General features: G+C 54.3%; 101 protein-coding genes, 1 other RNA gene and 1 pseudogene (1 of these 103 running past the window's edge). 30 read left to right on the top strand and 73 right to left on the bottom strand.

The genetic code is table 11. The annotated features are described in order from the left end of the window. Both pstA and ABIB18_RS18630 read right to left on the bottom strand, forming a co-directional pair. Positions 1–481, bottom strand: partial view of a phosphate ABC transporter permease PstA gene (pstA, locus tag ABIB18_RS18635; RefSeq protein ID WP_354475209.1) — the 5' end (the start) only. It extends 1154 nt beyond the left edge of the window; the window shows 481 of its 1635 coding nt (coding positions 1–481); it begins with the start codon at positions 479–481; its stop codon lies off the left edge, out of view. After that, the gene (locus ABIB18_RS18630; RefSeq protein ID WP_031375374.1) at positions 478–2565 is read right to left on the bottom strand and encodes an ABC transporter permease subunit; all 2088 of its coding nucleotides are present in this window, start codon (positions 2563–2565) and stop codon (positions 478–480) included. Before ABIB18_RS18630 ends, pstA begins: the two co-directional genes overlap by 4 nt. A gap of 150 nt (positions 2566–2715) precedes the next feature. Between ABIB18_RS18630 and ppk1 the strand changes: the two genes are divergently transcribed. From ppk1 to mgtE, 5 genes are all read left to right on the top strand, one after another. After that, the gene (gene ppk1 / locus ABIB18_RS18625; protein ID WP_031375373.1) at positions 2716–4776 is read left to right on the top strand and encodes a polyphosphate kinase 1; all 2061 of its coding nucleotides are present in this window, start codon (positions 2716–2718) and stop codon (positions 4774–4776) included. Positions 4777–4781: 5 nt separating this feature from the next. After that, positions 4782–6305, top strand: coding sequence for an exopolyphosphatase (gene ppx, locus ABIB18_RS18620; RefSeq protein ID WP_031375372.1), 1524 nt, complete (start codon positions 4782–4784; stop codon positions 6303–6305). Positions 6306–6340: 35 nt separating this feature from the next. Continuing rightward, the gene (gene tehB, locus ABIB18_RS18615; protein WP_354475206.1) at positions 6341–6961 is read left to right on the top strand and encodes a tellurite resistance methyltransferase TehB; all 621 of its coding nucleotides are present in this window, start codon (positions 6341–6343) and stop codon (positions 6959–6961) included. A gap of 101 nt (positions 6962–7062) precedes the next feature. Further along, complete coding sequence (locus tag ABIB18_RS18610) at positions 7063–7248, top strand: YfgG family protein (protein WP_031375371.1); 186 nt, start codon at positions 7063–7065, stop codon at positions 7246–7248. A 124-nt stretch (positions 7249–7372) separates the two neighbouring features. After that, a complete protein-coding gene (gene mgtE, locus ABIB18_RS18605) occupies positions 7373–8806 on the top strand; it encodes a magnesium transporter (protein WP_031375370.1) in 1434 nt (477 codons plus the stop codon). A 3-nt stretch (positions 8807–8809) separates the two neighbouring features. Here mgtE and ABIB18_RS18600 read toward each other — a convergent pair whose 3' ends face one another. Continuing rightward, entirely contained in the window at positions 8810–9307 is a 498-nt protein-coding gene (locus tag ABIB18_RS18600; protein ID WP_069728712.1) for a helix-turn-helix transcriptional regulator, read from the bottom strand. A gap of 20 nt (positions 9308–9327) precedes the next feature. Beyond that, positions 9328–9573, bottom strand: a pseudogene (locus ABIB18_RS18595) (hypothetical protein). Positions 9574–9766: 193 nt separating this feature from the next. Between ABIB18_RS18595 and ABIB18_RS18590 the strand changes: the two are divergent. Continuing rightward, complete coding sequence (locus ABIB18_RS18590) at positions 9767–9946, top strand: GDFGVC terminal motif YodC-like protein (RefSeq protein WP_031375368.1); 180 nt, start codon at positions 9767–9769, stop codon at positions 9944–9946. A gap of 33 nt (positions 9947–9979) precedes the next feature. On the opposite strand, the gene ABIB18_RS18585 is transcribed toward ABIB18_RS18590, so the two are convergent. The 7 genes from ABIB18_RS18585 to guaB form a co-directional block, all read right to left on the bottom strand. Beyond that, positions 9980–10753, bottom strand: a complete 774-nt coding sequence (locus ABIB18_RS18585) for a DUF3750 domain-containing protein (protein WP_031375367.1) — start codon at positions 10751–10753, stop codon at positions 9980–9982. A gap of 642 nt (positions 10754–11395) precedes the next feature. Then, on the bottom strand, positions 11396–12775 hold the full coding sequence (locus tag ABIB18_RS18580; RefSeq protein ID WP_354475202.1) for a carbohydrate porin: 1380 nt from the start codon (positions 12773–12775) through the stop codon (positions 11396–11398). Between the two features lie 340 nt (positions 12776–13115). Then, on the bottom strand, positions 13116–14795 hold the full coding sequence (locus ABIB18_RS18575; RefSeq protein ID WP_354475200.1) for a glycoside hydrolase family 43 protein: 1680 nt from the start codon (positions 14793–14795) through the stop codon (positions 13116–13118). A gap of 61 nt (positions 14796–14856) precedes the next feature. Continuing rightward, positions 14857–16296 carry an MFS transporter gene (locus tag ABIB18_RS18570; protein WP_162287700.1) on the bottom strand — a complete coding sequence of 480 codons (1440 nt, stop codon included), beginning with the start codon at positions 16294–16296 and terminating at the stop codon, positions 14857–14859. A 492-nt stretch (positions 16297–16788) separates the two neighbouring features. After that, positions 16789–16917, bottom strand: coding sequence for a hypothetical protein (locus ABIB18_RS23795; protein ID WP_425028374.1), 129 nt, complete (start codon positions 16915–16917; stop codon positions 16789–16791). A gap of 330 nt (positions 16918–17247) precedes the next feature. Further along, on the bottom strand, positions 17248–18828 hold the full coding sequence (gene guaA, locus ABIB18_RS18560) for a glutamine-hydrolyzing GMP synthase (protein ID WP_031376473.1): 1581 nt from the start codon (positions 18826–18828) through the stop codon (positions 17248–17250). A gap of 72 nt (positions 18829–18900) precedes the next feature. After that, positions 18901–20367: an IMP dehydrogenase gene (guaB, locus tag ABIB18_RS18555; protein ID WP_031376474.1), complete on the bottom strand. Its 1467-nt coding sequence runs from the start codon at positions 20365–20367 to the stop codon at positions 18901–18903. Between the two features lie 168 nt (positions 20368–20535). Here guaB and xseA point away from each other — a divergent pair, with 168 nt between their 5' ends. The 3 genes from xseA to ABIB18_RS18540 all read left to right on the top strand — a co-directional run bounded on the left by xseA (position 20536) and on the right by ABIB18_RS18540 (position 23377). After that, positions 20536–21909, top strand: a complete 1374-nt coding sequence (xseA, locus tag ABIB18_RS18550; protein ID WP_354475198.1) for an exodeoxyribonuclease VII large subunit — start codon at positions 20536–20538, stop codon at positions 21907–21909. Between the two features lie 125 nt (positions 21910–22034). Further along, positions 22035–23048 (top strand): M4 family metallopeptidase, encoded by a 1014-nt coding sequence (locus ABIB18_RS18545; protein ID WP_031376476.1) that lies wholly within the window; start codon positions 22035–22037, stop codon positions 23046–23048. Continuing rightward, positions 23045–23377 carry a protealysin inhibitor emfourin gene (locus ABIB18_RS18540; protein WP_031376477.1) on the top strand — a complete coding sequence of 111 codons (333 nt, stop codon included), beginning with the start codon at positions 23045–23047 and terminating at the stop codon, positions 23375–23377. The genes ABIB18_RS18545 and ABIB18_RS18540 overlap by 4 nt, the downstream gene beginning before the upstream one ends. Positions 23378–23643: 266 nt before the next feature. Here the strand turns inward: ABIB18_RS18540 and ABIB18_RS18535 are convergent, their stop codons facing one another. The 13 genes from ABIB18_RS18535 to ABIB18_RS18475 all read right to left on the bottom strand — a co-directional run bounded on the left by ABIB18_RS18535 (position 23644) and on the right by ABIB18_RS18475 (position 43728). Further along, on the bottom strand, positions 23644–26085 hold the full coding sequence (locus tag ABIB18_RS18535) for a glucose/quinate/shikimate family membrane-bound PQQ-dependent dehydrogenase (RefSeq protein WP_031376478.1): 2442 nt from the start codon (positions 26083–26085) through the stop codon (positions 23644–23646). Positions 26086–26390: 305 nt separating this feature from the next. After that, positions 26391–26609: a zinc ribbon domain-containing protein gene (locus ABIB18_RS18530; RefSeq protein WP_031376479.1), complete on the bottom strand. Its 219-nt coding sequence runs from the start codon at positions 26607–26609 to the stop codon at positions 26391–26393. A gap of 58 nt (positions 26610–26667) precedes the next feature. Then, complete coding sequence (der, locus tag ABIB18_RS18525) at positions 26668–28158, bottom strand: ribosome biogenesis GTPase Der (RefSeq protein WP_031376480.1); 1491 nt, start codon at positions 28156–28158, stop codon at positions 26668–26670. A 172-nt stretch (positions 28159–28330) separates the two neighbouring features. Continuing rightward, complete coding sequence (gene bamB / locus ABIB18_RS18520) at positions 28331–29512, bottom strand: outer membrane protein assembly factor BamB (RefSeq protein WP_031376481.1); 1182 nt, start codon at positions 29510–29512, stop codon at positions 28331–28333. 19 nt (positions 29513–29531) lie between these two features. Then, entirely contained in the window at positions 29532–30149 is a 618-nt protein-coding gene (locus ABIB18_RS18515; protein WP_031376482.1) for a YfgM family protein, read from the bottom strand. Positions 30150–30188: 39 nt separating this feature from the next. After that, positions 30189–31463 (bottom strand): histidine--tRNA ligase, encoded by a 1275-nt coding sequence (gene hisS, locus ABIB18_RS18510; RefSeq protein ID WP_354475193.1) that lies wholly within the window; start codon positions 31461–31463, stop codon positions 30189–30191. A 105-nt stretch (positions 31464–31568) separates the two neighbouring features. Beyond that, positions 31569–32690, bottom strand: coding sequence for a flavodoxin-dependent (E)-4-hydroxy-3-methylbut-2-enyl-diphosphate synthase (gene ispG / locus ABIB18_RS18505; protein ID WP_046288173.1), 1122 nt, complete (start codon positions 32688–32690; stop codon positions 31569–31571). A gap of 37 nt (positions 32691–32727) precedes the next feature. Further along, on the bottom strand, positions 32728–33735 hold the full coding sequence (rodZ, locus tag ABIB18_RS18500) for a cytoskeleton protein RodZ (RefSeq protein WP_354475191.1): 1008 nt from the start codon (positions 33733–33735) through the stop codon (positions 32728–32730). Then, the gene (gene pilW, locus ABIB18_RS18495; RefSeq protein WP_354475243.1) at positions 33725–34459 is read right to left on the bottom strand and encodes a type IV pilus biogenesis/stability protein PilW; all 735 of its coding nucleotides are present in this window, start codon (positions 34457–34459) and stop codon (positions 33725–33727) included. The genes rodZ and pilW overlap by 11 nt, the downstream gene beginning before the upstream one ends. A gap of 80 nt (positions 34460–34539) precedes the next feature. Continuing rightward, on the bottom strand, positions 34540–35709 hold the full coding sequence (gene rlmN / locus ABIB18_RS18490; protein ID WP_031377788.1) for a dual-specificity RNA methyltransferase RlmN: 1170 nt from the start codon (positions 35707–35709) through the stop codon (positions 34540–34542). A gap of 185 nt (positions 35710–35894) precedes the next feature. Continuing rightward, on the bottom strand, positions 35895–36326 hold the full coding sequence (ndk, locus tag ABIB18_RS18485) for a nucleoside-diphosphate kinase (RefSeq protein ID WP_003848684.1): 432 nt from the start codon (positions 36324–36326) through the stop codon (positions 35895–35897). Positions 36327–36501: 175 nt separating this feature from the next. Continuing rightward, positions 36502–38823, bottom strand: a complete 2322-nt coding sequence (gene pbpC / locus ABIB18_RS18480) for a peptidoglycan glycosyltransferase PbpC (protein ID WP_354475189.1) — start codon at positions 38821–38823, stop codon at positions 36502–36504. A 12-nt stretch (positions 38824–38835) separates the two neighbouring features. Then, positions 38836–43728: an alpha-2-macroglobulin family protein gene (locus ABIB18_RS18475; protein ID WP_354475187.1), complete on the bottom strand. Its 4893-nt coding sequence runs from the start codon at positions 43726–43728 to the stop codon at positions 38836–38838. 145 nt (positions 43729–43873) lie between these two features. Here ABIB18_RS18475 and sseA point away from each other — a divergent pair, with 145 nt between their 5' ends. After that, positions 43874–44716: a 3-mercaptopyruvate sulfurtransferase gene (gene sseA / locus ABIB18_RS18470; RefSeq protein WP_046288169.1), complete on the top strand. Its 843-nt coding sequence runs from the start codon at positions 43874–43876 to the stop codon at positions 44714–44716. A 34-nt stretch (positions 44717–44750) separates the two neighbouring features. On the opposite strand, the gene sseB is transcribed toward sseA, so the two are convergent. The 5 genes from sseB to trmJ all read right to left on the bottom strand — a co-directional run bounded on the left by sseB (position 44751) and on the right by trmJ (position 49643). Further along, complete coding sequence (gene sseB, locus ABIB18_RS18465; protein WP_031376253.1) at positions 44751–45515, bottom strand: enhanced serine sensitivity protein SseB; 765 nt, start codon at positions 45513–45515, stop codon at positions 44751–44753. Between the two features lie 47 nt (positions 45516–45562). Next, the gene (pepB, locus tag ABIB18_RS18460; RefSeq protein WP_354475184.1) at positions 45563–46849 is read right to left on the bottom strand and encodes an aminopeptidase PepB; all 1287 of its coding nucleotides are present in this window, start codon (positions 46847–46849) and stop codon (positions 45563–45565) included. 170 nt (positions 46850–47019) lie between these two features. Continuing rightward, complete coding sequence (locus ABIB18_RS18455) at positions 47020–48174, bottom strand: IscS subfamily cysteine desulfurase (protein ID WP_354475182.1); 1155 nt, start codon at positions 48172–48174, stop codon at positions 47020–47022. Between the two features lie 88 nt (positions 48175–48262). After that, positions 48263–48760 (bottom strand): Fe-S cluster assembly transcriptional regulator IscR, encoded by a 498-nt coding sequence (gene iscR / locus ABIB18_RS18450; protein ID WP_031376256.1) that lies wholly within the window; start codon positions 48758–48760, stop codon positions 48263–48265. Positions 48761–48890: 130 nt separating this feature from the next. After that, complete coding sequence (gene trmJ / locus ABIB18_RS18445; protein WP_031376257.1) at positions 48891–49643, bottom strand: tRNA (cytosine(32)/uridine(32)-2'-O)-methyltransferase TrmJ; 753 nt, start codon at positions 49641–49643, stop codon at positions 48891–48893. 132 nt (positions 49644–49775) lie between these two features. On the opposite strand from trmJ, the gene suhB reads away from it, so the two are divergent. Next, complete coding sequence (gene suhB / locus ABIB18_RS18440; protein WP_031376258.1) at positions 49776–50579, top strand: inositol-1-monophosphatase; 804 nt, start codon at positions 49776–49778, stop codon at positions 50577–50579. Between the two features lie 62 nt (positions 50580–50641). Here suhB and ABIB18_RS18435 read toward each other — a convergent pair whose 3' ends face one another. From ABIB18_RS18435 to ABIB18_RS18425, 3 genes are all read right to left on the bottom strand, one after another. Further along, positions 50642–51655, bottom strand: coding sequence for a TIGR04086 family membrane protein (locus tag ABIB18_RS18435; RefSeq protein WP_031376259.1), 1014 nt, complete (start codon positions 51653–51655; stop codon positions 50642–50644). A 205-nt stretch (positions 51656–51860) separates the two neighbouring features. Then, on the bottom strand, positions 51861–52838 hold the full coding sequence (locus tag ABIB18_RS18430) for a nickel/cobalt transporter (RefSeq protein ID WP_354475179.1): 978 nt from the start codon (positions 52836–52838) through the stop codon (positions 51861–51863). Then, positions 52829–53455: a DUF1007 family protein gene (locus ABIB18_RS18425; RefSeq protein ID WP_354475177.1), complete on the bottom strand. Its 627-nt coding sequence runs from the start codon at positions 53453–53455 to the stop codon at positions 52829–52831. The genes ABIB18_RS18430 and ABIB18_RS18425 overlap by 10 nt, the downstream gene beginning before the upstream one ends. A 156-nt stretch (positions 53456–53611) precedes the next feature. Between ABIB18_RS18425 and csiE the strand changes: the two genes are divergently transcribed. Next, positions 53612–54880 (top strand): stationary phase inducible protein CsiE, encoded by a 1269-nt coding sequence (gene csiE, locus ABIB18_RS18420; RefSeq protein ID WP_354475175.1) that lies wholly within the window; start codon positions 53612–53614, stop codon positions 54878–54880. Here the strand turns inward: csiE and ABIB18_RS18415 are convergent. Together ABIB18_RS18415 and glyA are read right to left on the bottom strand one after the other, a co-directional pair. After that, positions 54862–56010, bottom strand: coding sequence for a 3-phenylpropionate MFS transporter (locus tag ABIB18_RS18415; RefSeq protein ID WP_031376263.1), 1149 nt, complete (start codon positions 56008–56010; stop codon positions 54862–54864). The two genes, csiE and ABIB18_RS18415, sit on opposite strands and share 19 nt — an antisense overlap. A gap of 128 nt (positions 56011–56138) precedes the next feature. Beyond that, positions 56139–57392 (bottom strand): serine hydroxymethyltransferase, encoded by a 1254-nt coding sequence (gene glyA / locus ABIB18_RS18410; protein ID WP_354475173.1) that lies wholly within the window; start codon positions 57390–57392, stop codon positions 56139–56141. Between the two features lie 345 nt (positions 57393–57737). Here glyA and hmpA point away from each other — a divergent pair, with 345 nt between their 5' ends. Further along, entirely contained in the window at positions 57738–58922 is a 1185-nt protein-coding gene (hmpA, locus tag ABIB18_RS18405; RefSeq protein ID WP_031376265.1) for an NO-inducible flavohemoprotein, read from the top strand. A gap of 52 nt (positions 58923–58974) precedes the next feature. Here hmpA and glnB read toward each other — a convergent pair whose 3' ends face one another. From glnB to purL, 5 genes are all read right to left on the bottom strand, one after another. Next, positions 58975–59313, bottom strand: coding sequence for a nitrogen regulatory protein P-II (gene glnB / locus ABIB18_RS18400; RefSeq protein WP_003848647.1), 339 nt, complete (start codon positions 59311–59313; stop codon positions 58975–58977). Positions 59314–59440: 127 nt separating this feature from the next. Continuing rightward, positions 59441–60775: a two-component system response regulator GlrR gene (gene glrR, locus ABIB18_RS18395; RefSeq protein ID WP_031376266.1), complete on the bottom strand. Its 1335-nt coding sequence runs from the start codon at positions 60773–60775 to the stop codon at positions 59441–59443. Then, on the bottom strand, positions 60775–61443 hold the full coding sequence (gene qseG / locus ABIB18_RS18390; RefSeq protein WP_089561665.1) for a two-component system QseEF-associated lipoprotein QseG: 669 nt from the start codon (positions 61441–61443) through the stop codon (positions 60775–60777). Before qseG ends, glrR begins: the two co-directional genes overlap by 1 nt. Before the next feature lie 3 nt (positions 61444–61446). Further along, complete coding sequence (locus tag ABIB18_RS18385) at positions 61447–62874, bottom strand: sensor histidine kinase (RefSeq protein ID WP_069728698.1); 1428 nt, start codon at positions 62872–62874, stop codon at positions 61447–61449. 571 nt (positions 62875–63445) lie between these two features. Continuing rightward, positions 63446–67336, bottom strand: a complete 3891-nt coding sequence (gene purL, locus ABIB18_RS18380; RefSeq protein ID WP_354475170.1) for a phosphoribosylformylglycinamidine synthase — start codon at positions 67334–67336, stop codon at positions 63446–63448. Positions 67337–67604: 268 nt separating this feature from the next. Between purL and mltF the strand changes: the two genes are divergently transcribed. After that, positions 67605–69062: a membrane-bound lytic murein transglycosylase MltF gene (gene mltF / locus ABIB18_RS18375; RefSeq protein ID WP_031376270.1), complete on the top strand. Its 1458-nt coding sequence runs from the start codon at positions 67605–67607 to the stop codon at positions 69060–69062. Here mltF and tadA read toward each other — a convergent pair. Next, a complete protein-coding gene (gene tadA, locus ABIB18_RS18370; RefSeq protein ID WP_031376271.1) occupies positions 69059–69553 on the bottom strand; it encodes a tRNA adenosine(34) deaminase TadA in 495 nt (164 codons plus the stop codon). The genes mltF and tadA overlap by 4 nt on opposite strands. A gap of 63 nt (positions 69554–69616) precedes the next feature. Then, complete coding sequence (yfhb, locus tag ABIB18_RS18365; RefSeq protein ID WP_031376272.1) at positions 69617–70255, bottom strand: phosphatidylglycerophosphatase C; 639 nt, start codon at positions 70253–70255, stop codon at positions 69617–69619. A 154-nt stretch (positions 70256–70409) separates the two neighbouring features. Here yfhb and ABIB18_RS18360 point away from each other — a divergent pair, with 154 nt between their 5' ends. Beyond that, positions 70410–71249, top strand: coding sequence for a MurR/RpiR family transcriptional regulator (locus ABIB18_RS18360; protein WP_031376273.1), 840 nt, complete (start codon positions 70410–70412; stop codon positions 71247–71249). Between the two features lie 55 nt (positions 71250–71304). Then, the gene (locus tag ABIB18_RS18355) at positions 71305–71553 is read left to right on the top strand and encodes a YfhL family 4Fe-4S dicluster ferredoxin (protein ID WP_031376274.1); all 249 of its coding nucleotides are present in this window, start codon (positions 71305–71307) and stop codon (positions 71551–71553) included. Here ABIB18_RS18355 and acpS read toward each other — a convergent pair. The 11 genes from acpS to rpoE all read right to left on the bottom strand — a co-directional run bounded on the left by acpS (position 71550) and on the right by rpoE (position 81014). Next, positions 71550–71930 carry a holo-ACP synthase gene (gene acpS, locus ABIB18_RS18350; protein WP_031376275.1) on the bottom strand — a complete coding sequence of 127 codons (381 nt, stop codon included), beginning with the start codon at positions 71928–71930 and terminating at the stop codon, positions 71550–71552. The genes ABIB18_RS18355 and acpS overlap by 4 nt on opposite strands. Next, a complete protein-coding gene (gene pdxJ / locus ABIB18_RS18345) occupies positions 71930–72661 on the bottom strand; it encodes a pyridoxine 5'-phosphate synthase (protein ID WP_279809785.1) in 732 nt (243 codons plus the stop codon). The genes acpS and pdxJ overlap by 1 nt, the downstream gene beginning before the upstream one ends. Before the next feature lie 72 nt (positions 72662–72733). Continuing rightward, positions 72734–73462 (bottom strand): DNA repair protein RecO, encoded by a 729-nt coding sequence (gene recO / locus ABIB18_RS18340; RefSeq protein WP_031376277.1) that lies wholly within the window; start codon positions 73460–73462, stop codon positions 72734–72736. 4 nt (positions 73463–73466) lie between these two features. Beyond that, on the bottom strand, positions 73467–74372 hold the full coding sequence (era, locus tag ABIB18_RS18335; RefSeq protein ID WP_031376278.1) for a GTPase Era: 906 nt from the start codon (positions 74370–74372) through the stop codon (positions 73467–73469). 150 nt (positions 74373–74522) lie between these two features. Beyond that, on the bottom strand, positions 74523–75203 hold the full coding sequence (gene rnc / locus ABIB18_RS18330) for a ribonuclease III (RefSeq protein ID WP_069728695.1): 681 nt from the start codon (positions 75201–75203) through the stop codon (positions 74523–74525). A gap of 131 nt (positions 75204–75334) precedes the next feature. Further along, positions 75335–76309: a signal peptidase I gene (gene lepB / locus ABIB18_RS18325; protein ID WP_069728694.1), complete on the bottom strand. Its 975-nt coding sequence runs from the start codon at positions 76307–76309 to the stop codon at positions 75335–75337. Positions 76310–76318: 9 nt separating this feature from the next. After that, positions 76319–78118, bottom strand: a complete 1800-nt coding sequence (gene lepA / locus ABIB18_RS18320) for a translation elongation factor 4 (RefSeq protein WP_031376281.1) — start codon at positions 78116–78118, stop codon at positions 76319–76321. Between the two features lie 219 nt (positions 78119–78337). Continuing rightward, positions 78338–78802 carry a SoxR-reducing system protein RseC gene (gene rseC / locus ABIB18_RS18315; RefSeq protein ID WP_031376282.1) on the bottom strand — a complete coding sequence of 155 codons (465 nt, stop codon included), beginning with the start codon at positions 78800–78802 and terminating at the stop codon, positions 78338–78340. Then, entirely contained in the window at positions 78799–79755 is a 957-nt protein-coding gene (rseB, locus tag ABIB18_RS18310) for a sigma-E factor regulatory protein RseB (RefSeq protein ID WP_031376283.1), read from the bottom strand. Before rseB ends, rseC begins: the two co-directional genes overlap by 4 nt. Continuing rightward, complete coding sequence (gene rseA, locus ABIB18_RS18305; protein WP_031376284.1) at positions 79755–80408, bottom strand: anti-sigma-E factor RseA; 654 nt, start codon at positions 80406–80408, stop codon at positions 79755–79757. Before rseA ends, rseB begins: the two co-directional genes overlap by 1 nt. A 27-nt stretch (positions 80409–80435) precedes the next feature. Further along, entirely contained in the window at positions 80436–81014 is a 579-nt protein-coding gene (gene rpoE / locus ABIB18_RS18300) for an RNA polymerase sigma factor RpoE (protein WP_031376285.1), read from the bottom strand. 412 nt (positions 81015–81426) lie between these two features. Between rpoE and nadB the strand changes: the two genes are divergently transcribed. Then, positions 81427–83049, top strand: a complete 1623-nt coding sequence (nadB, locus tag ABIB18_RS18295) for an L-aspartate oxidase (protein WP_069728760.1) — start codon at positions 81427–81429, stop codon at positions 83047–83049. On the opposite strand, the gene trmN is transcribed toward nadB, so the two are convergent. Continuing rightward, on the bottom strand, positions 83034–83783 hold the full coding sequence (trmN, locus tag ABIB18_RS18290; RefSeq protein ID WP_031376287.1) for a tRNA(1)(Val) (adenine(37)-N(6))-methyltransferase TrmN: 750 nt from the start codon (positions 83781–83783) through the stop codon (positions 83034–83036). The two genes, nadB and trmN, sit on opposite strands and share 16 nt — an antisense overlap. A gap of 155 nt (positions 83784–83938) precedes the next feature. Between trmN and srmB the strand changes: the two genes are divergently transcribed. Beyond that, positions 83939–85258 (top strand): ATP-dependent RNA helicase SrmB, encoded by a 1320-nt coding sequence (gene srmB, locus ABIB18_RS18285; protein ID WP_031376288.1) that lies wholly within the window; start codon positions 83939–83941, stop codon positions 85256–85258. A gap of 226 nt (positions 85259–85484) precedes the next feature. On the opposite strand, the gene grcA is transcribed toward srmB, so the two are convergent. Beyond that, a complete protein-coding gene (gene grcA / locus ABIB18_RS18280) occupies positions 85485–85868 on the bottom strand; it encodes an autonomous glycyl radical cofactor GrcA (RefSeq protein WP_031376289.1) in 384 nt (127 codons plus the stop codon). A 243-nt stretch (positions 85869–86111) separates the two neighbouring features. Here grcA and ung point away from each other — a divergent pair, with 243 nt between their 5' ends. Further along, positions 86112–86792, top strand: a complete 681-nt coding sequence (gene ung / locus ABIB18_RS18275; RefSeq protein WP_354475162.1) for a uracil-DNA glycosylase — start codon at positions 86112–86114, stop codon at positions 86790–86792. Between the two features lie 57 nt (positions 86793–86849). Here the strand turns inward: ung and grpE are convergent, their stop codons facing one another. Next, a complete protein-coding gene (grpE, locus tag ABIB18_RS18270) occupies positions 86850–87431 on the bottom strand; it encodes a nucleotide exchange factor GrpE (RefSeq protein WP_031376291.1) in 582 nt (193 codons plus the stop codon). 122 nt (positions 87432–87553) lie between these two features. Between grpE and nadK the strand changes: the two genes are divergently transcribed. The 3 genes from nadK to bamE all read left to right on the top strand — a co-directional run bounded on the left by nadK (position 87554) and on the right by bamE (position 90712). After that, the gene (nadK, locus tag ABIB18_RS18265) at positions 87554–88432 is read left to right on the top strand and encodes an NAD(+) kinase (RefSeq protein WP_031376292.1); all 879 of its coding nucleotides are present in this window, start codon (positions 87554–87556) and stop codon (positions 88430–88432) included. A gap of 84 nt (positions 88433–88516) precedes the next feature. Continuing rightward, entirely contained in the window at positions 88517–90178 is a 1662-nt protein-coding gene (gene recN, locus ABIB18_RS18260) for a DNA repair protein RecN (RefSeq protein WP_089561659.1), read from the top strand. A gap of 186 nt (positions 90179–90364) precedes the next feature. Continuing rightward, positions 90365–90712 carry an outer membrane protein assembly factor BamE gene (bamE, locus tag ABIB18_RS18255; RefSeq protein ID WP_031376294.1) on the top strand — a complete coding sequence of 116 codons (348 nt, stop codon included), beginning with the start codon at positions 90365–90367 and terminating at the stop codon, positions 90710–90712. An 87-nt stretch (positions 90713–90799) separates the two neighbouring features. Here bamE and ABIB18_RS18250 read toward each other — a convergent pair whose 3' ends face one another. Next, the gene (locus ABIB18_RS18250) at positions 90800–91093 is read right to left on the bottom strand and encodes an RnfH family protein (protein ID WP_031376295.1); all 294 of its coding nucleotides are present in this window, start codon (positions 91091–91093) and stop codon (positions 90800–90802) included. Beyond that, a complete protein-coding gene (locus ABIB18_RS18245; RefSeq protein WP_031376296.1) occupies positions 91086–91520 on the bottom strand; it encodes a type II toxin-antitoxin system RatA family toxin in 435 nt (144 codons plus the stop codon). The genes ABIB18_RS18250 and ABIB18_RS18245 overlap by 8 nt, the downstream gene beginning before the upstream one ends. Before the next feature lie 158 nt (positions 91521–91678). Between ABIB18_RS18245 and smpB the strand changes: the two genes are divergently transcribed. Further along, positions 91679–92161: an SsrA-binding protein SmpB gene (gene smpB / locus ABIB18_RS18240; RefSeq protein ID WP_046288168.1), complete on the top strand. Its 483-nt coding sequence runs from the start codon at positions 91679–91681 to the stop codon at positions 92159–92161. Positions 92162–92204: 43 nt separating this feature from the next. After that, positions 92205–92566: a transfer-messenger RNA gene (ssrA, locus tag ABIB18_RS18235) on the top strand. Between the two features lie 169 nt (positions 92567–92735). Here the strand turns inward: ssrA and ABIB18_RS18230 are convergent. The 6 genes from ABIB18_RS18230 to ABIB18_RS18205 are packed head-to-tail and all read right to left on the bottom strand — an operon-like array spanning position 92736 to position 100209. Continuing rightward, a complete protein-coding gene (locus ABIB18_RS18230) occupies positions 92736–96134 on the bottom strand; it encodes a TipJ family phage tail tip protein (protein WP_354475158.1) in 3399 nt (1132 codons plus the stop codon). A gap of 54 nt (positions 96135–96188) precedes the next feature. Beyond that, entirely contained in the window at positions 96189–96842 is a 654-nt protein-coding gene (locus tag ABIB18_RS18225; RefSeq protein ID WP_354475156.1) for a tail assembly protein, read from the bottom strand. Continuing rightward, positions 96817–97188, bottom strand: coding sequence for a C40 family peptidase (locus ABIB18_RS18220; protein WP_069728759.1), 372 nt, complete (start codon positions 97186–97188; stop codon positions 96817–96819). Before ABIB18_RS18220 ends, ABIB18_RS18225 begins: the two co-directional genes overlap by 26 nt. Continuing rightward, positions 97188–97664 carry a phage minor tail protein L gene (locus ABIB18_RS18215; protein WP_354475154.1) on the bottom strand — a complete coding sequence of 159 codons (477 nt, stop codon included), beginning with the start codon at positions 97662–97664 and terminating at the stop codon, positions 97188–97190. Before ABIB18_RS18215 ends, ABIB18_RS18220 begins: the two co-directional genes overlap by 1 nt. Further along, positions 97622–99661 (bottom strand): phage terminase large subunit family protein, encoded by a 2040-nt coding sequence (locus ABIB18_RS18210; protein WP_354475152.1) that lies wholly within the window; start codon positions 99659–99661, stop codon positions 97622–97624. The genes ABIB18_RS18215 and ABIB18_RS18210 overlap by 43 nt, the downstream gene beginning before the upstream one ends. Then, positions 99661–100209 carry a DUF1441 family protein gene (locus tag ABIB18_RS18205; protein ID WP_084227819.1) on the bottom strand — a complete coding sequence of 183 codons (549 nt, stop codon included), beginning with the start codon at positions 100207–100209 and terminating at the stop codon, positions 99661–99663. Before ABIB18_RS18205 ends, ABIB18_RS18210 begins: the two co-directional genes overlap by 1 nt. A gap of 431 nt (positions 100210–100640) precedes the next feature. Here ABIB18_RS18205 and ABIB18_RS18200 point away from each other — a divergent pair, with 431 nt between their 5' ends. Beyond that, on the top strand, positions 100641–100895 hold the full coding sequence (locus ABIB18_RS18200) for a hypothetical protein (RefSeq protein WP_354475150.1): 255 nt from the start codon (positions 100641–100643) through the stop codon (positions 100893–100895). Between the two features lie 60 nt (positions 100896–100955). On the opposite strand, the gene ABIB18_RS18195 is transcribed toward ABIB18_RS18200, so the two are convergent. The 5 genes from ABIB18_RS18195 to ABIB18_RS18175 all read right to left on the bottom strand — a co-directional run bounded on the left by ABIB18_RS18195 (position 100956) and on the right by ABIB18_RS18175 (position 103017). After that, positions 100956–101372 (bottom strand): hypothetical protein, encoded by a 417-nt coding sequence (locus ABIB18_RS18195; RefSeq protein ID WP_354475148.1) that lies wholly within the window; start codon positions 101370–101372, stop codon positions 100956–100958. Then, on the bottom strand, positions 101362–101664 hold the full coding sequence (locus tag ABIB18_RS18190) for a hypothetical protein (protein ID WP_354475147.1): 303 nt from the start codon (positions 101662–101664) through the stop codon (positions 101362–101364). The genes ABIB18_RS18195 and ABIB18_RS18190 overlap by 11 nt, the downstream gene beginning before the upstream one ends. A 69-nt stretch (positions 101665–101733) precedes the next feature. Next, positions 101734–102192 (bottom strand): lysis protein, encoded by a 459-nt coding sequence (locus tag ABIB18_RS18185; RefSeq protein WP_354475146.1) that lies wholly within the window; start codon positions 102190–102192, stop codon positions 101734–101736. Then, positions 102192–102716, bottom strand: coding sequence for a lysozyme (locus tag ABIB18_RS18180; protein ID WP_354475145.1), 525 nt, complete (start codon positions 102714–102716; stop codon positions 102192–102194). The genes ABIB18_RS18185 and ABIB18_RS18180 overlap by 1 nt, the downstream gene beginning before the upstream one ends. Further along, on the bottom strand, positions 102703–103017 hold the full coding sequence (locus tag ABIB18_RS18175; RefSeq protein WP_354475144.1) for a hypothetical protein: 315 nt from the start codon (positions 103015–103017) through the stop codon (positions 102703–102705). The genes ABIB18_RS18180 and ABIB18_RS18175 overlap by 14 nt, the downstream gene beginning before the upstream one ends. 136 nt (positions 103018–103153) lie before the next feature. On the opposite strand from ABIB18_RS18175, the gene ABIB18_RS18170 reads away from it, so the two are divergent. Beyond that, on the top strand, positions 103154–103528 hold the full coding sequence (locus tag ABIB18_RS18170; RefSeq protein ID WP_354475143.1) for a hypothetical protein: 375 nt from the start codon (positions 103154–103156) through the stop codon (positions 103526–103528). A 319-nt stretch (positions 103529–103847) separates the two neighbouring features. Here the strand turns inward: ABIB18_RS18170 and ABIB18_RS18165 are convergent, their stop codons facing one another. Then, positions 103848–104237, bottom strand: a complete 390-nt coding sequence (locus ABIB18_RS18165) for an antiterminator Q family protein (RefSeq protein ID WP_354475240.1) — start codon at positions 104235–104237, stop codon at positions 103848–103850. Positions 104238–104482: 245 nt separating this feature from the next. Here ABIB18_RS18165 and ABIB18_RS18160 point away from each other — a divergent pair, with 245 nt between their 5' ends. Together ABIB18_RS18160 and ABIB18_RS18155 are read left to right on the top strand one after the other, a co-directional pair. Further along, entirely contained in the window at positions 104483–105853 is a 1371-nt protein-coding gene (locus ABIB18_RS18160; RefSeq protein ID WP_354475141.1) for an AAA family ATPase, read from the top strand. A gap of 990 nt (positions 105854–106843) precedes the next feature. Then, positions 106844–107668, top strand: a complete 825-nt coding sequence (locus ABIB18_RS18155) for a DUF6216 family protein (protein ID WP_354475139.1) — start codon at positions 106844–106846, stop codon at positions 107666–107668. Between the two features lie 126 nt (positions 107669–107794). On the opposite strand, the gene ABIB18_RS18150 is transcribed toward ABIB18_RS18155, so the two are convergent. Continuing rightward, positions 107795–109069 carry a hypothetical protein gene (locus ABIB18_RS18150; RefSeq protein WP_354475137.1) on the bottom strand — a complete coding sequence of 425 codons (1275 nt, stop codon included), beginning with the start codon at positions 109067–109069 and terminating at the stop codon, positions 107795–107797. A 265-nt stretch (positions 109070–109334) separates the two neighbouring features. On the opposite strand from ABIB18_RS18150, the gene ABIB18_RS18145 reads away from it, so the two are divergent. Further along, on the top strand, positions 109335–110054 hold the full coding sequence (locus tag ABIB18_RS18145) for a hypothetical protein (RefSeq protein WP_210507497.1): 720 nt from the start codon (positions 109335–109337) through the stop codon (positions 110052–110054). 9 nt (positions 110055–110063) lie between these two features. Further along, complete coding sequence (locus ABIB18_RS18140; protein ID WP_210507499.1) at positions 110064–111173, top strand: helix-turn-helix domain-containing protein; 1110 nt, start codon at positions 110064–110066, stop codon at positions 111171–111173. Between the two features lie 96 nt (positions 111174–111269). Here ABIB18_RS18140 and ptuB read toward each other — a convergent pair whose 3' ends face one another. The 3 genes from ptuB to ABIB18_RS18125 are packed head-to-tail and all read right to left on the bottom strand — an operon-like array spanning position 111270 to position 114512. After that, positions 111270–111923: a retron Ec78 anti-phage system effector HNH endonuclease PtuB gene (ptuB, locus tag ABIB18_RS18135; RefSeq protein ID WP_210507501.1), complete on the bottom strand. Its 654-nt coding sequence runs from the start codon at positions 111921–111923 to the stop codon at positions 111270–111272. Between the two features lie 8 nt (positions 111924–111931). Continuing rightward, positions 111932–113602, bottom strand: coding sequence for a retron Ec78 anti-phage system effector ATPase PtuA (gene ptuA / locus ABIB18_RS18130; protein WP_210507503.1), 1671 nt, complete (start codon positions 113600–113602; stop codon positions 111932–111934). Positions 113603–113606: 4 nt separating this feature from the next. Next, positions 113607–114512: a retron St85 family RNA-directed DNA polymerase gene (locus ABIB18_RS18125; protein WP_210507506.1), complete on the bottom strand. Its 906-nt coding sequence runs from the start codon at positions 114510–114512 to the stop codon at positions 113607–113609. Positions 114513–115343 lie beyond the last annotated feature (831 nt).

Genomic DNA, 115343 nt, shown 5'->3' with positions numbered 1-115343 from the left:
GTACCTGCGCCAGCCGCTGATGCAGCAGCGCATCGGGATTGCGGGCGGTTAAGACCTCATTATCTTCGCGCAGGCCGATAAACCAGCCGTAAGCCTGGCCGTGACTGCGACGCTGCAACACCATGATCGCTTTCGGCTGGCTGACGCTGGCCGCTTGCCGGCTGTAGACCACGCGGAAATCGGGCGCGTCCCAGTCGCGGTTGCCGGTTTTAATCAGGTAGCGATGAACCTGTCCGCCGCTGTTGCCCTGCTCGTCAGCCGGGGCGGGAAAGCGCGGCTGATGCTCAAGAGTTTCGCCCAGCAGGCGCACCTCACGCCCGTCGGGCTGGCTGAAACTGTAGAGGTCAACCCGCTGCGGCCAGAAAGCCCGGACGCCCTGCCAGGCCAGCAGGCCAATCAACAGCGTAAAGGCTAACAGGCAGACCGCCACGGCACCGGCGGTTAACCAGCGCCAGCGATCGTTTTGTCGCATCACCTTCATACCTGCTCCTCATGCTGGCTGTAGCGCTGGCGCAAACGCTGACGGATCAGCTCCGCCACGGTATTGATTACCAGAGTGAACAGCAGCAGCATCAGGGCGCTGAGAAACAGGATGCGATAATGGGCGCTGCCAGCGGCGGCTTCCGGCATCTCGATGGCGATATTGGCTGACAGGGCGCGCAGTCCGCTGAACAATCCGCCCTGACTTTGCGGCGTGTTGCCGGTCGCCATCAGCAGAATCATCGTTTCCCCCACCGCGCGGCCCAGGCCGATCATCAGGGCGGCAAAGATCCCGGCTGAGGCGCCAGGCAACACCACTCGGGTCAGGGTTTGCCACGGCGTAGCACCCAGCGCCAGCGAGCCCTGCCCCAGCGATGCGGGCACGCTGAACAGCGCATCTTCAGAGAGCGTAAATATCAGCGGCACCAGCGCAAAGCCCATCGCCAGCGCCGCCACCAGCAGGTTGCGCTGTTCATAATGTGGCAGCCAGTCGCCTGCATCAGGGATAAACAGCGTTGGCAGCCACAGCGTCAGTAAGGTGACCAGCAGCAGCAGCGGCAGCAGAATCAGCACCTCGCGGCCCGGCTGTCGCCAGCGCGCCGGTAAACGCGCGCTGAGCGCGCCGCACAGCAGCAAACTGGCGGCCAGCGTCAGCGGCAGCAACAGCACTCCAATCAACGCCTGACTGATGTGCGGTGCCAGCCAGACACCGGCAATCAGCCCCACCACCACGCTCGGCAGCGCGCCCATCATTTCGATAGCCGGTTTAACCCAGCGACGCAGGCCCGGTGCCATAAAAAACGCGGTATACATGGCTGCCGCCAGCGCCAGCGGCGTGGCAAACAGCAGCGCTAAGCTGGCGGCTTTCAGCGTGCCGACCACCATCGGTACCAGGCTGAACTTGCCCTGATAGCTGTCGCCCGCCGCAGTCGATTGCCAGATCCAGTCCGGTGCCGGGTAATTTTCGTACCAGATTTTTTGCCAGAAATTACGCCAGGTAACGTCAGGCCACGGATTATCCAGCCGCAGGGTTTGCCAGCTGCCTGCCCGCTCAATCAGCAGACTGTCGCCACGCGGTGAGAACTGCGCGTCAAGAATGCCTGGCGCCAGCTGGCGCTGCAGAATCGGGCCATCCTGTTTGCTGGCGAACAGCCGCAGCAGGCCATTTTCACTGAGGGTGGCGAACACCCGACGTTGCGGCTCGGTGACAACTTTCGCCACTCCCGCGCTGTGCGCGAACGTCCGGATGCGTTGAAGACGCGGTCCCTGTGGGCTGGCGATCGCAAACCACTGGGTAATGCCGCTCTGATCCTGAATCAGCAGGCTCTTACCGCCCACCAGCAGATGCAGACTTTGCGGGCGCTGCGGCAGCGTCTGGGTTTCACGCAACCGCGCCTGATCCTCGTCGAGTTGCCAGACCCGCAGCACGTTGCCTTCGGTGGTATAGAGCAGATCGCCTGCCGGGGAAAGTGCCAGCAGGTCCAGCTGTTGCTGTGGCAGATCGACAGTGGCGGCCTGCTGATCGGTGCCGAGCGTCAGCACCGTCAGGCCGCGGTCGGTCAGCGCCGCGATACGCCACTGGCCTGGATGGCGAGTCGCCAGAGCCATTTTTGTCACCGCGCCGTGCGGCAGGTGAAACGGTTTGTCGCCCAGCGGAAAGCGCCACTGCTGTTCCGCTGTCGGTTGCATCAGCATCAGCGCACCCTGCATATTCAGCAGCAGCGTCTGGCCGTCGGCACTGCGCACCACCTGTTGCGGTGGCGGCGATAACGCCAGCGCCGGTTCCGCCGGTTGTCCATCCAACGGAATAAACCGCGCCGCGCCGTGCGCGCTGATACGCCAGCCGATACGACCATCATTGCCGAGGGCTAACGCCGGCGCGCGATCCCATAGCTGCTGATTACTGGCAATCTGCAGACCCGGTGCACTGAACAGCGGCAATACCACGCCAATCAGCCAGCAAAACAGCAGCAACATCAGCAGCAGAATCGCAATGCCACAGGACGTGACCAGCCGCCGCGTCAGGCGGTCAACGGCACGACGCTTACGGTCGCTGAACTGGACTGGGATGTGGTTTACGCTCATGCGGTTCCGGTAGCAGGCAAAAACAAGCCGCTATGTTGCCCGTAGCCGGTTGATAAGACAACTATTGACGTTGGACAACGCTGCCATACTCTCGCCATAATGATCAGGGACACTGGATCTTCAGTCCTGCAACCGCTATATGGAGTGAGAATGGGTCAGGTAAAGCTTTATATTGAAAAAGAATTAAGCTGGTTATCCTTTAACGAACGGGTTTTGCAGGAAGCGGCGGACAAAAGTAATCCGCTGATTGAGCGGATGCGTTTTCTCGGTATCTACTCCAATAACCTCGACGAATTCTACAAGGTGCGTTTCGCCGACCTGAAACGCCGCATTCTGATTGGTGAAGAGCAGGGTTCCGCCAGTACGCCACGTCATTTATTCAAGAAGATCCAGCAGCGAGTCCTGAAGTCTGACCAGGAGTTCGACGCCCTGTATAACGATCTGCTGCTGGAGATGGCGCGTAATCAGATCTTCCTGATCAACGAGCGCCAGCTCTCGCCGAATCAGCAGGCGTGGCTGCGCCACTATTTCAAACATGAACTGCGCCAGCATATCTCGCCGATTCTGATCACCCATGAAACTGACCTGACCGAATTTCTGAAAGACGATTACACCTATCTGGCGGTGGAAATTATCCGCGGCGATACCATTCGTTATGCGCTGCTGGAGATCCCGTCCGATAAAGTGCCGCGTTTCATTAATCTGCCGGCTGAGCCGCCGCGTCGTCGTAAGCCGATGATCCTGCTGGATAACATTTTACGTTACTGCCTGGACGATATTTTCAAAGGCTTTTACGACTACGACGCACTGAACGCCTACTCGATGAAGATGACGCGTGACGCCGAGTACGATCTGGTGACGGAGATGGAATCGAGTCTGCTGGAGCTGATGTCGTCCAGCCTGAAGCAACGCCTGACCGCCGAGCCGGTCCGCTTTGTCTACCAGCGCGACATGCCCGATTCGATGGTGGAACTGTTGTGTCACAAGCTCTCCATTTCTAACTTCGATTCCATATTGCCCGGCGGACGCTACCACAACTTTAAAGACTTCATTGGCTTCCCGAACGTCGGCAAAAACAACCTGGTGAACCGGCCGCTGCCGCAGATTCGCCATATCGGATTTGATGGCTTCCGCAATGGCTTTGATGCCATTCGCGATCGCGATGTGCTGCTCTATTATCCTTACCATACCTTTGAGCACGTGCTGGAACTGCTGCGTCAGGCGTCGTTTGACCCCAGCGTGCTGGCGATAAAAATCAATATTTATCGCGTCGCCAAACACTCACGCATCATGGATGCGATGATTCATGCGGCCTATAACGGTAAAAAAGTGACGGTGGTGGTTGAACTGCAGGCGCGCTTTGATGAAGAGGCGAACATCTACTGGGCTAAGCGCCTGACCGAAGCGGGCGTGCACGTAATTTTCTCTGCGCCGGGGCTGAAGATCCACGCCAAGCTGTTCCTGATTTCCCGCCGTGAAGGTGAAGAGATTGTGCGGTACGCGCATATCGGTACCGGCAACTTCAACGAAAAAACCGCCCGCCTCTATACCGACTACTCGTTGCTGACCGCCGATGCGCGTATCACCAACGAAGTGCGCCGGGTGTTTAACTTTATCGAGAACCCTTACCGGCCGGTCACCTTCGATCATCTGATGGTGTCACCGCAGAACTCACGCCGGATGCTGTATGAGTTGATCGATAACGAAATCGCCAATGCGCAGCAGAAAAAGCCATCCGGCATTACTCTGAAAATCAATAATCTGGTGGACAAAGGACTGGTTGACCGGCTTTATACAGCCTCCAGCGTGGGGGTTAAGGTCAATCTGCTGGTGCGCGGCATGTGCTCATTAATTCCCGATTTGCCGGGGATCAGTGAAAATATTCGCGTCATCAGTATCGTTGACCGTTATCTGGAGCACGATCGCGTCTATATTTTTGACAATGGCGGCGATAAAAAAGTGTTCCTCTCCTCGGCTGACTGGATGACGCGTAACATTGATTACCGCATCGAAGTGGCGGTGGCGATTCTCGATCCACGTATTAAGCAGCGCATACTCGACATTATTGCTATTCAGTTAAGTGATACGGTAAAAGCCCGCATCGTCGATAAAGAGTTGAGTAACCATTACGTCCAGCGCGGCAATCGTCGCAAAGTGCGATCGCAGCTGGCCATTTATGATTACATCAAGAACCTGGAACAACCTGAATAAATCCTATGCCAATTTCCCATAAAAGTACGCCAAAACCCCAGGAGTTTGCGGCGATCGACCTCGGATCGAACAGCTTCCATATGGTCATCGCCCGGGTGGTAGATGGCGCGATGCAGGTATTGGGTCGCCTGAAGCAGCGCGTCCATCTGGCTGACGGGCTGGATGCCAGTAATCGCCTGAGCGAAGAGGCGATGGAGCGGGGATTAACCTGCCTGGCGCTGTTCGCGGAACGCCTGCAGGGATTCAGCCCGAGCAATGTCACCATTGTCGGCACCCATACGCTGCGCCAGGCGGTCAACGCCGAAACCTTTTTGCAACGGGCCGCCGAGGTGATCCCCTATCCGATTGAGGTGATTTCAGGCCATGAAGAGGCCCGCCTGATCTTTATGGGCGTGGAGCATACTCAGCCGGAGAAAGGTCGCAAGCTGGTGATCGACATCGGTGGCGGGTCAACCGAACTGGTGATTGGCGAGGATTTTGAGCCGCAGCTGGTGGAAAGCCGCCGCATGGGTTGCGTCAGTTTCGCGCAGCTCTATTTCCCCAACGGTGAAATCAGCCGCGAGAATTTCCGTCGCGCCCGCTTAGCGGCCGCACAGAAGCTGGAAACGCTGGCGTGGCAGTATCGTCTGCATGGCTGGCAATATGCGCTGGGTGCGTCCGGCACCATCAAAGCCGCCTGTGAAGTGCTGCAGGCGATGGATGAGAAAGAGAAGCTGATTACGCCTGAGCGTCTCGACAAACTGTATGACGAAGTGATCAAACATAAATCGTTTGCCGCGCTGAGTCTGCCAGGCCTGTCGGAAGAGCGTAAAGGGGTGTTTGTACCGGGACTGGCGATTCTGTGCGGCGTGTTCGACGCGCTGGCAATTCGCGAGCTGCGCCTCTCCGATGGTGCGCTACGTGAAGGCGTGCTGTACGAAATGGAAGGCCGCTTCCGTCATCAGGATATCCGCAGCCGCACCGCGCAGAGTCTGGCGAACCATTACGCCATCGACAGCGATCAGGCGCGACGCGTGCTCGACACTACCGAACAGCTCTATCTGCAGTGGCGCGATCAGAATCCCAAACTGGCGAATCCGCAACTGGCGGCGCTGCTGAAGTGGGCGGCAATGCTGCATGAAGTCGGACTGACCATCAATCATAGCGGTCTGCAGCGCCATTCAGCCTACATCCTGCAAAACACCAATATGCCTGGCTTTAATCAGGATCAGCAAATGCTGCTGGCGGCGCTGGTAAGATTCCACCGGAAAGCGGTGAAACTCGATGAGTTGCCGCGGGTGACGCTGTTTAAGAAGAAGCAGTTCGTGCCGCTGATTTTCCTGTTGCGTCTGGGTACCCTGCTGAATAATCAGCGCCAGGCCACCACACGGCCGGATACTCTGGTGCTGAAGTGCGACGACGGCCACTGGACGCTGATTTTCCCCGCGGGCTATTTCAGTCAGAACACCCTGGTACAGCTCGATCTCGAGCGCGAGCAGGGTTACTGGAATGATGTCACCGGATGGAAACTGATCCTCGAAGAGGCCTGATAACGTGGGTGCCTGGCACCCATTTAACTGAACTGATGACCATGACACAACATACCGAACGTCTGCGTGACGAACACTATTTTGCCGAAACCTACGGCCTGACGCCGCCTCACTCTGAAGTCGTGGCGGCGCTACCACAGCTCAACGTCGGGAAAGCACTCGATCTCGGCTGTGGCGGTGGGCGTAGCACGCTGTATCTTAATCAGCACGGTTTCGACGTCACCGCATGGGATCATAATCCGCAAAGCCTGGCGCGCCTGCACGATATCATCGAGCGGGAAGGTCTGAGCGGCATCCATACCGAACAACGGGATCTGAACCAGACGCGCTTTAACGGTGGCTACGATTTTGTGCTGTCGACAGTGGTGATGATGTTTCTGCAACCGCAGAGCATTCCGCAGTTGATTGCTGATATGCAGGCCTGCACGGTGAAAAACGGCTACAACCTGATTGTGGCAGCGATGAACACCGACGATATGCCCTGCCCGAGCGATTTTACCTTTGCGTTTAAATCGGGCGAGCTGAGCAATTATTACCGTAACTGGCATATCGTGAAGTACAACGAAAATCCTGGCCAGCTGCACCGTAAAGATGAACACGGCAATCGCATTAACTGCCGCTTCGCCACGCTGCTGGCGCAGAAAGCCAGTTACTGATCTTTGTCTGCTGTTTTTTTCAACCGCGATTGATTTCGTCTGGCGACTGTGACTAAATGTTGCGGTCGCCCAGCTTTGGGTCATTACAGGAACCACCCCGCGTGAACAGCGCTATTTCTCCCCGAAGACGTCAAAAAACCGGCACCATGACCCGTATCGTGTTGCTGATCAGTTTTATCATTTTGTTTAGCCGCCTGATTTTTATCCTGCCTGCTGCCTTCGAACATCATCAGCAACAAAAATCGCTGCCTGAACCGGTTGCCGTCAGTTCTGGCGATACGCGTTAGCGAACACGACTTTTTCGCCTGAAAAACTGCCCCGCCGTCCGGTTGACTGCGCCATTTTTTGCATCCCTTTTTCAGGCGAAACGCTACACTTCGTGCTGGTGCTTTCAGACTAAAGGGATTCAATGTGTCTGCCTCACACTCTCAACGTTTAAGTGAAATACGTCATCGCATTCTGACGCTGCTGCTCAACGAGCACGATCTGGTTGATGCTTTGCTGGATAAATCCAGCGACCTCAGTCCTGAACAGCAACGTGAAAATGCGGCCCAGCGTGACGCGCTGGAGCAGGATATTCGTCAGCTGCACGCTGCCGACCTTGCCGACATCCTCGAAGCCTTACCGGAAGAAGAACGTCAGGCGCTGTGGCGACTGGTGCCAAACGAACGGCGCGGTCTGGTACTGGTGGAAGCCTCGGAAACCGTCTGGGCCAGCCTGACCGAAGAGATGAGCGATCGCGATATTCTGCGCGCCATCGAACCGCTGGATATTGATGATCAGGTGTGGCTGGCACGATATCTGCCTCGTGACCTGACGGGCCGCCTGCTGGCGACCGTGGAACCGGGCCTGCGCGCCCGCATGCTGAGCATGGTGGAGTTTGATCGCGATCGCGTCGGTCGGGTGATGGATTTCAATATCCTGACGGTACGCGACGACGTGACGCTGGCCACGGTGCAGCGATATCTGCGTAAGCACAAAAGCATGCCAGGCGGCACCGATAAAATCTTTATCACCAATGACGATAATCTGCTGCTTGGCGAACTGCTGCTGACCGATATTCTGCTGAACAAGCCGAAAACGCTGGTCAGTGAGGTAATGAATGCCCGCCCCACCACCTTCCAGCTTAACGATAAGGCGGAAGATGCCGCCAGCGCCTTCGAACGTTATAACCTGATCTCCGCGGCCGTTACTGATGCAAAGGGCCGCCTGATAGGCCGTATCACTATTGAAGACATTATCGATTTGGTGAATGCCGAAAACGAAAGCAATATCCGTAAAATGGGCGGTATCAGTCAGGAAGAGGACGTGTTTGCGCCGGTGCGGAAGTCAGTGCGTAAACGCTGGGCATGGCTGGCGATTAATCTCTGCACCGCCTTTGTCGCCTCGCGAGTGATTGGGCTGTTTGAAGGCACTATCTCGCAAATCGTGGCGCTCGCCACTCTGATGCCGATCGTCGCTGGCATCGGCGGCAATACCGGTAATCAAACCATCACCATGATTGTGCGTGCTCTGGCGCTACATCAGGTTGAGCCGGGAAACTTCTCGTTCCTGATTGTCCGTGAACTCGGCGTGGCGCTGATCAACGGCCTGTTCTGGGGCGGGATTATGGGCGGCATCACCTGGCTGATGTATGACAACCTCGCGCTGGGCGGCGTGATGATGCTGGCGATGGCGCTGAATCTGCTGCTGGCAGCGCTGATGGGCGTGCTGGTACCGCTGGTGATGACCAAAATGAAGCGCGATCCCGCCGTCGGCTCCAGCGTATTGATCACCGCCATCACCGACACCGGCGGTTTCTTTATCTTCCTGGGACTGGCTACCCTGTTCCTGCTGCCGCACTGAGCCTCAGGCGCGGCCCGGGTTGCATTGTAATGCTCGCTTGAGATTACGCTGGCGCGTCACCTGCGCCAGTTCACCGATGGCGGCTGGCAGCGCATAGGTGCCGCGCTGGCTTAACCACTTCAGCACATCGTCCAGATGCCAGATGGCGGTTTTGCCGTCATGCACCGGCAACGGAAACGGCGGGCGATGGCTGAGCATCAGTTTGCGCATATTCTGCCGCGACATGCCGGTTAATTCCGCCACATCCGTCAGTCCGACAAAATCGGGCGCGGCTTCCGCCAGCATGGCACCGGGTATGGCGCCGATGACCTCCGCTTCGGCGCGCATCAACGCCTCACTGGCAGAAGAGGCTTCACGGCTAAACTCCAGCGCAATTCTGCCAGGTACGCCGAGCCCGACCAGCGCATCATCACAGCCCGCCAGTGCCAGATTCTCCAGCATCTCATCCTGCGTGGCGTGCTCCGCTGGCAGGCTAAATCGTAAAGTAAAACGGTATTCCATGAGCCGCTCCTTTTGCTGTGTCAGGCCGTAAGAAAGTGACAATGATCAACCACGCGGCGCAGGGCATTGGCATGGTTTTGCGCACTCTTCGGCGTACTCCAGATTCAGGTCAGACAAAACTCGCCGCACCGACAGGTCATCAGGTTTTTCGGACAGTACATCTTGCCCCACGCATGATGGCCGCCCGGTACTACCCGCCATCCATGGGATTCGGCGTAACATAAAGCCGATTCAATCTCTTTACTGTGATGTCGCTTTCTGACCATTTGAGCCTCTAGCGTGACGTGAAACCAGTGGGTTGTCAACTGACAACTTGTTAAAGTGGAGATTATGCGGCTCAGCATGGGCAGACTTTTTCTCGCGGTAAAACAGTCAGGGTATAAACTGGAAAACGGCACGCAAAAAATCATCAACAGTGGATTTATGCGACCAGAATGAACAACAAACTATGGAGGCAACATGTTTAAACCGGATGATTTTGTCCAGTCAAAGACCGGCGGTCCAAAAATGCAGGTGCTGCGGGCAGAAGGCGATACTCTGTGGTGCGCACGCACAGACGATGCGACCAAAAAAGAGATTGAAGTGAAGGCTGATAGCGTGAATCTGTATCACGAAGAAGGCGACTTCGGCGTCTGCTGATGAAAACTGGCCCCGACGAACGGGGCCGGACTGTTACGGGTTATTCTGTTGAAGGTTGTCGTGGCCGAGGCCGCCGATAAACGGCAGACGTAACCGGAAAGGGGTGAAATCCAGCCCCATGTTTAATCCCAGCAGGTTCACTTCAAAGCCCTCTTCTGCGCCGAGCGTCACGCCCGCCACGCCCAGAATCGACACCTGTAATCCACGTCCCGATGGCGGCAACCCAATCGGACGCCACAGCGGTCGGTAATCTTTGCCCAGCGCATTAGCGGGCAGATCAAGCTTCAGTGCCGGTACTTCACGGCCAATGTGTGCCAGAAAGGTATTACTGTTGGGTCCCGGCCAGGCATGATAGGTGGTTGGCCACGGGTAAGATTTAATTGCTGCCTCAATCTGCGGAATCATCGCTTCCGCCGCCGGGCCGCGATGCTCCACCAGCAGCCGTGGTTTCGCGCCGTACCAGTACCCGTCAGGAATATTGGTGTTGCGGCGGACTTTATCGCCGCTGCCCCAGCTAATCACCTCATAACGGTTATAACGGCTTTCGCCAGCGCGTTTGAAAATGATCCACGGATGAACCGCTACCGCACCTTTCCAGCCATAGGTCGGTGCGGCATAGACCTGAACAATAGCCAGGTTGGCTATGGCGCGCGGATCGGGCGCGATACCGGCCGAATCACGACGGGCCGACCACCAGCCGCCCTTTTCGCTGTTATCGCTGTGGCGAGTGGCCTGCGCAATACTGGCCCCCAGCGATAACAGTAAGACGGCAACAAAAAACAGGCTGAACACTTTAAGTGAAAGCATGACAACATTCCTGAAGACAATAAATGGCAACGTCTGCTGAGCAGTCGGATTTACACGGGGCGGCTTTGGGATATTGAGCAAAAGCGGCGGGTAAAGGCTGGCGACAAGTGTGGCGCGCGTCTCTCTACTGCAGAGCAGAATAGCGCAATTCTCGTCAAAGTGAACAATAAAACGCCAGCGGCGGCCGGGGATGCGCTGAAAGGTTAAAACCGCGGGCAGAATGGCACGGTTTGTTTCGTCCAGTCTTCATCTGTCTGCCTTGCCGTAAAAATTGCGGAACAGCGGCGCTTACTCTGGTTACTGGCTTGATGGCGGCTGTCAATCGCTCCATTTCGCCAGACGGCTCCCAGCAAAAACCCAACACCACGCCGAACCGGACTTGACCATTCGGCCTTACAGAAACGCCAAAACAGCGAGCTGCGATCGTAGGCTTCTTAGCCTGAGCCTGAGCCTGAGCCTGAGCCTGAGCCTTCAGGCTGATGCCTGACACCCCATTTAACAACATTGCTGCTATATAAAAATCCGCCATCTCTCTTTGGGATGACGGATTTGTTATCCTTGCCAGCCAGGTATCCGGGCACCGGTCTGCTCCGGGTCCGGACTCTCCTTCCTTACGAGTGACGAGGAGGTTTATAAGCTAACTCAGAACCACGCCTCAAACATGCCGCCGACATTCAGCGAATCCAGTTGCTCGTTGCTGGTGGCATCGGCTCTGGCGATATGCGCGTTGTCCACCTGACCGCCGGTCACATAGAAGCGCAACATCGGACGGAACTCAGGCCCCATGCCAATGGCGATGTTCTGCGATAACGTTAGTTTCCAGCCTTTGTTATCTCCGCCCTGATCGTAATCCACACGCTGGTAGCCGGCTTCCAGCCAGGTTGAGTGCACGTCGTTCCAGAAATACATCGGTCGCACAATCGCAGCATAGTTTTTACGGTTGTCGGTGTTGTCCTTACCGTCATCGTAGTCATGGAAGGCCAGCAAATAATCGAGCTGCGCCTGCTGGGTAAACTTATGACTGCCCTCGAAGCTGGCGTAGACCGTGGTCAGATCGTCCGTTTTGTTGTAGACGCTGTTATCCGAGTTGTCGGAATAGCGCAGAATGACTTTGTTCACCCCGCTGTCGTTAGTGTGGCTCAGTACCAGACCGCCCTGCCAGGCATCGAGCTGCTCATCGTTGTCTATCGCTTTCGAGTCAAAGCCGTAGTTGGCGTACACTTCGACATCAATCGGCCCGGCCTTGATGCCGTGGGTTTTGGTGGTCAGCGCATAATGGCCATCATCACCGGTGTCGGAGCTACCGGTACAGGTGATACGTGATGGATTAGTCTCATCGGCCGACACTTCCGGGCTACAGGATTTCACCTGCGACACCGTTGCCACGTCAAACTGAATACCGCCAATAGCCAAGTTTTTCACCCCGGCCCCCTGGCCGTCATGGTTCATCCAGAAGTAGTCGTTGATCCCCTGCTGCGGACGTTGATGGAAATCGCGGCCAGCCCAGATATAGGCATTTGGGTTTGATTCGAAGACGTTAGTGACGCCTGCATAGGCCTTTTTCAGGTTCACTTCATCGCTCCAGTGGTCAAACATGACGTTAATGTCCCAGATGGCCCCTCTGTCGCTTTTGAAGGCTTTGCTCAACTGGAATTCACCGCCGTTACTTTCGTTACCCAGACGACCGATCGCCGAGGCACCGTTATAGGATCCCTCGACGCCAACATATTTCTGATCGCCCGCCTGGAAGTGGCTGCCGTAGCGGGCGTAGCCACTGAATTTAAGACCAAATGGAATGGCTAAATCCGGAGAGGCAGCAGTGGTTTGCGGGTCAGTAATAACGTCGACTTTTTTATCGGCAGCAGCAGTGATTTTCGCCTGCCTTTCGGCCAGGGCTTTATCAATCGCTTTAGCGACAATGGCGTCAATCTGTTCCTGAGTGAATTCCTGTGCCAGAACGGAAACAGAGCACAGTGCGGTAATTATCGCCATTGCTAAAGGGATTGTTTTTACAGTTTTCATGGCTATCTCAAATTAATTAATTATATCTTTAGAAAATAACCATCCTGTTTCGGTGTGAATAGAAACAACGTCACCAAAACAAGTTGATTTTATTTTTATTTCGTAGAGGTACAGTTAAATAATTAGCGTAATGAGTGTCTCCGTAGTCAGGGTGAGTAAATATTACTGGGGTCAAAAGTGAATAATCCATTCCACTAATTCAAATTGCAGCAAGGATTGCATCCGATAATTCGGTGCTAAGACTCCTTCACGGTCAGAGGCTGGTGCGCTTATCCGGCGCAACGCCATCCTTAGCATTAAGGCTGGCGTTGCACTTATTACCTGAATTGACACTTAGTATTTAATTAAATCGTGATTCACTGGCATCCCAGCTATAAGTGTTATTTTCAATTAGAAAATCACCCAACTCCTGATAACTGAAGTGATAAAACTCTGCGCTGGCAGCATAACCAGAATAGTCAACGACCGCGAGGCCAACAAATGCTCCGGTAAAGAATCCTCCATAGCTTTGCAGTACATAATCATCTGAAAGGATGGCTGAATCTAATTTGACAGGGATTTCAGTGAAATTGATTCCGTCAAAACTATATTCATAACTATAGGTTTCCTTCCGAACTTTGGTGCGAAACCAGACATATTGCGTTTCCTCCGGAATCTTAATGGCCTCATCTTTCAGATAGGAGGTGTATTTCCCACGATTATTCTCACCAATTTCGATAACGGCTCCATTAATTTCATTCCAGGTAATGAAAACAAAACTCCAATGGCGGTCGTTGTAATAATGGGTTAACCCTGCCATTTGCTGGTAATTAAATGGCTCAAATTTAACTTTAACCTGCGCATCAAAATAAAAGGCTTGCCAGCGTCGGGCAATCAGCGAGAGGTCATGGGTATTCGCTAGCGATCCCTGCCCTGTCAGGGTTAACTTTCCATCACCCGTCGTTCCCATTTTTTCGGTGAACGGGACCCGGAGCGTATTCCAGTTGAGATCAAGTGTCGCCGTTATAAAATCATCGTGCTGGCTATGATCTTTTGCGCTTTCGGTATAAATCGCATCTGCTGGCCCTTCGACAAACGTTCGTCCACTGTGGCCTCCTGCAATACGTGGCCAGCCATCTTTATCCCAATACACTTTCTGGATAGAGGTTTCTCTCCCCAGGGTAGACCAACCACGAGGGTCGTAGGCGGACTCACCGACACGGTTCCACGGACGCGCGCAAAGCGAAGCATAATACCATTCCCCTGTCGGGGTTGAGACCAACGAGCCGTGCCCCTGCTTTTGAATATAGCTGTCTGGCTTATCCATATTGGTTAAGAACACTTCCCCTGGCTGTGTTTCAAAACTATTGGCATTCAATGTTTTTGAACGCGCCACGACTTCCTGGTGAGTGAAAACGGTTCCGCCTTGAGCGGCAAAAAGATAATAATAGCCGTTCAGTTTGTAGAGATGTGGCCCCTCGACCAGGGCGACGGCAGTACCGCGATAAATCGTTCGCGCAGTTTCTGGTTTTAATTTCAGCGTCTGTGTATCAAGCTCAGTTAACGTAATGCCATCAAAAGGATGATGATACTCGCGATGATCCCAGGTTTGTTGAATGAGGTATTTACGACCATCGTCATCATGGAAAAGTGAAGCGTCAAAACCGACACCATTAAGTTTAATCGGATCTGTCCATGGGCCACGAATGTCAGTGGCTGTAGTCAGATAATTGGTCATGTCTTTAAAGGCACCTTCGGTGACTTTCACATCGGTATAAACTAACCAGAATTTACCATCAGCATACGAAAGCGCTGGTGCCCAAATCCCGCCGGATGAAGGATTTCCTTTCATATCTAAAAGCGCGGTTGTTGATAATGGGGCCGGGAGAAGATTCCAGTGTTCCAGGTCTTTTGACTCATGTAAACGAACACCCGGGAACCACTCAAAAGTAGAATTTGCAATATAGTAGGTGTCTTCTACACGGATAATGCTCGGATCGGCATTAAATCCAGGTAAGATAGGGTTTTGAATCAGAGACATATAATCATACCTTTTAAGTTTAAGCTGGCTATTTTTTGAGTTTTATCGCTAATTTTTCAAACTACACACGTACCTCATCAAGCTGACGATTGATGTCGGTGACATGTTTGTCTGAGATGGGATAGACCTGAATGATGATCATCGAAATGGCGGCTAACATTATTGGAGCCCAAATCGCTGTAATAATTATTCCGTCGATAGCATTTGCACTTTGCTGAACCCCTTTTTCGTTAAAGCCATAGGCAGCCAGTAACCAAAGTGGAATCGCGCCACCCAGCGTGAAACCGATTTTGAAAAACAGTCCCATAATGGCATTAATAATGGCGGCGTTTCGTTTTCCTGTTTTTAATTCGCCATAAGCGACAACTTCAGGGACAAGTGCCCACATGAAGCCGGTCGCAGAGCTTAAGCCCCACTGTTTGATGAATGTTGAGATATAAGCCAGCCAAAGGGCATCGTGCATTGCTTCACGTGACCATACGTAGGTCAGTAGTTCACCGACAATAAACATGCCAAGGAACAGATGGAAGAAGCCTTTTTTGCCAAAAATTTTCTTCAGTCTGGGCCAAAAAACAGGGAAGACAATACCGGGAATTGAGGCGACCAGGCCGATAGCGCCCATCCACTCTGAGTGGCCAACGACGTACTGATTGAAAAAGCCATTTACGGTATTCATGAAAAACATGAAGGTGAAGGCCAGCATGAAAAACAATCCGAGAATGACAAGCGGCCGGTTATGTCTGAGTTCATGGAACAGATCTGTCGCTTTTACGTTGGCTGTTTGTTCTGCCGTCGCAACGACACGTTCTTTAGTAAATTTATAACAGATGAAAAGTGCAACTGCGCCGATCAGCATATAGATTGAGTAAACACCAAACCACGCGTAGTTAGCTGAGGGATCGGTGTAGTTACCCATATTGAGTTCAAGGCCAAAAAAACCCGTATCTTTCAGGCTTCGATCTTTTGGAGAAGCCATTTGTACAAACATTGGAAAGAGCGTATAGACAAGAAGATTCGCACTATTAGCCAGCATCATACGTGTGCTGGTCAGTTTATCAATAGATTCAGGATCTCTTGTCAGTGAAGCATTCAGTGAACCATACGGGATATTCACTACTGAATAAATCAAATCCAGGGCTAAATAAACCACAAATGCAAAAGGAACAGAACCCTGGATACCCGGGATGGGAGCAAACAGTAAAGCAGAAAGGATAACAAGGGGAACACCTGCTCTTAAAAGCCAGGGACGGTATTTTCCGGCAGGAGAGCTTCTTTTATCAACATACGTTCCCACCATCGGGTCCCATAACACGTTAATAATGCGGACAAAAAGAAATATAAATCCGGCTGTTGCTGTACTGATTGTATTTACAGTCAACATGTGAAGCGCCAGAAAACCGCCAATGGTACCGAATACCAGGTTTTGCGCAAAGTCGCCCATCCCATAACCAATACGCTCTCCACGGGTTAATTTATGATATTCATCATGCCGGCTTTGCATTATGTTATTACTCATTCTAGTCAGATCTCCGGTTCTTTTGTCTGGGAGGAACACTTTCTGACACAAGTAACCCATGAGAATCTATTATGTTTTTAAATTAATTAATTATGTTTTTTTATTTATGTGATCATTGAGACAAAAGCCATTTAAAGGCCCGGAAGGGTTGATTAACCGCGCACAGACGATATTCTCAGCAAATGAACTACCATACTAAACAGGCTTTTAATTTAGACTCTTGCCTGCTGTCGGTGACAAAGCAAACTCAATATATAAGCGTAATTTTGCGGGATGGCTCACACTTGATAATTATCTCAATACGAGAGTGAAATAACGTAATTGAGCAACCGGCGATGAAAAGAGAGGATAGGTAACAGTGATTTATTTTGCGCCGCCTAAATGATGGAGTTCTTTATGCAAGTTCAGGCCACGGCTCGCCTTCTTTCTATGCCAAACGAGATGTCAGCATCAAAAGCAGGTTTTGACTAGCGCTACTCACTGGCGCATCGGAATCGTAGGCGAAGGAAGGATATAATCAGAGCTACCGGCAAAGATTTTGAGAGCAATAATAATATCCATTGCCAGTCTGGAAAGAAAAAACCAATCTGGTCTACGTTGTTTCATCCTCTCCTTTAGTTTCGTCCATAATGCTTCGCTAAATTTCAGCTCGTCGCGCTTGCGCAAGCGTAATCCCACCGACGCCCTAACGGTCAAAGCTAATGGTCTCTTGTGTTCGATTTATTGAATAGTGGTAGCGAAATGAGATTGGACCCGCCGGAGTCACCGCAACATAAAGGCCATCACGGTCATTAACGTTATAGCGTTTCTCGTGAGTTCCATTGAAAAAACTGTGCTTACCGTTGCCAGAAAGTGCCAGACACAAAAAAGCCCGCAGTGATGCGGGCTTAGAGGGATTTTACTGCTTAACCGTGCAGGCTGTTGCCAGACGCGAAATCATTCCCATTCAATGGTCGCCGGTGGCTTGCCGCTGATGTCATACACCACGCGGGAGATGCCGTTGACTTCATTGATGATGCGGTTAGAGACCCGGCCGAGGAATTCATACGGCAGGTGCGCCCAGTGCGCGGTCATGAAGTCGATGGTTTCCACTGCACGCAGTGAAACCACCCAGTCATATTTACGGCCATCGCCCATCACACCGACCGAACGTACCGGCAGGAAGACGGTGAAGGCCTGGCTGACCTTGTTGTAGAGATCGGCTTTGTGCAGCTCTTCAATGAAGATCGCATCGGCACGGCGCAGCAGGTCGCAATACTCTTTCTTCACTTCGCCCAGCACGCGCACGCCCAGACCCGGACCCGGGAACGGATGGCGATAAAGCATATCGTACGGCAGGCCCAGCTCCAGACCGATCTTACGCACTTCATCTTTGAACAGCTCTTTCAGCGGCTCAACCAGCCCCATCTTCATCTCTTTCGGCAGGCCACCCACGTTATGGTGCGATTTGATGACGTGCGCTTTACCGGTGGCAGAGGCGGCTGATTCAATCACGTCCGGATAGATGGTGCCCTGCGCCAGCCACTTAACGTCCTGCAGTTTTAGCGCTTCTTCGTCAAATACTTCCACAAAGACGCGACCGATGGTTTTACGCTTAGCTTCAGGTTCATCAATACCCGCCAGTGCATCCAGGAAGCGCATCTCAGCCGGCACATGGATGATGTTGAGACCAAAGTGGTCGCCAAACATATCCATCACCTGTTGCGCTTCGTTCAGGCGCAGCAGACCGTTATCCACGAATACGCAGGTCAGACGATCGCCGATGGCGCGGTGCAGCAGCATCGCGGTCACAGAGGAGTCAACGCCGCCTGACAGGCCAAGGATTACCTTGTCATTGCCGACCTGCTCACGCAGGCGCTCAACCGCATCTTCAATGATCTTAGCCGGGGTCCACAGCGCTTCACATTCACAGATATCGATAATGAAACGCTCAAGCATCCGCAGCCCCTGACGGGTGTGGGTCACTTCCGGGTGGAACTGCACGCCGTAGAAACGCTTCTCTTCGTTGGCCATGATGGCGAACGGACAGGTTTCGGTGCTGGCAACGGTGACGAAGTCAGCCGGAATGGCAGTTACTTTGTCGCCGTGGCTCATCCAGACATCCAGCAGCGGTTTACCAGCGGCGCTGAGCGCGTCTTCAATACCGCGTACCAGCGCGCTTGGGGTGGTCACTTCAACCTGCGCATAACCGAACTCACGCTCGCTGGAACCGGAGACTTTACCGCCCAACTGCATCGCCATGGTCTGCATGCCGTAGCAGACGCCCAGCACCGGCACACCGGCGCTGAAGACATATTCAGGCGCACGCGGGCTGTTCAGCTCGGTGGTGCTTTCCGGCCCACCGGAGAGGATGATGCCGCTCGGATTGAACTGGCGAATCTGCTCTTCGGTCACGTCCCATGCCCAGAGTTCACAGTAGACACCCAGTTCGCGCACGCGACGTGCCACCAGCTGAGTATATTGAGAGCCGAAATCGAGAATCAGAATGCGATGCTTATGGATATTTTCCGTCGTCATTGAGGGGTTTCCAGAACGGTGACTTGATAAATAAAAGCGCCCGGCTGAAGCCGGGCGGGAAATCTTACGGGATTACGATCCCATGCGGTAGTTCGGTGACTCTTTGGTAATGGTCACATCGTGGACATGGCTTTCGTTGATGCCGGCACCGCTGATGCGGACAAATTCCGCTTTGGTGCGCAGGTCATCAATGGTCGGGCAGCCGGTCAGGCCCATACAGGAGCGCAGTCCGCCCATCTGCTGGTGTACGATCTCTTTCAGGCGGCCTTTATAGGCAACGCGGCCTTCAATGCCTTCCGGCACCAGTTTGTCGGCGGCGTTATCGGTCTGGAAGTAACGGTCAGATGAGCCTTTCGACATCGCGCCCAGTGAACCCATGCCGCGATAGGATTTGAACGAACGCCCCTGATAGAGTTCGATTTCGCCCGGGGATTCTTCGGTACCGGCCAGCATAGAACCGACCATCACACAGGATGCGCCCGCAGCAATTGCTTTGGCGATGTCGCCAGAGAAGCGGATACCACCATCGGCGATTACCGGAATACCGGTGCCTTCCAGTGCAGCAACCGCATCAGAAACGGCGGTAATCTGTGGCACGCCTACGCCGGTGACGATACGGGTAGTACAGATGGAGCCCGGGCCGATACCGACTTTAACTGCACTAACGCCGGCGTCTACCAGCGCCAGTGCGCCAGCACCGGTCGCCACGTTGCCGCCGACGATTTCAAGATCAGGATATTTGGCGCGGGTTTCACGAATACGTGACAGCACGCCTTCGGAATGGCCGTGCGAGGAGTCAATCAGCAGCACGTCAACACCGGCCGCAACCAGCGCATCGATACGCTCTTCGTTACCGGCGCCCGCACCAACGGCGGCACCGACACGCAGACGACCCTGCGCATCTTTACAGGCGTTTGGTTTACGTTCGGCTTTCTGGAAATCTTTTACGGTAATCATGCCAAGCAGATGGAAGCTGTCATCCACCACCAGCGCTTTTTCAACGCGCTTTTCGTGCATTTTGTGCAGCACTACGTCGCGCGCTTCACCCTCTTTCACCGTCACCAGACGATCTTTCGGGGTCATCACAGCGGATACCGGCTGGGAGAGGTCAGTGACAAAGCGAACGTCACGACCGGTAATGATACCGACCAGTTCGTTGTCGCGGTTCACTACCGGGTAACCGGCAAAACCGTTACGCTCGGTCAGCGCTTTCACTTCGGCCAGCGGTGTAGTTGGCAGCACGGTTTGTGGCTCAGTCACCACGCCGCTTTCATGTTTCTTCACCTTGCGCACTTCGTCCGCCTGGCGTTCAATTGACATGTTTTTGTGAATGAAGCCAAGACCGCCTTCCTGCGCCAGCGCAATCGCCAGACCCGCTTCGGTCACGGTGTCCATTGCAGCGGAAAGCATCGGAATATTTAAACGGATATTTTTGGTCAGCTGAGTACTGAGATCGGCCGTATTCGGCAGGACGGTGGAGTGTGCAGGAACGAGTAAAACGTCGTCGAAAGTGAGTGCTTCTTTAGCGATTCTTAACATGGCAATACTCCACCTCGGGTGAATGAGAATAGATAAAATATTGCCGCGGCATTATACAGGCCGTAACCGATTGCCTCCAGCATTATTTCAGAAAAACTCTTGATCCGCGCTATCAGCCCTGTAGTATCGGTGAATTAACCTGCTGATTTGGAATTTGATCTTCGTCACATGTCGCTGCCACCCGTCGCCAATATTTTTACCGTCAGCCGTCTCAATACCACAGTGCGTCAGCTGCTGGAAAAAGAGATGGGCCTGGTCTGGCTGAGCGCCGAGATCTCCAACTTCACCCAACCCGCTTCCGGTCACTGGTACTTCACCCTGAAGGATGACGGCGCCCAGGTGCGCTGTGCCATGTTCCGCAACAGCAACCGTCGCGTCACCTTTCGTCCGCAGCATGGTCAGCAGGTGCTGGTTCGCGCCAACATCACGCTGTATGAGCCGCGCGGCGACTATCAGCTGATTATCGAAAGTATGCACCCGGCCGGTGAAGGTCTGCTGCAGCAGCAGTTTGAACTGCTGAAAGCGCGGCTGGCGACCGAAGGTTTGTTCGAACCACAGCATAAGCAACCGCTGCCCGATCCGGCGCGCCAGGTCGGTGTGATCACCTCTTCAACCGGCGCGGCGCTGCACGATGTGCTGCGGGTGCTGCATCGCCGCGATCCCTCCTTGCCGGTAGTGATCTATCCCACTCCGGTTCAGGGCGTTGATGCGCCTGCCGCTATCGTCCGGGCGATTGAGATCGCTAACCAGCGTAATGAGTGCGACGTGTTAATTGTCGGCCGTGGCGGCGGCTCACTGGAAGATTTGTGGAGCTTTAACGACGAACGCGTCGCGCGGGCGATTTTTGCCAGCCGTATTCCGATCGTCAGCGCTGTCGGCCATGAAACTGACGTCACGATTGCCGATTTTGTGGCAGATTTGCGCGCGCCAACGCCTTCTGCCGCCGCCGAGATCGTCAGCCGTAATCAGCTTGAGCTGCTGCGTCAGCTGCAGTCGCAGCAACAGCGGCTTGAGATGGCGATGGACTACTATCTGGCGCGCCAGCAGCGGCTCTACAGCCGGCTGGAGCATCGTCTGCAACAGCAGCATCCTCAGTTACGTCTCGCCCGCCAGCAGACCGCCCTGTTCCGCCTGCAGCAACGGCTGACTGACGCGATGGAAACCGGCTTGCGCCACGCCAGCCGGCAACAGGATCGCCTGACGCATCGGCTGACCGCGCAGCAGCCACAGCAGCGTCTGTTTGAAGCGCAGAAGCAGCTGCAAAGCTGGCACTATCGTCTGCAGCAGAGTATGCAGAAACAGCTGAACGCGGATAAACAGCAGTTCGGCCAACTGGTAGCGCAGCTGGAAGGCGTCAGTCCGTTAGCGACCCTGGCGCGCGGCTTCAGCGTCACTACCGATACTGCAGGTCAGGTTGTGAAAAAAACCCAGCAGCTGCAGAACGGCGATCTGCTGCGCACTCGCCTGGATGATGGCTGGGTCGAGAGTCAGGTAACCCAGCTGTTGCCGGAGAAAAAGCGCCGTCGCAAAGCCACTTCCTGATCGCCCTGCTGGTGTCAGACCGTCAGTACACCGGTTATCGTATCGCTTGTTATGGCATCAACGAGGTGTATCTTTACTGACCGGTCTATACTTTTTGGCACATCCCTGTTGCCAAGGAGTTTCACATGGCCTTTAGCGTTATTCCTCCCTATATCCTCCGCAAAATTATCGCGCACGGCTCCGGTCACCAGCAGGAACAGGCGCGCCGCACCCTGACCCATGTACAGCATCTGATGGCTGAACACTGGCAAAAGCCGGCCGTGGCGAAAACGGCAGCAGGCGGCCATGTGGATCGCGAAATTTATGATGCGCAAAACCAGCAAACCCTGCCCGGTAAGCTGATTCGTCAGGAAGGCCAGCCCGAAAACGGTGATGTCGCAGCCGGTGAAGCCTGGGATTATCTCGGCACCACCTATGACTTTTTCTGGCAGGCCTACCAGCGCAACTCGCTGGATAATCAGGGGCTGAAACTGCTCGGAACGGTCCATTACGGCGATAAATACCAGAACGCCTTCTGGAACGGTCAGCAAATGGTATTTGGTGATGGTGACGGCGAGATTTTTAATCGTTTTACCATCGCAATCGACGTGGTGGCGCACGAACTGACGCATGGCGTGACCGAGAATGAAGCCGGTCTGATCTACTTTGAGCAGGCGGGTGCGCTGAACGAGTCACTCTCCGATGTATTTGGCTCGCTGGTCAAACAGTTCAGTAAAAAACAGAGTGCCGATCAGGCTGACTGGATCATCGGTGAAGGCCTGCTGGCCAGCGGTATCAATGGAAAGGGGCTGCGGTCGATGTCTGCGCCCGGCACCGCGTATGACGACCCGATGCTGGGCAAAGATCCGCAGCCGGCGCACATGGATCATTACGTTCAGACCCGCGAAGATAACGGCGGCGTGCACCTCAACTCCGGTATTCCTAACCGCGCCTTCTATCTGGCGGCGAAAGCGCTGGGCGGCTATGCGTGGGAGCTGGCGGGTCACGCCTGGTATGACACAATGTGCGACGATGAACTGCCGCAGGATGCCGATTTTAAAACCTTTGCCCGCTTTACCCTTCAGCATGGCGAAAAGCGCTTTAACCGTTCCGTTGCCAGCGCAATTGAGCAGGCGTGGAAAGAGGTCGGTGTGCTATGAGTGATCTGCCCGAACTCACCGATGACGCCACTATCATCGTGGCGCGTGAAGGAGGCCTCGCCTTTATGCCTGGCCTGCGCGCCGAACGCCGTTTTTCGCTGGGTGAACTGCCGCCGCCGGAAAAGCAGCGCGTCTGTCGTGCGCTTGAGCAGGCTATGCCGCTGGGCGAGCCGGAAGAGAAAGCGCCTGAGGTGGGACGTGGCGATCAACGCTATTTTCGCATTCAGATTCAGTATGCGACCCACCGCGAGGTCGGCACCATCGTGCTGTTGATTCCGGAACAGGTAGCGCCGCCAGAATTGCAGGCGCTGTGGCGTGATGGTGAATAAGCAAAAAAGGGCCGACAGTGTCGGCCCTGAGACAGCTGAATAATCTGATGTGAATCTGGCAGCAACCCATGAGCTTAAGATGCAGGGAACACAGTCAGAGGAGGAAAGCGTCCCGCGCCATGGACGTCGCGCGCCGGGCAGTCATGGATGTCGGTTTTGCGACTTTCCGATCTGACCGTGTTACCTGAGCTAAGCGGCCTTACAGCGAACCGGGCAACACTCTGCCAAAAAAAGGCCGACAATGTCGGCCCTTTTCACAGCTGAACTTACTTGCTGTCTGGCAGCGCGTAAGCAATCACGTAATCACCACGATCCGGCGACTGGCGTGCACCACCGGCAGAGATGAGGATGTACTGTTTGCCGGTTTTCGGCGAAACGTAGCTCATCGGGCCGCCCTGGCTGCCAACCGGCAGACGTGCTTTCCATACTTCTTTACCGGTTGAAGCATCAAAGGCGCGCAGGTAGTAATCCTGGGTACCGGCGATGAACACCAGGCCACCCTGAGTTGCCAGCGTACCGCCCAGCGTTGGCATACCAACCGGCATTTTCATGCGCATTTTGATGCCGAAAGGTCCGGTATCCTGCACGGTACCGACCGGCACCTGCCAGACGATTTTCTGGGTTTTCATGTCAATGGCCGACAGCGTACCAAACGGTGGCTTCTGGCAAGGAATGCCCAGCGGCGACATAAAGCGGTTTTTGTTCACCGCATACGGTGTGCCTTTCAGCGGCACCGCGCCCATACCGGTGTTGATCGCTTCACCACCGTTGCTGCCACGAGAAATCTTATTGGTGTCAGCCGGGATCATCTGTACCCACAGGCCGAGACGCATGTCATTGACGAACAGCAGATGGTTGTTCGGATCGGTCGACATGCTACCCCAGTTCATTCCGCCCAGCGAACCCGGGAAGCTCAGCGACTTATCGGTGTCCGGTACGGTGAACAGGCCATCATAACGCATCGATTTGAAGCCAATACGGCAGGCCAGCTGATCAAACGGCGTAGCACCCCACATGTCAGACTCTTTCAGCGTCTGGTTGCCAATCTGTGGCATACCGGTCGAATGAGGCTGGGTTTTGGTGTACTGCTCGTTCGGGATATGTCCCTGCGGCATCGGCAGCTCTTCGACTTTGGTCAGTGGCTTGCCGGTCATGCGATCGAGCACGAAGATCATGCCGGTTTTACCGCCAATCACCACCGCAGGTTTAGTTGTGCCATCCTTCAGCGGGAAATCGATCAGGCTTGGCTGCATCGGCAGGTCGAAGTCCCACAGATCGTTATGTACGGTCTGATAAACCCACTTCTCTTTACCGGTGGTAGCGTCCAGCGCCAGCACGGATGCGCCATATTTGTGATCCAGTTCGGTACGGTTCGCACCCCACAGATCGACAGATGAACTGCCCATCGGGATAAATACGGTGTTCATCGCCGGATCGTAAGACATCGGTGCCCACGAGTTCGGCGTACTGCGGGCGTACTCTTTGCCCGGCATTAACACCGCATTCGGATCGACATTACCCGGGTCAAACGCCCACCGCATCTGACCGGTGATGACGTCAAAACCACGCAATACGCCACCCGGCATATCGGTCTGGACGTTGTCAGCGACGCGGCCGCCCACCACTACGGTGGTGCCTGCCAGCGTCGGTGCCGACGTCAGCTGATACTGCGGATCGGGCGCCTGGCCGAGACCGGCTTTCAGGTCAACGATACCGTGATTACCAAAGCTCTCACAGAACTCACCGTTGTCAGCGTTGATGGCGATCAGACGTGCATCGATGGTGTTCATCAGGATGCGGCGCTGACAGCTATCACCGGCTGGCAGCGTGACGGCCGGAACCGGCGTCGAGCCTGGCTGAGTTGGCTGCTGCAGCGGTTTAGTGGCATCGAAATAAGCCAGACCACGGCAGCGCGGCCAGACTTCCGCCTGGGCATTAATTTCGCGTTTCCAGATCTGCTTACCGCTGTCTGCTTCGACGGCAATAACATTGTTGTGCGGGGTGCAGAGATAGAGGGTATTACCCACCTGTAACGGGGTTTGCTGATCTTCCGCGCCGTTGCCGGTTGGGCTGTCCGGGATATCGCCGGTCCGGAAGGTCCAGGCGACCTGCAGATCTTTCACATTATCGCGGGTGATTTGGTCCAGCGCCACAAAGCGGCTGCCCTGTGGCGTGTTGCCATAGTTATCCCAGTCTTTCTGCTGTTTCGCTTTATCCACCGGAATCAGCGGCAGCTCTTCGCCTGAGAACGCGACGGTAGGATGTGGCTGAAACATCTGCACGAAAGTTACCACCATGCCGACTGCCAGCAGCGCAGAAAGCCCATAAGCGGGCTTTGCCAGCGAGCTTTTGCCTTCACGCTTACGCAGCGCAGGCCAGAGCAGGAAGGCGACGATCATCAGGCCGGTTGGCACCATCAGGCGCGAAACCAGCGGCCAGAACTCGATGCCAGCATCAAACAGCGACCAGATCAGGGTGCCGACAAACATCAGCAGAAACAGTACCACCGCCGATGATTTGCGACGGAAAAACTGAATTGCTGACAGAACGGTAACGATACCGGCAATCAGGAAGTACCAACTGCCGCCGAGGGCAACCAGTTTGCCGCCGCCTATCGCGAAGAACAGGCCGGTAGCCAGCAGCACCAGCCCGAGCAGCACGGATACTATTCCCAGCCCCTTAGCGGAGCGGGACGATGTTTCAGCCATAACACTAACTCTCCTGAATAAACAGAGCGTCCACGCCGGTTGCCGCCTGAACTGCGCAACCTTGTCAAAGGGACATGCGGAGTGCCGCACTGTTTCAAATCGAATATAAACAGACCCGCGTCCATGGAGAAAGCTGGACCGGAAAGACCTGGTGTGGCTGGCCCATCCCCACGACGCGGCAGGATTGTACCACCTGGTACATTACAGAGTGAACATCTATAACCCAATTGTTACGCTGCAATAGCATTTTTGCTACAACAATTGTAGTGAATGCCGACGGCTTACGCCGGATCGCTGCCGCTTACTTAACGCTGTGGCTGAAACTCCACCCGCTTTTTCGAGATCAGGCCGTGTCCATGGTGACAAAAGTAGTCCACTGCGCCACAGGCAGAAAGCCGTTCCAGCGGCTGATGGCAATCCGGGCAGCATGCCTGCGCCGGCGTGTGTGCGCCACAACCGCTACAGATAAATTCGCCGTCGCTGAGCTGCAGCGGCTGCTGACAGTTTTCACAATTGATGGTCATGATTAGCCTCTTACTTAATATCAGGACAAAAAAAGAGGGCCTTCCGGCCCTCTTTCACTTAACGCTTATTTTTCTTCATATGCGCCATCAGACGCTTACGCTTACGCTGCTGCGTTGGCGTCAGCAGGTTGCGCTTACCTTCGTACGGGTTCTCACCCTCTTTGAACTGGATGCGAATCGGCGTTCCCATTACGTTCAATGATTTACGGAAGTAGTTCATCAGGTAGCGTTTGTATGAGTCCGGCAGGTCTTTAACCTGGTTACCGTGGATCACCACAATCGGCGGATTATAACCACCAGCATGTGCATACTTCAGCTTAACGCGACGACCGCGAACCAATGGTGGCTGATGATCTTCGGCCGCCATGTTCATGATACGGGTCAGCATTGAGGTGTTCACACGTTTGGTTGAACAGTCATAGGCTTCGGTGACCGATTCAAACAGATTGCCGACACCACTGCCGTGCAGCGCAGAGATGAAGTGGATGCGGGCGAAATCGATAAAGCCCAGACGATAGTCCAGCGTCTCTTTCACTTCATCACGGATTTCCTGCGACAGGCCATCCCACTTGTTGACCACAATCACCAGCGAGCGGCCACTGTTGAGGATGAAGCCCAGCAGCGACAGATCCTGATCGGAAATACCGGCACGCGCATCGATCACCAGCATAACTACGTTGGCATCTTCAATCGCCTGCAGCGTTTTGATCACCGAGAATTTCTCTACGGTATCAGAGATTTTGGCACGCTTGCGCACGCCCGCGGTGTCGATCAGCACATACTCGCGTCCATCACGTTCCATCGGAATATAGATGCTGTCGCGAGTGGTGCCCGGCATGTCGTAGACCACCACGCGATCTTCGCCGAGAATACGGTTAGTGAGCGTTGACTTACCTACGTTAGGACGACCGACAATCGCCAGCTTGATCGGCAAACCGGTCGGGTCGAAGTTTTCTTCTTCCTCTGCGGCTTCCAGTTCAGCAGTCTGTTCGGCGTCGAGCGCACTCCAGTAAGCCTGGTTCTCTTCTTCTTCAGTGAGTTCGACCGGCTCAACTTTGTCCATCCACGGCAGCAGTGCCGTTTCGATCAGGCTGGTAACACCACGACCATGCGACGCCGCAATGGCATGGATCTCACCGAGGCCCAGTGAATAGAAATCCACCACCGCCTGATCGGGATCGAGTCCGTCGGTTTTATTCGCCACCAGGAAAGTGGCTTTCTGACGTGAACGCAGGTGCTTAGCAATTTGCTGATCGGCGGCCATCATTCCGGCACGCGCATCGACCATAAACAGCACCACATCCGCTTCTTCAATCGCCAGCAGTGACTGCTCGGCCATCCGCGTTTCGACACCCTCTTCGGTGCCGTCGATACCGCCGGTATCGATAACAATAAATTCGCGCCCTTCCACTTCGGCGCGACCATATTTGCGATCGCGAGTCAGTCCAGGAAAATCCGCTACCAGCGCATCACGAGTGCGGGTTAAACGGTTAAATAGCGTAGATTTTCCCACATTGGGACGCCCAACCAGCGCGACCACAGGTACCATAACAATGCCTCAATAAATAATTAATCGCCCGAATGGCGTGATTATAACGGCTCTGGCCGTTAAGTTCAGGCTGAAGGCGCAAAGAATACCATGCCTGACTAAAAACGAAACGGCCCCTGATTAAATCAGGAGCCGTCAGAACGGAGGATTTCACCTGCCAGACGTTTACCCGTTAGCGGGTAATCGCATAAACCTCACCATCTTTCGACTGGATCAGCAGCTTATCGCTGGCGACCACCGGCTCAGTCTGGAAGCCGGAGCTGTCCAGTTTCTGCTGCGCGACGAAACGACCATCGGTGGTGTTCAGCCAGTGCAGATAACCTTCGCTATCGCCGACCACCAGGTAGCCGTTGTAGAGCACCGGTGAGGTCAGATTACGGTGCAGCAGATCGCTCTGGCGCCAGATTGCCACGCCGCCATCGGCGTTAAGCGCAATCACCCGATCGTCCTGATCGACCAGATAGATGCGGCCCGCATCAACAATCAGATCTTTTACGCCGCCGATTTCGCGTTTCCACAAAATCTGACCGGAACGCAGGTCCAGCGCCGTGAGATCGCCGTTATAGGCCAGTGCGTAAACCACACCATTGACGATAACCGGCGTAGTATCGACATCATTCAGACGATCGATCTCAGTCGCGCCGCTGACCTGGGAAATACGCTGCTGCCAGATCAGTTGTCCCTGATTCAGGATAACCGCACTGACGCGGCCATTGTCGCCACCGACGATGGCGCCGCCAAAAGCGACCGCAGGCGCAGATTCACCACGCAGTGACAACGCTGGCATATCCAGGTTGACGCTCCACTTGATAGCGCCGCTGCTCTGATCCAGTCCCTGCAACATCCCGTTGCTGGTGTGTACCAGTACCAGGCCGTCGCTGACCACCGGACGAGAAAGTGCTTCACCCGCCACTTTGGTCTGCCAGGCCAGGCTGCCATCGCTGCTGTTCAGCGCATAAATCTGACCGCGCTCGCTGCCGACATAGAGACGATCGCCGTCCGCCGTCAGGCCGCCCGATAACAGGGCTGAGCGATTTTTCGAGAAGAAGCCGGTTTTCTCAGAGAGATCGACTTTCCATTTTTCTTTACCGTCGGCGGCGTCCAGCGCTTTTACGATACCGAAACGATCGGCCGCAAATACGGTGGTGTCCTGCCAGGCGGGATGCAGGTTGGAGTAGAAATCACCGACGCCATCTCCCACCGAGGTGCTCCACACTTCCTGTGGCGTGAACTGATTTTCCACCTGAGGCAATGGGGCCATTTTTACTACATCTTCTTCGCCGCTAAACAGCGAACAACCGCTGAGCAAAGTGACTGAAATCAGCCCCGGCAGCAGGTATTTACGTAATTCCATGCGCTCTCTCTTGACTGGCTTAGCTTAAGTTATTCATCTTCATCTGCATCATTTGCTTCAATGCCGGAGAGGCGTCAGATTCAACCCCTTTGCTCCATGCATCGCGCGCGCCCTGCTTGTCGCCTTTGCTCAGCAGCGCTTCACCACGGATATCGGCCACAATGGCTGTCCAGCCATCACCCTTCACAGCGTCAAGGGTTTTAAGTGCCGCATCAGCATGATTCTGTTGCAGTTGAATGCGTGCCAGGCGCAGGTTAATCACCGCCTGCAGGTTGGCATCTTTGGTATCTTTCAGGCCGTTTTGCAGCAGCGTCGCGGCTTTGTCCAGCTGGTTGGTATCAACATACTGTTTTGCCAGATCCATCGCGGCCAGCGCACCGTAGGTGTTGCTGTTTTCATTGGCAAAGGTGTTAACCGCTTCCAGCGTTTCTGGCTTGCCCGCCTGCATGGCGCTGGTGAGCTGCTGATACTGCGCCGATACTGATTTCGCCGCATCTTCCTGATGACTGGCCCAGTAACGCCAGCCGCCAAGCGCAGCAATGCCGATCACTACGCCAACCGCTAACGCTTTGCCGTTATTGGCAAAAAAGCGACGCAGCGCATCGGTCTGCTCGTTCTCATTGCTATACACTTCCACGCAATCCCTCTCCTTTCTATGGTTGGTGCTGCGCCACGCTTACTGCAACAGCGTGCGCAAAACAGCAGCAGCCTCTGCCTGAGCCAGCGTTTGCTGCTCGCCACGGCGTAGATCTTTAATCACGACCTGTCCGGCCTTCACTTCATCCTCGCCTAACACCAGCGCGACGCGAGCGCCCCACTTGTCAGCACGGGCAAACTGCTTTTTGAAGTTGCCGCCGCCGAAGTTAGTCATCAACCGCAGTTCTGGCGCTTCATCACGCAGTTTCTCCGCCAGTTGCATGGCTGCAGACTGCACGCCCTGACCCGAAGCGATTACATAGACATCCACATTGCTCGTCGGTTCAAAATCGGGATTCACCGCCTGAACCAGCAGCACCAGACGTTCCATGCCCATAGCAAAACCTACGGCTGGGGTTGCGCGTCCGCCGAGCTGTTCAACCAGGCCATCATAGCGTCCGCCACCGCACACCGTGCCCTGTGAACCGAGGCTGTCGGTCACCCACTCAATCACCGTGCGATTGTAGTAATCAAGCCCGCGCACCAGGCGCTGGTTGATGGTGTAGGCGATACCGGCGTCATCCAGCAGTGCGCACAGGCCGTTGAAATGCTCGCGTGATTCGTCATCAAGATAGTCGCCGAGTTGCGGCGCATCGTTCAGCAGTTCCTGAATATCAGGATTTTTACTGTCCAGCACTCGCATCGGGTTACTGTACATGCGGCGTTTGCAATCCTCATCCAGCACCTCTTTATGCTGCTCAAGGAAAGCCACCAGCGCATCGCGGTAGCGAGCACGGGCTTCAAGGGAGCCAATGGAGTTCAGTTCAAGGCGAACGTGATCGGCAATGCCCAACGCTTTCCACCAGCGCGCGTTCAGCATGATCAATTCAGCATCGATATCCGGGCCCTGCAGGCCAAACACTTCGACGCCCATCTGGTAAAACTGACGGTAGCGGCCCTTCTGTGGACGCTCATAGCGGAACATCGGACCCATGTACCACAGCCGCTGTTCCTGGTTGTAGAGTAAACCGTGTTCGATACCGGCTCGCACACAGCCTGCGGTTCCTTCCGGACGCAGCGTCAGGCTTTCGCCGTTGCGGTCCTCAAAGGTGTACATCTCTTTTTCAACCACATCGGTGACTTCACCGATGGCGCGTTTAAACAGCGGGGTCTGCTCCACCAGCGGTAAGCGAATTTCGCTGTAACCGTAGCTCGCCAGCGTCTGCTTGAGAACGCCTTCAATCCGTTGCCAGATGGCGGTATCCGCAGGCAGGTAATCGTTCATCCCGCGAATCGCCTGAATATTCTTCGCCACGTTAGAATCTCTTAATGCAAAAAAACCTGTCCGGCATCATACCTTATGAGGATGAAACCGCACAGGTTCAGTCAAAAAAGTCACGCACGCAGGCCGCGCACGCCATTATTTTTCCAGATGCTGCACATCAATACGGCGCGTGGCATCAAGCATCGATGCTTTGGCACGAATACGCGCTTCCAGCTGATCGATCATATCGTTGTTGTCGAGACGATCGCGCTGACGCACGCCATCTTCGTAGAAGCCACTTTTCTTGTTGCCGCCGGTGACGCCCAGCGTAGAGATGGTCGCTTCGCCCGGTCCGTTAACCACACAGCCGATAATGGAGACATCCATCGGCGTGATGATATCTTCCAGACGCTGTTCCAGCGCATTAACAGTGCCGATTACGTCAAACTCCTGACGTGAACAGGTAGGACAGGCGATGAAGTTGATGCCACGCGAACGAATGCGCAGTGACTTCAGAATATCAAAACCGACCTTCACTTCTTCGATCGGATCGGCCGCCAGCGAGATACGCAGCGTGTCACCAATCCCTTCGGACAGCAGTAAACCGAGCCCAATGGCGGATTTTACCGCACCGGCTCGCGCCCCGCCCGCTTCGGTAATACCGAGGTGCAGCGGCTGCTCAATCTGCTTCGCCAGCAGACGATACGATTCGACCGCCAGGAAGACGTCCGACGCTTTTACGCTGACTTTGAACTGATCAAAGTTAAGGCGATCGAGGTGATCGACATGGCGCATCGCCGACTCAAGCAGTGCCTGTGGCGTCGGCTCGCCATATTTTTCCTGCAGATCTTTTTCCAGCGAACCGGCGTTTACGCCAATCCGGATCGGAATATTGTTGTCGCGTGCGCAGTCGACCACCATGCGGATACGCTCGTTATTGCCGATGTTGCCGGGATTAATCCGCAGGCAATCAACGCCATATTCGGCCACTTTCAACGCGATGCGGTAGTCAAAATGGATATCGGCCACCAGCGGGACGTTCACCTGCTGTTTAATCAGTCTGAATGCTTCTGCTGCATCCATCGTCGGCACCGAGATGCGGACGATATCGACACCGACGCGCTCAAGGGCTTTGATCTGATTTACCGTCGCCGCCACGTCTGTGGTGCGGGTGTTCGTCATCGACTGAACAGCGATTGGCGCGCCGTCACCGACTGGCACCTTGCCGACGTAAATGCGTTTGGATTTACGGCGGATAATGGGTGCTTCGTTATGCATATTTCTTCTCCACAATTGCCCGGTACGCGATACGCTGTTATTGCGCACCCAACGTCAGGCGAGCAACCTGGTTATTACGGATAAAACGACTTAAATCAACGGGCTGATTCTGATATTGCACCTGAACCGCGGAAGGAGCGCCAATTTTCAGACGATACGGAGCGGTTCCTGCGAGACTGAGTTTACCACCGCTGCGCTGCAAGCCGCTGAACAGTTTTTTACCGGTTGCATCGCTAACTTCCAGCCAGCAGTCGGCATTAAAGGTCATCACCACCGCGTTTGGATCGCCAGCGGGTTCACTGACCGCTGCTGCGCCGACCGGCATCTGCGGTGCGGTGCTGGCCGCCGGAGCGGCCGCGCTGGTGTCTACCGGTGCCTGGCTGGGCGATACCACCGCATTACTGGTGTTGTCTGACTGAGCAGCAGGCGCGGTATTGCTGGCACTGGCGGCCGGGGCCGTCGTGGCTGGCGTGTTGGTGCCGGCAGCGCTGTTATCTGCTGCTGGCGGGGTGTTGCTTTCATCCGGCGCAGCCGGGGCGGTGCTGTCACCGCTCGACTCCCCCAGCGGAATAGACTGACCGTCACCGCTGCTGCCATTCTGATCGGCCATCGACACCAGATCGTCCTGAGAGGCTTTGTGATTCTGCCACCACCAGGCACCCGTCAGACCGACCACCACAAACAGCACCAGCCAGGTGAAAATCATCAACCAGCCGTCACGCTTTTTGCGGCGCTTACCCAGCGAGAAACTTTGCATCGGTTCGATTTTTGCAGCACGAACCGGCGTCTGTTTCGCCATCATTGGCAGCAATTCCTCTTCAGGAATATGCACCAGTCGCGCGTAGGAGCGAATGTAGCCGCGCAGGAAAGTAGAGGCCAAATCAGCAGGCGATTTGTCTTCTTCAATGTCACGCACGGTAGAAAGTTTCAGACACAGGCGTTCAGCGACGTTCTGCTGCGTCAGTCCCAGCTGCTCACGGGCCAGACGCAGGCGTTCACCTGTTGAATGTACTGCAGAATTCTCTTGAGTGGCTTCAGTATTCATTAGCTAAATAACGCTGGTACTGTATCGATTGCGGAAAACGTCGCGCTAACCGGTCGCCATAACGTGAAACGTCAGCGGCATGTCCCTGTAGCGCGGCGAAACGTAAGTGTAACGCCAGACTGCGTGCCGTTTCGGGCCGCTGTTGCTGGTATATATCGAGCAAAATCTGCGCGTTAGCCAGTTGATTATCGGCCATCAGCTTTTCAGCTTCAGCCAGCACTGCCCCGGCTTTGCGATCGTCCGTCTCAATGGCCTGCCGCAATTCACGGCGCGCGGCGGCAAAATCGCCTGCCTGCAGATAACAAAATCCCGCCAGTTCAAGCGCATCGATCCGGGCGTCAATCTGCTGCGCATCACCTGCCCGACTAAACTGTTGATGCGCTTCGCCATACTGCCTTAAAGCGCAAAGAAACGCACCGTAATTGTTCGCGACAAAACCATTCAACGGCGCCTGCTGCTGCGCCAGTTGATAGTGGGCCCGCGCTGCCGCGCGGTTACCCCGCTTCTGTGCCAGTCGGGCCAGTGCCAGCGAGACCCGATAATCATCCGGTGCCGCCGCCTGCGCCCGCAGGAAATTGCGCTCTGCTGCCGCCTCATCGCCGCCCGCCAGATAGTGCATCCCTAACTGTAGACGCAGTTCCGACGCGCCGGGTGACTGCGTCTGGCTGACACACCCGCTTACAACAAACAGGGCCAGTAAAATCCCCGGTAATCCCTTACTCATCATCGTTTCCATCCGGTTGACGTTAGCAGCGTACAGCCTGCCACGCGCGTCACTCTCAGGAAACGTTAACGGTCAGCCTTTCAGAGCGCTTTCACAGATATCGCTTCACCGGCCATCTTTTTGCGCAGGGTACGTTTGGTACGGTCGATAACTTCACCTGCCAGCTGACCGCAGGCGGCATCAATATCGTCGCCACGGGTTTTACGCACGATAGTGGTGAAACCGTAGTCCATCAGCACTTTAGAGAAGCGATCGATGCGGCTGTTAGAGCTGCGGCCGTACGGTGCGCCCGGGAAGGGGTTCCACGGAATCAGGTTGATTTTGCACGGCGTATCTTTCAGCAATGCGGCAAGCTCATGCGCATCGTCAGTGCTGTCATTGACATGATCCAGCAACACGTACTCGATGGTGACGCGACCCTGGTTGGCATTCGACTTACCAATGTAGCGTTTCACCGCCGCCAGGAAGGTTTCGATATTGTATTTTTTGTTGATCGGGACGATGTCGTCACGCAACTTGTCGTTCGGCGCGTGCAGCGAGATCGCCAGCGCGACGTCAATCATATCGCCCAGTTTGTCGAGCGCAGGCACGACGCCAGAGGTCGAAAGGGTCACACGACGCTTCGATAAACCGAAACCGAAGTCATCCAGCATGATCTCCATGGCGGGCACCACGTTATTGAGGTTGAGCAGTGGCTCACCCATGCCCATCATCACCACGTTGGTGATGGGACGCTGGCCGGTGATTTTGGCCGCGCCGACAATTTTCGCCGCGCGCCATACCTGACCAATAATCTCTGAAACCCGCAGGTTACGGTTAAAGCCCTGCTGAGCGGTCGAACAGAATTTACACTCCAGCGCACAGCCCACCTGTGAAGAGACGCACAGCGTGGCGCGGTCGCCTTCCGGGATGTAGACGGTTTCCACCAGCTGATCGCCAACGCGGATCGCCCATTTAATGGTGCCATCGGTGGAGCGCATCTCTTCCGCCACTTCCGGGGCGCGGATTTCCGTCAGCTCCATCAGCCGGGTACGCAGCTTTTTGTTGATGTCGGTCATCTGCTCGAAGTCATCGCAGCAGTAGTGATAGATCCACTTCATGACCTGGTCAGCGCGGAACGGCTTTTCGCCGAGCGACAGGAAGAATTCGCGCATCTGCTGACGGTTGAGATCCAGCAGGTTAATTTTTTGGCTCTTGGGGGAAACAACAATCGGGGATGCGGACGCGGACGTCACAATCTGTTCGGACATAATGTTCTCTGGCCTCGTTGTTACACGTTATGGCGCTGTTCATGAATAGGTAAAAAAATGCGCCTTCATCAAGCGGAGTTAATGAAGGCGCAATATTGTACAACATCTGCGGCCTGATAACAGGCGGGAGTCGCCTCCCTCAGGCAGATTTTTGTAAAGCCAGCCGGTGGTTTATCGCCAGGCGATTAACGGGTACGCGGGCAGATTTCGTTTTCGCCGAAGAAGTAGGCGATTTCACGGGCAGCAGATTCTGCAGAATCTGAACCGTGGGTCGCGTTCTCGGTGAAGCTGTCAGCGTAGTCAGCACGCAGGGTGCCGGCCAGTGCGTTTGCCGGATTAGTCGCACCCATCAGGTCACGGTGACGCTGAACGGCGTTTTCGCCTTCCAGTACAGAAACCACTACCGGACCAGAGGTCATGAATTCAACCAGACCGTCGAAGAATGGCTTGCCCTGATGTTCAGCGTAGAAACCTTCAGCCTGCTCTTTGCTCAGCTGCAGCATTTTTGCGCCAACGATTTTGAAGCCTGCGCTTTCAAAACGGTTGTAGATGGCACCGATCACGTTTTTAGCGACGGCGTTTGGCTTGATGATAGAAAAAGTACGTTCGATTGCCATGATGACCTCTGTCTTGACGTCCTGAAGAAACCGGGGGCGCACGCCCCGGCTAAGAAACGGCGCCGATTATAGGGGCAGAGCCTGGCGTTGCCTATCAGAGATCCGCAATTTATTGAAAAATCTTGATCTGAATCGAAGCAAAGCGGGCGCAACTCTGATTTAGCGTAAAAAAGCATCACAGGCGGCTGAAGGTGACGGTGGCCAGTTGACCCGCTTCATCCATCACCACCAGCTGATAGTCGCCCGGACGATCGAGATGCAGCGACAGCGTGCCGTTCTGGCCTGGCTGTGGCTGACCGTTGAGAAACCACCAGCGCGCGGTGCCTTGTCCACCCTGCACCGCCACCGGCAGTACCAGGACCGGATTGCCCGGCAGCGGCTGCACCCGCTGTCCGTCAATCACGCCGGTAACGATCAGCGGTGCGCTGCTGCCCTGCTCCAACGGCGGACAGTGCGGATCGATTGGCGGTAAGCGCTGCGCCCGTTGTTCCTGCGGCGGCAGCCAGGCCTCCAGCGGCAGCGGCCACATCAGGCGTTCACGGCTGCTGGCCTGTGGGCAATCCGCCGCCACCCGCAATCCCCGGTCGTTTTGCCAGTAGCGTAACCGCAAGCCGCTGAGGCTCTCCTGCCCGGCGGCCAGCAGCGTGGGCGGCAGCGTGTCGTTGAGCACCCAGCTCTGCCGCCGCTGCCGGCAATTCTGATCGCCCACCGGCAGTGGCTGGCCGCCAGGCCAGCAGATAGCGGCAACCGTTACCGAGGCTGGACGCGGATCGGCAGGCCATTCCTGCCCGGCTAAGCGGCTCATCAGGATGCTGTTAATCTGATTCATCACCGGTACCGCCGAGGCCACACCTGACTGACCGGCCACCGGCGTCGCATCCGGTCGTCCAACCCAGACGCCAATCAGGTAGCGCGGATTCACTGCAACCGCCCAGGCATCGCGGTAGCCGTAGCTGGTGCCGGTTTTCCACGCCAGCGGAACCACCGCCGGTTCGCTGCCGTTAGCCGCTGGCTGCGCCTCACCTGCCAGAATGCGGCGGATAATCCATGCCGCGCCAGGCGACAGTAGCGGTCGCTGCTGCAACGGCTGATCGGGCATCCAGCGCAGCTGACCGGCGTTGCCGTGACGGGCAAAGGCACTGTAAGCCGCCACCACTTCGTCCATCCTCGCCCCGGTGCCGCCGAGGATCAGCGACAGATTAGGCCCCGAACCGGCTGGAAAACGTAAATTGAGCCCGACATTACGCAGACGGGCCGCCACATTTTTGGGTCCCAGCGCCTCCAGTAGCTGAACGGCAGGCAGGTTAAGTGAGCGCACTAACGCCTCGCTGGCGCTGACCGGGCCATGAAAACCGCTGTCGAAATTACCCGGCCGGTAGTCGCCGACGCGACGCGGTACATCCTGCAACAGTGATTCTGCATGGATCAGGCCATCATCGAGCGCCATGCCATAGACAAAGGGTTTTAACACCGAGCCGGGCGACCGCACGCTGGCGATCATATCCACCTGACCAAAGCGGCTGTCATCGCCAAAGTCGGCGGAACCGACATATCCCTGTACCGCCATGGTGGTGTGATCGACTACCAGCACCGCCAGCGAGGTGCGCGGTGGAAGCTGGCTTTTAATGTTCAGCGCCATGCTTTCCAGCTGACGCTGCAACGACGGATCGAGGGTCGAGACAATCTTTTCACGGTCGCTGATCGACAGCAGACGCCGGGCCAGTAAGGGCGCCATCTGTGGCATCTGTCTCGGCGGAAGCCAGACCGGCTCCTGTCGGATTTCAGCCACCTGCTGAGGCGACCAGACGCGGTACTGCGCCAGCCGATCCAGCACTTTGTTGCGTGCGGCTTCGGCCCGCGCCGGCCAGCGATCCGGCCGTAACCGGCTGGGAGCCTGTGGCAACACCGCCAGCAAGGCGGCCTCGCCGCGGGTCAGCTCAGCGGGCGATTTGCCCAGCCAGCTCCAGCTTGCGGCGCCGACGCCTTCCAGCGTGCCGCCAAACGATGCCCGGTTGAGGTAGAGAGTCAGGATATCGCGTTTGGAAAGGTGCCACTCCAGCTGCAGCGCACGCCAGGCCTGAATCAGCTTGCCCTTTAGCGTCCGCGGCTGGGGGTCAATAAGCCGTGCCACCTGCATAGTTAAGGTGCTGCCACCGGAAATCACGCTACGGTGCCGCAGATCCTGCCAGGCGGCGCGCAGCAGGGCCAGCGGATTGACGCCAGGGTGATACCAGAACCAGCGATCTTCGTAAGTCAGTAATGCCTGCAGGTAAGCGGGCGAAACCTCTTCTGGCGTGACCGGATAGCGCCAGATCCCCTGACGATCGGCGAAGCGCCACAGCGGCGTACCGTCGGCGGCCACCACCACGCGCGCTGGCTGTGGTTGCTTAAGCGGTAACGGAGAGAGCCGATCCAGCCCCCACAGAGCCAGCAGCAACATCAGTAAAAAAAGCGGCAGCGCCAGCCACCGCTTTTTAGCCGTTCGGATGTTCAACACCCTGCCATCCGCTTACCGGACATTCATCGGCGGTGGCGTACTGCCGATGGCGTGCCACTCAGGAACATACATCGATTCCACCTGCGGCGGTGGCATCCGGTAAGTGCCTGGCGTGACGGCCCGCGCCAGATAGATCAGCGTCGCAGGACGATAGCTATCAACGGCCAGCGCGGCGACAAAGCGATCGTCACGGAACTCAATATGCCGGAGGTTAACCTGCTGCATATCCATCATGCTCTCTTTTAACGCATCCGCGCTGTCACCCAGGCTGGCGCTGCTGTCGGCCAGATTCTGATTTTCCAGTTCCAGTCCGGCAGGCAGTAAATCCACCACCAGCGCATCGCTGATGTCGCGTCTGGCTGAAACGGTCAGACGTACCACCAGCAGCTCACCGCTGCGCAGTTGGCTGAGATCGGCAGCTTTGCCGTCGAGGGTGAAGTACTCCCGTTTGATCGCCAGCTGCTGGCTGACCGGCGCTGGCGGGCTCAGCGGATACCCCACCACGTTCAGGTTGCCATACAGGGCCGCCGGGCCCGGATTACTTATCGTCACGCCCTGCGTCAGCTGCTGAGCATCCAGTCCGCTGTTTAACGGCGCATGGCCGGTTACCGGTTGCGGCTTGCCCACGATGTTCGCCTGCCAGCTCTGGCCCTGAGCCGTTTGCAAGGTGCGCGCAGCCAGATAGAGCGCGTTATTCTCCTGCGTCGAGAACCCGCGTTTACCATTAAGCTCTTTCGACAGCGACAGCAGCAGGCTGTTTTGCAGATCCGGTTGCAGCTGGTTTTCCGCTAACAGCGCAATCATCATGCCCTGATCGCGTACCGTGCTGCCGTAGTCCCCAATCCAGCTATCGTCAGGGCGCGTCAGGCTGGCAGCCTGCGCGACCGCCAGCTGCGACCGCTGCGCATCCCCCATCAGCTTCAGCGCCACCCCGAGCTGCATCAGCGCCAGCCCCGATCGGCTCTGATCACGCTTTTCATACAGCGCTCGCAGGGCACCCAGCGGCGCGCGCTGCTGCCGCGCCAGTACCAGGCCGGCGTAGGCCTGCACGCTGAAGCGCAATGCGTCAGGCTGGTTACTGCCGCTGGCAGTGATCTGCGCCGGGTCCTGTAAGTAGCGCAGCAGCCGGGCATTGGCACGGGCGATCAGGTCGTCAGGCAACGCATAACCCGCCTCGCTGGCACGCAGCAGAAAATCGGTCACGTAAGCGGTTAACCAGAACTCCTCTTCGCTCTGTTTACCCCATAAACCGAAGCTGCCGTCCGCGCGCTGCATGCCTGCCAGCCGGGCGATGCCGGTATCCACCGCCGCCCGCCGCGCCTCATCAGTGCTGGTTTTAATTCCCATCGCACTGAGCTGCGCCTGGCTGGTGTAGAGCGAAGGCCACAGGCCGCTGGCGGTCTGCTCCAGACAACCGTAAGGATAGGCATACAGCGCGCTGATATAGCTGGCGAGATTTAACGGCGGCCGATTACTCAGCGTCAGTTGCCCGGTCAGCGTCTGGCTGTCGAGACCGGTAAACGCCGCGGCCGCCACCTGCCACGGCCGATCGGGGGTAATCACCGCATCAAAATTGAGGGTCTGGGCAGGATAAGGCGGCCTGACGCCGATCTTCCACTGCTGTTTGCTGGGCCGTAGCTGCTCGCCAGGCAGATTCAGTCCGCTGATCTGCACCGCGACCTCACCGTCGCCAAAACCGTTTTTCGCCGTCACCGGTATCTGCAGGGTAGTGCGAGCGCCTTTTGCCAGACTGATAGTCTGACTGGCGGCCCCCGTCAGTCCGATCAGGCCACTGGCTGCCACATCCACTTTCAGAGTCTGTGGCAGATCGGTCAGGTTGGTAACGTCCAGCGCCAGGGAGGCCTGGTCGCCGCTGGCAAGAAAGCGCGGTGTCGCCAGTTCACTGACCAGCGGCGCTGCCACCACCACTTTGCGCTCTGCAACGCCGAAGCTGTCGTCACTCCAGGCCTGCGCCATCAGTCGCAGCTCACCGTTAAACGCCGGGATCGGCAGCGTAAGGGTACCTTTGCCCTCTTTATCCAGCGTCACAACCTGTAATTGCTGCGCCACAATATTGACGTGGGTAAGCGGCTTTTTACCGCCGCGTGTATTGGAAGGATCTTCGCCATCACCGCCAAAGCGCAGCGTCGCCAGTCGCCCCCCGCCCTCAATCAGCTGGCCGAACACGTCATACTGATCGACGTTATAGCGTTTACGACCGAAAAACGCCTGCCACGGGTCGGGCGTCTGGTAATCGGTCACGCTCAACACGCCACTGTCGACCGCCGACAGCAGCACCTGCACCTTCTCAGGCAGGGGGCCGCCATCGCGGCTGGCCTGCACTTTCACCGTCAGGTTCTGCTCAGGCCGGAGGGTGGCGGGCGTATCCAGCGTCAGATTGAGTCGCCGCGCCTCGGTCGCCATTGGCAGATGCAGCAGTCCGACCGCGCGTTTTGGCGTCGCCCCGCTGACCTTATCGCCGTCGCGCACCACGATGGCACTAAAGTAGAGATCGTGACGCTGCCAGCTGTCGGCAATCGGCACGTCAACCTGGGTGCCACCCTGTGGCACGGTTAACGGCTGCCACCACAGCGTACCGCTGCTCGACTCCACCATCAGATAGCCTTTACCGGCTGTCGGAGACTCCACCTGCAGATGCACCGTTTCGCCAGGCTGATACGCCGCTTTATCCAGCTTCAGTTTTACCTGATCCGGGCGCAGTGCCCCGGTGCCATTGGTATTATCCTGCCAGTCATAACCCGCCTGAAAACGTACGCTGCTGACGATCTTTTCGCCCGCCTGCACCTCAAGCCGGTAACTGCCCCACTCGACCGGGAAGCCCACCTTGCTGCTGCCGCCCGCCGGCAGAGTGATCACGCGTTCATCTTCCTGCAGGTCTTTGGCATCGTAACGCGACTGCCAGCCTTCGCTGTCAGAAAAGCTCCAGTAGTAATCGCGCCGTTCGCGGATTAATCGCACCACCAGTTTGTCAGCCGCCAGCTTTACGCCCTGGCTGTTGGCATAAACGAGGTCAAACTCTGCCAGGCTGTTTTCCGGCACGGTAGGCTCGTCGTGATAGCTGTCACTGCGGTAGTCATACACCGCTTTACTGGCAAACAGCGGACGAATACCGGGCAGTGCCTCGGCTGGCCAGATGGCGGTCGTGGCACGGCGGGTAACCGGCCGCCCACCGGTTTCCAGCAGGCTGGCCTGCAGAATCAGATTGAGCGGTGAATGCAATTGATCCCACTGATTATCGACCGTGAGCCGGGCCTTGCCGTTGGCATCCAGCTTCAGATCGACTTCATCCAGCGTGCGCCTGAGGCCCTGCTCAGTGATATCACCAAACTGGTAACCCGGCAGAGCAGCGACCGCCTCCCGCGCCGGGCGCAGATAAAGCTCACCCTGCAACGCGTTACCGGCTGCCGGGGTGCCATACAGGTAGCGGCCCTCAATATCGAAGGCGATATCAGCATCGGCAGGTTGCGGCTGAGGATCGGTTTTCAGGGTCAACGCCATGCGTTCCGGCAGAAAATCCTCGACGTGGAACGTCCATTGCCGCTTCAGGTTGTCACCGGTATTCAGCCGCAGCTGCCAGTCACCGGTCATCGACACGTCGGGCAGCGTGAACCGCTGCTGATAAAAACCGTCCTGCGGCTGCCAGACAAAGGTACGCATCACCTGACCATCGGGCTGGACCAGCTCGGCTTTCACCGGCTGGGCCGGCAGCGGTTTGCCGTCGGCATCCCGTAATAGCGCATTGACGATCACCGTTTCGCCCGGGCGATAGATATTCCGTGGACCAAACACAAACAGCTGTTTGTCATAGCCCTGCGGCCCGGTCACCGGAAACTCGGCCAGATCCAGTGCCGGACGCGCCAGATCGATCAGCGAGGTCTGCTCGCCCTGCATCGCCAGCAGTAACCGGCCCTTCTCATCCGCCTTCAGACGCAGGTGCCCGTTGCTGTCGCTGGTGCCGCTTTGCAGTACCTGGCCTTTTTCGTTCAGCAGCCTGACGCTGACGTCAGCAAGCGGCTTGCCGTTTTCCAGGCTCTGGGCGAACAGTTCAAGCTGCGTGGGAAAGCGATGCAGTGACAGTCCAATATCGCTCAGGGTAAACAGCGTGGCAGGCATGCTGTAGTGATAGGTGCCCGCCTGTTTCATCACCGCCAGATAGACGCCCGGCTGCTGCAGCGGGGTAATATCCTGTAGCGGCAACTGCAGCTTTTCACGGGTATTACGTGCCGGGTTGAGTTCAAAACGTCCGCTATAAACCAGCTGACTGCTTTTCAGTAACGACTGAGATTGCCAGCTTGAGAGGTTATTGCCGTCATTCCATTCGGCAAGAAACGCCGCCAGACCGGCATTTTTTATCCGGAAAAAATCCACATCCACCTGGTCGATATTCAGCGCCAGCACCGGTAATCCCTGAGTGAGACGCAGCGGCAGCAGCGAGCCACGGCTGGCAAAACCGACCATCGGTTCGATATCACGGGTAGTGATTTTTTTGCTGAAGCCGGCCGCCAGCGTCTCTCCGCTGGCCGCACGCAATCCCGCTTCTACCGTAACGGTAAACCGACGCGACGGCTGGGGATGGCGAAAGCGCAGCGCTTTGCGGTTGTCAGACAGCTCCCAGCCACCGTCAACCTGACCCAGTTTATCGTCGGTCAGCCTGACTTTTTGCGTCAGATCCTGTTTATCATCCAGCGGCTGATTAAAGGTTAAGACCAGCGCGGCGGCGCCATCAAGCTGAAGCTCAGAGAGGTCGAGGAGAGTCAGCGGTTTGCTGACCTGCGTGGCAGTCGTTTCCGCTGCGCTGACAGTGAAAACCGGCACGGCTGCCGTCGCCAGCAGCGAGCCGCCGATCAGCAGGCCGATCAGCAGTCGGTTAATGCGTTTTTTCATGGTAAATCCTTCACCGGGCCCCAGGGGAGTTGTTTTATAACGCTGCGCAATTTCATCTCAATGCTCGCATTTAATCAACGCTTCTCTTGAGATGGCGCCCGCATTGCCCGACACTGACAGCACAGATAACTGAGATGAGGTTGTTATGACGACGCCACTGTTTGTGTCCGCCGACTGGTTACAGGAACACTATCATGATGAGAACCTGCAGGTGCTGGATAGCCGGATGCTGCCGCCTGGTCAGGAAGCGGTCCGGGATGTGAATGCCGAATATCTGGCTGGCCATCTGCCTGATGCACCGTTTTTCAATATTGAAGAACTGTCGGATCACACCAGCCCTTACCCGCACATGCTGTCGCGCCCCGAGCGTTTTGCCGTGGCGATGCGTGAACTGGGTATCAGCAGCGACAAACATCTGGTGGTCTATGACGAGGGGAATCTGTTCTCGGCCCCACGCGCCTGGTGGATGCTGCGCCTGTATGGCGCTGCCCAGGTGTCGATTCTGGCTGGCGGCCTGCAGGGCTGGAAAGCGGCAGGTTTTGCCCTTGAGAGCGGCCCGGTGTCACTGGCGGAAGGTGAGTTTGAGGCCAGCTATGATGAAAGCCAGGTCCGTCGGCTCAATGACGTGCTGCTGATCAGTCATGAAGGCGGCGCACAGCTGGTGGATGCGCGCGCGGCAAACCGTTTTAACGCCGAAGTGGATGAACCGCGTCCCGGTCTGCTGCGCGGCCACGTTCCAAATAGCCTGAACGTGCCATGGAATAGCCTGGTGGTGAATGGCGAACTGAAACCGCTGGCTGAACTGCGCGATCTGTTTGCCCGTGCCGGGGTTGAACTGGACAAACCGGTGGTGGCCAGCTGTGGTTCGGGCGTTACGGCAGCCGTGGTGATTCTGGCGCTGACCGCGCTGGGCGCACGTCAGACCGCCATCTACGACGGTTCGTGGAGCGAATGGGGTAGCCGCGACGATCTGCCGATTGCGAAATAAAAAAAAGAGCGGCCACTGCGCCGCTCTTTTTTCATCAGATGATGCGTTCGCTGCCTTTGAAGTCGCGCAGGAAACTGCCCCAGCGACGTTCATAGAACGGGGTAATATGTGCGGTGAAGAAATGGCTGATGCCACGATCCTCCACCGTCACTTCGCATAAGTCGACCGGCGCATCGTCCGGCAGCGTATCCATCGCCACGCTGCCCGCCGCCTGAATAATCGCTTCAATATCGCTGTCCGCTTCAATACCAATCAGCAGATTCGGCGCTTCATCGGCCCGTTCACGGATGCTGGCGATAAACGCGCGGCGCACCTGTTTATATTTGCTGAATAGCTGGGTCAGCGAATCAACCATCTGCGCTGGCGGTTCCGCCACTTCAGATAACAGCAGCGACTGCCCGCCTTCCAGCACCGTTTGCTGACTCAGGGCGCTGCCCTCTTCCGCCAGCAGATGAGTGATTTCGGCAGGCGAGAACTCTTTGCCGGTCGGTAATTTAGGATTGAGAAACAGCGTTTCGCCGCGGGTCATTTCAAACAGCGTGCGCACCGGCAGACGCAGATAAGCCTGCTCGCTGCTGACCGCGTCACTCATCGCCTGTTCTGAACTGAAAAACGGAATGATGCTGCTGCCATCCTCTTTTTCCCAGTGCTGCAGATCCACCGGCGTACTGGCATCGAGTTGCTGTGCCGTGCTTTCGCCCGGCACCCAGACGTCTGATTCCAGCAGCAGTTGAAAAAATTCGGGCCGGTGAGCGGGCTCGGTAGCGGCCAGCTTCAGCACCTCTTCAAGACGGTTCATATTCACTCTCTAAATACGCGGCAGCACCCGCCACCGCTGAATAGCACTTATTTCAGTAACAGGTTAGCCAGCGTCCGCACGCCGAGGCCGGTAGCACCGGCAGCCCACTGATCGACCGCGCTTTTGCGGTAGGTCGCAGAACAGTCGATATGCAGCCAGCCCTGCTGGTAGTTGCTGACGAAATAAGAGAGGAACGCCGCCGCGCTGCTGGCACCGGCCGCATGCGCCGGACTGGCAATGTTATTGAGATCGGCAAAGTTAGACGGCAGATGGCTGCGATGGAACTCGGCCAGCGGCAGACGCCAGAACGGCTCGTTCTCGCTGACTGCGCTGCCCATCAGCGACTGCGCCAGTACCTCATCAAAGGTGAACAGTGCGTGGTAATCATTGCCCAGCGCGGTTTTGGCTGCGCCGGTCAGGGTGGCAGCATCGATCAGCAGCGTCGGTTGCTGCTCGCTGGCGTCGATTAAGCCATCAGCCAGCACCAGTCGACCTTCGGCGTCGGTGTTCATCACTTCCACCGATTTGCCATTGCGATAGCGAATGATATCGCCCAGTTTAAAGGCGTTGCTGCTGACCATATTGTCGGCGCAGCAGAGGTAAAGCTTCACGCGTTTGTTGAGACCGCGGGCAATCGCCATCGCCAGCGCGCCCGTCACGGTGGCCGCGCCGCCCATGTCAGACTTCATTGAGTCCATGAAGCTGCTCTGCTTCATGCTGTAGCCGCCGGTGTCGAAGGTAATGCCTTTGCCGACCAGACAGGCGTACACCGGCGCGTTGTCGTCACCGGTCGGATTGAAGTCGAGCGCCAGCAGCACCGGCGGACGGCTGGAGCCGCGTCCTACCGTATGCAGGCCCATGTAGCCCTGCACCCGCAGATCGTCACCTTTGGTGATGCGATAGCTGACGGCACTGCCGCCCACTTCACTGATCAGATCGATGGCGGTGTGCGCCAGCTGCTCCGGTCCCAGCTCTTCGGCTGGCAGGTTGATGGTGTTGCGTACCCAGTCGATAATTTTCAGCCGGCGATCAAATTCTGCCTGCTCGTGCTCGCCCAGCGTCGGCCAGTCAACCTGACGCTGCCCTTTCGGACCGCGGTAGCCCTGCCAGAACGCCCAGCATTGTTCAAGGTGCCAGCCTTCGCCGGTCAGCGCCACATGGCGGATCCCCTGGCTATCCAGTTTGCGACCGGCACGCTGAATGGTCATCAGCGCATCCGCGCCGGTCAGGTGCAGCGTCATGCCGCTGTCGGTGCTGCTCAGAATGGCTTTTTCGCCCCAGCGCGCATCGGCGGGCTGGCTGCTAAGAGTGATGTTCATCGGTTGTGTGGTCATCGCGAAGCTCCATAGACGTTATTCGTTTCATCCAGCCTGATTGTTAAAGTGGCTTTAATAAGATGTTAAATACAATGCGTGGACAGACCTGATAACAGATTCTTTCAGAGGATGCCAGCCTTGCGCATATTATGGCGCGGTTTCCAGAATCTGGCCGGGTATCCGGCCGATTACATTAAGGCACGCAGACGCGTCACTGATTTCTGCACCAGCGCGATGGCGTAATCGATCTCTTCTTCGGTGGTAAAGCGACCAAGCGAAAATCGCAGCGAACTGTGCGCCAGCTCTTCGCCGACACCCAAAGCCCGCAGGACATAGGAGGGCTCCAGACTGGCAGAGGTACAGGCAGAACCGGAGGAGAGCGCCAGGTCTTTTAGCGCCATGATCAGCGATTCGCCCTCAACGTTGGCAAAACTGAGGTTAAGAATGTTAGCGGCGCTGTGTTGCAGGTCACCGTTCAGCGTGACGTCCGGCAGCGTACTGATGCCGTGCCACAGCCGGTCGCGCAAACGTTGCAGGCGCGCCATCTCGGTCTCACGCTCTTCCGCCGCAATGCGATAGGCCTCGCCCATCCCGACAATCTGGTGAACCGGCAGCGTGCCGGAACGCATGCCACGCTCGTGTCCACCGCCATGGATCTGGGCAGCGATCAGCACCCGTGGTTTACGACGGACATAGAGTGCGCCGATCCCTTTCGGGCCATAGAGTTTGTGGGCGGAAAATGACATCAAATCGACCGGCAACACGCTGAGATCGATCGGCAGTTTGCCAACGCTCTGGGTCGCATCAACGTGAAACAGAATGTCGCGTTCACGGCACAGCTCACCAAACGCAGCAATATTCTGAATCACGCCGATTTCATTATTGACGTGCATGATCGAGACTAAAATGGTGTCGTCGCGCAGGGCGTCACGCAGCATTTCAGGGCTGATAATGCCGTTGGCGGGCGGTTTCAGGTAGGTGACATCAAAGCCTTCACGCTCCAGCTGCTGGCAACTGTCGAGTACCGCTTTGTGTTCAGTCTGGCTGGTAATGATATGTTTGCCGCGCGCCTGATGGGCGTGGGCTGCGCCTTTAATCGCAAGATTGTCAGATTCGGTGGCGCCAGAGGTAAACACGATTTCACGCGGATCGGCATTAACCAGTTCGGCCACCTGATTGCGCGCCACATCGACCGCTTCTTCAGATTGCCAGCCAAAACGGTGAGAACGGGAGGCCGGATTACCGAACGTGCCATCCAGCGTCAGAAACTGCATCATTTTGCTGGCTACACGCGGATCGGCCGGCGTGGTGGCGGCATAATCCAGGTAAATCGGTAATTTCATTGCGCTACAGCTCCGTATAAAAAATCATACGTCTTTATAGCAGATTCGGCCCTGCCCGCGTTAGCAGTTAGGGCCGCAACAGTGGGGATTACGAGGCGCGCAGATTGACGTTGATTTCCTGAGCGCGTGGGCTCTGGAAGCGACGATTGTCATTGGCGTTCTGACGATCGGCCACGTCGAGGATCTCCTGATTATTCACCAGCTCAGCCAGCGTAATATTGTTCAGGAAGTCACTGATGCGCACGCTCAGATCGCGCCACAGAACGTGAGTCAGGCAGCGCTCGCCGCCCTGGCAGCCTTCTTTACCCTGGCATTTGGTGGCGTCAACTGACTCATCGACTGCGGTGATCACTTCACCGACCGCGATAGCATTCGACTCTTTACCCAACAGATAACCGCCGCCCGGCCCCCGTACGCTGGCAACTAAGCCATTTTTACGCAGGCGGGAGAACAACTGCTCGAGATACGACAGCGAGATGCCCTGACGCTCGGAAATGTCAGCCAGCGGAACCGGGCCTTCATGGGAGTGAAGGGCAACGTCCAGCATAGCAGTTACGGCATAACGTCCTTTGGATGTCAGTCTCATAGCGTACGACCTCAATAGCGTCCGGTTATCGGAGGATTAGCAAAAGATGTCGGCAAGTCTGACATTCCCGAGTAATTTGGTCAACTATTTAACCAGGTAAAACACTCAAGTATTTAACCTGGTAATTTACTCAACTATTATCGTCTTCTTTCTTCTCGTTTTTTCGCTTTTCAAACGATGAAAGCATGCCGCGCAGAATGTTGAGTTCATCACGTTCCGGCCGGGCACGGGTATAAAGACGACGCAGTTTACTCATCACCTGGCCCGGGTTAGCTTCTCGGATAAAGCCGCTGTTCAGCATCATCTGTTCCATATGCTGATAGAAGCGCTCAAGGTCATCCACCAGCGGATAAGGCGACTCAGCATACTGCGGCTGCGGGCTGGCTTGTTCCTGCGCCTGCAGCCACGCCATCCGCACTTCATAGGCGATGATCTGCACCGCCATCGCCAGGTTCAGCGAGCTGTATTCCGGGTTGGCCTGAATCGCGACGTGATAATGACACTTCTGTAATTCTTCATTGGTCAGGCCGACGCGCTCACGACCAAACACCAGCGCCACCGGCGCCTGCTGCCCCTCTTCCACGCTTTTCACGCCACATTCGCGGGCATCAAGCATCGGCCACGGCAGTGAACGGGAACGTGCGCTGGTGCCAACCACTAAACTGCAGCCGGCGATAGCTTCGTCCAGCGAGTCGACGATTTTAGCGTCGCCAATCACATCACTGGCCCCGGCGGCGAGAGAAATCGCCTGTGAATCGGGTTTGACCAGCGGGTTAACCAGATAAAGGTTGGTCAGGCCCATGGTTTTCATGGCGCGGGCGACGGAGCCCATGTTGCCGGTGTGAGAGGTTTCAACCAGCACGATACGGATATTTTGCAGCATTATTGAGGAGTCTCAGCAGCGGGTCAGTAAAATCAGTAGCGCGAATGCTAACATAAAGCAGGACATTTACCGAACACGCTGCTATACTCCGCGCCGTTTTCCCCGTTCTTTAACATCCAGCGAGAGATACCGATGCATCCAATGCTCAACATTGCCGTGCGCGCAGCGCGCAAGGCCGGAAATTTAATTGCCAAGAATTATGAAACCCCGGACGCCGTCGAAGCCAGCCAGAAAGGCAGCAACGACTTCGTAACGAATGTTGATCGCGAAGCAGAACGCCTGATTATCGAAGTGATTCGTAAATCTTACCCGAAACATACCATCATCACCGAAGAAAGCGGTGAACTGGCGGGTGAGGATCAGGACATTCAATGGGTTATCGATCCGCTGGATGGCACCACCAACTTCATCAAACGTCTGCCCCACTTTGCTGTTTCCATCGCCGTGCGCATTAAAGGCCGCACTGAAGTCGCGGTGGTCTACGACCCAATGCGTAATGAACTGTTCAGCGCCGTACGCGGCCAGGGCGCCCAGCTTAATGGATACCGCCTGCGCGGCAGCATCGCTCGCGACCTGGATGGCACCATTCTGGCAACCGGCTTCCCGTTCAAGCTGAAACAGCACGCCCCCGCCTATATGAACATCCTGACCAAACTGTTTACCCAGTGCGCCGACTTCCGCCGCACCGGCTCAGCAGCGCTGGATCTGGCTTATGTCGCAGCCGGTCGCGTTGATGGTTATTTTGAGATTGGCCTGAAGCCATGGGATTTCGCGGCGGGTGAACTGCTGGTACGTGAAGCGGGTGGCCTGGTCACTGACTTCACCGGTAACCACGGTTATCTGCATTCCGGTAATATCGTTGCCGGTAACCCACGCGTGGTGAAAGCCATGCTGTCAAACATGCGTGAAGAGCTGAGCGAAGCGTTAAAACGCTAAGTAATAGCACAGAAAAAGGCGGCTTCTCAGCCGCCTTTTTTATTGCCTGTTTTTCGCGTCGATTAACGACGTTCGTGTGACAGAACCTGACGAGGCTGAGTACGACGACCCACCATCCCCATCACACCGGCCAGCACCGCTTCGATAATCAACAGAATCAGCGCATACCAGCTGGCTTTCGCCGTGGCTGCTGCTGCTTTATCTGCGGCTTCACGTGCCTTCTGCTCGGCCTGCTGTTTCAGTTCCTGATATTTCTGCATCGCCTGCTGATAGCTCTGCTCTGCTTTAGCGACGATCTGATCGACTTCCTGATCGCTTTTACCGGTACGCGCTTTGATAATATTTTTCAGCGCATCACGATCGGCGGCCTGTAATGTATCTGAATGACGATTCATCACGCCTTTTAACCAGTTAGACAGATCGGTATCCGCCGTCTGTGGATGGCTGGCAGTGTTGTTAGCCTGATTCTCCGCGTTCTGCGCTTCGTTATTTGCATCCTGCTTTAAATTCTCCGGCTGTAATTCCGGCTTACCGGTCTGGCGCAGCGTAGTTTCCAGTTCGTTCTGCAGGTCATCTAAATTAATATTATTTTCCTGCAGCTTATCTTTCGCCATTTGAGTGACCGATGGCGCAGCGGCGGAAATACCGCTACCTAATGCCTGGAAACCGGAACCGACAATATTCATTGCCCCGCCCAATACACTGCTCGCCAGCGCAATCGCCAGGTAAATAGTGAAAATTGTGCTAAGGCCAAACATCAGTAAACCGTGCAGCGCGCCTTCGCGCTGTGCCAGGCGGCCCGCCACGTAGCTACCGGCCGCCATCGCCACCAGCATTTCAATTGCGGTCCAGACCAGTGCGCCGGTACCCAGACCGTCTAATGGGTTCTGTTCCTTCATCGGATCAACGCTGGTCGCGCCAATTGCCGTTCCCAGCAGCGTCAATATGATGTGAACGATCAGCGCGCAAATTACCCCAGCAAAGACGGCGCTCCAGGAAATACGCTTAAGCGGCAATCCCGCTGGCCCGGTCGCCAGCGTTTCGGTATAGCCATTATTAATACGGGTATCAGCCATGAAATATTCTCCTCGCAACAAACAGAAAGGTGCTTTGGTTTTAATCATCCCGGCAGAGAATGCCGTTTTGGTATTAACAGCATAGACAGTGAATAGTCATTTCACCACCATCGCCAGGCGAGAAAAAAATAAAGATGTGAATTTACATAAATTAGCGAGATACGCTACGCAGCGGTAATTTAATTCCCGCTGCGCTTGTTGAGATTCAGAAGGGTCGAATTCCGCCGCTGAAGGCGGGTTGTGCTGACTGCCATAAAGCGATGCCGGCCACAATTAATATCAGGCTGCCGATTAAGGTGAGCATCGGAACCAATAGCTGCGCCAGTTGATTGTGTCGCGGCTGGGCCAGTCGCTGCGCCACTACACGGGCGCGCTGGACCAGCAAACCAATCAGAGAGATGGTCAGTGCGGTGCCGAGCGCCATCGCCGCCGCTGACAGCACGCCCCAGGCATAAACGCCAATCACTTTGGCAAACAGCAGCATCATGATCGCCCCGGAACAGGGCCGCAGCCCCATCGATACCACCACCAGTAGCTGGGTTTTCACACTCACCGCCTCGCGTATCTGTTGCGGCGACGGCAGGTGCGCATGTCCGCAACTACAGTGTGCGTGATGCTGGTGATCGGGACGCAGCGTGCGGAAAGCGAGCGCCGGGCGCGGACGTCGCATCTGCCACAGCGTTCGCAGCGCGCGATAACCGATCCAGGCCCCCAGTCCGCTCACCAGCAGATAGCTGCCCTTTTCCAGCCAGAAGCTGCTGAGATGCAGCTGGCGTGAAGAGGTTTGCAGCAGCACCAGCATCACCGTGACCAGCACGATCGCTACTGAACCCTGCAATAGTGAGGCCAGCAGCGTCAGCTTAATACTGGTTTTAACTCTGGCCGGATGGGTTGCCAGAAAAGTGGTAATCACCACTTTGCCATGGCCCGGTCCCAGCGCATGCAAAATGCCATACAGCAGGCTGAACAGCACCAGTGACAGCCCGGCCTGCTGCGGCTGCTCAGCCACCAGCTGTAACAGCTGAGTCATCTGCCGGTGCAGATCTTTCTGCCAGAGTACGCTTTGCAACAGAATCTGCGACCAGTTGAGCCAGAGTAGCGTGCCGCCGGTCAGCAACAGCGCCGCCAGCAGCCAGAGCGGCCAGAGTCGCGAAGCGCCTGCCGGAGTAGAAATTACTGACATGTGAGAATCACCGTCTGCGCGAACTGCCGACCTAAATCAAGCTCTTCTGCTGGTGCATCAGCCTTATCCAGCGACAGCGCATACTGTTTCAACGAGTCGTTGGGCTTTGGCGTGTTCAGCGTAAACTTACAGCGTTGCTGCAGTGCCGGCGGCAGCGTCAGGGCGCTGGCGTTGTCATAAAACATGTCGACAAAATAGCTGGGATCAAAGGTCAGGATGTCAAACCGCTGCCCGGTCAGTACCGGCGGCTCCGCCAGCGGCAGAATAAACTCCAGCACCGCCTTATGACCGTTACGCGAGAGATGATATTCGTCAGGCAGATTCAAAAATTTCACCCGCTGTTGGTTATGCCAGATTTCTGAGAAGTAGTGCTGGCCCAGCACGTTAGCCATCACACCGGCCGCCAGCTTTTTCCACACCACGCTGCCTGGCTTCGCCTCGCCAGCGTCATACAGCAGATCGGCAGAGGTGATCTCATCCATGGTCCAGGTCATTTTTAAGCCGGTGAAGGTATCCCCCTTCGCCACCAGTTCGGTTTTCATGTCGATGAAACTGTGTGGATGCGCCAGTGCCGCCGGACTTAAGACCATCAGTAATACAAAGCGTGCGCGTTTCATAATGTTATAAAGTAACGTTCCCGATGAAAAGAATCCATAAGTAACAAAATTTTGTGACCCGCCTTAAACCTCTGACTAAAAAAACCGCCTGACAGCTTCCGGGACTGACGGGGTTGGCTATTCTTAGCTCAAATTAGCCTGCTGGAAATCTGATTGATGAGTTCTGCTACCCCTTTGGCACCACTCTTCACCCGTTCACAGCGACAGTGCCATCTTTTATTACTGTTATTTCTGCCGACTCCCGCGCTTACGCTTGAAAAAGTCTGCCAGTTAAATGGCGTTGATCCTGCGGTTGCCCGACAGGATATCGCGGAAGTGGGTGACGAGATACAGCGATATCACCGGCTGGAACTGCACCAGATGGTGGATGGCAGCTTTCGTCTTCATGGTACAGAGTTGGATCGGCGCCTCTGTTTGCTGCACAACCTGCGACGCAGTTTGCGTTTGTCGCAGACCTTTGTCTGTGAGCATTTTGCCGCCCCACTGCGTCAGCGTCTGAAGGTCATGAAGATTGAGAAAGCGCTCTACGATGAGACTAACCTGCAGGCGTTAATTCAGCACTGCGGACTGCGACTGGGTCGCGATTTTAGCGAACGGGATCGGCTGTTTTTACAGATTTTTATGAAGTATGGGCTGTGCCAGCGTCAACCCGCGCTGTTCAGCGATCCGCAGCGCGTCTGGCTGCAACATAAGGCAGAACGCCAGGCGGCTGAGGATGTCATTCATCACTGGCGCAAACGCTGCCATCTGGCACCGCACATCAGCGAAACGGATTTCTGGACGCTGCTGTTCAGCCTGATCCATACCCCGCAGGCCGATCGGGCAAAGCATCCCTGCGAGCAGCGATTAATGGCGGCGACGGTACAGCTGATTGCCGATTTTGAGCAGTGTGCTGCGGTGACCTTTGCTGACCGCGCCGATCTGCTGCAGCAGCTCTATACCCATCTGGCGCAGGCGCTGGATCGCACCCACTTTACCATCGGCATCGACAACAGCGTGGCGCTGGATGTCAGCCGACTCTATCCGCGCCTGTTACGCACCACCCAGCTGGCGCTGCGCGCTTTTGAATATGAATACCAGATCGCTTTTACCCCGGAAGAGGTGAGCCTGATTACGGTGATTTTTGGTGCCTGGCTGATGCAGGAAAATGCGTTGCAGGAGAAGCAGGTGCTGATATTAACCGGCGAAGATCCGCAGCTTGAGCAGGATGTCGAGCAGCAGATCCGTGAAATCACCCTGCTGCCGATCAATATTACCTATCAGCAGGTGAGCAGTTTCCAGCGCGATGGCGCGCCGCGCGAAGTTGACCTGATTATTTCACCGTACGCCACCTCGCTGCCGCTCTACTTACCGCCGCTGATACATGCGGAACTGCCGCTGACGGCGCACCATCAGCAGCGTATCCGTTATTTGCTCGAGTCGTAACGCGGGCGCAGGAACAGCGCAGGCAGCGCAACTAACGCCATCACCCAAAACAGATGCCCCTGCAGATGGGTAAACAGCACGCCGCAAATCATGGTCATCACTGCGATTCCGCCGCCCATTGCCAGCGCGGAATAGAGCGATTGCAACCGGATCACCTCAGCGCCCTGACGGGCAGCAATAAAGCGCATCGCCGCCAGATGGCAGACGGTGAAGCTGCCGCAGTGCAGAATCTGCGCCACAATCAGCAGCGGCAGCGCGGTGCTGGCACCCAGCAGGCTCCAGCGGATCAGTGCGCAGATACCCGATAGCAGCAGCAAATCGCGCGCGCTCCAGCGACGAAACAGGCGATTGCTGAGCGCAAAAATAATAATCTCCGCCACCACGCCCAGCGACCAGAGATAGCCCACCGTTGAGGCCGAATAGCCGCTCTCCTGCCACCAGATAGCACTGAAGCCGTAATAGGCGGCATGCGCCCCCTGCAGCAGCGTCACGCACAGCATAAAACGCCAGACCGCATTCTCACGCAGCAGGTCACGCCAGACCGGCCAGCCACCGCCTGTTGCGCCCTGCCGCTCATTCCCCTGCGGATGGGTGGCTGGGGTGAGCATCATCCCGGCCAGCATGCTGAGCGCCCCCACCGACAGTAACAACAAAATTGCCTGCGAAGAGTAAGCGCTGACCAGCACCCCGGTCAGCGCCGAACTGATCACAAATGCCAGCGATCCCCACAGCCGTACCGGACCGTAAGCCAGGCCAATCTGCTGCGTCCAGGTGGCGGCAAGCGCATCACTGAGCGGCACCAGCGGCGAGAAAAACAGGTTAAAGCCAATCATCACCGCCAGCAGCCACATCCACTGCTGCCCGACCCAGTAGCCAATGGCAAACAGGCAGGTCATCAGCGCCAGCAGGCGAAGTGCGGTAATTAACTGTGCCGGATTTTTTACCTGCGAGGCGATAAGCAGGCTGCCGACAAAGCGCGCCACCATGCCACACCCCAGCAGCAGACCGATTTTTTCCGCATCAAGGCCGGTGCCTTTGAGCCATACGCCCCAGAAAGGCAGGTAGATGCCGTAACAGAAGAAGTAAGTGAAGTAGCCCAATCCGAGCCATCTGGCGGAGCCGATTGCCATATTCCCTCCAGCAAGTGTGCTGCCTGGCAGCAAGAGTCGGCGCTACTCTGGCAGAGCGCCGCACCTCAGGCAATAAAAAAGGATGGCTGATGCCATCCTTTTTATGCGGTTACACAACAAGTTAACGCTTAAGCATAGACCGGCAGACGGCTGCAGATTTCCAGCACTTTCTGTTTGGTGCGCTCAATGGTCGCTTCGTCGTTGATATTATCCAGCACGTCAGCAATCCAGCCCGCCAGTTCACGTACGTCCGCTTCGTTGAAGCCACGACGCGTAACGGCTGGCGTACCGATACGAATACCCGAGGTGACAAACGGGCTCTTCGGATCGTTCGGGACGCTGTTTTTATTTACCGTGATGTTAGCACGGCCCAGCGCCGCATCGGCTTCTTTACCGGTCAGGTTTTTGCTCACCAGATCGATCAGGAACAGATGGTTATGGGTGCCGCCAGAGACGATGTTGTAGCCGCGTGCGATCAGCACCTCGACCATCGCTTTGGCATTTTTCGCGACCTGCTGCTGATAGGTTTTGAATTCCGGCTCCATCGCCTCTCTGAACGCCACCGCTTTACCGGCGATCACGTGCATCAGAGGACCGCCCTGTCCACCCGGGAACACTGCGGAGTTCAGTTTTTTATACAGCTCTTCGTCACCGTTTTTCGCCAGGATGATCCCGCCGCGCGGACCCGCCAGCGTTTTGTGGGTGGTCGAGGTCACGATGTGCGCATGCGGCACCGGGCTTGGGTAGACGTCAGCGGCAATCAGACCGGCAACGTGCGCCATATCAACGAACAGCCATGCGCCCACGCTATCGGCGATTTCACGCATTTTTGCCCAGTCACATACGCCGGAATAGGCAGAGAAACCGCCGACAATCATTTTTGGCTTATGCGTTTTGGCCAGTTCAGCCAGCTCGTCGTAGTCGATCTTGCCGGTTTCATCGATGCCGTAAGCGACTACGTTGTAGAGTTTGCCAGAAAGGTTAACCGGTGAGCCGTGGGTCAGGTGTCCGCCGTGGGCCAGGTTCATGCCAAGGATGGTATCGCCCGGCTGCAGCAGCGCGGTATAAACCGCGAAGTTCGCCTGAGAACCTGAATGTGGCTGCACGTTAGCGTAATCAGCGCCAAACAGCTGTTTAGCGCGGTCAATCGCTAATTGCTCAACGATATCAACATATTCACAACCGCCGTAGTAGCGTTTGCCTGGATAGCCTTCGGCGTATTTGTTGGTGAGCTGCGAACCTTGCGCCTGCATAACGCGCGGGCTGGTGTAGTTTTCAGAAGCAATCAGTTCGATGTGCTCTTCCTGACGCACTTTCTCTTGCTCCATCGCCTGCCACAACTCGGCATCATAATCGGCAATGTTCATATCACGCTTTAACATCCGCATCTCCTGACTCAGCTAACTTTTTTAACGGCAGTTTAAGCCCCACCGGGGCGAAGGCCCACCGGGGCGAAGGCCCACAGTGTAAACCGTTTTATCAGGTGAAGGTAGGGTGAATCCCCTCTTTTTACGCAAACGATTGGCTATGCAGCGGCACGGGATTTTTACGCTTTTTTCTGGTCAGACTGCGCCACGATTTTTCTTCAGGATGTGACGGAGATTTCCTCATCCAGCGGCCATACGCGGCTTGCCAGGCGATCAGAAAGTTAAAGCGGTTATTTACAGCGCAGCCGGCATGGCTATAAGATGTATTTAAAATGCAACTTTACATGTGAGGTTCCTCCTATGCTTGATGCGCAAACCATCGCGACCGTTAAATCGACCCTGCCCGCCATTGCGGCCTGCGGTCCGAAACTCACCGCCCACTTTTATGACCGCATGTTGTCGCACCATCCCGAACTCAAAAACGTCTTCAACATGAATAACCAGCGCAATGGCGATCAGCGTGAAGCGCTGTTTAATGCAATTTGCGCCTACGGTGCCAACCTGGAAAATCTGGCGGTGCTGCTGCCGGCGGTGGAAAAAATTGCCCAGAAGCATACCAGCCTGAATATTCAGCCTGATCAGTACGCCATCGTCGGCGAAAATTTACTGGCAACTATCAAAGAGCTGCTGGATCCGGGTGAAGAGGTGCTGGCGGCCTGGGGCCGGGCTTACGGCGTGCTGGCAGAGGTGTTTATCCAGCGTGAAGAGCAGATTTATCAGGCCTCGGAACAGCAAACGGGCGGCTGGCGGGGGACCCGCGCCTTCCGCATCAGCGCGATTGAGCAACAGAGCGCGGTAATCAAAAGCTTCACTTTTACGCCGGTCGATGGCGGACCGGTGGCCGCGTTTGAGCCGGGCCAGTACCTGACGGTGCACCTGCAGCCCGCCAGTTTCGAACATCATCAGATTCGCCAGTATTCCCTGACCAACCTGAGTAACGGTAAAGATTACCGCATTGCGGTGAAGCGTGAGGACAAAGGCACGGTTTCTGGCTGGCTGCATCAGTATGGTCAGGTGGGCGATGAAGTGCAGCTGGCTGCGCCGCACGGTGACTTCTTCCTGCAGACTGAGGCTGAAACGCCGGTAGCGCTGATCTCGGCTGGCGTCGGTCAGACCCCGATGCTGGCCATGCTGCATGCGCTGGCCGCGCAGCAGCATCCTGCTGCGGTAAGCTGGCTGCACGCCGCGGAAAATGGCGAGCAGCACGCCTTTGCTGATGAAGTAAAAGCGACCGGCGCACAGCTCAGCGATTTCGTTTCGCAAGTCTGGTATCGTCAGCCTGCCCCGCAGGATGCCGGCGCCTATGATGCGCAGGGCCTGATGGACGTGACGGCGATGGCGGCACGTTTACAGTCACCGCAGACACAGTTCTACCTGTGTGGTCCACTGGGCTTTATGCAGCATGTGGTGGCGCAGCTGCGTGATGCTGGCGTTGAGGACGCGCGCATCCATTACGAACTGTTCGGTCCGCATAAAGGCATGTGATTGCACCATAAAAAAAGCCCGCATCGCAGCGGGCTTTTTTAATCCGGCGAACTCAGATCGCCTCTTCATCCTCTTCGCCCGTACGAATGCGCACCACACGCGCCACGTCAAAGACAAAGATTTTACCGTCACCGATTTTACCGGTCTGCGCAGTGCGCATGATGGTTTCAACACAGGTATCAACGATATCGTCGCCGACCACCATCTCAATTTTTACTTTCGGCAGAAAGTCGACCATATACTCTGCGCCACGATAGAGTTCGGTATGGCCTTTCTGGCGGCCGAACCCTTTCACTTCACTCACGGTCATGCCGGTGATGCCGACTTCAGCTAAGGCTTCACGTACATCATCGAGTTTGAATGGTTTGATAATCGCATCAATCTTTTTCATGTCAGACCCTTTTCTCTCTCCCTCCGTGGTCGGAAGGGTTTATCAAGTATAAATGTTGCTGGCGCGGCCGGGCAGCGAATATCCGCCATGCGGATCACGCTTTGCCCTGGCGGGATTGCGGCGCACGCTACTCTTTAAAATCGCTGGCGTCCAGTTCGTGACGAGACAGCAGCTTATAGAACTCAGTACGGTTGCGTCCAGCCAGACGCGCAGCATGGGTCACATTGCCTTTAGTCATCTGCAGTAACTTACGCAGATAGTTCAGCTCGAACTGATTGCGCGCCTCGACAAAGGTCGGCAACGCACTGTTTTCACCGCTCAGCGCCTGCGCCACCAGCGCATCACTGATCACCGGTGACGCGCTGAGCGCCACACACTGCTCAACCACGTTGACCAGCTGACGCACGTTACCCGGCCAGCTGGCGGCCATCAGGCGTTTCATCGCATCGACAGAAAAACTGCGGATTTGCGGCTTGTGCCGTTCCGCCGCCTGACGCAGCAGATGATTCGCCAGCAGCGGGATATCCTCCGTCCGCTGATGCAGCGCCGGAATTTTCAGGTTAACCACGTTGAGGCGATAGAACAGATCCTCGCGAAACTCTTTTTTCTCCATCGCCTTAGGCAGATCGCGGTGGGTGGCGGAAATGATACGCACGTCGATATCCATGTCGTGATCGCTGCCGACCGGCCGTACTTTGCGCTCCTGCAGTACCCGCAGCAGCTTAACCTGCAGCGCCTGTGGCATGTCGCCGATCTCATCAAGAAACAGCGTGCCGCCACCGGCCGCTTTGAACAGCCCATCACGGGCGCTCACCGCGCCGGTAAATGCCCCTTTGGCGTGACCAAACAGCTCAGACTCCAGCAGTTGTTCCGGCAGCGCACCGCAGTTGATGGCGATAAACGGCTTGCCGTGACGTGGACTGGCGGCATGGATGGCCTGTGCCAGCATCTCTTTACCGGTACCGCTCTGCCCGTTAATCAGCACGCTGACATCAGACTGCGCCACCATATGCGCCTGCTCCAGCAGCCGCAGCATCAACGGGCTGCGGGTAACAATCGCTTCGCGCCAGCGGTCATCGCTGATCGGCGCCTGCTGCGCCAGCGCTTCATCAATCGCTTTGTAGAGCGCATCACGATCCACCGGCTTGGTCAGAAAGCTGAACACGCCCTGTTGGGTGGCGGAGACCGCATCCGGAATCGAGCCGTGCGCGGTCAGGATAATCACCGGCAGCCCCATATGGCGTTTCTGGATTTCGCCAAACAGCGCCAGCCCGTCCATTTCATCCATCCGCAGATCGCTGATAACCAGCTCAATTTTTTCTTTCTGCAGCAGACGCAACGCTTCCGGGCCGCTGGCGGCCGTGGTGACCTGGTAACCTTCGCTGCTGAGACGCATGCCCAATAGCTTCAGCAGGCTGGGATCGTCATCGACCAGCAGCAGCCGGGCGGCTTGTTTAACCATTATTGCTCCTCGTCCTGCGGCAGTGCAGTGCCGTGACTGCTGTCAGAGACATCCGGCGCTTTGCGGGATGATAGCTGGCGCTCAATGTCGGTCAATCGCTCCAGCTTACGCTGTGTATCACTCAGCTGCTGTTGCTGCCTGATCATCTGCTGCCGGAGTGTCTCCTGCTGGGCATCACTGCTTTGTTGCAGGTGCGCGTAACGGGTTCGCGCTTCGCTGAGGTCAAGTTGCGCCGCCTGATTGCTGCGCCACAGCTGAATAAGCGGACGAACCGGAGCAGGAAAATCACTGCTGTAGCTGTCCAGGGTGGCGACATACTGGCGCCGCTCGACCGGCGTGACGTTGCCGTTAGCCATTAACACGCCCTGCTTAAAGGCGCGTGACCAGCCGTCTGCCGGCCAGCGGTGCGCTTCAGCCCGGGCTTCGGCTGGCGACAACCGTTCTGCACAGTCGATGGTGCGCATCCAGTAGAGCGGATTAGCCAGCGCCGCGTGGTTTTCAATCTGCCACACATCACTGCAGCGGGTCGCCAGATAATCAGCTATTTTGACCTCCGGTTCCGTCACCGGATGGCCCGACGGCAGCGATGAGGTGGCCGGAGAGGCGGTACATCCGCTGAGCAGCAGCGTGGTCAGCGTGCTCAACAGCAAAGCGGGTAAATATTTCATCAGTCAGACATTCCCGGCTGTGGTGTTCAGTTCAATGCGAAAACAGACGCCGGTGCGATCGCTGGAGACCAGCGACAGGTCGCCCTGCATCCGGCGCAGACAATCTTTGGCAATACTCAGGCCCAGCCCGCTGCCTTTCACCGGCCCTTTACGCTGCTGGCTGCCCTGAAAGAACGGCTCGAATATCATCTTCTGCTCGTCCGGCGGAATCGGGGTGCCGCTGTTGGCAACCTCGATCCAGATCCGATCGCCCTGCTGCTGACTGCGCAGCCAGATGGTACCGGATTCGCTGCCGTAGTTCACGGCGTTCGAATAGAGGTTGTCGATCACCCGCATCAATAGCGTCGGCTCGGCCAGACAGCGGGTCGCGTTGAGATCCAGCACCGTCTGCATCAGTTTGGTCCGCGCCGAAAGCGCATGCGCGCTGACCACCCGTGCCACAATTTCATCCAGCCTGACCGTTTCCAGTTGGGTCGGGCCATCGGCCAGTTTACGGTTGTAATCCAGCAGTTGCTCAATCAACCGCTGCAGATGGCGGCTGCTGCTGTCCAGAATCGACACCACCTCTTTCTGCTCGCTATTAAGCGATCCGGCCACTTCATCCGCCAGCAGTTCGGTGCCTTCGCGCAGGCTGGCTAAAGGTGTTTTCAATTCATGGGAGAGATGACGCAGGAATTCATGACGCTGGGTTTCCAGCCAGGCCAGTCGCTCACTCAGCCAGAGGATACGCTGGCCGAGTGACCGCAGCTCACGCGGGCCGCGAAGCTCTACGCTGCTGCCCAGTTCGCGTCCTTCACCCAGCCGGTTGATCATCCGTTCAATGCGCTTAACCGGCCCGATGATCATGCCGGTGAAGAGCATCATTAACGCCAGGCTGATGATAAACAGAATCAGCGCCTGCCAGCCAAAGAACTGGCCGCGATCGGCAATCTCACGCTGTAGCTGTAAGCCACGTGAAAACACCACTTCGCGCGTATCCTGCACCATCCGGATATTCGTGGCCGAGAAGCGATCCAGCGCCTCGGCGGCGCGCGGCACCGGATTGCCATTGTCGCACTGCGGTTGGGTCAGCAGGGGCAGCGTGGCTTGCAGCGTCTGGAAAGCCGGCAGTTCCGGCAGGCTGGCGCTGTGGGCGCTCAGCATCTGGCTGTAACGGGTACGCTGCGTTTGATAGAGCCGCGCCAGCGAGGCATCATCCAGCACGCAGTACTGGCGATAGCTGCGCTCCAGTTCAACCGCGGTGCGGGCCATCGCCTCGCTGCGGCGCACGTCGGTGAAGGTATTGCGGTTGGTATCCGCCGCCTGTTCGCTGAGGGCTGAAAGGCTTTCCCACGCCTGCCAGGCCAGCACCAGCAGCGGTAACAGCACCAGCACAAACGCCATCAGCACCAGCTGGCGCAGAGAACGGGGAAATAAACGCCATCTTTTCACGCGGCCGCTTCCTTAGAAAAATGCTGTCTGGATGCTAGCGGACTCTGATGCAGGAAGAAAGAGGCAGAAAAGAAAACGGCAGGCGCGCTGGCCTGCCGTTGACGCGACGCCAGCGGCATCGCGGAACAATGGGTGGAGCCTTACTCAACGTTACGTCCGGCGTTTGATAACGTTGCAAAGCAAACGATTATCGATGAGGTGGACGGCAGGCTCCGTTTGGTGCGTCATTCGGGTTTTATGAGCTCTTTTCCGCAGTGCGGGGCAATCATAAACAGGTGAATGAGCAGCGCACGGAGTATAGCAAGTTTCATGCCAATTAATAAATAACTATATTTTTCAGTTAATTGTCAGATTCACCGGGCTAACGGCAGCGTTAGCGAACCGCAAAAGCCGGTAAAAGTGTCGCCTGAAAGCAACACTCAGTACGAGAGGAAAACTAGCTGATATAAATCAGCAGGATAAATGTCGCCAGACGGCGACACAGTTAAGCCACGGCTGTCGCCATTTGCCAACAGCCGCCTGAAAATAAAACAGGAGGCGCTGTGGCCTCCTGTTGTTATCAGCGGATGATTTAACCCAGCTGTTTACGTGCGTTGCGGAAAATACGCATCCACGGGCTGTCTTCGCCCCACTCTGCCGGATGCCAGGAGTGGCTGACGGTGCGGAACACCCGCTCCGGATGCGGCATCATGATGGTGACGCGGCCGCTTTCGTTGGTGACCGCAGTGATACCGTTTGGCGAGCCGTTCGGGTTAGCCGGATAGGTTTCTGTCACTTTGCCGAAGTTATCGATAAAGCGCAGCGCCACCAGTCCTTTCGCTTCCAGTGCGGCCAGATGAGCCGGGTCGCGCACTTCTACAAACCCTTCCCCGTGGGAAACCGCGATAGGCATATGCGATCCGGCCATTCCGTCCAGTAACAGCGACGGGCTGGCTGCCACTTCGACCAGGCTGAAACGGGCTTCAAACCGCTCAGACTGGTTACGCACAAAGCGTGGCCACAGGTCACTGCCGGGAATCAGTTCACGCAGGTTGGACATCATCTGACAACCGTTACAGACGCCGAGCGCCAGCGTCTGCGGGCGGTGGAAGAAGGTCTCAAACTCATCGCGTACCCGAGCGTTGAACAGGATTGATTTTGCCCAGCCTTCGCCCGCGCCCAGCACGTCGCCGTAAGAGAAGCCACCACAGGCAACCAGCGCCTGGAACTCTTCCAGACCGCGCCGTCCGGCCAGCAGGTCGCTCATGTGCACATCAACCGCAGTAAAACCGGCCCGGTCAAAAGCCGCTGCCATTTCAACGTGCGAGTTGACGCCCTGCTCACGCAGCACCGCAACCCGTGGACGCGCGCCAGTGGCGATCATCGGGGCTGCGACATCTTCCTGCGGATTGAAGGTCAGCGTAACGTTGAGGCCCGGATCGCTGTCGTTCTTTTTCGCCTGGTGTTCCTGATCGGCGCAGGCCGGGTTATCACGCAGGCGCTGCATCTGCCAGGTGGTTTCTGCCCACCAGGTGCGCAGCGTAGTCCGGCTTTCGCTGTAAACCGCGCTGTCGCCCGAACGAATCACAAAGCGGTCGCCTGGCTGAGCATGACCCAGCAGATGACTACAGTCTGCCAGACCGTGATCGGCCAGAATTTGCTCTACCGCCGCGCGATCGGCAGCGTTAATCTGAATCACCGCGCCCAGCTCTTCGGTAAATAAGGCGGCCAGTGGGTCATTGCCCAGCGCCGCGATATCAACTTCAACACCGCAGTGGCCGGCAAAGGCCATTTCTGCCAGCGTCACTAACAGGCCACCGTCGGAACGATCGTGGTAGGCCAGCAGTTTCTGCTGCGCCACCAGCGCCTGCATCGCATTGAAGAAGCCCGCCAGCTGGCTGGCATCACGCACATCGGCTGGCTTGTCGCCCAGTTGACGATAAACCTGTGACAGCGCCGTAGCGCCGAGGGTATTGGCCCCGTTACCGAGGTCGATCAGCAGCAGCAGGTTTTCCCGTTCGGGCTGCAGCTGCGGCGTGACGGTGCGACGCACATCTTCAACCCGCGCAAACGCGGTGATCACCAGCGACAGTGGCGACGTCATTTCACGCTGTTGGTTGCCTTCCTGCCAGCGGGTTTTCATCGACATCGAATCTTTACCGACCGGGATGGTGATGCCCAGCGCCGGACAAAGCTCTTCGCCGACCGCTTTTACCGCGGCGTACAGACCGGCGTCTTCGCCCGGATGACCGGCAGCCGACATCCAGTTAGCCGACAGTTTGACGCGTTTCAGCGAGCCGATAGAGGTGGCCGCGAGGTTAGTCAGCGCTTCACCCACCGCCAGACGGCCGGAGGCGGCGAAATCGAGCAGCGCAACCGGCGCACGTTCGCCCAGCGCAAAGGCTTCACCGTGATAGCTGTCGAGGCTGGCGGTGGTCACGGCGCAGTTGGCGACCGGGATCTGCCACGGCCCGACCATCTGGTCGCGCGCAACCATGCCGGTCACGCTGCGGTCACCAATGGTGATCAGGAAGGTTTTCTCCGCCACGGCGGGCAGATGCAGCACGCGATTGACCGCATCCACCAGGGTGATGCCATCACGCTGCAGTTCATTGCCCTGCGCCTGCTGCGTCACCACGTCACGCGTCATCTTCGGCGTTTTGCCCAGCAGCACGTCAAGCGGCATGTCGATCGGTTTATTGTCGAAATGGCTGTCGCTCAGGCTCAGATGCAGCTCTTCGGTGGCTTCACCGATTACCGCAAACGGTGCGCGCTCACGCTGGCAAATCGCTTCGAACTCTGCCAGCTTCTCGGGTGCCACCGCCATCACATAACGTTCCTGTGATTCGTTGCACCACACTTCCAGCGGACTCATGCCCGGCTCATCGTTGAGGATATCGCGCAGGTTAAACTGACCACCGCGGCCGCCATCGCTGACCAGCTCAGGCATCGCATTCGACAGACCGCCCGCGCCCACGTCATGAATGAACAGAATCGGGTTGTCATCGCCCAGCTGCCAGCAGCGATCGATCACTTCCTGGCAACGACGTTCCATTTCCGGGTTGTCACGCTGTACCGAGGCGAAGTCGAGATCGGCATCAGACTGGCCCGACGCCATTGAGGAGGCGGCACCGCCGCCCAGACCGATGTTCATCGCCGGACCGCCCAGCACCACCAGCTTAGCGCCGACGGTGATTTCACCTTTCTGCACGTGGTCAGCACGGATATTGCCAATGCCGCCCGCCAGCATGATCGGCTTGTGGTAGCCGCGCAGCTCGGTGCCATTGTGGCTGGTAACCTGCTCTTCATAGGTACGGAAGTAACCGTTCAGTGCCGGACGACCAAATTCATTGTTAAATGCCGCGCCGCCCAGTGGGCCATCGGTCATGATCTCCAGCGCGCTGACGATGCGGTCCGGCTTGCCGAAATCCTCTTCCCACGGCTGCTCGAAGCCAGGAATACGCAGGTTCGACACCGAGAACCCGACCAGGCCAGCTTTCGGCTTGGCGCCGCGTCCGGTTGCCCCTTCGTCACGGATTTCGCCACCGGAGCCGGTTGCCGCGCCAGGCCACGGTGAAATCGCCGTGGGGTGGTTGTGCGTCTCAACTTTCATCAGGATATGTGCCGCTTCCTGATGCCAGCGGTATTCGCTTTCTGCCGCATCAGCGAAGAAACGGCCGACGTCGGACCCTTCCATCACCGCAGCGTTGTCTTTGTAAGCAGACAGCACGTAATCCGGCGTCTGCTCCATGGTATTTTTGATCATCTTAAACAGCGATTTCGGCTGCTTCTCGCCATCAATAATCCAGTCGGCGTTGAAGATCTTGTGGCGACAGTGCTCAGAGTTAGCCTGAGCGAACATATAGAGTTCGATGTCGTTCGGATTGCGGCCCAGGCGGGTGAACGCCGCCAGCAGGTAATCAATTTCATCGTCTGCCAGCGCCAGACCCAGCGAGAGGTTAGCCTGGACCAGCGCCTGACGGCCCTCACCCAGCACATCGACACTTTTTACCGGCTGCGGTGAGTGGTGAGCGAACAGCTGCTCAGCTTGCGCCAGATCACTGTAGACCGTCTCCATCATGCGATCATGCAGCAGCGCGCCAAGCAATTGCCACTGCGCCTCGGTTAACTGAGGGGCCTGCACGTAAAATGCCAGACCGCGCTCCAGGCGACGGACCTGCGGCAGATCGCAGTTGTGAGCAATGTCGGTGGCTTTCGATGACCATGGTGAGATGGTGCCAGGACGCGGTGTCACCAGCAGCAGACGCCCTTGTGGCGCATGTTCAGCGAGAGAAGGACCATATTTCAGCAGACGCTGTAAACGGGTCTGTTGGTCGGCGCTCAGTGGCGCGCTGACATCGGCAAAATGGACGTACTCAGCGTAAATATCACTCACCGGCAGGTGAGCGTCCTGAAAGCGGGTCAGCAGTTTGTTTACACGAAATGCCGACAGGGCGGGCGAACCACGCAGAATTTCCATCATAAGATCTCTCGTCTTCGAAACGCCGGGCGACGCTTCATTGGGCGCAACAGGGGAAAACGGGGCGTATTATAGAGAAAGCGCCCTCGCGACGAAACCGTTTGCGCAAAATTTATGGCCCACCGGATTTGCCTGAAATTTGCGCAAAACCTGCTATATGAGTTGCTCAGCTTCGCTTTGTTGCGCAAAATGCCCCTCGCTCTGGGAGTTCAAAGAAGACAAATACTGCCTTTAAAAGACAGAGGCCTTAGAGCCAGCGAGAGATAACTATTTGAAACGCCTAAAATTTAATTATCTGTTTATCGGTCTGGTCGCCGTGCTGTTAGCGATGGCATTGTGGCCGTCCATCCCGTGGTACGGCGGTGGGCAGGATACGATTTCACAGATTAAATCACGGGGAGTATTGCGTGTCAGTACCATCAATTCCCCGCTGACTTACTACACCATAAATCAGGCCCCGGCCGGTATGGACTACGAGCTGGCAAAACGCTTCGCCGATTATCTGGGCGTTAAACTGAAGGTGACGGTCCGCCCGAACCTGAGTGACCTGTTTGACGATCTTGATGAAGGGAAAGCGGATGTGCTGGCGGCGGGCCTGAATTATAACAGCGAACGCCTGGCGCGGTATCGGACCGGGCCCGGCTACTACAACGTTTCGCAACAGCTGGTGTATCGCGTGGATAAGCCACGCCCGAAAAACCTCGGTGATCTCAAGGGGCGGCTGACGGTCGCCTCGGGATCGGCGTACCTCTCCAGCCTGAAAAGCGCCCGCTCTAATCAGTTCCCCGATCTGGACTGGGCGATCTCCACCGATCAAAGCCCGAAAGCGCTGCTGGAAGCAGTGGCGGATGGCAAACTCGACTACACCATCGGCGACTCGGTGACGATCGCCCTGCTGCAACGCATCTATCCGCAGCTGGCAGTGGCGTTTGACGTCACCGATGAAGAGCCGGTGACCTGGTACATGAAGCACAGCGACGATGACAGCCTGAATGCGGCGATGCTCGACTTCTTTAACGGCATGGGTGAAGAAGGCGCAATGGCGCGACTGGAGGAGAAATATCTCGGTCACGTAGGTACCTTTGACTATGTCGATACCCGCACTTTCCTGCGCGCCATCGACAGTACCCTGCCCGACATCAAGCCGCTGTTTGAGAAGTATGCCTCCGGCATCGACTGGCGCCTGCTGGCAGCCATCTCTTATCAGGAGTCGCACTGGAATCCGCAGGCCACCTCGCCGACCGGCGTGCGCGGCATGATGATGCTGACCCGCAATACCGCTGAGAGCCTCGATGTGGGCGACCGCACCGATCCTGAGCAGAGTATTCGCGGCGGCAGTCAGTATCTGCAGAATATGATGGAGAAAGTGCCGCAAACTATCCCGGAAGATGAGCGCATCTGGTTTGCACTGGCGGCCTACAACATGGGCTATGCCCACATGCTCGACGTGCGTAAACTGACGGCGCGTCAGGGCGGCAATCCGGATAGCTGGGCGGACGTTAAGCTGCGGCTACCCATGCTGAGCCAGAAGCGTTACTACACCCAGACCACCTATGGTTACGCGCGCGGGCACGAGGCGTATAACTACGTGGAGAACATCCGTAAGTATCAGATCAGTCTGGTGGGGTATCTGCAGGAGCAGGAAAAACGCCTGGCACAGCAGATGGCTGCGCAAGCGGAACTGGCAAAAGGCTATCCGGCAGTTGAACCGAACATCGCCATGAATTAACTCTGGCGTTGCGCCTGACGCAGCGCTTTTTTCTGCTCGCGCCGCATGCGGAAGAAATCACTCAGCATGGCGGCACACTCTTCTGCCAGCACGCCGCTGTGCAATTCAATCTGATGATTCATGCCGGGATGCCCCAGCACATCCAGCAGCGAGCCTGCCGCCCCGGTTTTGACATCATGCGCACCATACACCAGCCGGGTAATGCGACTGTGCACCATCGCGCCCGCGCACATCACGCACGGTTCCAGCGTCACGTAAAGCGTGGTGTTCAGCAGCCGATAGTTTTCCAGTACCTTACCGCCCTGTCGCAGCGCCATCATTTCGGCGTGGGCGGTCGGATCGTGCTGACCAATCGGGCGATTCCAGCCTTCGCCAATCACCCGCTCATCCTGTACCAGCACCGCGCCGACCGGCACTTCGCCCTGCTCCCAGGCTAATCGCGCCAGGCCGAGGGCGTGGCGCATCCAGTATTCATCGCGTTGTTGATTCATGCAGGCCACTCCCGGCAACAGAAAAGCGGCGCATTATAGCGGTCTCGCGGTCGCGGGTGAAACTTATTCCAGCTGTTGCAGTTCGCCCGCCGGCGTGACACGCCAGCGATGCTGGCAGAAAAACAGCAGCGGGTTATCCTGCTTGCTGTCGCTGTACCCGCTGTAAAGCTGCAGCGGCGTGCCGATTTTCTCCTCCAGCTGCGCCACTTTTTCATGGCCGAGACAGCGCATCGCCAGCACCCGACCGCCCCAGCCGCGCTGCATCTGGCTGGCAATCATTTTCACCCGCGGCAGAAAAGCCGAGTCGTAATAGACCTGTTCGACCAGCGACTGTGGTGAGCCGGTAATCAGCCAGACATCGGCGTCATCGCTGCCGAGATAGTCAGTCAGGCGCTGTTGCACCACCGGGAACGCTTTCACCCGCAGGCGAAACCATTGCGCGAATTCAGCTTCTAGACGCAGCAAGGTTCGCTCTGAATGACCAAAGGTGATCGACCACAGCAACAGGCTCATCGGCCAGCGTGCCGCCCGGCCTTTGAACAGCAATCCGAGCCCCACCACCGGCAGCAACGGGACCACCAGCAGCAGATTCAGCGGCCGGCGTCGCAGCAGATAACGCATAAAGGTGCCAAACATATCCTGCTGATGCAGCGTGCCGTCCAGGTCGAAAAATACGATGCGACGTTGTGTACCCTTGGTCAAACAACTCTCCTTTTCGCTGATTTTGCGCCAATAGACTCTATTGTAGCCATCATCAGGCGGCACGGCGATGGCTGTCATTTTTAATTCCGATGACTACAATGCCAGATGAATAGTTTATTCTTCGCAAATTACTCCTGAATCATGAGGATTGGGCATGAGTTCATTGCTGCGCATTCGCCAGCTTTATCCCCGTCTGGCGCTAAACGAACGCCGGCTGGCTGATTTTCTGCTGTCACAACCCGATCGGGCCCGTCATCTGAGTTCGCAAAAGCTGGCGGAGGAGTCAGGCGTCAGTCAGTCGAGCGTGGTCAAGTTCGCCCAGAAGCTGGGCTATAAAGGGTTTCCGGCGCTGAAACTGGCCCTGAGTGAGTCACTGGCCGACAAGGATGCGATTACCGTGCATAACCATATTCTCAGCGATGACCCGCTCAAAATGGTGGGAGAAAAGTTGCTGGCTGAAAAGCTGTCGGCGATTCGCGCCACGCTGGATATCAACAGCGAAGAGAAGCTCAACGAGGTGTTGCAGCTGCTGAAGAATGCCCGGCGCATCCTGCTGGTGGGAATTGGTGCTTCCGGGCTGGTGGCAAAAGATTTTTCATGGAAGCTGATGAAAATCGGGATCAATGCGGTCGCCGAGCAGGATATGCACGCCCTGCTGGCCAGCGTACAGGCGATGGGGCCGGGCGATGTGCTGCTCGCCATCTCTTATACCGGTGAGCGGCGTGAGATCAATCTGGCCGCGCAGGAAGCCGCCCAGGTAGGTGCCGACGTGGTGGCCTTTACCGGCTTCACCCCGAATACCCTGCAACAGAGCGCCAGCCAGTGTCTCTATACCGTGGCGGAAGAGCAAAGCACCCGCAGCGCAGCGATCTCCTCGACCACCGCCCAGCTGGCGCTGACTGACCTGCTGTTTATGGCGCTGGTGCAAAACGATCCGGAACGCGCCTCCAGCCATATCCGGCACAGCGAAGCGCTGGTGAAAAAGCTGGTCTGATCAGCCGGAGGGCGTATAATAGCCGCGCTTTTTCTGTTGTAACCAGGTGGGAAAAATGGCGCTGTTGATCACGGCCAAATGCATTAACTGCGATATGTGCGAACCGGAATGCCCGAACCAGGCCATCTCGCTGGGTGATGCGATTTATGAAATTGACGTCAGCCGCTGCACCGAGTGCATCGGGCATTATGATGAGCCAACCTGTCAGCGGGTTTGCCCGATCGATAACACCATTATTACTGATCCACAGCACACCGAATCACGCGATGCGCTGTGGGATAAGTTTGTGGTGCTGCACGGTTAGCTTTCGATAATCACCGTGGCGCAGGCGTAATGACGTTCGTCAGCCAGCGTCACGTGAACGCTTTTCACGCCCAGTCGCTGTGCCAGTTCATCCGCATGCTGGAAAAAACGTAACCCCGGTTTTCCCAGCGCATCGTTATAAACCTCAAACTGATTAAAGGCCAGACCGCCACGAATGCCGGTGCCAAATGCCTTGGCCGCCGCCTCTTTGACGGCAAAACGCTTGGCGAGAAAGCGCACCGGCTGCTGGTGCGCCTGATATTGCTGCCATTCCGCTTCGCTCAATACCCGCCGCGCCAGTCGATCGCCGGAGCGCTCAATCACCCCGGCGATACGCTCGATTTCAACGATGTCGGTACCCAGCCCGAGAATTGCCATCAGCGACGCGCTTCACGCAGCAGCTGCTTCATCTCCCGGACTGCGTCAGGCAATCCGCTCATCACCGCACGGCCAATAATCGCATGACCAATGTTCAACTCATGCATTTCCGGCAGCGCGGCAATCGGCAGCACGTTGTGATAGGTCAGACCGTGGCCGGCGTTGACCTTCAGACCAAGGCTGGCCGCGAAGGTAGCCGCCTGACGGATGCGTGCCAGTTCTGCATCGCGTGCCAGGCCTTCCGGGGCTTCAGCGTAGGCACCGGTATGAATTTCGATATACGGCGCTCCGCTGGCCACCGCCGCTTCAATCTGGCGGTGATCGGCATCAATGAACAGTGAGACCAGAATTCCCGCTTCACTCAGCAGCTTGACCGCCGCATTCAGCTTGTCCTGCTGGCCCGCCACGTCCAGTCCGCCTTCGGTGGTCACTTCCTGACGCTTTTCCGGAACCAGACAGCAGAAATGCGGTTTGATATCGCAGGCGATGCCAATCATCTCATCGGTAACCGCCATCTCCAGATTCATCCGCGTCTGGATGGTGTCACGCAGAATACGCACATCACGATCGGTGATATGACGGCGATCCTCGCGCAGATGCACGGTAATGCCATCCGCGCCCGCCTGCTCAGCGATAAACGCCGCCTGCACCGGATCGGGATAGTTTGTCCCGCGCGCGTTACGTACCGTGGCAATGTGATCGATATTGACGCCTAACAGCAACTCAGACATGACCATCCTCACTTCTTGTTTGTCGTAATGTTGAGTGTACCGCGTTGCATCCGGCAAGCGGTACGACCAGCGCTATTCAGCGGCTTCGTCGGTTTTTTTCTTCGGGATAAACTGACGAAACAGTTCCTGACTCTTGAGCGGCTTACCGCCAAGGTAAGGTTTCAGGGCGATACGGGTGAACCGCTTAGCGGCTCGCAGGCTGTCGGCATCAGGGAACTCGCGCTCACACAGGGCGCGCAGCTGGCGACCGGTGAAGCTGCGTTGATTCAGCACCAGGCTGGCGATAAAGCCGCGCTCTTCGCGGTAGCTGTAGGTCATCTCGTCGCTGACCGGCTCGCCACTGCCGGCACAGTGCAGGAAATCGACGCCGTAGCCAAGATGGCCGAGCAGCGCCAGTTCAAAGCGGCGTAGGGCCGGTTCTGGCGAGCCCTGAGATGAGGCTAAGCTTTGCAGACAGTTAAGATAATCGAAGAACAGATCGGAGAACGGGAATTCCTGCTCCAGTACGCGGGATATCAGCTCGTTGACGTACAGGCCGCAGTAAAGCGTGATACCGCTGAGCGGTAACGCCAGCGATACCGCTTCGGCATTGCGCAGGGTTTTGACCTCGCCCCGCCCGCTCCAGCGAACCAGCAGTGGGGTAAAAGGCTGTAACGCCCCTTTCAGCTGGGAGCGCCGTGAACGCGCCCCTTTCGCCAGTACCCGCACCCGCCCTTCACTTTCGCTGAACAGGTCGAGCAGCAGACTGGTCTCACTGAAGGGACGACTATGCAGCACAAAGGCGCGTTGCCAGCCTTCCATCGAATCAGAGATCGTCTGTGTAACCCAGGCTGCGCAGCGCACGTTCGTCGTCCGCCCAGCCCGATTTCACTTTAACCCACAGTTCGAGATGCACTTTCGCTTCGAACATATCTTCCATGTCTTTACGCGCTTCAATGCCGATAGTTTTGATCTTGCTGCCTTTGTTACCAATCACCATCTTCTTCTGACCTTCACGCTCAACCAGAATCAGGCCATTGATGTCGTAGCCGCCGCGTTCGTTAGAGACGAAGCGTTCAATTTCTACCGTCACCGAGTAAGGCAGTTCAGCACCGAGGAAACGCATCAGCTTCTCACGGATAATCTCCGACGCCATAAAGCGCTGTGAACGGTCAGTGATGTAATCTTCCGGGAAGTGGTGATCGGCCTGGCGCAGATGTTTACGGGTAATCGCCGCAATGGTATCGACGTTCTTTCCGCTTTCCGCCGAGATCGGTACGATATCGAGGAAGTTCATCTGCTGGCTCAGGAACTGCAGGTGCGGCAGCAGAATACTCTTGTCCTGGATGTTATCGACTTTGTTGATCGCCAGCACCACCGGCACTTTGCCGTCGCGCAGTTTGCCTAACACCATTTCATCATCCGGCGTCCAGCGGGTGCCTTCAACCACGAAGATCACCAGTTCCACGTCGCCAATTGAGCTGCTGGCGGCGCGGTTCATCAGACGGTTAATCGCGCGTTTCTCTTCCATGTGCAGGCCGGGCGTATCGACGTAGATCGCCTGATAGGCGCCTTCGGTATGGATGCCCATGATGCGGTGGCGCGTGGTTTGCGGCTTACGCGAGGTGATCGACACCTTCTGCCCCAGCAACTGGTTCAGTAAAGTGGATTTGCCGACGTTAGGTCGGCCGACAATCGCGACAAAGCCGCAATAAGTTACGTTTTCGCTCATTCGAGTCCTGAGTTATTCAGCGCCTGTTCAGGCGCCGGGATAGTGCATATTCGGGTCATGATTGATTCAGCGTCAGTTCAGACGCCAGGGCCAGCAGGCAGTCAGGTCATGATATATCGGGCACCGTTGCCGGTGCCGGGGTCAGGGGAATTATTCGAGACCCAGTTTAATCAGCGCCTGTTCGGCGGCTGCCTGTTCTGCTTTACGGCGGCTGGAGCCTACGCCCACCACCGGCTCGGCCATGCCACTCACCTGACAGTGAATGGTGAATTCCTGATCGTGAGCTTCGCCACGCACCTGTACCACCAGATAGCTTGGCAGCGGCAGGTGACGCCCCTGCAGATACTCCTGCAGACGCGTTTTCGGATCTTTTTGTTTGTCGCCAGGACTGATTTCGTCGAGGCGGCTCTGATACCAGTCGAGGATCAGTTTTTCTACCGTCTGGATACTGCTATCGAGGAAGATACCGCCAATCAGCGCTTCCACCGTATCCGCCAGGATCGATTCGCGACGGAAACCGCCGCTTTTCAGCTCACCCGGCCCTAAACGCAGGCATTCGCCGAGATCAAATTCACGCGCCATTTCCGCCAGCGTATTACCGCGCACCAGCGTGGCGCGCATGCGGCTCATGTCACCTTCATCAACCCGCGGGAAGCGGTGATAAAGCGCGTTCGCAATCACATAGCTGAGAATGGAATCGCCGAGAAATTCAAGACGCTCGTTGTGCTTACTGCTGGCGCTGCGATGAGTCAGGGCCTGCTGTAACAGTTCCGAATGAGTAAAAGTGTAGCCCAGTTTGCGCTGAAGCTTGTTAATCAGGATGGGGTTCATGCGATTCCAGTTCTTTGTTGCGTCTGTGACTCTGCATACCAAACAGGGCTGAGAATCCAACACATTCCGTTTGGTGTGCAGTGGCCTCCCGCAGGAGGCCACCCGATTTGCCTGTTAATCAGACAATACTTTTAGTGGATGCCGCCGATACGACTGAATCGCACGCCGGTAGGCCACTGTCCTTCTTGTTTCTCAAAGCTCATCCAGATAGCGACCGCTTTACCGACCAGATTACGCTCCGGGACAAAGCCCCAGTAGCGGCTGTCGGCGCTGTTATCACGGTTATCGCCCATCATGAAATATTGCCCTTTCGGCACTACCCAGCTCGCCTGTGGCTGACCCGGCTGCTGGTAATACATGCCCGCCTGACTCTGCGCTTCGTTCACCAGCAGGATGTCATGGGTCACGTTGCCAATCGTCTCTTTACGGGTGCCGAGGCGTAAGCCACCGCGCATCGTATCGCCCTGTGGCACCTGATAAAAACCGTTGCCAGTTTCGTTGCCATCAAAGCCGCTAAAGGTCTGAATAAAGTTGCTCGGCTTAACGTCGGTATAAGTCACCGCTAACGCGGTGTCACAGGCTTTACCGTCGGTACAGGCTGGCTTGACCGTCAGGGTTTTGCTGTAAGGATCATAGATCACTTTATCGCCAGGTAAACCAATCACGCGTTTAATGTAGTCGAGGCTCGGATCTTTCGGGTATTTAAATACCGCGATGTCACCGCGCTTTGGCTGACCGGTCGGGATCAGCGTGGTCTGAGTGATTGGATCTTTAATTCCATAGGCAAACTTCTCCACCAGAATAAAATCGCCAATCAGCAGCGTCGGCATCATCGATCCCGAAGGGATCTGGAACGGTTCGTAAATAAACGAACGCACGATGAACACCACGGCCAGTACCGGGAACACCGAGGCGGTAGTTTCAACCCAGCCCGGCTGCGACGATACTTTCGCCAGCGTTTTGCTGTCGAGCGTATTACCGGTTTGCGCCTGAGCCGCCGCCTGTTTAGCCCGACGTTGCGGTGCCCATTTAAAACGATCAATAACCCAGACGATGCCAGTAATCAGCGTCGCTATCGCCAGTATCAGGGCGAACATATTAGCCATTGGAAATCCTTATTTGCTGTCCTTACCGACATGCAGAATCGCGAGGAAGGCTTCCTGCGGCAGCTCAACGTTACCGACCTGCTTCATTCGCTTCTTACCGTCTTTCTGCTTCTGCAACAGTTTCTTCTTACGGCTGACGTCGCCGCCATAACACTTGGCGAGTACGTTTTTACGCAGCTGTTTAACCGTTGAACGCGCGATAATGTGGTTGCCGATTGCCGCCTGAATCGCAATATCAAACTGCTGACGCGGGATGAGCTCTTTCATCTTCTCAACCAGATCGCGTCCACGATACGGTGCGTTTTCACGGTGGGTAATCAGCGCCAGCGCATCGACACGTTCGGAGTTAATCAGAACGTCGACGCGCACCATGTCAGAGGCCTGGAAACGTTTAAAGTTGTAATCCAGCGAAGCATAGCCGCGTGAGGTGGATTTCAGACGGTCGAAGAAGTCGAGCACCACTTCTGCCATCGGAATCTCGTAAGTCAGCGCGACCTGATTGCCGTGGTAAACCATATTGGTCTGAACGCCGCGTTTCTCAATGCACAGTGTAATGACGTTGCCCAGATATTCCTGCGGCAGCAGCATATGACACTCGGCGATCGGTTCGCGCAGCTCTTCAATATTATTCAGCGCTGGCAACTTAGACGGGCTGTCTACGTAGACCACGTCGCCGCTGGTGGTAACCACTTCATACACCACGGTCGGTGCCGTGGTAATTAAATCGAGATCGTATTCACGCTCCAGACGCTCCTGGATGATCTCCATGTGCAGCAGACCGAGGAAGCCGCAACGGAAACCAAAGCCCAGCGCCGTCGAGCTTTCTGGCTCATAGAACAGCGAGGCGTCATTCAGGCTCAGTTTGCCGAGCGCATCACGGAACGCTTCATAGTCGTCAGAGCTGATCGGGAACAGACCGGCATAAACCTGCGGCTTCACTTTTTTAAAGCCTGGCAGCGCTTTGTCTGCCGGGTTACGCGCGGTGGTCAGGGTGTCCCCTACCGGCGCGCCGAGGATGTCTTTAATCGCACAGACCAGCCAGCCAACTTCACCGCAGTTAAGCTCGGTACGGTCAACCTGCTTCGGGGTGAAGATGCCGAGACGGTCAGCGTTATACACCTGGCCAGTACTCAGAACCTTAATTTTATCGCCCTTGCGCATGGTGCCGTTTTTAACCCGCACCAACGACACCACACCGAGGTAGTTATCGAACCAGGAGTCGATAATCAGCGCCTGCAGCGGTGCTTCCGGATCGCCTTCTGGCGGCGGGATGTCACGCACTAAACGTTCCAGCACTTCCGGTACGCCAACGCCGGTTTTTGCCGAGCAGCGCACCGCGTCAGTAGCATCAATGCCGACGATATCTTCAATTTCCTGCGCCGCACGATCGGGATCGGCCGCTGGCAGGTCAATTTTGTTCAGAACCGGCACTACTTCCAGATCCATCTCAATCGCGGTGTAGCAGTTCGCCAGGGTCTGCGCTTCTACGCCCTGCCCGGCATCCACCACCAGCAGTGCGCCTTCACAGGCCGCCAGTGAGCGGGAAACTTCATAGGAGAAGTCAACGTGACCCGGAGTGTCGATGAAATTGAGCTGGTAAGTTTCGCCGTCTTTCGCGTGGTAATCGAGCGTTACGCTCTGTGCTTTGATGGTAATACCGCGCTCGCGTTCCAGATCCATAGAGTCAAGAACCTGGGCAGCCATCTCACGGGCGGTGAGGCCACCACAAATCTGAATCAGGCGGTCAGAGAGCGTAGATTTACCATGGTCGATGTGGGCGATGATGGAGAAATTTCTTATGTGCTTCATTTATATGAATATCTTCGCATAGAGAATCAGTTGAAAACCTGAGCACAGACACATTCAGGAAGATCGCTCTTTACCCACAATCCTGTCAGCCTCATTAATGACGACGCATATTACACTGTTAACGCCGCGCATAAAAGAATGGAACGTTGTGGAAGCGAAACAGAGTTTTGCGTAAGGGAGAACAGACAAAGGCCGCGGAGTGCGCGGCCTGGAGATGCGTTACGCTTCGCTTTCAACGCGCAGCGCATCAGGAGGTAATGCGATGTTCAGGATCACCGGTTGAAAGGCTTCGCGATCGCCCAGTTTCATCGAGACGCCTTTGGCGATAATAAAGCCGCCAATACCGCCCAGCAGCGCACCACAGGCGGCCGCCAGATCGCTGCTGAACAGCGCCTGAAACAGCCCTGCCACCACAAACAAACCCAACAGCGGCGTCATATAGACCAGCAACGCCGAGCCCAGCAGGCTGCTCTCGCGGATACCCAGTTCGATACGCTGACCCGGCTGCAGCGGTTTGCTGCTGGCGATCTGCATTACGTGGGCATTTTTCGGGCCGAGTTTGTTCAGCATGTGGCTGCCGCAGCCTTTACGCGCCTGGCAGCTGTTGCAGGAGGTTTTCGCTTCAGTATGCAGAGTGGCGATGCCATCCTGCCATGCCACCACGGTGGCCCATTCTCTCATCATTTTTGTGACCCCAGGTCGATGCTGTCCGCAATGCGTTTTGCTGTCGAAGGCGGTAATTCGCCGACCACCGCAATCTCGCTATTATTGCGCACAACCGTTTGTACCGTACGACGTCCAGTGCGCAATGTCTGGGTGGTACTACTTTTATCGGCCGGAGTGATATTAATGGCGAAGCTGAACAGGCCGTCGCTGTAGAGACGCGACTCCATGTTTTTGTTCAGCGCGGGCAACGTACGACGATTCTGAGAGACCAGCGTCATGCCGGCGGGTATCCAGCCTGGCTGCCAGTTGAGCGTCACCGCATCCCCTTTCGGGACGGAGAGCGATGGCGGCAGGTTGGCCTTTTCCAGCCCCTGCATCAGGTTACGCACCCCTTCATCCACCGCGAAGCTAATGACACGGAACTGCTCCAGCGTTTCACCGTCGCGGTCCAGCAGGTCAATCCGCAGAGGCAGCCTGGTATCCACATCCAGCCAGACGACATAGCTGTAGCGGGTGCCATCGCGTGACACGATGCGCAATACGTCGCACATCTGATCGGCAATACGCGAGCGGCCAACGGTAATGAAGTCGTACGCACTGCCCAGCTTGGTGAAGTCTGCAAAAATCACCGACGGCAGCGCATCGATAATGTGGTTACCGGGTAGCGAAAACGGCTCAAGGCCAGGTTCGAAGTAGCTGATATCGTTGCCACGCTGGATCACTTCACGTCGCGGGCCGTCCATCTGCAACAGCTGAGCAAAAATACGCTCATCAATCACAGCATGACGATAACGCAATGATTCAATGCCGAGGCGGGAGACGTTGATATAGGCGAATTCGTAGTTGAGGTTTTGACTTGCCTGCTCCATCTGCTGCAATAACGCCCCGGACGCAGAAGGTTGCGCCGGGGCGGCAGATGACCACAACAGGCTGCCTGTCAGCAGGCTAACAGCATACCAAAGCGGCTTCATTACTGCTGCTGGAGTCCTAAGGATTGGTTTCCGGGAACATCAGCCTGTGCTTGTTTCGGTGCATCGGTTTCAAACTGCAGCTGATCGGCATGTAAACGGCGTTGCAGTTCATAATCCTGCAGCATCGCATTGACGCGACGACGCTGATCCTGAACCTGCTGATTAGCGCTGTTGGTATCAAACGCATCAGAAGGCACGCCGAGGCTGACCGGTGAGGCTTTGCCCATCATCGGCAGCGTGTTAAACACCGGAGAATCGGACGATTCAGCCGTGCCGCCGTTTGGCTGGTTGTAGTGCTGGACGCCAACGATAACTGCCAGAGAAACACAGGCAGCCACGCCGACCTGGGTTAACTGTGCTGCCCATGGACGCACTTTCTGCCAGAACGGCATTTTTTCCCAGCGGGAAGGTTCTGGCTGCGCTTCAGGGATCAGCGGTGTAACAGTACGCAGCGGTTCTTTTTCGATGGCAGCGGCAACGCGCGCAGAGATATCGAAATGCAGGAACTCGCCAACATCGCCGCGCATGGTATCGCGAATCAGATGGTAGCTTTCCCAGCTTTTCTGTAGATCTGCATCCTTCGATAAGGCTGAGAACAGCTCGTTATCTAAGGTCTCACCATCCATTAAAGCGGAAAGTTTTTCTTTCTGCATGCCTATGTACCCTTCCAGTAGCCGTTATCACTGACGTTGGATAAGCGGTTGAACTTTATTATCAATGGCCTCTCGCGCACGGAAGATACGTGACCGAACAGTGCCTACCGGGCAATCCATAATGACGGCGATCTCTTCATAGCTCAGGCCGTCCAGTTCCCTGAGGGTGATTGCCATACGCAAGTCCTCGGGTAGCGCCTCGATGGTACGAAAGACAATTTGTTTCAATTCGTCAGACAACATTAAGTTCTCAGGGTTCGAAATTTCTTTTAATGCACCCGCACTTTCGAAATTTTCTGCGTCAATCGCATCCACATCGCTGGATGGCGGACGTCGCCCCTGAGCAACCAGGTAATTTTTCGCTGTATTAACCGCAATGCGGTACAGCCAGGTATAAAACGCGCTATCGCCCCGGAAAGAGTCCAGTGCGCGATACGCTTTAATAAACGATTCCTGTACTACATCAGGCACATCGCCCGACGGAACATAGCGTGAAACCAGGCTCGCCACTTTATGCTGGTAACGAATTACCAGTAAGTTGAAAGCTTTTTGATCTCCCTTCTGTACCCGTTCAACGAGGATCTGATCCGTTAACTGCTCGCTCATCCGAGGTAATGTCTCCCCAAATTTTTTATACGCGTAAAGTAACTGCCAGCACATCTCAATGGTTCTGAGCAAGCATGCGCTTAGAGTTGTGATGTGGTGCGAAGTTCACTTATCGCCCTAATATTTACCGCTCCGCTGGTGATTATCCGGCTTGTTCATTTTCGTTCAGTACAGGGAGCGTAAATCGCAGGCAGAGTAACCTATGACAACGGCTTTTTCATCTTTAAATCCCTGCGCTTAATTAAGTTTGGTATAAAAAACACTTTTTAAACCGCCCCGAATTTAACCTGCTGATTGTTAGCGATATTTAGCCTGACACTGCCTGGCGCGTGGAAAATTTGTTCAAAATACTTCACAGCAACCGGCTTAACGCTTATGCTCAGGCCTATTCTTGTTTAGTAAATTAAACATCATGACAAATGCAAATCCGGATTATCAGTGTGATGTATTGATTGTGGGCAGCGGTGCCGCCGGCCTGTCGCTGGCGTTACGGCTGGCCAGACATTATCAGGTGCTGGTGCTCAGCAAAGCGCAGGTCAATGAGGGCTCCACCCTGTATGCGCAGGGTGGTATCGCGGCGGTGTTCGATGAAACCGACAGCATTGAGTCGCACGTGGAGGATACGCTGATTGCCGGTGCCGGCCTGTGCGATCGCGACGCCGTTTCGTTTATTGCCAGCAATGCCCGTCACTGCGTGCAGTGGCTGATTGATAACGGGGTCGCCTTTGATATCGATCCGCAGGCGGCAGGCGAGATGCGCTATCACCTGACCCGTGAAGGCGGCCACAGTCATCGCCGCATTCTGCACAGTGCCGATGCCACCGGCCGCGCGGTAGAAACCACGCTGGTCAGTCAGGCGCTGAGCCATCCCAACATCCGGATTCTGGAACGTACTAACGCGGTCGATCTCATTCTTTCAGACAAACTGGGCCTGCCCGGACCACGCCGTGCTGTGGGTGCGTGGATCTGGAACCGCAATCGCGAGCAGGTGGAAACCTGTAGCGCCCGCGCCGTCGTGGTCGCAACCGGCGGCGCAGCCAAAGTCTATCAATACACCACCAATCCCGATATTGCCTCTGGCGATGGAATTGCGATGGCGTGGCGTGCCGGCTGCCGGGTCGCCAATCTGGAGTTTAACCAGTTTCACCCGACCTGCCTGTTTCATCCGCAGGCGCAGAATTTCCTGCTAACCGAAGCATTACGTGGCGAAGGTGCCTGGCTGCTGCGTCCTGACGGCAGCCGTTTCATGCCCGATTTTGATCAACGGGCTGAACTGGCGCCGCGTGACATCGTCGCCCGGGCGATAGACCACGAAATGAAACGGCTGGGCGTGGACTGCATGTATCTCGATATCAGTCATCAGCCGGAAGCATTTGTCCGCGCTCACTTCCCGATGATTTACGACAAGCTGCTGACCTTTGGCTTTGATCTGACCAAACAGCCGATTCCGATTGTGCCTGCCGCGCACTATACCTGCGGCGGCGTGATGGTCGATCAGCAGGGGCGTACCGATCTCAATGGCCTGTATGCGATTGGTGAAGTGAGTTATACCGGCCTGCACGGCGCCAACCGGATGGCGTCCAACTCACTGCTGGAGTGTCTGGTTTATGGCTGGTCAGCCGCGGAGGATTTGATTCGCACCCTGCCCGACGTCGAAGCGGTGACTACCCTGCCCGGCTGGGATGAAAGCCAGGTCGATGATGCGGATGAGCGGGTGATCATCCAGCATAACTGGCACGAGCTGCGGCTGTTTATGTGGGATTACGTTGGCATTGTGCGAACCACCAAGCGCCTTGAGCGGGCGTTGCGCCGCATCACGCTGCTGCAGCAGGAAATTGATGAGTATTACCATCACTTCCGCCTCTCTAACAATCTGCTGGAGCTGAGGAATCTGGTGCAGGTCGCCGATCTCATGGTGCGCTGCGCGCTGGAGCGAAAAGAGAGCCGCGGACTGCACTACATCCGCGACTATCCCGACCTGTTACCCGAAGCGCTGCCGACCATCCTGACGCCGCCCGGTTACAGGAACAGGTAGAATGCCCGCGTCAGGCAACACCAGTCTTCGGAATAGTGGGTGTCGGGCGCGCGAATGGCGAGACGCTCCAGCAGCGTTTCGCCGGCCTGCGGAGAGAAAGCCAGCAGCACGCGATGCGGCGGGCGATGAGCATATTCCGCCACGTCCAGCCGAAAACGTAAATGCCAGCCATCGGCCAGCGCCTGGCTGATAAACGTTTCGCCGGTCGCGGTGGGCAGTACCACGCAGAACATCCCCTCTTCTTCAATCAGCAACGCTGCGCTGCGTAACAGGGTCTGATGATCGAGGGTGCGGGTCGCACGGGCGCTGTCCCGCGCCGCAGTGGAACAGGCTACGCCAGGCGCAAAGTACGGAGGATTGCTGACAATCAGCGAATAACGCTGCTCGCAGTCTTCGGCCCAGCGGGCGATATCCTGCTGATGGATGTGAATACGCTGCGGCCACGGCGACTGCTGTACATTCTCGCGTGCCTGCTGCGCCGCCTCACCGTCTAACTCGACCGCATCAATCTCAACCGGCGACGACGTGCGCTGCGCCAGCATCAGCGCGATCAGTCCGCTGCCGCTGCCAATGTCCAGAATCCGTCTGACGCCAGCCACCGGTGCCCAGGCACCGAGCAGAATGGCATCGGTACCGACTTTCATCGCACAGCGATCGTGCGCGACAAAAAATTGTTTAAAGGTAAATCCGTTCTTGTTTAACTGGGGCCGCTCACGCGGCTTATCGTGCATCATGGGTCGCTACCATTCACTTATTTTCTGCCGTGCGGCAGCGCATAAGTGTAACGTGACAGGTAAGGGAATTCACGCAGCAGACCATACCTGGCGGATTAACAGATGAAGATTATGTCTGATCTGTCTATAATCAGCGCCCCAAACTGAGGTAGACCATGACAGTAACCACATTTTCCGAACTCGAACTCGACGAAAGCCTGCTGCAAGCGCTGCAGGAAAAAGGCTTTACGCGCCCAACAGTGATTCAGGCTGCTGCAATTCCGCCCGCGCTTGAGGGCCGCGACGTTCTGGGTTCGGCACCTACCGGGACCGGGAAAACTGCCGCCTATCTGCTACCGGCGCTGCAGCACCTGCTTGATTTCCCCCGTAAGAAATCTGGCCCGCCCCGCATTCTGATCGTCACACCAACCCGCGAACTGGCGATGCAGGTCGCCGACCAGGCGCGTGAACTGGCGAAACATACCCATCTGGATATCGCTACCATCACCGGCGGCGTGGCCTATATGAACCACGCTGAAGTGTTCAGCGAAAACCAGGACATTGTGGTGGCGACCACCGGTCGTCTGCTGCAATACATCAAAGAAGAGAACTTTGACTGCCGCGCAGTTGAAACGCTGGTGCTCGATGAAGCGGACCGCATGCTGGACATGGGTTTCGCACAGGATATCGAAACCATCGCGGCAGAAACCCGCTGGCGCAAGCAAACGCTGCTGTTTTCCGCCACGCTGGAAGGCGAAAACATCAAAGACTTCGCCGAGCGTCTGCTGAACGATCCGGTTGAACTGGAAGCCGATCCCAGCCGCCGTGAACGTAAAAAGATCCAGCAGTGGTATTATCGCGCTGACGATCTGGAGCATAAAACCAAATTACTGGTTCATTTGCTGAAACAGCCGGAAGTGACGCGCTGCATCGTGTTTGTGCGTAAACGTGAGCGTCTGCATGAGCTGGTCAGCTGGCTGCACGAAGCGGGGATTCGTAGCAGCTATCTGGAAGGCGAGATGGTGCAGGCCAAGCGTAACGAAGCGATTAAACGTCTGAGTGAAGGCCGGGTCAACGTGCTGGTCGCCACCGACATCGCGGCGCGTGGTATTGATGTTGAGGAAGTCAGTCACGTCTTTAACTTCGATATGCCGCGCACCGCCGATACCTATCTGCACCGTATTGGCCGTACCGGCCGTGCCGGCCGCAAAGGAATCGCGATCTCGCTGGTCGAAGCGCATGACTACGTACTGCTGGGTAAAATCAGCCGCTACGTCAATGAGCCGCTGAAAGCCCGCGTGGTGGATGAATTGCGTCCTGAGACGCGCGCGCCGCACGCCAAAACCACCGGGAAACCGTCGAAAAAGGCGCTGGCTAAGCGAGCTGAGAAGAAATCCAGCGAAGCTGAAAAACCGCGGGTGAAAAAACGTCACCGCGATGCCAAAAATATCGGTAAACGCCGCAAGCCGAGCGGCAGCGCGCCGGCTAATGAGTAATGCGGAATAAATCATCGCAGCCATAAAAAAATCGCCTCATCAGAGGCGATTTTTTTGATTTAATCATCAGTAACAGGCAGTTGGTGCCATTTTCAGTGCCTGATGGCGATCCGGCGATAATTGCCGCCGCACCGCCAGCCGTTCTGGCTTCTATCTTATTAATTTTGTGGTAAAAATTGCTGTGTGCGCTTTGCGTTATTTTTCAGCGCCGGTTAACTGATGTCACTCAGAGACTTTCGGTGAAAGTACGGGCAATCACGTCGCGTTGCTGTTCTGGCGTCAGTGAGTTAAAACGCACCGCATAACCGGAAACGCGAATGGTCAGCTGCGGATAATTTTCAGGATGCTTAACGGCATCTTCCAGTGTTTCACGACGCAGAACGTTGACGTTCAGATGCTGACCGCCTTCTACCCGCACCTGCGGTTTAATTTCTACCGGCACTTCACGGTAGGTGAATTCACCCAGTTCGCTAAGCGCAACCACCTGATCTTCTTCATAGTCGCCTTTGGCACACAGGCAGCGAGCCTGAGCTTTCTCTTCGTCTAACAGCCAGAAAGAATTAAGGAGTTGGGGTTTATTAGTTTGTGTGATCTGGATACCAGTAATCATGTCAGCGCCTCCAGGGCAATGCGTGAATGAATCAAATTTGAGGCTCCGGTATAGCACTCTCCCACGCCGTCAGCCTTGACCTGGGTCAATTTTAACCGGCCATAAAGTCTCCTTTTTCGCTAACTGACTGATCTCAAACCGCTGCTGATATTAACTTTTTTTGCATTATTAAAAATATTTTTGCCCTTCAGCTCAGGGGCAGGAACGGCTAAGCTTACGGCACAAACCTTAAGGGAGTGGATTATGGTTGAAAAGCTGACCTGGCACGACGTGCTGGCTGAAGAGAAACAGAAACCCTATTTTACCGAGACGCTGAAACTCGTGGCGGATGAGCGTGCTGCAGGCGTGACGGTTTACCCACCGCAAAAGGATGTGTTCAATGCCTTTCGCCTGACCGAATTAGGCGACGTCAAAGTGGTGATTCTGGGTCAGGACCCGTACCACGGCCCTAATCAGGCGCACGGACTGGCCTTTTCGGTGCTGCCCGGCGTGCAGGTACCGCCGTCGCTGCAAAACATCTACAAAGAGCTATTGCAGGACATTCCGGGCTTTCAGAAGCCGGACCATGGTTTTCTCGAAAGCTGGGCGAAACAGGGCGTGATGTTGCTGAATACGGTGTTAACAGTGGAAGCGGGCAAGGCCCATTCCCATGCGCGCTTTGGCTGGGAAACCTTTACCGATAATGTGATTGCCGCGATTAACCAGCATCGTGAAGGGGTGGTGTTCCTGCTGTGGGGCTCCCATGCACAGAAGAAAGGCAGCATTATTGACCGTCAGCGCCATCACGTATTGCAGGCGCCGCACCCTTCGCCGCTCTCGGCGCATCGGGGCTTTTTTGGCTGTCAGCACTTCTCGAAAACTAACGCCATACTGCGTGAAGCCGGTCAGCAACCAATTGACTGGACGCCGGTACTGCCTGAATAAGCTGCAAGGCACACGGCCGCGACACTGCGCGGCCGTGGTACGGATTCAGGCGTGAAATCAGCCTTTCGCTTTGGCAACCGCGACCATCGCCGGACGCAGTAGGCGGCCATTCAGCGTGTAGCCACGTTGCATCACCAGCATCACCTGGTTCGGTTCAAACTCTTCAGACTCCATCATCGACATTGCCTGATGCACTTCGGGATTAAATGGCACGCCAGTTTCGCCTACCACTTCTACACCGAATTTGCGGACTGCGCCGAGCAGACCTTTCAGGGTCAGTTCAATCCCTTCGATCATCGGAGCCAGCTGCGCGTCCTCTTTGTTCGCCACTTCCAGCGCACGCTCAAGACTGTCGATCACCGGCAGCAATTCGTTGGCAAATTTCTCCAGGGCGAATTTATGCGCCTTCTCAACGTCCATTTCGGCACGGCGACGAATGTTCTCAATTTCAGCCTGCGCACGCAGTTGTGCATCACGCACGCCGGTTTGCGACTGCGCTAATTCAGCTTCGAGCTGAGCAATACGCTCATCACGCGGATCCACCTCAGCCGCTGTCTCCGCTTCCTGAGGTTGTTGCTGATCCTGCTGAATTTCGTCTGAGACTTGCTCGTTTGGGGTGTTCTGTTCTTTACTACTCATGAATTTCTCCGCGTTTTGCACATTCATTTCGCTGGTTGGCTTATTATGGGGATCGGTTTGACGGTTTCAAGGGAACCTATCACATTGCCTTGCCGTTTTGGCTTATAAGGAATACCCACTCGATGAACAAACACTTTAACTGCATTGGTATTGTGGGTCATCCACGCCATCCCACCGCGTTAACCACGCATGAGATGCTCTGGCGCTGGCTGACCGCCAAAGGTTATCAAGTGATCGTGGAGAAGCAAATCGCGCAGGAGCTGGCGCTACACGACGTCCAGACCGGGACGCTGGCTGAGATTGGTCAACAGGCAGATCTGGCGGTGGTGGTCGGCGGTGACGGCAATATGCTAGGCGCGGCCCGGGTGCTGGCGCGCTATGACATCAAGGTGATTGGCATTAACCGCGGCAACCTCGGCTTTCTGACCGACCTTGACCCGGATAATGCGCAGCAGCAGCTGGATGAAGTATTGCAGGGCAACTACTTCGTTGAGAGCCGCTTTTTGCTGGAAGCCCAGGTATGTAAATCAGACTGTTCGCCACGCATTGGCTCGGCGATCAATGAAGTGGTGCTGCATCCCGGAAAAGTGGCGCACATGATCGAGTTTGAAGTCTATATCGATGAAGTGTTTGCCTTTTCTCAGCGCTCAGACGGCCTGATTATCTCCACGCCGACCGGTTCCACCGCCTACTCGCTTTCTGCCGGCGGCCCGATACTCACGCCTTCGCTGGAGGCAATTGTGCTGGTGCCGATGTTCCCGCATACGCTGTCGGCCCGTCCGCTGGTGATTAACAGCAGCAGTACCATCCGGTTGCGCTTTTCTTCACGCCGGAGCGACCTGGAGATCAGCTGCGACAGCCAGATAGCGCTGCCGATCCAGGAAGGTGAGGATGTGCTGATCCGACGCAGTGCCAGTCACCTGAATCTGATTCACCCTAAAAACTACAGCTATTTCAATACGCTGAGTTCGAAACTGGGCTGGTCAAAAAAATTGTTCTGAAAAGCCGTGCCGCCTCTTTACTGGATAAAATTCCAGTTTATACTGTATGAAAAACCATATGTGTTTATTCATACAGGTGAACCTATGCTGGCCCAACTGACCATCAGTAATTTCGCTATCGTTCGTGAGCTCGACATTGATTTCCAACGCGGTATGACAGCAATCACTGGTGAGACCGGTGCCGGTAAATCTATCGCGATTGATGCCCTGGGGTTATGCCTGGGCGGTCGCGCAGATGCCGACATGGTGCGTCAGGGCGCCAGCCGGGCCGATCTTTGCGCCCGCTTCCAGCTTAAGTCCTCCCCTTCTGCTCAGCGCTGGCTGATGGATAACCATCTGGATGATGGCAATGAGTGTCTGCTGCGTCGGGTGATTAGCGCGGACGGACGCTCACGCGGGTTCATCAACGGCACGGCGGTTCCGCTGTCGCAGCTGCGCGACCTCGGCCAGTTACTGATTCAGATTCACGGCCAGCACGCGCACCAGTTGCTGCTCAAACCTGAGCACCAGAAACATCTGCTGGATGCTTACGCCGGTCATGACGATCTGCTGCAGCGCATGCGTACTCATTATCAGGCCTGGCATCAGAGCTGCCGCACCCTGGCACTGCATCAGCAGCAGGCTCAGGAGCGTGAAGCACGTCGCGAACTGCTGCAATATCAGCTGAAAGAGCTGAACGAGTTTGCGCCGCAGGCTGGTGAATATGAGCAGATTGACGAAGAGTACAAGCGGCTGGCAAACAGCGGACAGCTGCTGTCGACCAGTCAGCAGGCGCTGCAACTGCTCGCGGATAGCGACGATAACAATCTCTGCAGTCTGCTCTACAGCGCACGTGAGATGCTGTCTGAGCTGACCTCGCTGGATGAGAAACTGAACGGGGTTTATAACCTGCTGGAAGAAGCGGCCATTCAGCTGAGTGAAGCCAGCGACGAGCTGCGTCATTACTGCGACAGCCTCGATCTCGATCCGAATCGTCTGTATGAACTGGAGCTGCGTATTTCACGCCAGATCGCTCTGGCGCGTAAGCATCACGTTACGCCGGAAAATCTGCCTGAACTGCATCAGCAGTTACTGGCGGAAGCGGAGTTGCTGTCACAGCATGAAAGCGATCAGGAGAGCCTGCAGTCGCTGGTTGGCGAGCACTATCAGGCAGCCCTGTTAAGCGCGGAGCAGCTTCATCAGCACCGCACTCAGTACGCTGAGGAGCTGCAGCAGCTGATTACCCAGAGCATGCATTTGCTCTCTATGCCGCACGGCCAGTTTAAGATTGCCCTGACCTTTAACCCGGACCAGCTGACTGCTGAAGGTGCCAGCCGCATCGACTTCCAGGTGACGACTAACCCTGGTCAACCGCTGCAGCCGCTCGGCAAAGTCGCCTCCGGCGGTGAGCTGTCCCGTATCGCCCTGGCGATTCAGGTCATCACTGCGAAGAAAATGGAAACGCCAGCGATGATTTTCGATGAAGTCGATGTCGGGATCAGCGGTCCGACCGCCGCCGTAGTAGGCAAACTGCTGCGCCAGCTGGGCGAATCGACTCAGGTGATGTGTGTGACTCACCTGCCGCAGGTAGCAGGCTGTGGTCATCAGCACTTCTTTGTCAGCAAAGAGACCGATGGCGCCATGACCGAAACCCATATGCAGCCGCTGGACAAGCGCGCGCGGCTGCAGGAACTGGCGCGACTGCTGGGCGGTAGCGAGGTTACACGCAACACCCTGGCTAACGCCAAAGAACTTTTAGCCGCCTGATAGCGCACTTTTTTAACCTGCCGTGGTCATATGCATGCTCTGTAGAGGTTCCCAATAGCGAAAAGGTTTATTATCATCGGCACTTATGTCGCCAAAGTAATAAAGCCTGCCGCAGGCAGAGTTCAGATTTTGTTGGCAAAAAAACAGCCTGTAAAAGGCGTTTGGCCCCGGAAAAGGAATGTATAGATGCGCTGTAAAACGCTGACTGCCGCGGCAGTGGTAATGTTGATGATGACCGCCGGATGTTCCACCTTAGAGCGCGTGGTATATCGTCCTGATATCAACCAGGGTAACTATCTGGTTGCCAATGATGTGGCCAAGATTCACACCGGTATGACCCAGCAGCAGGTGGCTTACACGCTCGGTACGCCAATGATGAAAGATCCGTTCGGCAGCAACGTCTGGTATTACGTTTTCCGTCAGGAACCAGGCCATGAGCGCGTTCAGCAGCAGACGCTGACGCTCAATTTTGATGGTAACGGCGTCCTGACCAATATCGACAACAAGCCGAATCTGGCGCAAAAAAGCGACTAACTAAACGGCAGACAGCAAAAAAGGCGCACTGAGCGCCTTTTTTTATGCTGCGGATTAACAGGTCATTGCTGCCCTGCTGTCTGCTGCTTACTTTTTACCGGATGCAGAGCGCTCTGCGCGTTGACGACGCAGCTCTTTAGGATCGGCAATCAGCGGTCGATAGATTTCAATCCGATCGCCTTCATCCACCACATCACTGAGCTTAACGGCCCGGCTGTAGATACCTACTTTATTACTGCTGAGGTCGATTTCACGGCGCAGCTCCAGAATTCCGGATTGCTGTATCGCCTGCTCTACCGTGCTGCCCTGCTCCACTTTGACGTAGAGCTGGTATTGCTTTTCAGGCAGCGCATAGACCACCTCAACCGAAATATCAGGCACTGTAAACCTCTTTGGCACGCTGGGTGAAGGCCTGCACCATACTGTTGGCCAGCTCTTTGAAGATCCGACCAAAGGCCATCTCTACCAGCATGTTGGTGAATTCAAACTCCAGGCTTAACTCAACCTTGCAGGCGTCATCGCCCAGCGAGATGAATTTCCAGCCGCCGGTCAGCTTACGGAACGGCCCGTCAACCAGCTGCATATGAATGCTCTGGTTATCCGTCAGGGTATTGCGGGTGGTAAATGTTTTGCTGATGCCTGCTTTCGACACATCCACGGACGCGGTCATTTGATTCTCTGACGCATCCAGCACGCGGCTTCCGGTGCAACCCGGCAGAAATTGCGGGTAAGCATCCACATCATTTACAAGTTTGTACATCTGCCCGGCACTAAACGGGACCAGCGCCGAACGACTAATCTGAGCCATAATGGTTCCTGTTCATCACGAAACCGCTGAATAATAGCATTTTCAGCGATTAAACAAAAATGCCCCCGAGTAAGGGTGTGCTAGAATATCCCGTTTCCTGCTGCCCCGCTGGACTGGGGATGCGATAACCGACTAAGTGATGTAAAATACGCCGCACTATGACAAAGAAAAAATCACACAAACCCGGTTCTGCCACTGTTGCCATGAACAAACGCGCCCGCCACGAATACTTCATCGAAGAGGAGTATGAAGCGGGATTATCGTTGCAAGGATGGGAAGTTAAATCACTTCGTGCCGGCAAAGCCAACATCAGCGACAGCTATATTCTGCTGCGCGATGGCGAAGCGTTCCTGTTTGGTTCAACCTTTCAACCCTTAGCCGTTGCCTCCACCCATGTGGTGTGCGATCCCACGCGTAGCCGCAAGCTGCTGCTGAAGCAACGTGAGCTGGATTCACTGTATGGCCGCGTCAATCGCGAAGGTTATACCATCGTAGCGCTCTCGCTCTACTGGAAGAACGCCTGGTGTAAACTGAAGATTGGTGTTGCACGCGGTAAGAAAGAGCATGATAAACGTGACGATATCAAAGACCGCGAATGGCAACTGGATAAAGCACGTATTATGAAGAATTCAAAGCGTTAAGCGCTGGATTCTGACCTGCTTTTTTGCTAGTATTTGAAGTTCTGGGGCTGATTCTGGATTCGACGGGATTGTGAAGCCTTAGGAGCATGCCGAGGGGCGGTTTGCCTCGTAAAAAGCCGCAAAAAAATAGTCGCAAACGACGAAAACTACGCACTAGCAGCTTAATAACCTGCTTAGAGCCTTCTCTCCCTAGCTTCCGCTCTTAAGACGGGGATCAAGAGAAGTCAAACCCAAAAGAGATCGCGTGGATGCCTTGCCTGGGGTTGAAGCGTTAAATCCAATCAGGCTAGTCTGTTAGTGGCGTGTCTGTTCGCAGCTAACCGGCGAATGTAAAAACTGACTAAGCATGTAGTGCCGACGGTGTAGTAATTTCGGACGCGGGTTCAACTCCCGCCAGCTCCACCAAAAAAAGTTGGACAGTGGGAAGACACAGACTTGTAAGTCATAACGTTAACCACTGGGTCCGGGCAGGAACCAGCCTGAAACCGGACAAAGAAAGATACGCAAAGGAGCCCCGGCTCCGGCGCGACAGAAGGCCCGCGAAAGCGGGCTTTTTTGTATCTGTCATTCTTCATCAGATACTCCCGCCTGTGATAAATGCTTTTCCCTCCCGGTAAACAGAGAAGCGTGGTGACTCGCCCGCCGGCGGTTTGCAGTAGACCGATGATGAGCGATGTGAATTGCCGATGCGCATCATCAGTACGTGATGATTTTCGCGTCCGACTGTCGGCAGCCTGATGCCCTGCAGCCTGAACGTCATACCCGGCAGCTTTCCTTTGTTGCCTGTATCAGCTCTATAGAGTTCTTCGAAATGATCTCCGCTCTTAAGCTGAAGACTGAACTGCTGCCTTGCACTGCGGCATTCAGCAGTGACGGTCAGGTTAGTATCAAGGACACGCTCAAATGTTTCGCCAGCAATATAAAAAATCACGTGCAGACCTCCCCGGTCTGACCAGCTGAACGCGCCTCTGGGTAAATTTATCCCGCCTGACTGAACGTTGTATATGTCTCCGGTGATTTGCCTGGCATCCAGCTGTCCGTGGATTGTGCAGTCGTCCTTTATGACGACATTTTCCAGTACACCGTTGACCGCATGGATTGTCCCGCTGATGTCCGCTTTTTTTGCCGTCAGTGTGCCATCCGGCGTCAGTTTGAATGCGGGCGGATCGCCACTGCTGGTGAGGCTGACCGCCTGAAGTTTTTTGATAAGGGCTTCACGGAAGAATATCTGATCGTTTTCGATAACCAGCGCAGGGGTGCTGTTTCCGCTGGCCGGATTAACAAATGCCACGCGATCGGCCGCCATCAGGATCTGACTCTGTATACCCTCCGGCGTTTCCTCTGTCCCCATACCAAAACCGGCCATGCAGTACTGGCCGTTTTTCATCTGCTCAAGCCTGACAGACCACCGCGTATTGAGGCGTCCCTCCGTGTCTTTCCAGCTCTTCTGAATTTCTTCGATTTTCGCTGCCCCCTCACGGAGCTGCTCCATCTTATTGAGCAACTCCCCGCCCAGATGGGTGTCGCTGATTTTTCCTTTATAAAACGCCAGATAGTCTTCCGCTTTTTCACTCGGGCTGGCCTGCTTTTCTGTAAAAGCGGATTTACCCAGCGCGTTAACGCTGCGGATATAGAAGTAGTGAGCCTTGCCCGGCCTGAGGCCGTCTTTTATCCAGCAGGTCCCTTCCCCCAGATACCTTGCCTGCGTTTCTGCCAGCTGCGGGTCCGCAAGCTGTGCACTGGCGGACCAGAACTCATACCGTGTGGCAGCGTCATAAATCGCCTGATGCGGCACCAGCGTGACCTGGAAATAGCCGGGCGTCACGTCAACAGAAACGGGTGCCTCAGGCGGTGCAACAGTGATATCCACCGAGACCGGTTTGCTTTTCAGCCCGGCTTCATTAATGGACCTGACGGTCAGCGTATAGTGACCGGCTTCAGGCAGCACAAAGGCATATTCAGGCCGGTCCACGGTGTCGCTGACAATCAGGGAGCCAGTGCCGTCATCACCCCGTGTTACCCGGACTTCAGATCGCGCGCTGATGAGGGTGCGCAGAATTTCCCAGCGGGCCTGGGCCTGAATGTGTCCGGATGCCATGCTGACGCTGACACGAAGATGCCGGACAGCCGGCGGTAACACGGCGTGCCCGCTGGCCGGTGATTCAGAAAAGCGCCTGCCTTCATCCACCCTTGCCTGTTTCTCCGGGCAGTGCTGCAGCGCGGTGATGGCATAGCCGCCGTTTTCGCTTTCCCGGATGGCCACGCAGCGAAACAGTCGCTGCCGCCGCCCCGGCAGTTTCAGTCCCCAGATGCTGAGCGGTGCCACGCCCTCAGGAAGCACATCCACCTCTACACTGTCGGGCTCGGGGTGTCCGGTCACGCTGGCGGTAAAGGGCTGACCGGAGCTGCTGATGAGATTCAGTGTGGCTGCCCCCGTCACCGGAAGGGTCACGGGCCGGTCAAGCCTGAGCATTTTCCTGTCCGGCTCCGTGGCAAGAATGCGGCCACCGGTTGCCGTCCCGGCATAATCGTTATCGCAGATTTCAAGGATGTCGCCGGGGACATGACGCAGCCCTTCTGCACCCACACAGAAATCAACGGTCTGGGTTTCCAGAAGCTCGGTCTCAATAATCCATAAGCCGGTACGGTGTGCCTGACCGCGGCTGGTACAGCCAAATGCATCGACTTTGAGCAGGTTGCGCCCGTAGCGTTTTATTGCATCGCGGTCTTCCACCAGCTCAACCGAAGGCTGCCAGTTATTGTGTGGATCGATGAAGCGGACCTCGACCGCGTTGTGGCGGTCTTTTAATGCACTGAAGCTGTAGTGGAACTGGCCACCGGCCACGCTGGCATTGGTGTAAGTCCAGACGACATCAGAAGGCGCATCCTGAATAAACGTCAGGCGCTGACCGTTCCAGACGGGCATGCAGCGCATCAGGCTACAGAAATCCCTGATGACATCGAATGTCTTCCGCTGCTGCGTCAGCCACGCATTGCAACGGATGCGCGGCTCCTGGCCGCCATAACCGTCACTGACGCTTTCATCACAGTATCGGGCAATGTTATAGAGGGCCCACTTATCGACATCCGCAATCCCCACCCGCTTACCCAGACCATAACGCGGATGCGTCAGCAGGTCATACAGACACCAGGCCGGGTTGTCCGTCCACGCCTCTTTAAACTCCCCGTTCCAGCGCGGGCCGACATAACGGCGCGTCACCGGATCATAATTCGCAGGCACCTTAACCAGACGACCCCGCATCTGATAATTACGCTGTGCCCGCTGGTTGCCTGATTTCTCTGAGTCAATTTTCAGGCCGATGACGGCCGTATAGGGGTAATGCTGCCGGACATCGGTGATTTCTGTATAAGAAGACCAGAAGGTCTTATTGTGCAGACGATTATCCGTACTGTCCGGCGTGATGCGCTTTACGCGGACATCAAAGGGCGGAGGTGGCAGATTGTCGAGGATCACAGAGAACGCAAACGGTTCATGGGTGCACCCTTTCACGGTGATGTCTTTCTCTGTCTGCCAGCCTGCCGGTTGCCGCACAAGAACCTGCAGGGTGACTGACGCATCCCGCGTTTCCCCTTTTTTATTGACCGAGAAAAGCTGGCGAACGCCCAGCGTCAGACGGAGCCGGTTCGTTTCTTTTCCGTTCACCGTGCGGGTGACGGCATACTGCGCGGTCAGGTCAGCATTAATCAGCTTTTCCCTGGCTGATGCCTCAAACCCGCTAAGCGTCGGCTGGTCAGCGGTTCCGGCACGAAAGTCCATGCTGACACCGTGCACGTTAACCTGTCCGTCCGGCCCCAGCACGGGAGTGCCGTTAACCAGCACACTTTTCAGCCCATGGCTAAGGCCGGCAATCGGGCCTTCGCTGATCACGTCAATCACGCTCAGGATCTGGGAAGAACGAAGGTTGTCGGGTTTGTCGTGCGGCGTATGCGCGTGATGATGGAAAATGCTCATGACTTTATCCTGCAGGAAATGAACCGGGACTCTGCTCCTCTTTGTGTCTTTCTATTAATGGCCAATAACAACTGTCTTCCCCTCACCGCTCATGTCACGGGTGGCGATCTCCTGAGAAATGACGCGCGAACCTACACGCATCTCCCCGTACAAAACCGGTACCGACGCCCCCTGAGCCGTCATGTTTTCTGTTCCTGAAAACCAGGTACTTTTTTTATTCCGATCATCAGCGGCTGTCGGCCGTGGTGCCAGCAGCTGCACCGCACCGCCCAGCATCAGGCTGGCCCCCAGAGAAAATGCCGCCCCGCTCAGCGAAAGCGTTGTCGCGCCCACAGTCCAGGCGAAAGCATTCAGGCCCGGGATAAATGACGCCGCGATGAGCGCGGCACCCGCAAAAAGCTGAAGCAGCCCCCGCCGTGAAGCTCCCTGCAGACGGGGGACCAGATGAACAACCGCCCCGGCCGGGAGGTTTTCATGCAGGCGGGCATGCAGACTGTCAGCATTCAGATCGCTGCCAGCAATACGCACCTGATAAAGGCCTTCAGTAAACTGACGCCTGAACTCACCGGACTGCGTTACCAGCGCATGCAGCGCTTCTGCCGCCGTCATCACATGCAGTTCAATACGCCGGCCAAACCGGGCAAGGTTGCCATACAGGCACACCCGGACTGACCGGGCGGTTTCAGGAAAGGCAGTGGTCATGTTCATCTTCAGTTCCGAAACAGTAAATTCTGCCGCCACAGACCAGCCACCAGCTGCACGCGCTGTGCGTCAGTCCGTGTCTGTCCGCCGGGCTCAGTTCGGGCGGTCCATCCGGATGACTGTGAACCAGCGCGATAATCGTGCCGGCGGCAGACGCTTTCAGGTAATCCTCAGGAGTAAGGGAGAAGTGACGGCGCGGCTCAGGGGACGCGTTAATACAGGGCAGATACTGATGACCGTCCCGTGTCAGGATGACCAGGCCACAGCACTCCTGCGGGTGACAGGCCCGGGCATGAGACAGGATGGCTTTTGTCAGGCGTTCGCGTGTCGCGGTGCTGAATGCGTACGTCATCATGCAGAACAGGTGTCAATCGACAGGAATCCGCCGAAGCGCCCGATGTTATCTCTGCGCCGGCAACCTGCCGCACAGTTGCCGCAGTGATCCTGAGCAAGATCTGTGACCGGCTGGCCGTTGCTGTCTGTGACAGACGGCCCGGCATAACCGCACTCTTCGGAGCGGTACTCCCACGGGCAAAGGTCAGCCAGCATGATGCGCCCGGGGCACACCAGCCCGTCGGTTTCCGTCGGCACGGCCAGAATAAACCGGGCCGTCAGAGAGGTGAGCTCTGCCAGCTGCTCGATCACATATCGGCTGACCACTTCCTGCTGCGGATCGGCCCAGGGATTACCGTGCCTGAAATTCTCAGCATCCAGAAAGCGCACGCAGACCGTATGGCGTATTACTGCTGCGCCTGCCAGACTCTGGTGCGCTTCAGCCAGGCCGGTCACAACGCCATAGAGATTAGAAACCACGAGCGACGGGCGCATGCCGGAGTGCTATCTGCAGAACTGTCTTCAAGCCAGGTTTCCCGACGCGCCCAGGAGGGTGCATCAGGCCATCGGATTTTTTCGTAGCCGTGCAGAATGGCCAGCGCATCGGCATAGACGAGCAGGTCAAACCCTTCATTGGCTCCCCGTCCTGGCTTACGCCACCGGCCTTCTGGCGTGCGCTCTTCATAGGTGAGCTCGTCGTAAAACCAGCTCCCGAGCCAGGCCGGGAAATGGATGTAATTGGGTCCCGGGGCTTCACGCCACAGCGCATTGTTAACACGGTCCTTAAGCGCATCCGTCTGGAGCAGATAAAGCGGCACATCCCCCGCGGCTTTTGCGCGGCGCGCTGAGCGTCCGGTATTGTCAGGCCAGGTCCGGGTAATCAGCTTTTCACGCTTATGGCTATCGCCCTTGAAAAGATAAACACGCTTTCCTTCCCCCTCCCGACGACATTTTCGCCAGAAGCGATAGGCGTTGTCGGTGACACCATCCTCGCCGCCAGAGTCCACAGCCATGGCCATGAGCGACATTCGCTTTAATGGGTTGTCTGCCAGCGCCCAGGTTTTGTACAGCACGTCCGGAAAAAGCAGGTCCCAGTCCTCAGGATAACTGGCAGGATCAAGAGGGCAGCTTTCGCCCTGGTCGTCGCAGCGCAGCGAATGGCGGAGGCTATACCGGTCAACGATCCACCGCTCACCCATGCTGCCATATCCGGTAATCTGTACCACGAAGCGACGATGCCGGCCGCCCTGCACGTCAACGGTAGCCACCAGAAAGTTCACACCTTCCGCAACCGTGCGCTCGGGGATGTCCTCAGCCCGCTGCTCCAGCCGTTCTCCCCTGCGCTGTTCAAGGGCGGCCCGGGGAAGATAAGGCCGGCCAAAGTCGGTGTTGACGACGGCTTTGAGCGTTTCTTCGCTGCCCGTTTTCTGATATTCCTGTTCAGCAGTGAGGTATTTAAAAACCAGTTGTGCCCATGTCTGATAGGCCGCCGCCGGTCCCTCCATCCAGAACGAGGCAATCCTCGACTGACGTCCTTCTCCGGCCACATTTCCGTCACAATCAATCGTCTCGCCATCCCTCAGCCAGACCCCGCGAATATTCAGCTCCCGTTTCATCTCAGGAGAGATCATTTGCTTACAGGCCGGACACTGCAGACGTGCGGCCTCACTGGCGAGAACCGGATCGGTATGATCGTTATAGCCCGTCAGGTTGGCCATTTCTGGCTGAAAGTATTCTCTGCAGTGTGGGCAGGGCCAGTACCAGCGCCGACGATCGCCCCGGTTGTACAACGACAATATTCCGGTTGAGGGCGGTGCTTCGTGAGAGGTTGAGGCCTTCCATTTTGTATCGCAGATATCCCGCCCGGGTGAGCTTTCCACCAGCGTCATCCCGGCAGACATAAACGTAGTGGTACGTTTGGATGCGAGCGAGAAACCGTCCCCCTCGCTGTCGATGTTCTCCGGAAAGCGGTCGTAATCGGTCAGAGCGACAAACCGGTAATCCGACGACGACATAATATTGACCGAAGGCCAGCCGATTTTAAGGAATGAGCCGTCCCTGAACGTTTTGTCATGGACATTATTGTCGTTGCGGCGGGGGCTCATTCTTTTCTTTACCGCCGCGCTGCTTCTGAAGGTTCTGTCCAGGCGCTTTTTAGAGTGCTCCCGGGCCTTGTCTTCGGTCATCTGCACGACGAGCATGTCTGAGGGGTCGCAGACGATGGTATAGACAATCCAGCCATCGATGAGGCCGATCGTTTTTCCTGTTCGGGCCGGACCGACAAAAATCACCGCATCGTACTCACGCGATGACAGGCAGTTCATTGGTTCGATGATATAAGGGGTCAGTTCAGGATCCCATGGAACCGAATTACCGGCACCTTTGGGAACACGCATGAATTTTCTAACAGCCTCTGAAATTGGCATGCGACGTGGTGGAGAAAATCCTGCCGCTATGTCCCTGCCAGAATTTCGGGCTGATGAAAAACTCATTATTCCTCCTCGTGACTTTCTCCTTCATCGTCCGGCATTAATTCTGCAGCACAAGCCTCATATGACTTTTCCTGAAGGGTATTCCGCAGGTCATCAATTGACTGTTGTACAACGCTGACAGCCTGTGGCGAGAGGGCACAATCGCGTTCAAGAATATCCGGTATAGTCTCCAGAACCTGCACGACAGCTTTTCTCATGGACGAATAGACAATGACGACTTCATCCACAGGGATGAGTTTGCGTTGCTCCTTTTCCAGTTTGATTCTTTCATTTTCTGACTGATACCAGTCCTTTCTCTCTTTCGGCTCCATCCGGGACGGATCATGAACGGAGTCTGCCGCTTCAAACCTCACGCCGAACAGGGCCGGACCGACATGCTGCAGCGCATAAACGGGATTTCCTCTGACTGTCGCAGCCACCGGAATGTTGGCGGCGAAAAGCCGCTTTTTCACGGTGTCACGGTGCAGCCCGAAGGCCTCTGCAATTTTAAAAACGCTCCAGTGATAGGCATCACCGATTCCACTTACATTTGACACTGGCAACTCCATCTGGCAGGTGAATGTGAGGTTTATTCATTTAATTCAATAAATTACAAACTGGTCTGATGACAGCAAGAAAAAAAGAATGTACAGGTGATCATGGAAATTATTTATTATTATCAGTCACTTAACAGACCTGCCGCCGCCAGCATGAAAATGCAAAAATCAGCCGTTTTCCGCGGGGCCGCCGCCTCGTGGACAGGGTACCCCTCCGGGAGGACCCGCAGGTTCACAGCGTGGCGGGACGATCATTTTTCACTTTTAATTTGTCTTTTTACTATCCAAATATTCGCCATCTCCAAAGAATTATAAATTTTACTGAAATACCTCAGTCATTCCTGATAAATTTTCTAGTACAGCGTTAAAAAAAAAGGTGCTAGCGACAGAACATTTAGTGTTTGTAGATCAGACCCATGCTTTATTCGAAGGATATTGCGAAAATGATCGTCATAGATATATTAAAATCTACCCATATGCTTTCAATCACATTTGGTGTGCTTTCAGCCATCCTGTGGCTAGCATCTTCCCGCGCTAAAGGCAAGAAAGTCCTACGTGGACCGGGATTTATATTCGATGATGGCAGCCAAATTGATATACAAGAATTGGCCGTTTCTATGACTGCACAATCAGCACTCAACAAGAGAGCAGCATTCTTTGCAGCACTCGCATCTGTATGTCAGGCGTTAGGCTGTTAAAAGAAACACAACCGTGCAATCCAGATGATTCACTAATGAAAAAAACCCGCCCGAAGGCGGTCACTTATCTTTGTTTTTGAAATAGTAGCCGATGATAAAACCTAATGAAGTACCTAACGCGCTAACTATTATTGATAAAACTTTATCCAATTCTAAAAAAGGAATCTTTTGAGATTGCTCGATAAGGCCAGCATCATGTAATTTAATAACCCAACCTACTGCAAAGGAATTATAAATAGCAACAAAAACAGCACCAAAAGCAATCAATCCGAAAAAACCCACCAAGAACAGGAATGTTAATGAGTGTCGGGTATCCTCATCACTTCTAAGTTTTTCTTTGGATGAATCCTCTTGGAATTTTGCAGCATTTTGAGCATCTGCGGCTTCTCTTTTTGCTGATTCTATTTGCCTGAGTAAATCAGACGCTTTGGCATTATGGGCCAGTTTGGAAGACCTGAGAGTTAAGTTATCGCTCATTGTTTCTCAAACTCTCCCCGCCAAGTTGCTTGATGACTGATGTATAATCCTTCCACAATGAATCGTTGTAGGCGTGAGCATTTAGAATAGACTGCCCTATTAACTGAAGGTGAGAAGCTATCTTTTCAGAAATGGCCTTTTCTTCTGCTGTTTTGTTAGCCTTCTGGTCGATCTCTTCAGTGATACTTAGAAGAAGGGATGAAAGTTCAAATACGTCTTCGGAAATTTTATCGCCCGCAGCTCTGAATCTGGATAACTTGTCGATGATTTCTGTATTGCTCAGCTTCTTCATAACGCCTCAAAAGAATTATAACTTCATCATTTCATTCTAACTTGAAAGAAAAATCCGTTCATCTTTATATTACATAAAACATTGTTCTCTGATGTACTGCTGCAGTCCGGCTATCTGTTTTATGGCGATTTCGATTCGGTTTCTGAGGGTAAAATAATCCCGTTCAGCGGCGTCATCAAGTCGGGGGCGGGCTGCATCATCCACGCCGGTGGCGCTGGGGGTTTTACCCTCTGGCATGGCTGAACGGCGGGTTTTGAGGTACAGCCGCTTGCGACCAGCAATAACGTCATGACGAAGCTGCTCAATAGTCGCCTGAGCATCGGCTAACTCCTTTGTGTATTTTGCATCGAGCGCGGCAACCTCTCGCTGTCGTGTCTGCATTTCTCGGATAGCAGCTTCCTGCTGCTTCGCCAGCTGTTGTGTCTGATATGCAGCCGTACGCCACTCTGTGGCTTTGTCGTGATAATGGCTGGCGAGCAGCCCGGCCCCCAGCGCGACCAGGCAGAGACACAGCAGCAAATACCGCATCACTTCACGCCTTCCAGGCAAAGCTGTTTTTCCTCCTGACGTCGCGTCACCAGGCCCGGAAGCTCTTTGCCCCCACCGAAAACCCACCGGGGGAATTCATTGCATCCGTCCACCAGCTGGCCATGGCGGAAATAGCGGAACATCGTTGATTTCTGCATTGCCGGACAGCCAGCATTGAATGCAATTGAGACCGCAGCAGAGAATGTGTTCTCCGGCAGCCGGGCACCCGCAGCGTAGCGATTTACACATGCCTCGGCGTCCAGAATGTTTTGTTGCCAGTCTGTAGCTATCTGCTCGTCAGTTTTGCGTGTGCCTGGCTGAGTACTGTGTGTATTGCCTATGCCGTCGGTGATAATACCTGCCGGACACGTATAGGGTTCACGCCAGCACCCTTCGGCATTACCGATGAGTTCCAGTCCGCGCTGATTTGTGCGTATTTGGCCAAGCGAAAGCACGATAGCAATGATGACACTAACAGCACATATCGCGCCTGCTGCGCCGGCTTTTCTGTTAAGTATCGGCATCCCTAATCCTCTTGCCTTCTGTTGCTTTAGCCATGACTTCAGCAGGCGTCGGGCGCTCGCTTTCCGGCTTAGCAATGACGCTGTCCAGATAGGCTCTGAGCATCTCTGTGCGTATGCGCTCTTCCTCCAGCTGCTGTCGCCTTTCGCGTCGAGAGGCGTAATAGGTTTTGATTGTGAAGAACGCGGAGATCGCTGCGCCGACGCAGAAAACGTAGTCATACAGGCTAAGCGTTGAGAAGAACGCCAGACACGCAGACCACCAGTACGGCATTTGATGAGATGAAGAGTCCATACGATGCATGCTCAGCCCTTTCTGCTGTGGGCAACAACAGGATTAGAAGAAAAAGCCGCGCGTCGGCGTGCGCAGGATGCGCGGTGGGAACCAGCGGCGACTTTGGGTATAAAAAAAGCCCGCCGAAGCGAGCCTGCAGATAATTTTGATTAAACAAAAAAGCTTCTTTGCCGATAACTCTGCAATCCCAACCTATCGAGAAACTACAATGGCAACTAAAGCTCCAGGCATTTGCGGCCACTGTCGCGAAACCGTTTCACCCAACGTGATAGAAGAAAACACTTTTCGCCGTGATAAATGTCAATGTCCCAAATGTTCTGAGATTTTATATTCTTGCAGAACACCAGGCTGCGATGATTACGCAAAAGGCGGTAAATCGTACGATGAAGAACTCTGTGTAGGATGTACAAAGTCATTAGCTGAAGGTGCCGGAACACTGGCAAAAGGAGCTATAACAGTCTTAGCTACAGCAGGTGCTGCTTATGCTGCGTCTAAATTCACAGAGTCCTCTGAAAAATAAATATAAAGTTCTAAAGCATGAATGAACAAGAATGCTCCTTGAAAACCTCAGGCTCTGGCCATGAAATTTTGGGGAGCATTTAATGGATTTTAGATCCGTTCAGGATGATGCCTTTGTTGCCACTCTTATCATGATATTTGCTTTTTTACGATCGTAAAGCATTTATTCCCTGATGCGCTATTACCGCTCCTGGCGTTGATGAGAGCTTTGTTTGAAACCGCGTAAACGGATCCCCAAGAAAAGTAATTACATCTCACAGGAAATTACCTTCTGATGACATCTGCGACATATCAATGTAAAAGATACTCATTTCCAATATTCAGGCACCCTCTTTCAACCAGACATCTGCGTCCATCTCAAGCCTGATATCCAGCGCCATCAGATAGCCATCAACCATTCCCTCCGCATTCTGCAGCTTCTTACCGATATGCGTATCTGAGCAATGATGCTCACGCCCCAGCTGCATGAAAGTTTTGCCAAAGACGTAATAGTCGAAAAGCAGATTATGTGCGACCGGATACTTACGGTGCAGTCTGGCCATAATGTCAGAGATAATCATTCCGTCATCGTCACAGCACTTAGCGCGGCTTTTAATCTTTGAAGGTATGAGGTCAGCGAACCCGGCAGCAACTGACGGCCACCAGACCGGCTCCCGGTTATCAGCTACCCATGCTCCCCATCGTTCAAGCACTTGTTGAATATCACGCATCATGACCCCCGATACTGAAACGAATAGATAAAAGGAACTGAAGCTTTATTGACATATAGCAATAGACCTTGAACGATGCTTATTATCTCAAACCCTGATTATCAGCAAACACTTTTTAAGGCGGGAGGTTAAAGGTACAATGAATTTACGTTGCGGAATATTAGCGATTCCGGAGGCTGGGTGTAGCCTTTTTATCTAAATATAAAATGCATAGCCTGGAGTTCTCTTACTCTCAAGGAATACAGATGACTATTCAGAACCTGTCCAGTCAGGAATTTTACGAAAAACTCAATAAAGTGATCCGCCCTTCGGCACCCATCTCCTCTTTTGAAATGCTTTTTGGCCGGGAGAAGCAGGTCAGTGAGATTGAGGCGGCACTTTATGCAGATGGCCGCCATGTTTTCATTTACGGTGATCGTGGCGTGGGCAAAACCTCGCTGGCTCAGACTGTGGCGGTTAAGCTGCAGACACATAATGATCCAATCTTTGTTGGCTGTGAGCCCGGCTCAACCCTCAGCACTATAGTGAGTGATATTCTGCTTAAGGCAAACGTCTCTGCTGAACCGGTTTCTGAAATGACCTGGGGAGCCAGTGTAAATCTGATGGGTACAGGCCTGTCAGCCCAGCATAAAAAAACCGAAAAGCCTCTGCTGCGTGAAGTGAACTCGGTCTCCTCTGCAGTGATGGCTCTGTCGGCACTATCAGGAAAGCACTCACCTGTTCCGCATGTTGTCATTGATGAATTTGACCAGATCGAAAGTGCTGAAGAAAGGAAGAACTTCGGAAGGCTCATAAAAGCCCTTGGCGACCAGAACCTCAGAATCAAGCTTATCTTTACGGGCATCAGTGACTCCCTTCACTCACTGATTGGCGGGCATCTTTCCAGTGAACGGCAGATCCATCAGACACCCCTTGAGGCATTGCCCTGGAGCGGAAGGGATGAAATTATCGACAGAGCCTTTGGCGAGTTTGATCTTGAGCTCAGTAAGGATGTGAAGTTCAAAATATCCGGCCTCAGTGACGGCTATCCTCATTATGTTCATCTGCTGTGTGAAAAGATCCTTCAATGCGCCTTCTCTAAAGACGAAGAGGTGAAGCAGATCGACCAGGCGCTGTTTCTGGAAGGACTCAGGGATGCCGTCAGCTCCGTTGCTGAAACACTGAAATACGATTACGTGCAGGCTACTCACTGCCGGCCTGAATACTTTCACCATATGCTGTGGGCTATGGCCGACTCTGGTGATCTGCAGCGGGAAAAGAAGACCATCTTTTTCTCGTACAATCACATCTGTGAAACGCGTGGTTACAGCCAGCTTGAGAGTAAACAGTTTGATCGGCAGTTTTCAAAACTGAAAACGGAAGAGTACGGTACGGTTATTATTCCCGCACTGGAAGGAAGAAAGGGCTGGTTCAGGTTCAAAGAAAATATGCTGAGAGGCTATGTCAGAATGATGGCCGAGCTCAATGGCGTGGAGCTGGACTTTGAACGCCGCTTTACCGCAAATGAGCCTTCAGCGCAGGCAGTTTCATACCGTTCGGGAACTTACCGGCCACTCACGCCAGTTGAAAATAAAATATACCGGCGTGAGCAGAGGCAGTTAAAAAGTAAGTTGTGACATTTACTGAACCGGGCAGCATCTCAGACCAGCTCTGAACCGCAGACGAAAAAATGCTGACGCTGCCCATTACTCGTAGCTACTACAACGGCCAGCTTTACTGCCCTCCCGACCTGTATTGAAGCTTCACCTGCATCGCATCTTTACAGTTTACTAAATATGCGAATGACAACCTTAGCTATCAAAGTATCGGAAAGATAAAATATAAAATCACTCAATGATTCCTATAAGCTCTTAAAAAAAGCACCTACTGCAAACATCTCAGCGAACTCGCATTAAAGCTGCGGGGGGGCATTACCACGCTAAAAAAATTAGCTTAACTGATAAATTGAAAACAAAGTGAATAAATTTCACTTTAATTGTCATTTTCTAATGACTACAGTTATTCACAAGTTTTTGACAACAAACCTTATCTGGAGAAGCAAACTTGTTTGGCTACGAAATCGCATTCATCCCTATATTAGTTATTGCTATCATTCTGATGTGTTCATTTATAACATTTAATCTGAAACTATATTTTGAATTAGGGTTACGTCCAGGCATCGTCACTTTTATTTTTATTGGCACTTATAGTGGATTATCCTTCGCCTTCTCCAATGAGAAACCAATTATTTATTTTTTTGCCACCATAATAACTTTATTTGCAGCAATCGCTCCAAGGTGCTGTTCATTGGTTGAGAGTTACAGACAATACCAATACATATTAACGAGCCCTGAAGACACCCAGTACAGAACACCCTTTATACGCAGAGTTTTTGACATACTTCCGGACCTGGTAGTTATACTGCTTATTTTTTCTCTCGCATCAGATGTGCGAAAAGAACTGAAATTGAATGCTTTATGCTTAACTCTTTTCTATATGACTTCCTTCTTCTATACCTTTGTTGTTGCTGCTTATATAGCGATAACGGATAAGATTAACAGCAAAATACATCATTAGCGCCACTACCTCCCCCTTTTATGAAGGTCTTTTTTATTATGGAAAGTTTAGTGCAGAACATTATCAAGTTTGACACATTGATAAGTGCCATTGCGGCGATTATTATACTTTTAGCAATCAGCTATATTTTTTATTCGAGAAGCGGTTCTACCTACAGCTTATACAATCGCCTGTGGTCTTTATTTGTTGGAGACAAAAAATTTTATGATGAAAACCTCGAAACATACATGCAGGAAAGAAAAGATCTTGATAAATTCAATGCGGTATTCAATACAGAAGCAAAAACAAAAAGTGATCTTTTAAGATTTCACAAAAGAATAACAAAACACGGCATTGACATAAAGAAAATTTCGGAATCAAAAGGTAATTTTGATTTTTATAAGCTTAAAATGGAGAAACCATCACTGACATTTAGCTTTATCACATTTCTCTTTTCTGTTGGGATTTTCCTTTTCAGTCTCGTTATCGTTGCCATCGGCGTCAGTGATAAGGCCATGCTAAAGTTCCATGATGAAGAACCGTGGGTTTTGATAAACCATGAAATGGCTAAGCCAGCACTCAGCAAATATAAGATAACACCAGAAACATGCAAAAAGGATAACTATGACGTCAACAAAATCAACCGATTAACAAAACTATCCCCGAATACAATTGAAGTAATATGCCACTCCTTTGATAGTAAAGATGATGCAAAAACCATTGATAAATACATTGCAGGGCAAAAAGGATTACCATGGATTGCAGTATTATTATTATTCGTTGCATTTCGGATTTTCATTTTTTCAATCAGGCGATTCTGTGCCAGAGATTACAGGGTTTATTTAAAAAATCAGTATATTAAGTCGAGAAAGGCAGCTCGTTCTACTGTGAACTAGCATCTTCAGAAACTGAGTGTTGAGCAAAGCAATATCCTGACAGGGCCTAACCACTCTGTCAGAGATTCTGTTACGAATGGATATTGCCTGACGGCCATAGCTGTTCAGTCGTATGAGGCCGCCCTGTTACTTAAGCCGCTCGTCCGGCGTACGCCATTTCAACAGGCGCTGCAGGGCAGTTTCACCCTGCATAAATCCCCTGGCGGCCCTGAGCCGTTCTCTCAGCTGCTCCTGAAGTACAGCATCGCATTTCTCAATATCTCTTTCAGCATCCCTGAAGAATTGTTCGACACGCATATCTTCTGCCCATTTGGCCATAATGCCCTGCAGTTCGTTCACGCTGGCCTTATGCGCCTCTTCCCGCTTACGGATAGCCTCACGTTTTTTATACTCGATCATCTGCTGCTCCATCCGCAAACGGTGGGCTTCAGCACGTTCTTTCTGCGCCTGGATTTCCTTCTTCAGAACAGGCAGAGCAGAGTGTGCCGCTTTAATGATTTTCGGTATCTGGCTTATCAAACCGCAGGTGTTGGTTTGAGTGAAAACCTGGTACCAGCCCTCCTGCTCGTAGGGAGAGTAGAGTTGCAGCCTGAACCGGCCACACGGTATATGATGCCGACTGTAATAACCGAGATGAGCTGAATTTTTGCCGCGTGACCAGCTGATCATCTTTTCATCCCGTACATAACGGCCCTTCACCCTTTTAGCTGGCACATACTCCACCATCTCCACCAGTGAGAAGCCCACGCTTATTCCGTCTAAGCTTATTACGCTCTCATTGGTTGGCTTCCATATCGATGGGTATATGAAATCCCGGCTGCCATCCTCACTGACACTGATATCTCTTCGACGGAGACTTTCGTTCATCTCTGCCAGGCGAATACGAAGCCCGCCCTTCTCAGCTGCAGCAAACAGCTTTAACAGGAAAGCCTCAGCATCACTCAGGCCCGAATCGGTAACGTTCACATCGAGTAATTTTCGCTTTGAAGGCTTGTAATAGCCCAGCTCAGTAATCTGAGATTTGAGCAAAATTTCTCTGGTGGCGAAAAACAACTGCGCCCCTAATGTGGAGTGAGACGGCGATTTGGGCCTCCCCTTCGAAGCGGGCTTTGAGCCAGAAGGTAATAGTTGCTCGCCCTGTTCTTCGTTAGCTGGTAGTACATCAGGCTGCTTGGGTGGATTGATGCTTTCCTTATGTTTGAATGGGGGCAACACAGGAACAGCAGGAGCGGCACCTTTCGCAACCGCGCGCCAGTATCCCTCCAATGGCCTGGGGATTTGGAGCTCAACGCATCTGGCAATCAGCATCTGCTCGCTAACGTTAAAATCTAACGCTATAACGAAAGCTGGCCTCGACCACACCAGAATGTGTAGGGAATGCCTATCTGTGGGTAGCAACATTAATATGGCCTTTTAATCGAGGGAATCGTTTATCCAGCTGATTAAAATCAACAAATTTAAAACCCATTCAAAATGGTCATGAACTTATCAGCTTGAATGTCACACTTACGATAAAAGTGATGTACTCATGATGAGACATCAGAATTTTAGGTGACAGAAAAACACTGTTCAAAATAACCGAAACTGTGATTTTGAACAGTGTTTTTCTTGTTTTTAAACCTCACTTGAGGTATAAAAACAAGAAAATCCTACAGGAATCTTGTTCATGCCTCTCTGCAACATTGCCCATACCGAAGTGCTGGAAGATCGTAATGATGTAGAATCTTTCCTCGCGAGTTTGAATCTCAACCAAAGTGAGTTGGTACAGATACTTGAGCGTGGTCTATCAGCCCGCTATTCGACCACACTGAATCATCCATTAACTTCTCGTGGACAATACTTCTATGGTGAAGCCGTAAGCGCCTTCCGAGAAGTACTTGCTCCAAAAGGATTTGAACGTTTATCACTACGGAATGTAGAGCTTACTATAAGTAATGATATAGCACTCTATCTTTGCCGGGGATGCAGCCAGACTGGCCTTGCTCATGGTTATCCAGAATCACGAATGAAAAAGGGAGATTTTACATGCGATCTAATGGGATTAATTTTAAATAATGCTCCAGGTCAAGGTGAACTTTCACTGAACGAAAACCAGCTTAAGCTGGATTTTAAGTTATCTGATATTGATGCAATATCATTACTACCGAACAAAATCGGACGTGACTTATGGTTTTTACTCTACGATTTTTATGAACTGGATGAGTTTAATCGTGTTGGTATCCGTGCGGAGCTATCCCGTCCCGTTTCGTACAATAATAACAATGTAGTTAACAGTTTTTCCACACGATTAATCCTTGATGTGAATCAACTGGATCCGCTATTGCCAAAAGGTGAATCTCCGCAATTTACCCCCGATATTGATCTCGATATTTTGAAAACAGGTTAAAGATGCATCATGTTTAACTCAGAGCGTTTACGTATAGCTAGAGAGCGGAGAGGCCTGACACAAAAAGGTTTAGCCGAAGCTGCAGGACTGACCAGCAAAACGATTTTCAATTATGAAAAGGCTGGCATTTTTGATGAAATTGCTAGTGATAGCATGGAAAGAATCTCTAATGTTTTGAACTATCCACTTGATTTTTTTCAAGACAGACCTGTCCCTACACTATCCTACGAAGCAGTCAGTTTTCGCGCAATGACAAAATTAAGTGCCCAAAAGCGTGATTCAGCAATAGGGGCTGGAAAGCTGGCTCAAGAGTTATCAGAGTGGATTGAAGCCCAGTTTCAATTACCTGAGACAAATGTACCTGACTGTAGTTTTGATGGCTTTTCAGAACCCGAGAACGCGGCGCGAGCTGTTCGAGAAGCTTGGGGTATTGGTGAGCTTTCAATATCCAATGTTAATCACTTGCTTGAAGCCAATGGGGTCAGAGTTTTTTCGCTCGCTGAGAATTGCATTGAAGTTGATGCTTTTTCCTTCTGGATGGATGAGAAACCCTTTGTTCTTCTTAATACCATGAAAACACCTGAACGAAGTCGTTTTGACGCCGCGCATGAACTTGGGCATTTAGTATTACATAAGCACTCAAGTAATAACGGTCGCCAAGCTGAAATGGATGCAGATCGCTTTGCATCAGCATTCTTAATGCCTGAGCGAAGTATCCTAGCATCCGTACCCAGAATGCCTAAATTGGATCAACTAATCTCACTGAAAAAAAACTGGAAAGTTTCACTGGCCGCTTTAGTCCGACGAACATTTGATTTAGGGTTATCATCGGAATGGCATTATCGGCAGCTTTCAATTGAGTTAAATCGGCGTGGATATCGAACAGGAGAACCCCAAGGTATGCCTGAACGAGAAGTATCATTGATTTTAGAGAAAGTTTTTTCAGCTTTACGTGCTAACGGGGCGAAACGCACCGAAATCCTCAAAGAACTAAGATTCCCTTTGGATGAAATAAGCGCACTAACATTTAATAATCCTTATTTCATGGAAGCATTGACCGGCAGTAGCTCGATAATTAGTAACAATAAGGACACTTCGCACTTAAGCCTGATTAAGTAAAACTTTACACATAAACGGCGATATTAGCGCCGTTTCTAATGTGATGTCAAAATGGAAATCAGTTCTCAATTAATCATCGTATTTTAGCTTAGCACCTTACCAAGGTATAGCTTGCTTTAGAGCAGTCCTATGAGCTACATTCATAGCTTCATGATACAATTTATCAAATTCATCTAGAACAACTTGTGAAAGTTCAACGCTAGTCAAAACTAAAAGCCTTGCATTATACCTTTTCAATTGCGCTTCTCTTGATAAATTAAGTTCAGAACAGTCTAAATTTAACGCAGAAATAGTTAACTGAGCTTTTTCTTTATCAACAACATCAAGATTTTTTTTTGCCTCAACCTTGCCACTTATGAAAAACTGTAAAAATTTTTCAGGATCATCCACATCAGGTTTAATCAACTTATTAGGGTCATATGCTTTTTTTTGACCTTTAGGTAAGATTTCATCCTTGAAATGTCCACAATGACCTCTTGAATCGCAGCAACCGAATAAGTTATCCCAGCTAAATGTTAACGGCTTATAGGCCACATTTCCTTTATGAAAAAAATGCTCTATATGCCCAGTACCCTTCCCCCTTTCAGCCTTGCTTTCACAGTAAACGCAAAATTTCTCCTGAAATTTATCGAGTTCAATCCATATTTTAGCTTTCTGTCTAGTTTTAACAGAATCCCAGTCCTGAGTTAAATATGAGAACTTGCTCAAACATACAGGAGTAGTAGCCAGAGTCCTATCCAACTTTTTCATCTCAACTCCTAACCCTTATTGTTTATTTTAGCCTTGAGCTCATGAATCTTAATTAAATTCTCACAATCAAGCACAACAGGATGATTATTTCCAAAGTGCTTTCTTAAATAACCCAGAGACTCCATTGCCTTCTCGATATCGTTATTAGAAAGCAATACCGAAAAATTATCAACATCTCTGGCTTCTTGCACATCTGGTATAGAGTCCGCGCCCATTATCTTGGCCATAATATCTGCACTTTTCACCCCTTTAGTTTGGAAATTAGGAGATACGGACAATATCTCACCATCATCACCATTAACAAACATGCGGATGTTATTTTTGTCAATAGTTGATAAAACCTGTGGGCTATGGGTTGTTATTATAAACTGAATACATTCAAAGCTTTTTAATAAAGCATCAACAATATTTTGCTGCCACTTGGGATGTAAATGTAATTCAATCTCATCAATCACAACAATACCTGGTGATCTTAAAGGGTTATCTAGAGCTGGATTTAAAGTTAACAATTTTCTAGCAATATCAGATACCAAAGAAATGATAACTTGCTGGCCCTGAGAGGCCTGAGTGATACTTATTATTTGCCCATCTATGACAAGCATAACCTCTGCTCTGCCAGAGGTCTTATCAACATATATATCTTCAAATCCGGGCATCGCATTACTAATAGAGGATTTAATAAACTTTAACTTTTTAAAATATATTTCTTTATTGCCTGCAATATCAGATAATTTTTCAAACTTAGTTAATTCATTGATGTAAATTTCATTCAAAGGATTTTCTTTTACATCTGCACCAGCTAACTTAAAACCTTCAATTAATTTCCTTGACTCATCCAGTTTATTTTTAATTGAATCTCCTGTCAGATTATCAATGACAACCATCCACTCAAGGAAACCATTAAGATCAGCATCACCATCTAACGTCTTCTTATCATAAGATGTCAATCTATCTAATGATACATCAACATTTCTCTCATCAAAAGTGCGATTGGTTTTTATATTATTCCTAGAGACTGAATAATATAAAAAGATAGGTAAAGGGAATTTATCTGCAAATTTTATATTTCGCTTACTTGATAAAACACGATAAAGCTCACCAAGATCTTCAAGAGGTTCTATTTTACTAAACTTATTCTCCTGAGATTTTTTAGCATTTTTTCTCAGCGCTGATTCATAAACGGATTTTTTTAAAACTAGTTTTGATTTTACTTCTGCATATCTTTCCGACAAATTATTTACATCATACTCATTGACGCCCTTGCCTCTACTATTTTTACGCAATATATTAGGGCCGATCCAACTTAAAGTTTTGACAACGGCATCAATAATTGTTGTTTTACCTGCACCGTTATCACCTATAAATACTGTTAGCCTTTTATCGAGCTTAACTTTCAAAGCCCTAAACTTTCTGAAATCAGTTAGAAATAAAGAGTTAAAAAACAATCCTTCGCATGATTCACTTTCTTTAGAAAGCAGATGCTCGTTGCAAATACTCAGAAAATAGTCTGCTTTCTCATAGTTTATCTCAATGATTTGAATGAATTCGCCATTTTCATCTTTTTCTGTAACTCCATTTTCATAAATTTTAAAGAGCTCAAATGCAGATAAAACATCGTCATTGAGAGCTCTTCTCTCAAGCGCCAATATTTGTTTTTTTTGTCTATCCAATTTATTCATAAGTTTACTCCATTAACTTCATCAGCGTTATTTTTGAATACTTAATTTCAAGAGATTCAAAAAAAAGTGGCTCTATAAATTTTGAAAACGCAATCAACCCTTTAAGATGATTAATCTCATCAAAGTCAAGTAAACCCAACTTATAATGATGTATTTTATGCTTGATGTATCTTTTCCTGGCTCTACCTAATGAAATTTTCCCATCATTGCTTAATGTAATGCCAGTAACGTGTCTATTGTGAGCCTTAGATGAAAAAATTGTTTTCCCTCGATTTATTTTTAATGCGCCCGAGAAGTTTTCTTTTAAGACTTTAGCAATTAATTTTGGGAGTGAAAATAGAACATTTCTTATATTGGTGGAAAAAGTTAAATCATCAGCATAACGTGAATACGATATATTATTTTTAACGCAAAACTTGTTAATTTCTTCGTCGAAAAAAAATAGACAAAAATTAGATATCATAGGTGAACTTGGCGCCCCTATGCTCAACACCAATGAATTATCTTTTTTCCAGAATGTTACAGATTCAATAACACTCATATCATATTCATCAGGTAGTTCCCAGAACCTCTGCCATACAGACCAAAAAACATCGGGTGTGATTGAGTTAAAAAAATCCTCAAGATCCATTTTTAAAAGGTATGCGTTTCCAGAGTGAATTAATGCATTACTTTTAATACTCTCTCCTAAACGATAGGCCTTGGCAGTATCATTTATTGGTAAAACGATAAGGTTTAATAATGTCTTTTGATAGACTTTTAACTCTTTTGAGGGCTGAGCAATCAGACGGAATCCAATACCTCTTTTAGGAATCGAATATACTTTGTATTTCTCGGGAGCGTTGATGAGGAACTGCTCAGCAACATCTTCACTAATGCCCATTTTTTGAGCTAAAGCACTAAGTAACATACCCTCCTCCAAAAAAAGCTCAAGTATCAGTAAGATGCTTGAGCTTTGACTCTTTACTAAAGAATGCAATGTATACGCATCTTAAAGGAGGAACGAGTTTAAGATGCGTATACATTGCATTTAAACCCGTTCAATAAATTTGAGTCTGGCTGAACACCCGACTAGACGTAACGTCCACGCTAAAGAGTGATTAACATTATAACTAATAACCTAGCCACTCTTCAAGGAGAAATTTTCATAATATAATACCCCGCCGTACAAAAAATCATTTAAAAACAATCACTTATCTTATGGCTGCTTCAGCATGCACCCACCCTTAACATGTTCTGACTGACTATTCATGTTTAAACTTAGCCATTGCAGGCAGAACTCATTGGCCTGAATATCTGAAAATTCAGTCTCTTAACGCTCTTGACATTAATTAGAGATATACTGAGTAACAGCATGACAAAATCGTTCTGTGAAAAGGTTTAAGCACGACTACGTTTATGTAAAAGATCTTAATGTGACAAGTGACCCGATTGTATGCAGTAATAACTGCACCCATTATGGGGCTGAAAATGCAGTCACCGAGAGAGTACAGAAATTCACTACTCGCTATAAATTAACCGTGTCCGTTTTAACAGTGGCAACTCCAATAACTTTAAGCGTATACCTTACAAAAAGCGATAACTGTTTTCAATGAATCTAATTATTTAGTTCAACCCTATACCTAATCGGAGTTCGTTATTATATCGGCTTTGTTGAATAAATCAGATTTCGGGTAAGTCTCCCCCGTAGCGGGTTGTGTTTTCAGGCAATACGCACGCTTTCAGGTATACCTGCTTTCGT

It is taken from the genome of Pantoea sp. UYEF8, from assembly GCF_040546285.1.
Classification (GTDB): Bacteria; Pseudomonadota; Gammaproteobacteria; order Enterobacterales; family Enterobacteriaceae; genus Pantoea; species Pantoea brenneri.
Note: the sequence above shows the minus strand (reverse complement) of the source record. Positions and strands in the feature narration are given on the sequence as shown.

What these genes read in the sequence shown, in the direction of transcription:
- ABIB18_RS18630 (WP_031375374.1), bottom strand. Translation starts at nt 2,565, where the DNA reads ATGAGCGTAAACCACATCCCAGTCCAGTTCAGCGACCGTAAGCGTCGT.
- ppk1 (WP_031375373.1), top strand. Translation starts at nt 2,716, where the DNA reads ATGGGTCAGGTAAAGCTTTATATTGAAAAAGAATTAAGCTGGTTATCC.
- ppx (WP_031375372.1), top strand. Translation starts at nt 4,782, where the DNA reads ATGCCAATTTCCCATAAAAGTACGCCAAAACCCCAGGAGTTTGCGGCG.
- tehB (WP_354475206.1), top strand. Translation starts at nt 6,341, where the DNA reads ATGACCATGACACAACATACCGAACGTCTGCGTGACGAACACTATTTT.
- ABIB18_RS18600 (WP_069728712.1), bottom strand. Translation starts at nt 9,307, where the DNA reads ATGGAATACCGTTTTACTTTACGATTTAGCCTGCCAGCGGAGCACGCC.
- ABIB18_RS18590 (WP_031375368.1), top strand. Translation starts at nt 9,767, where the DNA reads ATGTTTAAACCGGATGATTTTGTCCAGTCAAAGACCGGCGGTCCAAAA.
- ABIB18_RS18585 (WP_031375367.1), bottom strand. Translation starts at nt 10,753, where the DNA reads ATGCTTTCACTTAAAGTGTTCAGCCTGTTTTTTGTTGCCGTCTTACTG.
- ABIB18_RS18580 (WP_354475202.1), bottom strand. Translation starts at nt 12,775, where the DNA reads ATGAAAACTGTAAAAACAATCCCTTTAGCAATGGCGATAATTACCGCA.
- ABIB18_RS18575 (WP_354475200.1), bottom strand. Translation starts at nt 14,795, where the DNA reads ATGTCTCTGATTCAAAACCCTATCTTACCTGGATTTAATGCCGATCCG.
- ABIB18_RS18570 (WP_162287700.1), bottom strand. Translation starts at nt 16,296, where the DNA reads ATGCAAAGCCGGCATGATGAATATCATAAATTAACCCGTGGAGAGCGT.
- ABIB18_RS23795 (WP_425028374.1), bottom strand. Translation starts at nt 16,917, where the DNA reads ATGAAACAACGTAGACCAGATTGGTTTTTTCTTTCCAGACTGGCAATG.
- guaA (WP_031376473.1), bottom strand. Translation starts at nt 18,828, where the DNA reads ATGACGACGGAAAATATCCATAAGCATCGCATTCTGATTCTCGATTTC.
- guaB (WP_031376474.1), bottom strand. Translation starts at nt 20,367, where the DNA reads ATGTTAAGAATCGCTAAAGAAGCACTCACTTTCGACGACGTTTTACTC.
- xseA (WP_354475198.1), top strand. Translation starts at nt 20,536, where the DNA reads ATGTCGCTGCCACCCGTCGCCAATATTTTTACCGTCAGCCGTCTCAAT.
- ABIB18_RS18545 (WP_031376476.1), top strand. Translation starts at nt 22,035, where the DNA reads ATGGCCTTTAGCGTTATTCCTCCCTATATCCTCCGCAAAATTATCGCG.
- ABIB18_RS18540 (WP_031376477.1), top strand. Translation starts at nt 23,045, where the DNA reads ATGAGTGATCTGCCCGAACTCACCGATGACGCCACTATCATCGTGGCG.
- ABIB18_RS18535 (WP_031376478.1), bottom strand. Translation starts at nt 26,085, where the DNA reads ATGGCTGAAACATCGTCCCGCTCCGCTAAGGGGCTGGGAATAGTATCC.
- ABIB18_RS18530 (WP_031376479.1), bottom strand. Translation starts at nt 26,609, where the DNA reads ATGACCATCAATTGTGAAAACTGTCAGCAGCCGCTGCAGCTCAGCGAC.
- der (WP_031376480.1), bottom strand. Translation starts at nt 28,158, where the DNA reads ATGGTACCTGTGGTCGCGCTGGTTGGGCGTCCCAATGTGGGAAAATCT.
- bamB (WP_031376481.1), bottom strand. Translation starts at nt 29,512, where the DNA reads ATGGAATTACGTAAATACCTGCTGCCGGGGCTGATTTCAGTCACTTTG.
- ispG (WP_046288173.1), bottom strand. Translation starts at nt 32,690, where the DNA reads ATGCATAACGAAGCACCCATTATCCGCCGTAAATCCAAACGCATTTAC.
- rodZ (WP_354475191.1), bottom strand. Translation starts at nt 33,735, where the DNA reads ATGAATACTGAAGCCACTCAAGAGAATTCTGCAGTACATTCAACAGGT.
- pilW (WP_354475243.1), bottom strand. Translation starts at nt 34,459, where the DNA reads ATGAGTAAGGGATTACCGGGGATTTTACTGGCCCTGTTTGTTGTAAGC.
- rlmN (WP_031377788.1), bottom strand. Translation starts at nt 35,709, where the DNA reads ATGTCCGAACAGATTGTGACGTCCGCGTCCGCATCCCCGATTGTTGTT.
- ndk (WP_003848684.1), bottom strand. Translation starts at nt 36,326, where the DNA reads ATGGCAATCGAACGTACTTTTTCTATCATCAAGCCAAACGCCGTCGCT.
- ABIB18_RS18475 (WP_354475187.1), bottom strand. Translation starts at nt 43,728, where the DNA reads ATGAAAAAACGCATTAACCGACTGCTGATCGGCCTGCTGATCGGCGGC.
- sseA (WP_046288169.1), top strand. Translation starts at nt 43,874, where the DNA reads ATGACGACGCCACTGTTTGTGTCCGCCGACTGGTTACAGGAACACTAT.
- sseB (WP_031376253.1), bottom strand. Translation starts at nt 45,515, where the DNA reads ATGAACCGTCTTGAAGAGGTGCTGAAGCTGGCCGCTACCGAGCCCGCT.
- pepB (WP_354475184.1), bottom strand. Translation starts at nt 46,849, where the DNA reads ATGACCACACAACCGATGAACATCACTCTTAGCAGCCAGCCCGCCGAT.
- ABIB18_RS18455 (WP_354475182.1), bottom strand. Translation starts at nt 48,174, where the DNA reads ATGAAATTACCGATTTACCTGGATTATGCCGCCACCACGCCGGCCGAT.
- iscR (WP_031376256.1), bottom strand. Translation starts at nt 48,760, where the DNA reads ATGAGACTGACATCCAAAGGACGTTATGCCGTAACTGCTATGCTGGAC.
- trmJ (WP_031376257.1), bottom strand. Translation starts at nt 49,643, where the DNA reads ATGCTGCAAAATATCCGTATCGTGCTGGTTGAAACCTCTCACACCGGC.
- suhB (WP_031376258.1), top strand. Translation starts at nt 49,776, where the DNA reads ATGCATCCAATGCTCAACATTGCCGTGCGCGCAGCGCGCAAGGCCGGA.
- ABIB18_RS18435 (WP_031376259.1), bottom strand. Translation starts at nt 51,655, where the DNA reads ATGGCTGATACCCGTATTAATAATGGCTATACCGAAACGCTGGCGACC.
- ABIB18_RS18430 (WP_354475179.1), bottom strand. Translation starts at nt 52,838, where the DNA reads ATGTCAGTAATTTCTACTCCGGCAGGCGCTTCGCGACTCTGGCCGCTC.
- ABIB18_RS18425 (WP_354475177.1), bottom strand. Translation starts at nt 53,455, where the DNA reads ATGAAACGCGCACGCTTTGTATTACTGATGGTCTTAAGTCCGGCGGCA.
- csiE (WP_354475175.1), top strand. Translation starts at nt 53,612, where the DNA reads ATGAGTTCTGCTACCCCTTTGGCACCACTCTTCACCCGTTCACAGCGA.
- ABIB18_RS18415 (WP_031376263.1), bottom strand. Translation starts at nt 56,010, where the DNA reads ATGGCAATCGGCTCCGCCAGATGGCTCGGATTGGGCTACTTCACTTAC.
- glyA (WP_354475173.1), bottom strand. Translation starts at nt 57,392, where the DNA reads ATGTTAAAGCGTGATATGAACATTGCCGATTATGATGCCGAGTTGTGG.
- hmpA (WP_031376265.1), top strand. Translation starts at nt 57,738, where the DNA reads ATGCTTGATGCGCAAACCATCGCGACCGTTAAATCGACCCTGCCCGCC.
- glnB (WP_003848647.1), bottom strand. Translation starts at nt 59,313, where the DNA reads ATGAAAAAGATTGATGCGATTATCAAACCATTCAAACTCGATGATGTA.
- glrR (WP_031376266.1), bottom strand. Translation starts at nt 60,775, where the DNA reads ATGGTTAAACAAGCCGCCCGGCTGCTGCTGGTCGATGACGATCCCAGC.
- qseG (WP_089561665.1), bottom strand. Translation starts at nt 61,443, where the DNA reads ATGAAATATTTACCCGCTTTGCTGTTGAGCACGCTGACCACGCTGCTG.
- purL (WP_354475170.1), bottom strand. Translation starts at nt 67,336, where the DNA reads ATGATGGAAATTCTGCGTGGTTCGCCCGCCCTGTCGGCATTTCGTGTA.
- tadA (WP_031376271.1), bottom strand. Translation starts at nt 69,553, where the DNA reads ATGAATCAACAACGCGATGAATACTGGATGCGCCACGCCCTCGGCCTG.
- ABIB18_RS18360 (WP_031376273.1), top strand. Translation starts at nt 70,410, where the DNA reads ATGAGTTCATTGCTGCGCATTCGCCAGCTTTATCCCCGTCTGGCGCTA.
- ABIB18_RS18355 (WP_031376274.1), top strand. Translation starts at nt 71,305, where the DNA reads ATGGCGCTGTTGATCACGGCCAAATGCATTAACTGCGATATGTGCGAA.
- acpS (WP_031376275.1), bottom strand. Translation starts at nt 71,930, where the DNA reads ATGGCAATTCTCGGGCTGGGTACCGACATCGTTGAAATCGAGCGTATC.
- pdxJ (WP_279809785.1), bottom strand. Translation starts at nt 72,661, where the DNA reads ATGTCTGAGTTGCTGTTAGGCGTCAATATCGATCACATTGCCACGGTA.
- recO (WP_031376277.1), bottom strand. Translation starts at nt 73,462, where the DNA reads ATGGAAGGCTGGCAACGCGCCTTTGTGCTGCATAGTCGTCCCTTCAGT.
- era (WP_031376278.1), bottom strand. Translation starts at nt 74,372, where the DNA reads ATGAGCGAAAACGTAACTTATTGCGGCTTTGTCGCGATTGTCGGCCGA.
- rnc (WP_069728695.1), bottom strand. Translation starts at nt 75,203, where the DNA reads ATGAACCCCATCCTGATTAACAAGCTTCAGCGCAAACTGGGCTACACT.
- lepB (WP_069728694.1), bottom strand. Translation starts at nt 76,309, where the DNA reads ATGGCTAATATGTTCGCCCTGATACTGGCGATAGCGACGCTGATTACT.
- lepA (WP_031376281.1), bottom strand. Translation starts at nt 78,118, where the DNA reads ATGAAGCACATAAGAAATTTCTCCATCATCGCCCACATCGACCATGGT.
- rseC (WP_031376282.1), bottom strand. Translation starts at nt 78,802, where the DNA reads ATGATGAGAGAATGGGCCACCGTGGTGGCATGGCAGGATGGCATCGCC.
- rseB (WP_031376283.1), bottom strand. Translation starts at nt 79,755, where the DNA reads ATGAAGCCGCTTTGGTATGCTGTTAGCCTGCTGACAGGCAGCCTGTTG.
- rseA (WP_031376284.1), bottom strand. Translation starts at nt 80,408, where the DNA reads ATGCAGAAAGAAAAACTTTCCGCTTTAATGGATGGTGAGACCTTAGAT.
- rpoE (WP_031376285.1), bottom strand. Translation starts at nt 81,014, where the DNA reads ATGAGCGAGCAGTTAACGGATCAGATCCTCGTTGAACGGGTACAGAAG.
- nadB (WP_069728760.1), top strand. Translation starts at nt 81,427, where the DNA reads ATGACAAATGCAAATCCGGATTATCAGTGTGATGTATTGATTGTGGGC.
- trmN (WP_031376287.1), bottom strand. Translation starts at nt 83,783, where the DNA reads ATGATGCACGATAAGCCGCGTGAGCGGCCCCAGTTAAACAAGAACGGA.
- srmB (WP_031376288.1), top strand. Translation starts at nt 83,939, where the DNA reads ATGACAGTAACCACATTTTCCGAACTCGAACTCGACGAAAGCCTGCTG.
- grcA (WP_031376289.1), bottom strand. Translation starts at nt 85,868, where the DNA reads ATGATTACTGGTATCCAGATCACACAAACTAATAAACCCCAACTCCTT.
- ung (WP_354475162.1), top strand. Translation starts at nt 86,112, where the DNA reads ATGGTTGAAAAGCTGACCTGGCACGACGTGCTGGCTGAAGAGAAACAG.
- grpE (WP_031376291.1), bottom strand. Translation starts at nt 87,431, where the DNA reads ATGAGTAGTAAAGAACAGAACACCCCAAACGAGCAAGTCTCAGACGAA.
- nadK (WP_031376292.1), top strand. Translation starts at nt 87,554, where the DNA reads ATGAACAAACACTTTAACTGCATTGGTATTGTGGGTCATCCACGCCAT.
- recN (WP_089561659.1), top strand. Translation starts at nt 88,517, where the DNA reads ATGCTGGCCCAACTGACCATCAGTAATTTCGCTATCGTTCGTGAGCTC.
- bamE (WP_031376294.1), top strand. Translation starts at nt 90,365, where the DNA reads ATGCGCTGTAAAACGCTGACTGCCGCGGCAGTGGTAATGTTGATGATG.
- ABIB18_RS18245 (WP_031376296.1), bottom strand. Translation starts at nt 91,520, where the DNA reads ATGGCTCAGATTAGTCGTTCGGCGCTGGTCCCGTTTAGTGCCGGGCAG.
- smpB (WP_046288168.1), top strand. Translation starts at nt 91,679, where the DNA reads ATGACAAAGAAAAAATCACACAAACCCGGTTCTGCCACTGTTGCCATG.
- ABIB18_RS18230 (WP_354475158.1), bottom strand. Translation starts at nt 96,134, where the DNA reads ATGAGCATTTTCCATCATCACGCGCATACGCCGCACGACAAACCCGAC.
- ABIB18_RS18225 (WP_354475156.1), bottom strand. Translation starts at nt 96,842, where the DNA reads ATGAACATGACCACTGCCTTTCCTGAAACCGCCCGGTCAGTCCGGGTG.
- ABIB18_RS18220 (WP_069728759.1), bottom strand. Translation starts at nt 97,188, where the DNA reads ATGACGTACGCATTCAGCACCGCGACACGCGAACGCCTGACAAAAGCC.
- ABIB18_RS18215 (WP_354475154.1), bottom strand. Translation starts at nt 97,664, where the DNA reads ATGCGCCCGTCGCTCGTGGTTTCTAATCTCTATGGCGTTGTGACCGGC.
- ABIB18_RS18210 (WP_354475152.1), bottom strand. Translation starts at nt 99,661, where the DNA reads ATGAGTTTTTCATCAGCCCGAAATTCTGGCAGGGACATAGCGGCAGGA.
- ABIB18_RS18205 (WP_084227819.1), bottom strand. Translation starts at nt 100,209, where the DNA reads ATGGAGTTGCCAGTGTCAAATGTAAGTGGAATCGGTGATGCCTATCAC.
- ABIB18_RS18200 (WP_354475150.1), top strand. Translation starts at nt 100,641, where the DNA reads ATGATCGTCATAGATATATTAAAATCTACCCATATGCTTTCAATCACA.
- ABIB18_RS18195 (WP_354475148.1), bottom strand. Translation starts at nt 101,372, where the DNA reads ATGAGCGATAACTTAACTCTCAGGTCTTCCAAACTGGCCCATAATGCC.
- ABIB18_RS18190 (WP_354475147.1), bottom strand. Translation starts at nt 101,664, where the DNA reads ATGAAGAAGCTGAGCAATACAGAAATCATCGACAAGTTATCCAGATTC.
- ABIB18_RS18185 (WP_354475146.1), bottom strand. Translation starts at nt 102,192, where the DNA reads ATGCGGTATTTGCTGCTGTGTCTCTGCCTGGTCGCGCTGGGGGCCGGG.
- ABIB18_RS18180 (WP_354475145.1), bottom strand. Translation starts at nt 102,716, where the DNA reads ATGCCGATACTTAACAGAAAAGCCGGCGCAGCAGGCGCGATATGTGCT.
- ABIB18_RS18175 (WP_354475144.1), bottom strand. Translation starts at nt 103,017, where the DNA reads ATGCATCGTATGGACTCTTCATCTCATCAAATGCCGTACTGGTGGTCT.
- ABIB18_RS18165 (WP_354475240.1), bottom strand. Translation starts at nt 104,237, where the DNA reads ATGCGTGATATTCAACAAGTGCTTGAACGATGGGGAGCATGGGTAGCT.
- ABIB18_RS18160 (WP_354475141.1), top strand. Translation starts at nt 104,483, where the DNA reads ATGACTATTCAGAACCTGTCCAGTCAGGAATTTTACGAAAAACTCAAT.
- ABIB18_RS18150 (WP_354475137.1), bottom strand. Translation starts at nt 109,069, where the DNA reads ATGTTGCTACCCACAGATAGGCATTCCCTACACATTCTGGTGTGGTCG.
- ABIB18_RS18145 (WP_210507497.1), top strand. Translation starts at nt 109,335, where the DNA reads ATGCCTCTCTGCAACATTGCCCATACCGAAGTGCTGGAAGATCGTAAT.
- ABIB18_RS18140 (WP_210507499.1), top strand. Translation starts at nt 110,064, where the DNA reads ATGTTTAACTCAGAGCGTTTACGTATAGCTAGAGAGCGGAGAGGCCTG.
- ptuB (WP_210507501.1), bottom strand. Translation starts at nt 111,923, where the DNA reads ATGAAAAAGTTGGATAGGACTCTGGCTACTACTCCTGTATGTTTGAGC.
- ptuA (WP_210507503.1), bottom strand. Translation starts at nt 113,602, where the DNA reads ATGAATAAATTGGATAGACAAAAAAAACAAATATTGGCGCTTGAGAGA.
- ABIB18_RS18125 (WP_210507506.1), bottom strand. Translation starts at nt 114,512, where the DNA reads ATGTTACTTAGTGCTTTAGCTCAAAAAATGGGCATTAGTGAAGATGTT.